We start from the raw sequence: 113,449 nt of genomic DNA on the forward strand, positions 1-113,449 counted from the left end.
CTGCGTGACCCCGACAAGGCACTCGCCTACCTGCGGCAGTCTGTCGTCAACCGGTCCCGTTCCGTTCTGCGTCACCGAGCCGTCGTGGAGAAGTACGCGCCCAAGGGCCTGCCAGACGCCCCGAGCGCCGAGAACGGCGCCATCGGCGAGCTGGAGCGCTCCGCAGTCATCGAGGCATTACGCGCGCTGCCGACCCGGCAGAGAGAGGCCCTTGTCCTTCGTTACTACGGGGATCTGTCCGAGGCTGAGATCGCCCATGCCATGGGCATCAGCAAGGGCGCGGTCAAGAGCCACACCGCCCGTGGCATGGCCGCCTTGCGATCCGTCCTGGAGAAGATGTCATGACCCAGCCGCCCGACGAGTACGGCGACATTCTGCGCCGCGTGCTCCGCGCGGAGGCGGACGCGGTCGTGCCGTCTCCGGAAGGTCTGGAGATCATCCGCGGCCGCATCGAGCGGCGGGGCGTGCGCAGCGTGTTGTGGTGGCGCATCGGCGCCGCCACGGTCAGTGCCGTACTGGTCGCGGGCACCGTCGTCATGGTGGTCCCCTCACTCAGGGAACGGGTCATCACGCCCACCCAGATCCAGCCGGTGGAGGACTCGACCGTCCCGCCGGACAACTCCTCCACCAACCGCCCTCAGGACAAGCCCAGCCCGAGCAGGTCGGAGCCGGCGATCCTGCCCGCCGACCCGACGCCCACGCCGACGTCGCCCGGACAGGCCACCGAGTCGGCCAAGTCGACGGCGAAGCCGTCCCCGAGCGGCAGCGTCACCCCGACGCCGACGCCCTGCCCGACCACTCCGGAAGAGGAGGCCGCGCCGCGCGAGGACTGCCCCACGGCGTCGGCCAGTCCCACGCCCTCCGGCCCCACTGACACGCCCATCCCGTCCGGCAGCTGCCCGCCGGAGGAGTGCCCGCCGGACGACCAGCCGCCCGCGCCACCCACCGACCTGACGACGCCGCTGACCTCCAACCAGGTGAGCTGAGGTCTCACCAGCGCCCCGTGCGCGCCATCAGCACCGCCGCCGCGGCCACTCCCGCGGTCGAGGTCCGCAGCACCGTGGACCCCATCAGCGCCGGTACGGCTCCCGCCGCGACGAACCCGGCCAGCTCGCCTTCCGAGATCCCGCCCTCGGGCCCGACCACGAGCACGATCTCCCCGCCGGCGGGCAGGCTCACCCGCGACAGCGGCTCCGCCGCCTCCTCGTGCAGCACGAGAGCCAGCGCCGCCCGTCCGAGCAACGCCTCCACCTCAGCGGTGGAGGCCAGATCGGCCACCTCGGCTCCGTGGAAGCGCCGTGCCTGCTTGCCCGCCTCCCGCGCGGTGGCGCGCCACTTGCCGAGCGCCTTGGCGACCTTGTCGCCCTTCCACTGGGTGATGCTGCGCGCGGCCGCCCAGGGCACGATGCGGTCGACACCGGCCTCGGTCATCATCTCGACGGCCAGCTCGCCCCTGTCGCCCTTGGGCAGTCCCTGGACGACGACCACGCGTGGCGCGGGAGCCGGGACCTCGTAACGCTTGAGCACGTCGAGCAGCAGCCGGTCCTTGAGCGCCTCGCGCACGACGCACTCGGCCACCGCTCCGTCGCCGTCGGTGAGGTCGACCCGCTCACCCGCCCGCAGCCGCCTGACGGCCGCCGCGTGGCGGCCCTCCGGGCCGTCGAGCACCGTCTCATCGCCGCCGAACGTCTCGCGCCCGGCCAGGAACACCGGAACGCTCATGGCCGCATCCGCTCGCCGTACAAGGAGGTCAGCGGCCGTTGAACGCGTCTCGCAGGCGGGAGAAGAAGCCCTGCTGGCCCGGCGCGAACTTGCCGGGCGGGCGCTCCTCCCCGCGCAGCTTCGACAGCTCGCGCAGCAGCTCCTCCTGGGCCGGGTCGAGGCGGCCCGGCGTCTCCACGTTGACGTGGATGAGCAGGTCGCCGCGGCCGGAGTCGTTGAGGCGCTGCACGCCGCGGCCGTACATGGAGATCACCTGGCCGGACTGCGTGCCGGGGCGGACGTCGACCTCCTCCGCGCCGTCGAGCGTCTCCACCGTCAGCACGGTGCCGAGGGCGGCGGCGGTCATCGGAATCTGGACGGTGCAGTGGAGGTCGTCACCGCGCCGCTCGAAGATCTCGTGCGGCCGCTCGACGATCTCCAGGAAGAGGTCTCCGGGCGGGCCGCCGCCGGGGCCGACCTCGCCCTCTCCGGCCAGCTGGATGTGGGTGCCGTCCTCGACGCCCGCGGGAATGCGGACCTTGATCGTACGGCGGGTGCGCACCCGGCCGTCGCCCGCGCACTCCTGGCAGGGGTTGCGGATGATGGAGCCGAAGCCCTGGCACTGGGGGCACGGCCGCGAGGTCATGACCTGGCCCAGGAAGGACCGGGTGACCTGGGAGACCTCACCCCTGCCGCCGCACATGTCACAGGTGTCGGGGTGGGTGCCCGGCGCCGCGCCGGCGCCCTGGCAGACCTCGCAGACCACGGCCGTGTCGACGACCAGTTCGCGCGTGGTGCCGAACGCCGTCTCGCGCAGGTCCAGCTCGACGCGGATGGTGGCGTTGCGCCCCCTCCTGGCACGCGAGCGGGGGCCGCGCCCGCCGCCCGCCGTACCGAAGAAGGCGTCCATGATGTCGCTGAAGGGGAAGCCCGCACCGAAACCGGCCGCTCCCGCGCCCGCGCCGGCGGCGGCGAAGGGGTCGGCGCCAAGGTCGTACATCTGGCGCTTCTGCGGGTCCGACAGCACCTCGTACGCCTGCGTGATCTCCTTGAAACGCTCCTGCGTCGCGGGATCGGGGTTCACGTCCGGGTGCAGCTCACGGGCCAGCCGGCGATAGGCCTTCTTGACCTCGTCCTGACTGGCGTCACGGCGCACCCCGAGGGTGCTGTAGTAGTCGCTGTTTGCCACTTATCGACCTCTTAAGAAGCAGCCAGGATCTGGCTGACGTAGCGTGCCACTGCGCGCACGGCGCCCATGGTCACCGGGTAGTCCATCCTCGTGGGGCCGAGGACGCCCAGCCGGGCCAGTTGGTTGTCGCCAGAACCGTATCCGGTGGCGACGATGGACGTACCGTGGAGATAGGGGTTTTCCGCTCCGATGCGCACGGTGAGCGCGGTCGGGGTGTCCGTTGTCGTCTCGCCGAGCAGGCGCATGAGGACGACCTGCTCTTCCAGCGCTTCGAGGACGTCGCGCAGGCCGATGGTGAAGTCGGCGCCGGCCAGGTTGGCCGCACCGGCGAAAACGATCTTCTCGTCGTGCCGTTCGACGAGCGTCTCCAGCAGGACCGACAGAATCGTCGCGACGACCGGCCGGTCCTCCACCGGAAGCCGTTCCGGCAGATCGGCCACCAGGTCGGGCACCTCGGCCAGCCCGCACCCGTCGAGACAGGCGTTGAGCACGGCGCGCAGGTGCGCGATCCGGGGATCCTCGATGACCTCGGGCAGTTCGACGACGCGCTGCTCGACCCGGCCCGTGTTGGTGATCAGCACGAGCATGATCCGCCGCTCGCTCAGCGGCACGAGCTCGACGTGACGCACGCTGGAGCGCGTCAGCGTCGGATACTGCACCACCGCGACCTGCCTGGTCAGCTGCGCCAGCAGCCGCACCGTGCGGGTCACCACGTCGTCGAGGTCGACCGCGCCGGCCAGGAACGTCTCGATGGCCCTGCGCTCGGCCGTGGACAGCGGCTTGATCTGCGAGAGGCGGTCGACGAAGAGCCGGTAGCCCTTGTCCGTCGGCACCCGGCCCGCGCTGGTGTGCGGCTGGGTGATGTACCCCTCCTCCTCCAGCGCGGCCATGTCGTTGCGCACCGTGGCCGGGGAGACCTTGAGGTTGTGGCGCTCGGCCAGCGCCTTGGAGCCCACCGGTTCGTTGGTGGACACGTAGTCCTCGACAATCGCGCGGAGGACCGCGAGTTTCCTGTCGTCGAGCACGTGTGCACCTCCTACCTCTTCCCTTGGGAAACGCCAGGTCTGGCACTCGGTGTTCCCGAGTGCCAAGTGTACGGCTCTCACCCACAAGGTGCGATAACCCTCGTGCTAGCGGACGGCAAGCCGGTACGGCCACACTTGCCGGTATGAGTGATGATTTCCGGCAGGGTGGAGGATGGCAGCCTCCTCAGCAGCCTCCGTACGAGCCTCCGCCGCAGGGTGGACCCCCGTACGGCCCCCCGCCGCAGAGCGGTCCCCAGTACGGGCCTCCGGGCGGCCCGCCGTACGGCCAGCCGCCGTCGGGCCCCCAGCAGGGCCAGCAGCCCTCAGGTCCCCAGTACGGCCAGCCGCCGTCGGGCCCGCAGTACGGACAGCAACCCCAGTACGGACAGCAGCCCCAGTACGGCCAGCCCCCCTTCGGCCAGCAGCCCCAGTTCGGGCAGCAGCAGTTCGGCCAGCCCCCCTACGGCGGCGCGCCCCCGTTCCCCCCGCCGGTGGACGGCAAGCGGCTGCGCCCGCCCCTGTGGCAGATCGCCGCGGCCTGGGGCGTGGCCGTCGTGTTCGTGATCGCCGGCATCGCGCTGTTCGCGGGCGGCGTGACCAGCGGCGTGAGCGGCGCCGCCCCGAGCAAGACGTTCCAGCCCGGCCAGCCCGCCACGGTCACCATCGACCCGGCCGACCGGCCCGCGCTCTACCTGTCGCGCGGCACCCAGGTCAGCTGGGAGTGCCAGATCAACGGCAACGCCAAGCTCGTCACCACTCCCGTGAACCAGACCGTCGAGCTCAACGGCACGAGCTGGGAGCTGATCGCGCTGGTCAACGCCCCGGCCGCGGGTGACTACCAGATCAGCTGCACGATCGAGCCCGACGCGCAGACCCGCTTCGGCGTCGGCAAGGACCTGGCCTCCGCGGCCGGCGGCATCATGGGCGGCGTGGCCGCGCTGTTCATCCTGCCCGCGGTCGGCGTGCTCATCGCGGTGGTGTGGACGGTCATCGTGCTGGTGCGCCGCAGCGGCCACCGCAAGCGCCTCGCGATGGGCGGGTGATTTGCTACGGTCCCCGTGTGTACGACGGTGATGTGCTCGCGGGGAACTGGCGGCGTCCGGGCAAGGGCAAGATCCCTCAGGTCCCGGCGGATCCCGACCTGGTCGTGGAGGACGCCGACAGCGGATTCTGCGGCGCCGTGGTGGCCTGCGACAAGGAGGCCGTCACGCTGGAGGACCGCTTCGGCAAGCGCCGCCTGTTCCCGCTCGCGCCCGCGGCGTTCCTGCTGGAGGGCAGGCCGGTGACGCTGGTGCGGCCGGTCGCCCCGGCGGCGGGCGGGACGAGGCGCAGCGCGTCGGGCTCGATCGCCGTCGAGGGCCTGCGCGCCCGCGTGGCCCGCGAGAGCCGCATCTACGTCGAGGGCGTGCACGACGCCGCCCTCGTGGAGAAGATCTGGGGCCACGACCTGCGGGTCGAGGGCGTGGTCGTGGAGTACCTGGAGGGCGTGGACGACCTGCCCGCCATCGTCGCGGAGTTCGGCCCGTCCACCGGCAGGCGGCTCGGGGTCCTGGTGGACCACCTGGTGCCCGGTTCCAAGGAGAGCCGGATCGCCGCCCAGGTCAGCTCGCCCGACGTGCTGATCGTCGGGCACCCGTACATCGACATCTGGCAGGCGGTGAAGCCGTCCGTCCTGCGGATCCCCGGCTGGCCGGACGTGCCGCGCGGGGTGCCGTGGAAGGAGGGCGTGATCGCCGCTCTGGGTTGGCGCGTGGAGCCCGCCGCGGCGTGGCGGCGCATCCTGGGCGCCGTCTCGACCTTTTCCGACCTCGAGCCCGAGCTTCTCGGCCGGGTCGAGGAGCTGATCGACTTTGTCACGGAGGCATCATGAGCCAGGACCATCCCCAGCCTGACGACGACTCCACCCGCCGGGTGGAGCGCTCCGACATCCCCGACCACGGCCAGCCGCCCTCGGGAGGCTACGGTCAGCAACCTCCGGGTGGCTACGGTCAACAGCCCCCGAGCGGATACGGCCAGCAGCCTTCGGGAGGCTACGCTCAGCAGCCCCCCAGCGGGTACGGCCAGCAGCCGCCGGGCGGATACGCCCAGCCTCCCTCGGGAGGCTACGGCCAGCAGCCCTCAGGCGGGTACACCCAGCAGCCGCCCTCCGCCGACTACCCCTACGGGCAGCAGCCGTCGGGCCCCCAGGGCTACGGCTACCCCCAGCAGCCCCCGCCCGGCTACGGCTACCCGGCGGCCCCCCAGCCCCACACCCCCGGCATGTACGGCCCGCGCCCCGGCACCGACGACACCACGATGGCCATGCTGTCCCACCTGCTGGGCCTGCTGGTCTCCTGGATCGGCCCGCTCGTCATCTACCTGATGAAGAAGGACGAGTCGCCCTACGTCCGCGACCAGTCGGCCGAGGCGCTGAACTTCCAGATCACGATGTTCATCGGCTACATCGTCTCCTTCGTCCTGACGATCGTCATCATCGGCTTCCTGCTGCTGCCGGTGGTCTGGGTCGTCTCGCTGATCTTCCACATCCAGGCGGCCATCGCCACCAACAAGGGCGAGAACTACCGCTACCCGATCAGCATCCGCATGATCAAGTAATACGGAGAATCACGGTTCGATCACTCTCCGGAATGATCCCAGCTCCCCGGGTGACGATGGACGGGTCACTCACGGGGAGGTCATGGTGCACGAGCGCCTGCGCAACACCACCAGATACCTGGCAGCCGCCGCCTACCTGGATCCCGGCTTCCGCGACCGGGCGCTGTACGCGCTGATCGAGCGCCGCCACCACGCGGTGGCGCCGTCGGTCGGCGGCTTCGACCTGGGCCCCGTGCTGCGGCACTGCCTCTACTCGCGGTCGCTGCTGACCGTCAGGGAGGCCGCGGTCACGGTGATGCTGCTGCTCGCCCTGCTGTTCGACTTCCAGGCCACGACGCCGTGGCTCACGGTCCTGGGCGCGCTGGCGGCCTTCGCCTCCGGCGGGTTCGGCGGTCTGGGGCGGCGCAGGCGGCTGAGTCCCGTCCTCGTGGCCGGTCTGGTGGTCGGCTTCTTCGCCCTGGTGGTCGTGCCCGCGCTGCTGCTGACCAGATATCTCGGCGCGAGCGGCTCGGGGATCGAGGAGGACAGCGGCTCCGGCTGGATGGCGCCCCTGATGCTCCTGGCCGCCATCGCCACCGTGCTGGCCTACCGGGTGCGCGTCTACCGGATCCTGTCGGAGCGGCTGCGGCCGGGCGCGGGCCGTACCGGAGCCGAGGCGGGCCCGCGGATGACGGAGGTCAAGCTCGCGCAGCACGGCAACCTGACGCTCTACTCCGGCGAGAACCCGTTCGTCGGCGCGGGCGAGCTCATGCGGGCCTGGACGATCGCGGCCGAGCTCGACCGGCGCACCGGCGACGCGGGCCGGGCGCCGGCCATGGTGGACGCGGTGGACCTGCACGAGTTCGTGGGCGAGCGGCTCAGCCAGATGCGCACGGCCGCCGAGCCCGCCATGCCCGTCCACCTGGACATCCTCGACCACGTGATCGCGCAGGGCCGCCTCAACCAGCTCCACGGCGAGCACCCGCTCCTGCACGGCACCCGGCCCCGCTACCAGCTCGGCGACCGGGAGCTCCAGGCGGTGATCCGCAACCCGCAGTCGGGCGCCCGCCACTACCGCTGGATCGTGGTCGGCACCAGCGGCGCGGCCGTCACCGACGTCGAGGGCGAGGAGGTGCTGCCCGCCGAGGACCGCGACACCACCGTGTCGATCTTCATCCATCTGGCCGTCGAGGGCCGGATGCTCTACACCGAGTTCATCGTGACGGCGCTGCCGCCCGTGCGCGGCGCCTACCGGGTGGTGGACGAGCTGCCCAGGGAGGCCGGCGCGGCGCTCGTGCTGGCCGCGCTCAGCCGCGCCCCGCTCGCGCTGGCCCGCGACGTCGTCGGCGCGCCCGCCCGGCTGCTGCGGCGGATCTTCATGGCGATGCGGCTGCCCGAGGACCCGGACAAGTACGTGGTCTACGACTACGGAGCCAGGGTCAGCCTGCGCGAGGCGGGGGCCGAGCCGCGCATCAACACCTTCCTCGAAGGGCTGGACGCGTTCAAGTACGCCAAGCTCGTGGAGGAGCGGCTGAACAACGCGGTGCTGGACTTCCTGGAGCAGCGCGGCGTGGACACCGCCGCGTACCGGCAGCAGATCGCCGCCGTCATCAACAACGGCACGGTGGTCAACGGCGGCACGTTCAACGGATCCAACATCGGCGGCCAGGGCGCGCAGTTCGCCGCGCCCGCCGGCAAGGGGGCCGCGTGAGCACGCCCGACCCGCGGGCGCCCAACTACGGGACGGTCGTCAGCGGCGGCACGTTCACCGGCAGCAACATCGGCGGCCAGGGCTCGGTCTTCCAGTCCGGCCAGGCGCGCTCCGTCCCGCGGGAGGAACTGGAGCGGCTGCGGAGTCAGGTGGAGGCGCTCCTGGCCCTCGTGCGGGCGCACGAGGCCGAGCTGCCACAGGCCCGGCAGGCCCGCCGCGACCTGGAGGAGGTGCTGGCCGAGGCCGAGGCCGAACCCGGGGAGCGCGACCCGGCCCGGGTCACGGCCGCCCTCGACCGGCTCGGCACCCGCCTGGCGCCCGTCACCGCCCTCGCCGCCGCGCTGGGCCCGATCGCCGACCTGGTCGCCGCACTCCTGTGACGCTTCCTCCCTGGGGCGGTGGTCAGAGCGTGAGGTCGCGGATCAGGGCGTCGGCGAGCAGGCGTCCGCGCAGGGTCAGCACCATGCGGCCCGCCTTGAACGTCTCCTGCTCCAGCAGCCCGTCCCCCACGGCCCTGGCCACGGCGAGCTTCGCGCCGGGCGCCACGTCGGCCAGCGGGTATCCGGTGATCAGCCGCAGCTCCAGCATCAGCCGCTCCACCTCGCGGTCGGCGTCCTCCAGCACCTCCCTGGCGTGCGCCGGGGAGACGCCCTGGGCCAGCCGCTGCGCGTAGGCGGCGGGGTGCTTGACGTTCCACCAGCGGGTGCCGCCCACGTGGCTGTGCGCCCCCGGCCCGACGGCCCACCAGTCGCCGCCGGTCCAGTAGAGCAGGTTGTGCCGGCACCGGCCGGCCTCGGAATCGGCCCAGTTCGACACCTCGTACCAGGAGTATCCGGCCTTCGCCAGCAGTTCGTCGGCGATCAGGTAGCGGTCGGCGGCCACGTCGTCGTCGGGCATCGGCAGCTCGCCGCGCCTGATGCGGGCCGCCAGCCGGGTGCCCTCCTCGACGATGAGCGAGTACGCGGAGACGTGGTCGGGCCCGGCGGCGATCGCCGCCTCCAGCGAGGCCCGCCAGTCGTCGTCGCTCTCTCCCGGGGTGCTGTAGATGAGGTCGAGGTTGACGTGCGCGAACCCGGCTTGCCGAGCTTCCCGTACGGCTTGCGCCGCCCGCCCCGGTGTGTGGTGCCGGTCGAGCACCTTCAGCACGTGCTCCCTGGCCGACTGCATGCCGAAGCTGATCCGGTTGAAGCCGCCCGCGCGCAGCTCGGCCAGATATTCGGGGTCGACGGACTCGGGGTTGGCCTCGGTGGTGACCTCCGCGCCGGGGCGCAGGCCGAACTCCTCGTCGATCGCGGCCAGGATGCGGGCCAGGTCGCCGGCGGGCAGCAGGGTGGGGGTGCCGCCGCCGAGGAACACCGTCTCGACGGGCAGGTCGGCCGTGCCGAGCACGCGGCGCGCGAGCCGTACCTCGTCGATGGCGGTGTCGGCGTAGTCCCGGTGCGAAGCGCCGGGGCCCAGCTCGGCGGCGGTGTAGGTGTTGAAGTCGCAGTAGCCGCAGCGCGTCACGCAGAACGGGACGTGCACGTAGAAGCCGAACGGGCGCTCGCCGAGGCCGCGCAGGGCGCTCTCGGGCAGCTCTCCGGACGGGGGCGCGGGATCGCCGTCGGGCAGGGTGGATGGCACCCCTCCAGTCTGCCTTCTGCCATTGACTGCCCGATCACACCGTCCTACTGTCAGGGCATCTTAAAGGAAAGTTTCCTATCAGTTCAGGAGACGCCGCGTGAAGAAAGTCCTGCTCGCTCTCACCCTCTTACTCGGTATGACGGTGGTGTCAGCCCCGGCAGAGGCCACCCACGGCTCCGACTACAAGAGAGTCGCCTACTTCGTCCAGTGGGGCGTCTACGGCCGCAACTACCACGTCAAGGACATGGAGACCAGCGGGGCGGCCCGCAAGCTCACTCACATCAACTACGCCTTCGGGTTCGTGAACCAGCAGGCCGAGTGCTACTCGGCCGACGCCTGGGCCGACTGGCAGCGTCCCGTGCCCGCCGAGCAGAGCGTGGACGGCGTGGCCGACGCGCCCGGCCAGGCGCTCAACGGCAACCTCAACCAGCTCAAGAAGCTCAAGGCCAAGCACCCCAAGCTCAAGGTCCTGATCTCACTGGGCGGCTGGACCGGCTCCAAGTACTTCTCCGACGCGGTCCTCACCGCGGAATCGCGGAGCAAGCTCGCCAAGTCCTGTATCGACCTGTGGCTGCGCGGCAACCTGCCCGGCCTGGCCGACGGCACGGGCGCCGGCGTCTTCGACGGCATCGACCTCGACTGGGAGTGGCCCGGCTACCCCGGAGCCCCCGGCAACGTCGTACGTCCCGAGGACAAGCAGAACTTCACCGCCTTCGTCGCCGAGCTCAGGTCGCAGATGAACGCTTACAAGCGTTCCGCCCTGATCACGGCGTTCCTGCCCGCGGCGACCCGCGTCATCGACGCCGGCCTCGAGGTGCGCAAGGTCTTCCGCAACCTGGACTACGCCACCATCCAGGGCTATGACCTGCACGGCCCGTGGGACAAGATCACCGGCCACCACTCCAACCTCTACAACGACCGCCGCGACCCCAACGAGATCCGCGAGAGCCTCGACCAGACGGTCAACTACTACCTGGAGCGCGGCGCACCGATACGCAAGCTCGTCGCCGGCGTGCCCGCCTACGGCAAGGGCTGGACCGGCGTGCCCGCGGGCCCGGCCAAGGACGGCGTCTACCAGCCCGCCACCGGCGCGGCGCCCGGCAAGTGGGAGGCGGGCTCCGAGGACTACAAGGACATCCTCGCCAAGCCCGGCAAGCGCTACCGCGACGTCAGGACCGGCGCCGTGTGGCTGTACGACGGCAACGAGTTCTGGACCTACGACGACCCGATCGTGATGCTGCAGAAGGCCGCCTACATCCGGCACAAGGGCCTGGGCGGCTACATGATGTGGTCCATCGACGGTGACGACGCCAAGGCCTCGCTCACCTCCGCCCTGTACAGGGTCCTGCGCTAGAGGCGGGACGGCGCACGGGCCGCACCAGCGGGGGGCTGCCCGTGCGCCGCTCCCCGCCGGTCGGCGTCTCAGCGCATGAGGCGTTCGGCGCGGCGGTCCCAGTAGGAGCCGTGGCCGGGAAAGGCCAGGATGCGCGCCAGGACGTCCTTGTCGCCGTGGTAGGCCAGCACGGACTCGGCGACCGTGACGCTCCCCTCCGGGCGGGCCACGATCTCGACCCGGTCGCCCACGCCCAGCTCGCCCGTCTCCACCACGCTCAGGTACGCGCCCACCCGGCCGGCGTCGGTGAAGCGCTTGAGCCAGCCCGGTTCGTCCATCCAGTTGCGGAACACCACGCACGGAATGCGCGGCCCGCTCACCTCCAGCAACGCCGTGCCGACCCGCCAGCGCTCGCCCAGCATCGCCCCCGACACGTCCACCCCGGACGTGGTGAGATTCTCGCCGAACTGGCCGTCGCGCAGCTCCCGCCCCAGCTCCCCTTCCCACCAGTCATAGTCTTCGCGGGCATAGGAGTAGACGGCCTGCGTGGGCGCGCCGTGGTTGGGCTGGTCGGCCCGCTCGTCGCCCTCCAGCCCGTTCCGCCGCACGCCGACCCGGCGCGTGACCGCCTTCTTGTCGATGGCGGTGCGCCCCAGCTTGCCCGCCCACTCCGCGTCGACCGCCCGCCCCACGTTCACTGAGATCAGCCGCATGGCTCCGACGGTAACCGACCCCGTGAGGCGGGGGCGCACGCGGTCACCGGCTCAGCCTCAGGTCGGCCAGCTGTAACAACGTCGACAGCGCCGCCTCCCGCGCCTCCTCCCCGTCGCCCTCCTCACCGAAGCACTCGGCGGCCACGTCGAGCACCGCCCGGACCACCGCCGCGTCCGGATAGGGCACCTCCACCCCCACCGTGCCGTCGGCGGCCACCTCGGCCGGGCGCAGATGCAGGCGGAGCAGCCGCCGCGTCTCCTCCGCGATCGCGACACCCAGCAGGGCCGCCCTCTCATACCGCTCAGCAGCGATCACAACACTCCTCCTGTCGCACTCATGTTCGAGATTCGAAAGGCTAGAGTGCGGCACCGACAAAAATCCCGCGCCGGGTAGGGTCGAACGGTGTGCGATCCCCTCGTGACCACTGTCCGCCTGACCGTCGAACTCGGCGGCAATCCCGTCCTCACCGGCCACGACCTGGTCGTACGACCAGGTGAGCTGGTCGCGATCGTGGGCGAGAACGGGTCCGGCAAGTCCACGCTGCTGCGCTGCCTGGCCGGTCTCCAGCCACCGACGAGCGGGGAGGTCACGGTCTTCGGTGCGCCTCCGGCCGACGTGGCGGCGTTCTGGCAGCGGGTGGCGGTGACGGGGGACGAACCGGCCTGGTATCCGGGTCTCACCGCCCGGGAGCACCTTGAGCTGGTGCTGGCCGTACACGATGGGCCGCGCATGAGCGTGGAGCGGGCGCTGGAGCTGTTCGACCTCGGTCCGCGCGCGGACGCCGTCCCGCTCAACCTCTCCACGGGCCAGCGCCAGCGTCTCGCGCTGGCCGCCGCCCTGGTACGGCCCAGCCGCCTCCTGCTGCTCGACGAGCCGGAACGCGGCCTGGACACCGCCTTCCGCGAGCGCCTGGGCGCCCTGCTGCTGGAGTACACGGCCGGCGGCGGCACCGTCATCATGGCCACCCACGACCCCGACCTCGCCGCCCGCGCCCGCCACGTCTCCCTCGCGACCCGGGTGGGCGGACGATGACCGGGGTGCGCGAGATCAGGGAGCTCGTCCGGGCCAGGTCCGGGCGGCGGCGGAGCCTGAGCGACCGCTACGCGGCGCTGTTCGGGCTGGCGATGGGCTGCGCGATGCTGGCCCAGCCCGTCTCCGCCGCGTTCGAGGCCATGGCCGCGCCGCCACCGCCGGAGCAGGTGGGTGCCGGGCTGGCGCTGGTGACGCTCGTGTTCGCGGGCTTCCTGTGGGCGGCGCGCACGATCGGTCCCGTCGTGGTGTCGGCGGCGGACGCGGCCTGGCTGCTGCTGTCCCCTCTTGACCGGCGCGGCGTGCTGGGGCGTTCCGCGCGGACGCTGCTGCTGGTCAGCCTCGTGGTCGGCGCCGGTCTCGGACTGGCGGCCCTGGCGGTGACCGGCGCGCCCGACTTCCTCGTCTGGCGGCTGGCCGGCGCGCTCGTGGCGGGCGTCTCGGTGAGCGCGGGCGGGATGGCGCTGGCCGTGCTGGCCCAGACCTCCGACCCGTGGGACCTCGCGCTGCGGGCGGTGATCGCCGCGCTGGTGCTGGCCGCGGTCGTCCTGATGCTGGTCGCGGGCCACCACGTGCCGGCGGCCGCCTGGTCGGCCGTTCCGGTCCTCGTCTCCGCCTTCCTGGTACGGCAGGCCCGCTCGGCCCTCGTGCGCATCCCCGCCCGCCGCCTGCTGTCGTCATCGGCCAGGGCCGGGCATCTGGCCAACGCCACCGTGAGCCTGGATCCGAGCCTGCTGAGCCGGCTCGCCGAGGACAACCACTGGCGTGGCGCCCGCCTGCGCAGCAGGCCGTGGCCCGGCCTGCCCGCGGTGTTCGCGCCCGCGTGGCAGGAGGTGCTGCGGCTGGCGCGGCGGCCGGCGCGGCTGGCCGTCCTGGCGGGCTCGACGGCGGCGCCCGCGCTGATGGCCCGGGCGACCGGAGGTGACGCGGTGGCGCTGGTGGCGGTGCTCGTCCTGGTCGGTGGGCTGGCCGCTGCGGCCTCCGCGGTGTCGGGGGCGCGCTGGGACGCCGACAATCCGGCGCTGGCCCGCCTGCTGGCGCTGCCGGGGCGCGGGCTGCTCGCGGCGCGGGCGGTGCTCCCGGCGGTGCTGGCGGCCGTGTGGATGGGGGCGGCACTGGTGTGGTTGCCCGGGTCCGCGGGGGCGCTGGTGTGGTTCGCGCCGCTGGCGGCGCCCGCGCTGGCCGCCGCGGCGTTGCGGATGGCCAGGCGGGCTCCGGTGAACCATGCGATGCCGATCCTCGACACGGGGGCGGGCGCGATTCCGACCGGGCCGCTGTTCTGGGGTCTTACCGGGCTCGATCTGGCGGTCATCGGCTGCTTTCCGATGGCGATCGCGCTGGTGGCGGGGTTTTCCGGCGTGCTGCTCGCCGTACAGGCCGTGGTGGGCGCGGCGGTGCTCGCGGGCTATCTGAGCCGCCAACATCGCTAGGCAATCGCTAGCGATCGCAGTACGATTGTGGGCATGGACGTCCCACGGGCGCAGGCCGCGCTCCGGCAGATCGCCAAAGGATTCGAGGAGCTCGCCACCGCCCTGGGCGGCCCCGAGGAGCCCGACGAGCCGGAGCGCACCGCCCGCGTCATCGCCGAATGGGGGCGCAGGGGGCTGACGAAGCAGGAGGCGTCGGCGCTGTTCAGGAAGCACGGCTTCGCCCCGCAGACCACCGGCGGCTGGGCCCGCGGCGACTGGATCGCGATCGGCGAGGACGGCCTGCGCTACCTCACCGGGCGATCGCACGACTGGCTGGAGGAACGGTCATGAGCTTCGCGGTACGCATCGCCGTACGCGGATATGAACTCGACACGCAGGGCCACGTGAACGGCGCGGTCTACCACCAGTACGGCGACCACGCGCGATGGGAGTGCCTGCGCGCGGCCGGGATCACCGTCGAGGATCTGCTCGCGTCGGGCGTGGGCCCGATCACGCTCGAGAACACCATTCGATACCACCGCGAACTGCGCGGCGGCGACGAGGTCGAGGTGAGCTGCGGGTTCGAGTGGGGTGCGGGCAAGACGTTCAGGATCGTGCAGGAGTACCGGCACGAGGACGGCGGCCTGGCGGCCGAGCTGACCAGCGTCGGCGGGCTCCTCGACCTGCGGGAGCGCCGCCTCGTGCCGGACCCGGCCGCGCGCTGGCGGGCGCTGGCCTCGGAGCCCGCGCTGCTCGGGCTCTGATCTCGGGCTTGCCCGCTACTTCTTGGGCTTGTCCGCGGCGCTGGAGTCGGTCGACAGGGCGGCCACGAACGCCTCCTGCGGCACCTCGACCCGGCCGACCATCTTCATCCGCTTCTTGCCCTCCTTCTGCTTCTCCAGCAGCTTGCGCTTACGGCTGATGTCACCGCCGTAGCACTTGGCGAGGACGTCCTTGCGGATCGCGCGGATGTTCTCGCGGGCGATCACCCGGGCGCCGATGGCCGCCTGGATCGGCACCTCGAACTGCTGCCTCGGGATGAGCTCGCGCAGTTTCTTGGCCATGTCGACGCCGTAGGTGTAGGCCTTGTCCTTGTGCACGATCGCGCTGAAGGCGTCGACCGGCTCGCCCTGCAGCAGGATGTCGACCTTGACCAGCTCAGCCTCCTGCTCGCCCGCGGGCTCGTAGTCGAGCGAGGCGTAGCCGCGGGTACGGGACTTCAGCTGGTCGAAGAAGTCGAAGATGATCTCGCCCAGCGGCAGCGTGTAGCGGATCTCGACACGGTCCTCCGACAGGTAGTCCATGCCCAGCAGGTTGCCGCGCCGCCCCTGGCAGATCTCCATGATCGCGCCGATGAACTCGGCCGGAGCCAGGATCGTCGACTTCGTCACCGGCTCGAAGACCTTGTCGATCTTGCCGCCGGTCGGGAACTCCGACGGGTTGGTGACGGTCAGCTCCTTGCCGTCCTCCATCTCCACGCGGTAGACGACGTTGGGCGCCGTGGAGATCAGCGACAGGCCGAACTCGCGCTCCAGCCGCTCGCGGATGATCTCCATGTGGAGCAGGCCGAGGAAGCCGACGCGGAAGCCGAAGCCCAGCGCGGCCGACGTCTCCGGCTCGTAGATCAGCGAGGCGTCGTTGAGCTGCAGCTTGTCGAGCGCCTCGCGCAGCTCCGGATACTCGTCGCCGTCGATCGGGTAGAGGCCCGAGAACACCATCGGCCGCGGGTGGTCGTAGCCGGCCAGCATCTCCTTCGCGCCGTGCACGGCCGAGGTGACGGTGTCGCCGACCCGCGACTGGCGCACATCCTTCACGCCGGTGATCAGGTAGCCGACCTCGCCGACGCCGAGGCCCTTGTCGGCGACCTTCGGCTCCGGGGAGATGACACCGATCTCCAGCGTCTCGTGGGTGGCCTGCGTGGACATCATGGTGATGCGCTCGCGCTTGCCGAGGTGGCCGTCGAAGACGCGTACATAGGTGACGACGCCCCGGTAGGTGTCGTACACCGAGTCGAAGATCAGCGCGCGGGCGGGCGCGTCGGCGTCGCCCACGGGCGGCGGGACCGTCGCGACGACGTGGTCGAGCAGTTCGCGCACGCCCTCGCCGGTCTTGCCGGAGACCCGCAGCACGTCCGACGGGTCGCAGCCGATCAGGCCCGCGATCTCCTCGGCGAACTTCTCCGGCTGGGCGGCCGGAAGGTCGATCTTGTTGAGGACCGGGATGATGTCCAGGTCGTTGTTCATCGCGAGGTAGAGGTTCGCGAGCGTCTGCGCCTCGATGCCCTGGGCGGCGTCGACCAGCAGGATCGCGCCCTCGCACGCCTGCAGCGAGCGGGACACCTCATAGGTGAAGTCGACGTGGCCGGGCGTGTCGATCATGTTGAGCACGTGCCCGTCCCACGGCAGCCGCACCGCCTGGGACTTGATCGTGATGCCGCGCTCGCGCTCGATGTCCATTCTGTCGAGGTACTGAGCACGCATCGAACGGTCGTCGACCACACCGGTGATCTGCAGCATGCGATCGGCAAGCGTGGACTTGCCGTGGTCGATATGCGCGATGATGCAGAAGTTGCGGATCAACGCGGGGTCGGTCTGGCCAGGCTGATTGCGCACCGAAGTCCGTTTCGACAGGGTTGAGGTCAAGCGTCTTTCATGGTGACATGCCCGGGTGATTGCCCGAACCGTCATCCGCCGCGGCCTGCGCGTGCTCGCGCTTGCCTTGGCCATCGTGGTCGTGCTGGTCGGCGTGGTCGCCGCAGCGTTCCGAGTCCAGTTTACCGGCGAGCCCGCGGACTGGGCCAAGAGCACCGGTAACGACGCTCTGTGGATGGGCCACATGTGGGTGGACGGCCGCCGCACGGAGCAAGACGTCAAGAATCTGGCGGTACGGCTGCGCAGTACCGGCATCAAGGACCTGTACGTCCACAGCGGCCCCTTCAAACGCGACGGAACCCTCGACATGGGCGCCATCTCCACCGCCAAGAGCTTCGTGGCCTGGGCGCACAAGCATCTGCCCGACGTCCGTGTCTCGGCCTGGCTCGGCCAGAAGGTGGACGGCTTCCTCGACCTCGGCTCCCCCGCCACCAGGCAGAACATCCTCACCAGCGTCACCGCCATCATCGCCCTCGGCTACGACGGCATCCACTACAACTTCGAGCCCATCGGCTCCGACGACGCCGGCTTCCTCGACCTGCTCGACCGGACCCGGCCGCTGACCGACCTTCTTTCGACGTCGACGCCGCAGATCGAGCCCTACCCCCTCATGCGACCCGTGACCAGGGTCTTCCTGGACCACGACAAGTATTGGTCGCAGGGATACTTCGGCGAGGTGGCCCGGCGCGTCGACCAGGTGGCCGTCATGGCCTACGACTCGGGCATGCCCCTCACCTCCCTGTACGGCGGGCATGCCGTACGGCAGGCCAAGCTCGCGCTCGACCTCGTGCCCGACACCAAGACCGTGCTGCTCGGCGCGCCCGCCTACCACGACCACGGCATCCCCTGGGGCGACTCCGCCGAGAGCGTGGCCGACGCGGCGCTGGCCGCCCGCCTGGCCATCACCAGCAAGGGACCGCGCGAGCGATACGGGCTGGCCATGTATGTAGACTTCGCGGCGACGGAGGAGGACTGGCGCGAGTACACCACGGAGTGGCTACGCTCGGAGTCGTTGATTTGAGCGGCGACCTGAGTTATTGGTAGCCTGTTCAACTGCGTGTGGCGCGCCCTCTCTCGAGCCCGCGCGCCCCATCCATCACCAGATTCTCACCGAGGCTTCTTCGTGGCGAACATCAAGTCCCAGATCAAGCGCAACAAGCAGAACGAGAAGGCTCGTCTGCGCAACAAGGCCGTCAAGTCGTCCCTGAAGACCGCGGTCCGCAAGTTCCGCGAGGCCGCCGAGCAGGGCAACGTCGAGGAGGCCGCGGCAGCTCAGCGTGTGGCTTCCCGTCAGCTCGACAAGGCAGTGAGCAAGGGCGTCATCCACAAGAACCAGGCCGCGAACCGCAAGTCGGCGATCGCCAAGCAGGCCGCCGCGCTGGCTGCCAAGTAGCCTGACGCCTTCCTGGACGCCGTGCCCCCGGGTAGGGGTGCGGCGTTTCCGCGTACCCGAAGGGCAAAGTGTTTCGCGCGTCCTTCCCGTCGAGCCGCGGGCTCGACCCTGGTCGGCCTCGCTCCGCTCGGGCTGCCTATCTGCGGCCCCACCCGTTGCCCGGCCAGTTGGATCCCACCCTCGCTTCGCCCCCGGAAAGCGACTGGGCCGTCGAGCCGCCTTGACCCCGCGCCCGTCGTCGATGCTCTGTCCAGAGGGTTCCAGATCTACCTTGCCGGCACGGCACCTGAGCTGGACGCCCGGCGCCGAGCAGGTTCGGCATCACCGTGACCCCGGCTGGTCAGCACATGTGGATCGACGTCCCATGGCGGATCGTCGAACCAGGTAGTGGTCACTTCGGCGGAACCTCTCCGTCTCTGCGGGCCGGGGGGTTCTAGGCAGCCCGTCCCCCGCCGGTTCGCGGGGACGGGTGCGGGGCACTCAGTGTGGACCGGACCCCATCAGATTGTGGAGGTGACGGGCCACTGGATCGTGGGGGTGGGCGGCGAAGGATATGCGTAGCCAGCCGTCGGCGTCGATCTGGAGGAGGTCGTCGCGGATGGATGGGTCGGCGCCGCGTTCCAGGAGCAGGCGGATCACGGGGAGACGGCCGCCGGTGATGGCCCAGTGCAGGCCGGTTCGTCCGAGGTAGGGCGCCACGTCTGGATGGACTCCCCGGTCGAGGAGCCAGCGCACGACCTCGATCCGGCCGTGCTGGCAGGCATGGACGAACGCCTCTCCCACGATCTCCTCCGGATCGTCGGCCGGCGGCAGCCGGGAGGGGAAGCCCGCGCCGGTGTCGGCGAGGTCGGGGCGCGCCGATGCGGCGTCCGGCCGGAGCAGGCCGTCCGCGTCGAAGCAGGCCCGCACCAGATCCAGGCGGCCGCAGGCTGCGTATGTCCAGAGTGCCTGCGGCACGATCGCGTGTACGGCGAGCAGGTCGACGACCTCCGTATGGCCGTGATAGACGGCGTTCTCCAGCGGGGTGACGCCCAGCACCCGGGTGCCGGGGTCGGCGCCGGCGTCGAGCAGGAGGCGCGCGTATCCGACCCGGTTGTGGCGGGCGGCCCAGGTGAGCGGGACGTTCAGGTCGGTGGCTTTGCGGAGCAGGACGGCGACCGCGGCGCGGGGCACGCCGAGTTCCCTGCCGAGCCGGGCACCGGGGATCATCTCGGAGCCGGCGAGCATGTGCAGCAGGGTGTCGGCGTGCTCGGCGGTCAGGTGGGCCAAGCCGTCGGTGTCGCCGGCGAGCAGGGCTTCGGCCTCGCGGTGCAGCCGCCGCCGTCTGCCGCGCCGTTCGCCGAGATCGCGGCGGGACTTCTCGGTGAACGTCAGGAGCTCCTGCCAGGTCGGGAGGCCGAGCTCGCGCGCGATGATCAGCCGCGCGTCGCGGAGCGCGGCGGTCGCGGCGGAGGTCGCGGTCGCGTGCCGGGGCACGTGGGCCCGCAGCCGCCGCAGCGCGCCTGGGTCGCCGCGGCGCAGCTCGGCGAGGAGGGTGCCGGCCATCGAGGCGTAGATCCCCGGCCTGACCCCCATGAGGCGGGAGACCGGCCGTTCTTCTGTGGTGCCGCGGCTTTCGAGGTGGGCGCGGAACTCGGCCCAGGTCCGGAACCCATGTTCCTGAGCGAGCACGTGCTGGGCGTCGCTGAGCAAGAACCGTTCGCCGGCTCGTTCGCCCAGCATGTCGGCGACCCGGGTTCCGGCCGCCGCATCGCCCGCCGCGTACGCGTGACGCAGGTGTTTGGCCTGCTTGCGGTAGTACTCGACGTTCGGATGAGCCGACAGCTCGAAATGACGATCGGACATCGCAACCTCCATCGTCGCCGAGGTCCGCTGGCCCGGCCGGAAGAGGTTGATCTCGCTTGGTGCGTTGAGGTGGGAAAATCCCTGCCCGCGGACTGGCAGCGCCCTCGCACGCTCGTTTCAGAGTAGTCCAAAAACCGGTTGTTCTCGCCTGCGGAGCCCAGCACAATCATGGTCGTGATCTTTCGGGGCCGCCTGTCGTGAACCGCACTCTCCGTGACTACGCCCGCGCCGACGAACCCTCCTGGCTGCGCTGCCGGGTCCTGGCCTTCCTGCGCACCGCCTACTTCGACGACGTCGCCCCGGCGAAGCCCGCCATCGCGGCCCCCGGCTCGAACAGGCCCTGACGCGCGTCCGCGCCCTGTCCACGGTGACCATGATCGACGCCTGGACGCGGGACGACCCGGACGCCCTGTGCTGGTATCGGGCGATGGGTTTCCGCGAGAGCGACCAGTACCTGCACGTCTACGCGACGGCCGGCGAGCCGGAACGCGCGCTCACCGGCGCGCGGCCGGGCCTGCACCCGGTGTCGGTGTTCCTCCACGCAGGCCTGGCCGAAGAGGAGCGGCTACGTCGCGAGTTCGCCCGGGTTCATGTCTGCCGTCGCTTTTCCGTCGCGCTCTGACCCGCTTCCAGTTCCGCCGCCCGGCGGAGGTCCTTGGGGCGGCCGATGGCGCGGCGCATCAGGATCAGGTCCTCCCGGCAGGCGTAGTGAACCTCCAGTCCGCCCGGTCCGGCCGCGGTGATCGCGCGGTCGAGGAACGCTCCGACCTGAAGGCCGCCCCAGGGGAGCGCCGGGGTGCAGCAGTCGCCACCGGCTCCTGGCGAGGTGAACTGAACCTTGGGGCGGAGAAACGACTCCGGGTGAAGGGGTACGGCGTCGCCCGCTTCGTCCATCAGCCGGGCGTGGACGGCGGTGAAGGCGGCCGCCAAGGCCGGGGCGTGCGCCGGCAGGCCGTCCCAGAGCAGGTCCAGGTCGCCGGTCAGTTCGGCGGATCCGTGCATGATGCCGGCGACCTGCCCGATCACCACGGCCCGGACGCCGTGGTGGTGAAGGGCTTCGAGCAGCGGGAAGGGGTCGAAGCCGAGGGCGCCGTCCGTGCCGATCGTGCCGATGTCGTCGTCGGCGTCCTGGTGACCCAGGCCGGTGCCCGCCCGGTTCAGGGCCAGTTCACGGGTGCGCCGGGCGGCGGCGCGGAGACGCGCCAAGGGCTCGTTGATCATTCGGGCATCCAACACCTGGCCCTGCTCATGACGCACCCGCATTTCAGGGAATGTCACGATTTCCGCATCACATGGGAATCTCGGCTGGATCACCATTAAGTCCGCCGCCATTGCCCGCCCCCGATGCTCCCCTGATGGTGGACCCATGCGGGGGCTGTTTGTCATCAGACGGGCGTTGAGCGAGCCCCTGCTCCTGCTGGCCGCCTTCTTCTCCATCCTCCTGGCCACCGCGACCCTGGTCGCCCTGACGATGTACGCCTCCACGACCACCGAGGCGGGCGTGCGCCGTACCATGGCCACCGCCGCGATCCCGGACAAGGCGGCGGTCCTGTCCGCCCCGGTGACGAAGGAGAACTTCCGCCAGATCGACGCCATGGTGCGCGGGCAGGTCGAGCGCGCGTACCAGGGCCTGCCCGCGGCGGTCACGGCCACGGCCAGGTCGGCCACGTACGTGGCGCCGGGGCAGCTCGGCCGCAAGACGCCGGAGCTGTTCACCTTCGGCCTGTACGAGGATCTGGGCGAACACGCCAAGCTGGTCGCGGGGTCGTGGCCCCGGCAGGGGAGCGTGGTGGAGGCGGCGGTCTCGCAGCCGGTCGCCACCGCGCTCGGGCTGGCACCCGGCCGGACGTTCACCACCCGGGGACGGGTGGACAAGGCGCCGGCCACCGTCCGCGTCTCGGGGATCTTCCAGCTCGACGACCCGTTCGGGGAGCGGTGGTTCGCCGAGCCGCTGCTGGTGCGCGGGGCGGAGGTGGGCAACTACACCACGTACGGCCCGCTGGTGGTCGCGCCCGAGACGTTCCTGGAGCGGTTCGCCGACCATGTCACTGTCACCTGGCTGGCGGTGCCGGACCTGCGGGGGCTCCAGCCGGACCGGCTCGCGGCGTTCGCGGCCGACGTCGCCGGGACGAAGGAACGCCTGGCCCAGGCGGGCTGCGTCAACTGCGGCGCCACCTCCCGCCTGCCCGAGGTCATCGCCCAGCTCGACACCGCGGCGCTGGTGGCCCGTTCGACCATGCTCATCCCGGTGCTCCAGCTCGTCCTGCTGGCGGGCTACGCGCTGATGCTGACCGCCCGCCTGCTGGCCGACCACCGGCGCATGGAGGCGGCGCTGCTCCGGGCCCGGGGTGCGGGCAGCGTGCGGCTGGCGGTGCTCACGGGCGCGGAGGCCTTACTGGTGGCGGTCCCGTGCGCGGTGGCGGCGCCGTTCCTCGCGCCGCTCCTGCTCGAAGCGGCGAGCGCGGGAGCGGCAGGCGCGGAGGTGGCAGGCGCGGGAGAGGCGGGGGTTCGGGCCGGGCTGGGGGCGTTCGTGGTGGCGGCGCTCGTCGCGGGCGCCTGTGCGGTACTGCTGGCGCTGCCCGCCCTGGCCGGGGCCCGCTGTACCTACGTCGAGACGCAGACCGCGCGCGCCCGCAGAGGGCTGGTGCAGCGGGCCGGGGCCGACCTGGTGCTGGTGGGGGTGGCGGCGCTGGCGATCTGGCAGCTCCGGCACTACGGGGCTCCGGTGACGGCTACCGCGGCGGGCGGGCTGGGGGTCGATCCGCTGATCGTCTCCGGCCCGGCGCTGGCGTTGCTGACCGGAGGGCTGGTGAGCCTGCGGCTGGTGCCGCTGGTCTCCGGGGCCGCCGAACGGCTCGCCGCCCGGCGGACGGGTCTGGCCCCCGCCCTGGGGGCGATGCAGGTGAGCAGGCGGCCGCTGCGGTACGCGGGCCCGGCCCTGCTGCTGACCATGGCCGTGGCGATCGGCGGCCTGTCGCTGGCCACCGCGGCCACCTGGCGAGCCTCCCAGAACGACCAGGCCGCCCACCAAACCGGCGCGGACCTGCGCATCTCCGACCCGCCCGAGAACCACGAGCTCGGCGTCCTCGGCCGCGGCGGCGCGTTCGCCGCGCTGCCGGGCGTGAGCGCGATCAGCCCGGTCTACCGGGGCAGCGCCGACGTCGGCGGCACGGACGTGACGATGCTCGGCGTGGACGCGGCCACGATCGGCGGCATCCTGCGCCTGCGCGCCGATCTGTCCGCCGACCGGGTGCCGGACATGGCGAAACGGCTGCTCGCCGGACGTCCCGACCTGCCGGTGATCCCGTTGACGGGTGACCATCTCCGGCTCGGCGTCCGGCTGGAGGCGGAGGAGCCGGTACCGGCCAAGGTCAGCGTCGTGGACGGGCTCGGCGTCTGGCGGGAGCTCGCCCTCGGACCCCTGGAGCCCGGCGCGCGTACGCTGGAGATCGACCTGCGCCCGCTCTACGGCCGCACGGGCATGGCAGGCCCCCTGTCCCTGCGCGGACTGACGTTCGACCTGCCGGTCCCGGCCAGAGGCACGGCGACCGGGATCACCGTGACCGGCCTGAACGCCCCAAAAGGCGCCCCATGGACCCACGCCGTCCAGCGCCCCGGCCGCCTGCATGGCGGCAAGCTCACGCCAACCCCCGGCGGCTTCACCATCGAGGTACCGGCCCCCAAACCCGCAGAAGCTCCCGCGGACCCACAGCCACTGGTCGTCACCCTGGGCAAGGGCCATCTGATGGCCCCGCCGAGCGATCGGCGCCACCCGCTGCCCGTGGTCGTGTCACGGGACCTGGCCACCATCATGAAGGCGCGCGTCGGCCAGGTCACCGCGGTGGCGATCGAGGGCCGCAACACCGCGGTGCGCGTCGCGGGCATCGTGGACGCGCTGCCTTCGACGGCCGCCGGACGGCCCGCCGTACTCCTGGATCTGCCCACGGCGCAGGCCCGTGACCAGGCGTGGGCGCTGCCGCCGAAGCCCGTGACCGAGTGGTGGGCCGCGGCGCGCGGCGGCGACACCGCGCCCGCGGTGGAGCGGTTGCGGCGCACGCCCGCGTGGGGCGCGAGCGTGGTGGATCTGCCGTCGCAGGCGGCGAAGCTGCGTGACGACCCGCTGGCGGCGGGGCTGGAGGGGGCGCTGACGCTCGGGTTCGCGGCGGCGCTGGCGTTCGCGGTGCTCGGGTTCCTGGTGAGCGCGGCGGTGGCGGCGCGCGAGCGGGCCGGTGAGCTGGCGATCCTGCGGGCGCTGGGGATGAGCGGGCGGCAGATGTTCTGGTTGCTGGCGGTGGAACAGGCGTTCGTGATCGGGCTGGCCATGGGGGCGGGGATCGGGCTGGCGGTCGTGGTGGGGTACCTGGTGGTGCCGCACATCGTGCTGACCGGGCAGGCGGCGGCCGTGGTGCCCGCCGTGACGCCGGTCTTCCCATGGGCAGCCACGCTGGCGATGGCGTTGGCGGTCTGTGTGGTGTTGTTCGGCGTGGTCGCGGGGCTGGCGGGCAGCCTGCGCCGCCGGGCGCCGCTGGTCAGGGAGGACCTGTGAACCCGCTGCGCCTGGCCAGGACGCACGCCGGGGCGCTGGCCGTGCTCGCCGCCCTGGTGGCCGCGGCGGCGCTGCTGGTGGCGGCGCTGCCGAAGATGATGGAGGCGGCCTACGACCGGGCGTTCGCGCACTCGGTGGGCTCCGCGTCCGCCGACTGGACCGACCTGACGGTCGAGTACTCCACCCAGGACGACCCGCCCGAGCACCGCACCGCCGCGGACTTCGCGCGGCGCGACGAGCGGCTGCGCGAGATCCTGCCGCCGGTCCTGCGCCGGATGGTGGGCCCAGGCCATCAGCGGGCCTCCACGTTCAACCTGCCCGTGATGAAGGGGCCGGCGGCGGACGGCCCGCTGTTCGTGGACCCGACCTGGGTCTCCGGCGTCGAGCAGCGCATCCGCTACGTGGCCGGCCGGCCCCCGGGCGCGTCGGACGGCAGGCGCTTCGAGCTCGCGATCGTCAGGTCGGCGGCCGAGGCGATGAACATCCGGGTCGGCACCCGGCTCCAGCTCGGCACCGTCGGCGTCATCGACGCCACCGTCACCGGCCTGTTCGACGTCACGGACCCCGGCGACCGCTTCTGGGACCACAACCGGGCCGTACGCGCGGTCAACCGCGTGCCGATCCCCGGCAGCGACATCTACGAACTGCACGTCGACGCGCTCATCTCACCGGAGAGCCTGCCGGTGCTCGGCGGTGGGGAGCGGCAGATCCACTACGCCTGGGTGATCCCCGTCGACACCGCCAAGGCCACCGCGCGGGACGCGCCCGCGCTGCCCGCGGCGATCGCCGAGTACGACCGGCTGGCCGGCGTCGAGGCCGCCGACCCGTGGAACCGCTTCGTCCTCATCACCCGGCTGCCGGAACTGCTGGGCAGGTTCCTGGGCGAGCTGGCCACCGCGCAGACCGTGATGACCGTGGTGCTTGGCGGGCTGCTGGCGGTCTCGCTGTGCGTGGTGCTGCTGGCCGTACAGCTGATGGTGGAGCGGACGGACCGGGCGCTGGCGCTCGCGCGGGCGCGCGGTGGATCGCTGCGGCAGGTCGCGGGCGCGGGGACGGGCCTGGTGGCGCTGGCCGCGCTGCCCGCCGCGCCGGCCGGATACGGGCTGTCCTACGCCGTGCCGGGCCCGCTCACCCCGATCGTGCACGCCGGTCCCGCGCTGATCGCCGCCGCCGTGGTGGCGGGCGCCGCGGCGCTGCTCGCGGCCCGGCACCGGGCGCCGCTGCACGAGCGGCGCGCCGACGTCGTGGCGGCCCGGCTCTCACCGGCGCGGATCACCGCGGAGGCCGCGGTGGTGGCGCTGGCGCTCGGCGGCGCGTTCCTGCTGCGCCTGCGCGGGCTGGCGGTCGGGGACCCGTTCCTGGTGCTGGTGCCGTTCGGGCTGACGGTGGCGGTCGCGGTGATCACCGTGCGCTGCTACCCCTTCCCCCTCCGCCTCCTGGTACGGCTGGCCGCGCGCCGTCGCCGGGCGGTGCCGTTCCTGGGTCTGACGCTGGCGGCCAGGGCGCGCTCGTTCTCGGTGCTGCCGGTGCTGGTGCTGCTGCCCGCGCTGGCCGTGTCGGTCTTCTCCGCGGTGGTCGCCTCGGGCATCACGACCGCCCAGGAGCACGTGGCCTGGAACGAGGTCGGCGCCCACGCCCGCCTGCAGGCCTCCGGCGTGTTCTCCCCGGAGGCGGTCGAGCGGGTGCGCCGGGTCCCGGGAGTAAAGCGGGTGGTGCCGGCGCAGATCGCCACCGTGCGGATCGCCGAACGCCATCCCACGCTGGTGGCCATCGACCTGGAGGCCTACCGCGCGATCGTGGCCGGCACGCCGCTCAGGCCGCCGGGCCCGCTGCGCGACGGTCCGGGGATCCCCGCCCTGGTGCCGCCCGACCAGGTGGGCGCCGAGCTCACGATGACGTGGAACCAGCAGGTCAAGCTGCGGCCCCAGGGCTCGGTGACCTCGTTCCCCGGGCTGGGCGACCTGCGGGAGTTCGTGGTGACGCCGCTGGACGTGCGAGCGCGGATGGGCCGCGAGGTGGAGATCACCACGTTGTTCGTCGAGGGCGACGGCGTGGCGGCGGCGGACCTGGCGCGGGCGGCGGGCGCGGGCGTGCGGGTGCGCACGTTCGGCGACGCGCTGCGGGCGATCGAGGACGAGCCGCTGACGGCGACGGTCCAGGTGGTCTTCCGCGTGGTGACGCTGGCGCTGGGCGGCTACGCGCTGGCGGCGGTGGTGCTGGCGCTGGTGGTGGGCGCGCGGGAGCGGGCGCGGGCGCTGTCGTTCCTGCGTACGCTCGGGCTGTCGGCGGGGCAGGCGCGGCGGCTGACGGTGCTGGAGGTCACGCCGATGATCCTGCTGACGGCGCTGGCCGGTCTGGGGCTGGGTCTCGGGCTGGAGCCGGCGCTGGGCCCGGCGATCGACCTGTCGGCGTACGCGGGCGGGGCCGCGGTGGCGGGGACCGAGGTGTGGTGGCCGCTGCTGCTGGCGGCGACGCTGGCCCTGGTGTCGGTTCTGGGGGTATACGTCCACATTTGGCTGGGCCGCCGGGCGGCCGTGGGCGCGATACTTCGCGTGAATGAGTAACAGCGTCCAGGTCCTGTGCGATTTGTGTCACAGTTTCGATATCACATGCGCATCGCCGCAGCGTATCGGGTGCGCATCCCTTATGAAGATCACCTTGCCCTCGACTCCGCCGATCCTCAAAAGTTCACTAAACGGGTGAAGGGGGTCATATGCGGGGGCCGTTGATCGTCAAGCGGGCGTTCAGTGAACCGCTCCTTCTCCTCGCCGCCCTCGGCTCCATCCTGCTGGCCACCACCACGCTCGTGGCGCTGACCATGTACGCCTCGTCCATCGCCGATGTCGGCGTCCGGCGCACCATGGAGACGGCCTCCTTCGGCAACACCGCCGTCACGGTGACCGCGCCGGTCAAGGGCGAGACCTTCCCGAAGCTGGACCAGGTCATCCGCGAGCAGGTGGGCCAGCTCTTCACCGGAGTGCCGACGGCGATCGGCGCCAGCTTCCACTCCGACTCCTACGCCATGCCCGGCCAGGAGCGCAAGGAGCGCCCGGAACTGCTCAGGTTCGGCAGCTACGACGGCCTCGACCGGCAGGCCAAACTCGTCTCCGGCGCCTGGCCGCGCGACGGCGCTCAGCCGCTGGAGGCCGTCGTCTCGCTGCCCGCCGCCTCGGCCACCTCGTTCAAGGTCGGCCAGGTCATCACCACCCAGGGCCGCGTGGACAAGAAGACCCGCCAAGTGAAGATCGTCGGCATCTTCCAGCTCGACGACCCCTTCGGCGACCGCTGGAGCGGCGAAGCCCTGCTCAGCCGTGGCGTCGAGACCGGCTCCTACACCACCTACGGCCCGCTCATGGTGGGCCGGGACACCTTCCTCACCCACTTCGCCACCACCGTCAGCACCACCTGGACCGCGCTGCCCGACCTGCGCCAGGTCTCCCCCGAGCAACTGCGCCCGCTGGCCGACGGCGTCAGCGGCCTGCGCGAACGGCTCCGCTCGAACGGCTGCTCCGAGTGCACCGCCATCAGCCGGCTCAACGGCGTGCTCACCCAGCTCGACACCGCCGCCCTGGTCTCGCGCTCGACCATGCTCATCCCGGTGCTGCAACTGCTGCTCCTGGCCGCGTACGCGCTCATGCTCACCGCCCGCCTGCTGGCCGACCACCGGCGCATGGAGGTCGCGCTCCTGCGCTCGCGCGGCGCCGGCACCTGGCGGCTGGCCTCCCTGGCCGGCGGCGAGGCGCTGCTGGTGGCCGTCCCGTGCGCGGTCATCGCGCCGTTCCTCGGCCCGCCGCTGCTGGCCGCGGTCAACACGCTGCCGTGGATCCAGGCCTCGGGTGTACGGCTGGCGCCCGTCGCCGACCTCGGCACCTTCCTGGTCTCCACCTCGGTGGCGCTCGTGTCGGCGGTGCTCCTGGCGCTGCCCGCCCTCGCCGGCGCCCGCCGTACCTATGTGGAGGAACAGTCGGCACGCGGCCGCAGCGGCGCGCGCGGCCTGATCGAGCGCGCGGGCGCGGACCTGGCGCTGCTGGTCGTGGCCGGGCTGGCGATCTGGCAGCTGCAGCACTACGGCGCGCCGGTGACCTCGACCACCAGCGGCGAGCTGGGCATCGACCCGCTGATCATCTCCGGCCCCGCGCTGGCGCTGCTCACCGGCGGCATGCTCGGCCTGCGCCTGGTCCCCCGCATCTCCAAGGTCGCCGAACGGTTCACCACCAAGCGCGCCAGTCTCGCGCCCGCGCTGGGCGCCTGGCAAGTGGCCAGGCGGCCGCTGCGCTACTCGGGACCGGCGCTGCTGCTGACCATGGCGATCGCCATCGGCATCGTCTCGATGGCCACCGCCTCCACCTGGCGCGCCTCGCAGAGCGACCAGGCCCGCCACCAGGCCGGCGCGGACCTGCGGCTGACCGGACCCCCGGACGGCGGCGAACTCGGCACCCTCGGCAGGGGCACCGCCTTCAGCGCGCTGCCCGGCGTACGGGCCGCCGCCCCCGCCTACCGGGGCCGCGCCGACGTCGACAACGCGTTCGTCAGCCTGATCGCCATCGACGCCGCCAAGCTCGGCCAGGTCTTCCAGATGCGCTCCGACCTGTCCGCCCAGACGGTGACCGAGCTCGGCGCCGGGCTCACCGCCGGCCGGCCCAAGACCGCGCCGGTGAAGCTGGCCGGCACCCCGCGCACGCTCACCGTGGACGTGCGGGCGCCCTTCGGAGCCGTCCCCCTGCAGCTCGTGCTCTCCGACGCGCTCGGCGTACGCCACGCGCTGCCGGTCGAGGCGACCGCCAAGACCGTACGGCAGGCCACCCTCGACCTCACCGCCTTGACCGGACGCGGCGGGAAGGTCAGCTACCCGCTGGCCGTCGAGGGCTTCATCTCCGGAGTCAGCGAGACCGACCGCGAGGCCCGCGTGCTCGCCCTGCGCGCCGACGGCCAGGAGGTGAGCGTCCCCGGCGGCCTGCGCTGGGCGGGCGCGGACCCGGCCGGCCGGGAAGGGCTGTTCACCATCGAGTCCGGCCGCGAGGGCGCGGTCGTGATGCCGGCGCCCCCGGGCATCGACCCGGACAAGATGCTGCTGCCTCCGCGCGCGGCCGGCGCCACGGTCAACGCGCCGCTGCCCGTCGTGCTCACCGCGGACCTGGCCGCCGCGCTCAAGCTGACCGTGGGCCAGGTCGCGCCGATCACGTTCGAGCGGAAGGTCATCGAGGTCAAGCTGACCGGCGTGGTGGAGCGCATGCCCACGACCACGCCGGAGCAGCCTGCCGTGCTCGTGGATCTGAGGACACTGCAGGACCGCACGCTCAGCGCGGGCGAGCTCCCGCTGCCGGCGACCGAATGGTGGCTGAACACCGGTGGCTCGTCCACCGCCGCGTACGAGAAGATCAGGACCAACCCCGTCTGGAACGTCACCGCGCTCGACCAGCGGCGCCTGGCGACGGAGCTGCGCGACGACCCGCTGGGCAGCGGCCTGCAGGGGGCGCTGATCCTCGGCTTCCTGGCGGCGCTGGTCTTCGCGGCGCTCGGCTTCCTGGTCAACGCGGCGGTGGCGGCGCGCGAGCGGATGTCGGAGTTCACCATCCTGCGGGCGCTCGGCGTGAGCTTCCGTCAGGTGTTCGGGCTGCTGGCCATCGAGCAGACGTTCGTCATCGGGCTGTCGCTGGCGGCCGGGACCGGGCTCGCGGTCGCCGTCGGATACCTGGTCGTCCCGCACATCGTGCTCACCGGCCAGGCCGCGGCGGTCACGCCGGACGTGCGGCTCGACATCCCGTGGCCGGCCACGGCGGCCATGCTCGTGGTGGTGGCCGTGGTGTTGTTCGCCATCGTCGCCGGGCTGGCCCGCAGCATGCGGCGGCAGGGTCTCGGTCAAGTGCTGCGCATCGGGGAGGACCAATGAAGACCCTGCGGCTGGCTCGGGTGCATCCCGGCGCCCTCGCCATGCTCGCCGTCCTCACCCTGAGCGCCTGCCTGCTCATCGCGGGCATGCCGCGGATGATGCAGGGGGCCTTCAACCGGGCGATGGCGCAGGATCTCGACGCCGCCCCCGCGCAGCAGGCCGACCTGACCGCGCGCGCCGCCTCCCATGGGATCCGGCAGGACATCGGCTCCGCCGAGCAGTTCGAGCGCTGGGACGTGGAGCTGCGCGAGCTGGTCCCGGCCGGGCTGCGGACCGTCGTGCGCCCTCCCGGCGCCGGCACCTCGCACATGAGCGCCAAGACCTCGCGCACCCCGGTGCACAACACCGGCGGCATGAGGTACATCAACCTGGCCTGGCTGTCCAACGCCGACCGGCGCGTGCAGTGGACCGAGGGACGGGCGCCCGGCAAGCCCTCGACCACGCGCTTCGAGAACACCGACATCCCCCTGTTCGAGGTCGGCGTCGTCGCCGACGCGGCCAAGAAGATGGGGCTCACGATCGGCGCCCGGCAGATCATCGGCGAGAGCGACTACGCCGCGATCAAGGTCGTCGGCATCTTCAAGGCGGTCGACCCCGGCGACCGCTGGTGGAGCCACAACGGCGACGCGCTCAACGTCAACGAGGTGCAGCCGCCGGGCAAGCTGGACCTCGAGAAGTCCGTCACCGTGCTCATCCCCCCCGCCGCGCTGTCCGTGCTGAGCGGCCAGGCCCGTCAGCTCGACTACCGCTGGGTCCTGTCCGTCGACACCGCCGCCCTCGCCAAGCTCGACCCCGTCGCGGTGCAGACCGCCATCAAGGAGTACGACAAGGCGCTCGCGCTCAACGCCAAGGGCGACTTCGCCCACCGCCTCGACACCCAGCTGGCCAACCTCATCGCCGCCTTCCTCACCAAGCTGGCCACCGCGCAGACGATCATGTACCTGGCACTGGGCGGGCTGCTCATGGTCGCGCTCGGCGTCATCGTGCTCGGCGTGCAGCTCGTGCTCGACCGCATCGACCAGGCGCTCGGCCTGATGCGGGCGCGCGGCGGCGCGCTGCGCCAGATCATCGCGACCGCGGGCGGGCTCACCGCCGCCGCCCTGCTGCCCGCCGTCCTCGCCGGGTACGGCCTGGCCTACCTCGTACCGGGACCAGCCGTCGCGCTCGTGCACGCCGGCCCCGCGCTGCTGCTGCTCACCGGCATCGGCTACGCCTGCGCCCGAGCCGCCATCGAGCACCGCGCGCCCCTGAACGAGCGCCGCGGCGACGTGGCCACCGCCAAGCCGTCGGCCAAGCGGATCACGCTGGAAGTCCTGGTCATCGGGCTCGCCCTGGTCGGCGCGTACCTGATCCGCACCCGCGGGCTCACCACCGACGTGGCCACGCAGGGGCAGGACCCGTTCCTGCTGTTCGTCCCGATCGCGCTCACGCTGGCCGCCGCGCTGATCACCCTGCGCTGCTATCCCTACCCCCTGCGCCTCATCGTACGGCTGGCGGCACGGGCCCGGCCCGCCGTACCCTTCCTGGGCCTGACCAGGGCGGCCCGCGCCCGCTCCTTCAGCGTCCTGCCGGTCCTGATCCTGCTGCCCGCCCTGGCCGTGTCGGTGTTCGCCTCGCTGATCTCCAGCGGCATCGTCCGCACCCAGGAGGTCGCCGTGTGGCAGAAGGCCGGCGCGCCGATCCGCGTCGAGTACTCCGGCATCTTCACCGACGAGGCCATCACCCAGATCGGCAGGACACCCGGCGTCGACCAGGTCGTCCCCGCGCAGCTGGGGAAGGTGCAGATCGGGTTCACCGCCGAGCGGGCCGACATCCTCGCCGTCGACCTGGCCGCGTGGAGCGAACTCATCGCCGGCACCCCGGTCACCCTGCCCGCCCAGCCCGGCGGAGCCGGCATCCCCGCGCTCGTCTCGCCCGGCATGAAGGGCCGCGGCACCATCGACATCGGCTGGCAGAACCGGATGAAGGTCCGCGAGGCCGGCGTCATCGAGAAGGTGCCCGGGTTCTTCAGCCAGGGCCGCTTCCTCGTCGTCCCACTGGACACCAACCAGCGGGCCGGCACCCGCGTCAACGTCAACACCCTGCTCATCAGCGGCAACGCCGACCCGGCCCAGGTGCGGGCGGAGGCCGTCAAGGCGGTCTCGGCCGCGATCAAGGGCGGCGACGGCGCCAAGCTGATCACCGTAGCCGGGGCCGCCGAGGCCCGCGCGGCCATCACCGGTGACGCGCTGACCGGCACCGTTCTGGCCATCTTGCGGATCGTGACCGTGGCGCTCGCGGCGTACGCGCTGGTCGCGGTCGTGGTGACCCTCGTGATCAGCGCGGCGGAGCGGGCCGCGGCCCTGTCGTTCCTGCGTACGCTGGGGCTGTCGGCACGTCAGGCACAGGGGCTGACCGTCCTGGAGATCTCCCCGATGATCGTGCTGACCTCGCTGGCCGGGCTCGCGCTCGGCCTCGTCCTGCCCGCCGCGCTCGGCCCCGGCGTCGACCTGTCGGCCTACACCGGCGACCTCGACGTCCAGAGCTACGACCTCGACCTGCTGACTCCTACGCTCCTGGCCGCCGGGCTGACCGGCGTCGCCGTACTGGGCGCCTACGCGCACACCGCCATCAGCCGTCGCCGCAGCCTCGGCTCCGTACTCCGAGTGGGTGAGTGAACGTGAACCCGACCCTGTCCGAGCTGGAAGCGCAGGCGAGCCAGGAGAAGGCCGCCTTCGGCGGTGACGCGCACATCGTCTGTGACAACCTCGTCCGCATCTACAAGACCGAAGGTGTCGAGGTCGTCGCCCTGCAGGGCCTTGACCTGCTGGTGCAGAAGGGCGAACTGGTCGCCATCGTCGGCGCCTCCGGCTCCGGCAAGTCGACGCTGCTGAACGTGCTGTCCGGCCTCGACGTCCCCACGGCGGGCCTGGCCAAGGTGGCCGGCACCGACCTGCTGTCCATGGCCGCCAAGGACCGGCTGCGCTACCGGCGCGAGGTCGTCGGTTTCATCTGGCAGCAGACGGCGCGCAACCTGCTGCCGTACCTGACCGCACAGGAGAACGTCGAGCTGCCCATGAAGCTGGCCGGCAAGGCGCGCAGGGGCCGGGCCGTGGAGCTGCTGACGCTGCTCGGGGTCGACTACTGCGCCGACCGCCGGCCGTCCGAGATGTCCGGCGGCGAGCAGCAGCGCGTCGCCATCGCCGTGGCGCTGGCCAACTCCCCGCAGCTCATCCTCGCCGACGAGCCCACCGGCGAGCTCGACAGCGACACCTCGGAGGAGGTCTTCCACGCGCTGCGCAAGGCCAACCGCGAACTCGGCGTCACCGTCGTCATCGTCACCCACGACCCGCTCGTGTCCGAGCAGGTGGACCGCACGATCGGCATCCGCGACGGCCGCACCTCCAGCGAGACGCTGCGCCGCGAGGGCGCCGAGGGTCAGATCGTCGCCGAGGAGTACGCCGTCCTCGACCGCGTCGGCCGCCTCCAGCTGCCCCGCGACTTCATGAACGCCCTGGAGCTGGAGCGGCGCGTACGGCTCGAACTCGAGTCCGACCACATCGGCGTATGGCCCGCGCGAGAGGAGAGCAACGGTGAGTGAGCCCCTGGTCGTCGTCGACGGGCTGCGCAAGGTCTACCGGACGGGCCCCAAGGAGGTCGTGGCCCTGCGCGAGGTGTCCTTCCAGGCCTTTCCCGGCGAGCTGATCGCCATCCGCGGCCGGTCGGGCTCCGGCAAGACCACGCTCCTGAACCAGATCGGCGGCCTGGACCGTCCCGACGCCGGCCGGGTCGTCGTGGCAGGCGAGGAGGTCACGGCCATGAGCGAGGACGCCCTGCTGGCGTTGCGCCGCGACACCGTCGGCTTCGTCTTCCAGTCCTTCGGCCTCATCCCGGTGCTCTCGGCCGCCGAGAACGTCGGCGTGCCCATGCGCCTCGCGCGCACGCCCGTCGAAGAGCGCGAGCGGCGGGTACGCATGCTGCTGGCCCTCGTCGGCCTCGAACAACACGTCAACCAGCGCCCCTACGAACTGTCCGGCGGCCAGCGCCAGCGCGTCGCGATCGCGCGCTCCCTGGCCAACCGGCCGAGACTGCTCATCGCCGACGAGCCGACCGGCCAGCTCGACTCCCAGACCGGCCGCCAGATCATGCAGCTCATCCGGGCGCTGGTGCGCAGCGAGGGCGTGACGGCGCTGGTCGCCACCCACGACCCGAGCCTGATCACGCTGGCCGACCGGGTGCTGGAGATCAGCGACGGCGTGGTTCGGGAAGCGGCGCTGCTGCAGGAGTCCTGACCACGGCGGCGAGGTTGGCCGCCGTCACCAGCACCCCCGCCACCAGCAGCAGCCCCGTGCCGCCGGTCACCCCGGCCAGCGGCACCGCCACGGCCAGCCCGAACGGCCGCGAGGCGAACGAGATCAGCTGGTCGAACGAGCGCACCCGCCCCAGCGCCGCCTGCGGAATCTCCCCGGCCACGACCGTCTCCCACAACGGGCTCAGCAGGCCCAGCCCGAACATCGCCACCAGATAGGCCCCCGCCAGCACCCACACCGGGGCGGCGAACGCCAGTGCGGCCATCGGCAGCACGTACAGGGCCGCGCTCACCTGGACCACCACCAGCGGGCGGCGGATGGGCAGCCTGGGGGCGGCGAACACGCCCGCGACCAGGCCGGCGGTGCCGCACTGCACGATCAGCACCCATCCGGCCTCACCGGCCGCGCCCGTGACGGCCAGCGGGCCCAGGGTCAGGAAGAGGCCCGCGGCGAAGTGCCAGACGCCGTGGCCGAGCACGCTGGTCAGAAACCAGGGGCGCCGCCTGACCTCCTGCCAGCCCTCGCGCAGGTCGGCGCCGAAGGTCCGGCGGTGGGCGGGGTGGGGCAGGCCTGCCGTACGGACTGAGCCGAGGGTGAGTGCCGAGCACGCGAACAGCAGCCCGGTCAGCAGCGCCGCCCAGCCGGGACCCGCCACGAGCACCACCCCGCCCGCGAGCGCGGGCGCCGCCACCGCCGACAGGCTCGTCGCCACTCCGATGCGCGCGTTGACCCGCAACCGGTCCCGCTCGGGCACGACCGCGGCCACCAGCCGGGGTACGGCCGGCATCCCGAACGCGATCGCCACCCCCGCCGCGGCCGAGAGAACGGCCAGATCGAGGATCCGGTTCACGCCGAGCAGCAGCTCGGCGCCGATGCCGACCTGAGTGAGACAGCGGGCCAGATCCGCGCCCAGCGCCACCCGTTCCGGCCTCATGCGGTCGGCGAGCACTCCGCCGATGGGCAGGAACAGCAGCAGCGGGACGAGTTCGGCGGCCAGCACCAGTCCGAGGTCGGCGCCGGAGCCGGTGGTGCGCAGGACGGCGAGGGTGAGGGTGGTGGGGATCAGGGCGGTGGCGAGGGCGGACAGGGCGCGCCCGGCCAGCAGGCGGTTCGTCATGGCTTGGGATGGTATTTCGCTGGCGAATGTTTCGTCAACAAAATACTTAGTGGCGTATGATCCAATCGTGGAAGACTCCGTCGACCGTCACCTGGCCCGCTGGCGCGGCAAGGCCCCCTACGACGAACTCGTCGAGGGGGTGGTGACCCGGATGCAGATGCTGGTCAAGCACCTCCACCAGACGAAGGCGGCGGCGCTGGCCGAGGTGGGGATGCAGGACTTCGAGTTCGAGACGCTGCACCGGCTGGCGGCGCACGCGGGGAGCGCCACGCCATCTGCGCTGGCGGCGGAGCTGCTGCTTTCACCGGCGGGGATGACCGGACGGCTCGACACGCTCGAACGGTCGGGACTGATCCGCAGAGTGCGGAGCAGTGATGACCGGCGGCGGGTGGATGTGGAGCTGACCGAGCGGGGACGTGAGTTGTGGACCGAGGCGATGGAGATTCGGGCGGTGGTGGAGTCGGGGATGATCTCGGCGCTTTCGCTTGAGGATCGGGTGACGTTGGACGCCCTGCTGAAGCAACTCCTCCACAACGTCGAATCCCCCCACTAACCTCCACCCCCCACCAGCGCTCACCCCCACCGACGTCCGCCCCCACCAGCGTTCGCCTCCACCCGCGTTCGGCCCCTGTGATCGCCCCCACCGGCCTTCACCTCCACCCGCGTTCAGCCTCCACCGGGGTTCACCTCCACCCGCGTTCAGCCTCCACCGGGGTTCGCCCCCCACCAGCCCTTCACCGCCTCGGCCCGCGCTCGTCCGCCGTGCCACGCCGACGACCCTCCACCCCCGGCCCGCGCTTGCCCACCCGACCACAACCCGCTGTCCACCCGCCCGCACTTGCCCGCACTTGCCCGCCCTGCCACGCCGGCCCCATCGGCCCGGCTCGCGAGTCTCACGACCACCTTGGCCCCCTCCTGGCCCGTGAGCCCTCGTGGCCCGCGTGTGACCCGTTGGCCGGATGGCCGGTTGGGTCGCGTTGTCCACAGCCCCCGCCCTATCCCCAGAACCCCGTTCGCCCGATCCCCCTCACCCCGCCCCGCCGTACCGTCGCTGCCGTGCGCTCCCCCGATCCCACCAGCGAGCAGGCCATAGCCGAGGCGAGGCTGCGATCGATCACCCATCCAGGGACGGGCGAGCGCAACCTCCCACCCACCTTCCAGGCATTCCGCGCGGCAGTGGCCGCCCAAGCCCCCACCCGCACAGGCGCACGCGTCCTCATAGCCATAGGCGTCCTGGCAGCAGCGATAGCCGCGTTCACCTTCTGGCGTTCAGCCCCCACCCCCGCCCCACTCCCACCACCCCCAGCGGCGACCACCCCACGCCCGACCGCCTCGGTAACCATCCACGTCACCGGCAAAGTACGCACCCCAGGCGTCTACCGCCTCCCCACCGGCTCCCGCGTGACGGACGCCCTGACCGCCGCCGGAGGCCTGCGAAGGGGCACCGACCCAAGCCCCCTCAATCTGGCCCGCCGCCTGATAGACGGAGAGCAAATAGCCGTAGGCACTCCCGAGGCGGCAGCGGCGGCCCTGGCCTCAGACCCCACAACGTCGATCGTCGACCTCAACACCGCCACCCCCGTCCAACTGGAGCAGTTACCAGGCGTGGGCGAGGTCCTGGCCACCCGCATAGCCGAGTTCCGCGACACACACGGCGGCTTCACCAGCATCGACCAGCTCAAGGAGGTGACAGGCATAGGCCCGCGCAAGTATGAAGAGCTCAAAGACCGAGTCCGCGTATAGCCCCACCGTCTTCCCCGCCCTCGCCACCTGGGCCACCGCCCTGATCCTCCTGGGCGCTCCGCCACAGGTCGGCTTCATCTGCGCGGCAGTCGCCACACTGGCCACCGCAATGCTCTACGCCACACCCCCCTGGCGAGGCACCGCAGTGGCCATAGCCGCCTGCACCGCGGCGACAGCCGCCACAGTGGCCTTCCACACCCACGCGGTTTCCACGGGCCCCATCCCCGACCTAGCCAGAAAAGGCCTAACCGCAACAGCCGAGGTAGTCCTCACCAACGACCCCCGAACCCGAAAGAACCCCCGCTTTCCCGGCGAAAGCGTCGTAGCAGAAGCCCGCCTAGAACTCCTACAAACCCCCACAACCCGCCTAACCCTGAGCACCCCGGTAACCCTCTTCGCCACAGGCCCACACTGGCGAACCCTCCTCCCCAGCCAACGCCTGAAGATCACCGCCAAACTGGCCCCCGCCGATCCGGCCGACCTAACAGCCGCCCTCCTCCTGGTACAAGGCGCCCCTCAGCAACTGGGCGCCCCCTCAACAATCCAAACCGCCGCCGGAACCATGCGCTCCGCCCTGAGAGCAGCCGCCGACCCCTTCCCCGAAGACCAACGCGGCCTACTCCCCGCCCTGGTAGTAGGCGACACCTCCCGCATGGACCCCCAGGTATCCACCGACTTCAAAGAAGCCGGCCTCACCCACCTGACCGCCGTATCCGGCGCCAACCTCGCCATCATCGCCGGCGCGGCCCTGGCCCTGTCCCGCCTGACAGGCCTCCCCCTACCCGTAAGAGCACTCCTGGCCGCAACCGCCATGATCGCCTTCGCAGTGGTGGCCCGCCCCTCCCCCAGCGTCCTGAGAGCCCTGGCGATGGGCCTGGCAGCCGCACTGGCCCTGGCCACCGGCCGCCCCCGCCACGGCATGGCCGCCCTGTCGATCTCCGTCCTCTTCCTGATCCTCTTCTCCCCCGGCCTGGCCCGCTCCTACGGCTTCGCCCTCTCCGTAACCGCCACCGCCGGCATCCTCCTCCTGGCCCCCAAATGGCGCGACCACCTGACCCAACCCCCACCCGCTCACCCATCCACCCCACCAACCCCCCACACCCAGACCCGCCCCACCCCCACCAAACTCCGCCCCACACCCACACCCACACCCACCAACCCTCGCCCCACACCCACCCCCGCCAGGCTCCGGCCCACCCGCACCCCCGCCGAACCCCACACCCCGCCTCCACCAACCCCCGCCTCGCCTGCCCTCCCCCAACACGCCACCCGAGGAAGCACGCCCACAGATCCCGGCGTTCAAAATCACGTACCAGCAGGCGACGCGACGCACCAAGCACGCGTGCACCCGATCACCGCAGGGCCCGGCGCCGCGCACCCCACCACCGCAGAGCCCATCACCCCACGCCCCACCACCACAGGACCCGGCGCCGCGCGCCTCATCACCACGGAGCCGAGCACCACCGCACAACCCCTCACCGTGCGTCCGGCCGCGTCCCTCGCCCTCACCACGGAAGCCCCTCGAACCCGAAGCACACGCAGGCGACACCACCCACGCCCAAGGTCTTCCGTTGCCCAGGCGGCGGCAAGCCTTCTCAGGCCGCGGCGGGGCCTGCCCCGGTGGCTGGCGGAGGCGATCGCGGTGCCGGCCGCCGCCCAGTTCGCCGTGACGCCGGTGCTGGTCCTGATGTCCGGCCAGGTCACCCCGGTCGCGGTGATCGCCAATCTCCTGGCCGGCCCCGCGGTGGCCCCGGCGACGCTCCTGGGATTCGCCGCATCCGTCGTGGCCCCGATCAGCGTCGAGGCGGCACGGATCCTGCTGATCCCGGCCGGGTACGCCGTGGGCTGGATCATCACCGTCGCACAGTGGGCGGCGGGCCTGCCGTTCGCCACCATCCCGTGGCCCGGCGGCCTGCTCGGCTTGGCCCTCCTGGCGATGGCGGTGGCCGTCGCCGTACCCCTGCTCCGCCACCCTCGATGCCGAGCCGTCACCCTGGCTGTGCTGGCGGGCATCTTGATCGCCGCCCTGGTCCTTCCACCCGCCCTGTCCCCGTGGCCGCCACGCAGGTGGCTCATGGTGATGTGCGACGTAGGTCAGGGCGACGGCATGGTCATCGCCGCAGGCCCAGGCAGGGCAGTGGTCGTGGACACCGGCCCCGACCCAACTCCCATGGACCGCTGCCTACGCGACCTGGGCATCCGCGAGATCCCATTGATCATCCTGACCCATCCCCACGCCGACCACACCGGCGGCCTGACCGGAGCCCTGAAGAACCGCCGCATAGGCGCCGCCCTGCTGACCAACCACTCCGCCACCCCACCCCCCATCACCCGAACCCTCTCAACCCACCACATCCCCCAATGGACAGCCATCCCAGGCACCCAATGGACCTTCGGCCCCTCCGAGCTCACCGTCCTGGCCCCACCCGCGACACCCCCAACCGCAAACGCCGCAACCGAGGGCAGCGAGATCAACAACACCAGCGTCGTCCTCCGCGTCCGCTGGCACGCGGGCTCCATCCTCCTGAGCGGCGACATAGAAACCGAAGCCCAATCCGACCTCCTGCGAACGGCCTCCCCAGCCGCCGACATCCTGAAGGTCCCCCACCACGGCTCCGCCCGCCAGGACCCCGCCTTCATCTCCGCCGTCGGTGCCCGAGCGGCCCTGATCAGCGTCGGCTCCGACAACACCTACGGCCATCCCGCACCGGCCACGCTGGCCCTCCTCCACCGCTCCGGCACCCGCATCTACCGCACCGACCAGTCCGGCGACCTAGCCGTAACCGACCACAACGCCACCCTGGCCATCACCCCCCGCAACTAGCCCCCACGGGGCCATCACCCCCGCAACCAGCTCTCACGGGCCATCACTCTCCGCAACTAGCCCTCACGGGCCATCACCCCTCGCACCTAGCCCCACCGCCCAACCCACCCCACCCCCTCGCGCTCGCCTCCCCCTCACGCCCCTCTCGTCACCAACCCGCCGACCGCTACGACGACGTCGCCCTCCAGCATCCGCCAACCGCGGCGCTCGCCGTCTTGTCCCGAGCACCCGCTCCCTTCCGGCCCGCATCTCGTGCAGGTGTGGTCCGGGTGGCGCACAACGCAGCGACGCTCCGCCCTTCCCCTGTCCACCGAGCACGAGGTCTCGCTTGGTCATGTGGCCCACCCATGCTCTTCCCCGATCTGCAACCGCACCCGTGCGCCCATGCGGGCCTTCACCGCTCCCCCGAGCGCGTGCGAGTCGAAACCCCGCTTCGCGCAGAAAGACAGCCCTAGCCTCGGCCGAAGCAGCACTCGCCGCAGCCGAGACATCGCTCGCCTCGGCCGAGACACCTCTCGCCGACCTAGGCGGTTCGGGTGCCGGAGCGGCGTCCTCGGGCTTCCCCGTGGCAGGGGTGGCGGTCGCTCTGGTGGGTGGTGGATTGAGTTCCGGGTTGTCGTTGGGACATGGCATGCTGCTCGACATGGCCGCAACCGATCCACCACTCGTGACCCTGGTCGTAGGCGACGAGGAGCTGCTGGCTGAGCGGGCCGTTGGCGAGGTTGTCGCCATCGCGCGTGCTGCCGACGCCGGGGCGGAGGTGCACGATCTGGTCGGGTCCAAGGTGACCCAGGGGGAGCTGACGCAGTTGGCCTCACCGTCCTTGTTCGGGGATCGGTCGGTGGTGGTGATCCGGTCGGCGCAGGATCTGGGCAAGGATGTGATCGCCGAGGTACTGGCCTATGCGGGGCAGCCTTCCGACGACACGGTGCTGGTGCTGATGCATCCGGGCGGGGTCAAGGGGAAAGCGTTGGTCGACGGGCTGAAGAAGGCTCGGGTGAACGTTGTCACCGTCAGCAAGCTCACCAAGCCCGCCGAGCGGCTCGACTTCATCAAGACCGAGGTGAAACGGGCCAAGCGCGCCATCGCCGGCGACGCGGCGCAGGCGCTCCTTGAGGCCGTAGGTAATGATCTTCGTGAACTGGCTGCCGCGTGTAGTCAGCTGGCGTTCGACACGCAGGAGAAGACCATCACCCTGGCGGCGGTCGCGCGGTATCACAAGGGGCGCGCCGAGGTCACCGGGTTCAATGTGGCGGACTCGGCTGTCGAGGGGCGGCTGGGGGACGCGCTCGAACAACTGCGCTGGGCGCTGGGCACGGGTGTGGCGCCGGTGCTGCTGGTCAGCGCGATGGCGGGCGGCCTGCGGTCGCTGGCCAAGGTGGGCGGGGCGCCCCGCAACCTTCGCGGCGGTCAGCTGGCCGGCCACCTGGGGATGCCGCCGTGGAAGGTCGATCGGGTACGCCGCCAGCTCAACGGCTGGGGGCCGGAGGGGTTGTCACGGGCACTCCAGGCGGTGGCGGTGGCCGACGAGCAGGTCAAGGGCGGCGGTGCCGACCCGGGCTACGCGCTCGAACGCGTCGTCCAGACCATCGTGGCCAACCGCACGGGGCGCTGACACCCCAGGCCGCCTGTCGGGCAGGATTGTGGACTCCCCCAGAACCCCGCCGCCTGACCAGCAGGGTGTCGATGCCACAGGGGCAGACGGGTCGCGGGCCAAGGCTGCCGGAAACATGCGAGCCTGGGCCAAGACGCAGGAACAGGCGGGCCGTGAGCCAAGACGCAGCGACAGGCGGGCCGTGGGCCAAAGCGTGGGGACAGGCGGGTCGCGGGCCAAGGCGCCGGAGCAGGCAGGCCCTGGGCCAAGGTTCGGGGACAAACGGGTCGCGGGGCGAGGCGTAGGGACAGGCGGGTTGTGGGGCAGGGCAGTGGGACGGCTGATGGGTGGTGGGGTCTGGGGGTGGTTAGGCGGGGGTTAGGGTGATGCCGAGCATGCCGGGCCCTACGTGGGCCCCCACTACGGCGCCTACCTCTACCAAGGTGAGTTCGCGCAGTCCCGGCAGGCGTTTGCGGAGGCGCTCGGCCAGCGCGTGGGCTCGGTCCGGGGCGGACAGGTGTTGGACTGCCAGGTCTACCGGTGACGAGGACGCGGCCTCCACCGCCAGATCTTCCATGCGGGCCACCGCCCGGGTAGCCGTGCGGACCTTCTCCAGGGGCTGGATGGTGCCGTCCTCGATGTGGAGCAGGGGTTTGATCATGAGGGCGGAGCCGAACAGGGTGGCGGCCGCGCTGACCCGGCCGCTGCGGTGGAGTTGGTCGAGGGTGTCGACGTAGAAGAACGTGCGGGTGGCGGCGGCGCTGGTGCGGGCCGCTTCGGCCACCGTGGCCAGCGGGGCGCCCTGGGCGGCGGCGCGGGCGGCGGCCAGGACCGGGTATCCGAGGCCCATGGCGAGCGACCGGCTGTCCACGACCTCGACCGGTAACCCGGCGGTCGAGGCGGCCAGTTCGGCGGCGCCCACGGTTCCGGACAGTTCGGCGGACAGGTGGATGGAGACGATCGCGGTATGGCCGGCCGCCGCGAGCGCGCGGTAGCAGGTGGCGAAACGTGAAGGTGACGGCTGCGACGTCGTGACCGTGGCGAGGTCGCCGGTGAAGTCGGGTTCGTCGTGGGCCGTTCCGCCGACGAGGACCGAAAGGGGGACGACCGTGACGCCTTCGACGGCGGGCAGGTAGGCGGTGGAGTCCGTGACGACGGCGACCGAAGGCGGCATACCCCGAGATTAACTACTGAACGGGGGTGCCACCCCGCCAGACGCGGCGCGGCTTGAGACCGAAGGACCAGGCGAAGGCGCCCTCGTGGTCGGCGTCCCACTGGACGATGTCGGCCAGGCGGCCGGGAGCGAGGACGCCGCGGTCGGGCGCGCCCAGGACGGTGGCGCCACCGAGCGTCGCCGCGCGAAGGGCGTCGTTGACGCTCATGCCGAAGGCGGCGACGGCCATCGCGATGACTTGGGACATCGAGGTGATGCCGCAGTAGCCGGGGTTGTGGTCGCTGCCGAGGGCGACGATCACGCCGTGCTTGATCATCTTGCGGACCGGCGGGAGGTTGCCCCGCTGGAGCGCGGTGGCCGGGCAGACGACGGCGGGCACGCCGTACCGGGAGAGGATGGCGAGGTCCTCGTCGGAGGTGTGGTGGAGTCCGTCGGCGGAGGCGCAGCCGAGTTCGGCGGCCAGCTGGACGGCGCCGCGGCGGCTGAACAGGCCGGCGTGGATGCGCGGCAGCAGGCCGACGTTGCGGCCGGAGGCGAGGACCCAGCGGGATTCCTCGGTGGTGAAGTGGCCTTCGTCGCAGTAGACGTCGACGCTGTCGGCTCCGGCGGCGGCCGCGTCGGCGCACCAGGCGCCCACGGCTTCGACGTACTCGCGCTGGCGGCCGAAGTACTCGGGCGGAACCACGTGGGCCGCGAGGAAGGTGACGTGCACCCGCGGCATCATCGGCTCCTTCTCCAGCTCGCGCAGGAGCCGCACGTCGGCGAGTTCGCCGTCGCGCGTGAGGTGGTAGCCGGTCTTGGCCTCGACGGTGGTCGTGCCGCTGAGCAGCCAGGCGCGAAGACGCTCGCGCACGCCGTTGCAGAGGGTCCACGGGTCGGTGCCGCGCGTCACGGTGACGGTGGAGCCGACGCCGCCGCCCGCGGCGGTGATCGCCGAGGAGGTGGAGCCGCCGGTGCGGATGGCCAGTTCGGCGTAGCGGTTGCCGGCGTAGACGGGGTGGGTGTGCGCGTCGATGAGGCCGGGAGTGACGAGGGCGCCGCCGAGGTTCTCCACATGGTCGACGTCGACGATGTCGTCGACGACGCCGGGCACGCTCTGCGGCAGGTCCGGCGCGCGGCCGACCCAGGCGATGCGGTCGTTGTGCACGAGGATGGCCGCGTTGCTCAGGACCTCGTTGCCGGTCCAGAGGCGGCCGATGTTGGTCAGCAGGCGAACGGTCACCGCATCACCGCCACGCACGGACGCGAAACAGAGCGCACGGCTCCCGCCGCGCCCACTGAGTCCAGTCCGGGTCCGGACGACATGGGGTCTCCTGCTCTCATCCGCCAATGATGTGCGGTGACCGTATCGCCGGACGCATGATCCGGCGATTTCAGTTCAGTTACGTTATTTCACAGGTCGGCCGACTGTACAGGGTTATTCGGAAGAAATCACAATCGTCACAGCGCCCCCTGCATGCGTCTCGTCCCGCAGCAGCCATCATCCGCAACCCGTGCCCTTTGCTCTCCTGAGGCTTGGCCAATGGTAGCAATCTCAGGCACATCAAGGCCACTGTCGCATTTGTCAGGATTTAAGATGTACGGCTACCGCCATACGCTGGGCATTCACCCAATCGAGATAGCGATAGCCGTACAGGTGAAAATGGAGATCAGACCCGTTCGACCGGCTTGGCGACCTTCTCCAGCTCGTGGAACAGGCTCGACAGCACCCAGGCGTGCAGGATCGTGCCGTCCTCGACGTGCTCGACGGAGACGACCTCGCCCTCCTCGTGGGCCCGCGAGACCAGGTCACCCCTGTCGTAGGGGACCAGCAGGCGCACCTCGTGGTCCAGGCGGGGCAGCTGCTGTTCGATGAGCTCCATGAGCTCGGGCAGGCCGGCGCCGGTCCGCGCGGAGACGACGATGCTGTTGCGCTCGCGCCGCATGATGCGGTCGATCACTTCCTGGTCGGCGGCGTCGGCCTTGTTGATCACCACGACCTCGGCCACGTCGAGCGCGCCCTCGATGGTGGAGAAGACCTCGCGCACCGCCGCGATCTGCCCTTCGGGGTCGGGATGCGAGCCGTCCACCACATGGAGGATCAGGTCCGCGTCGGCGACCTCCTCCAGCGTGGACCGGAACGCCTCCACCAGCTGGTGCGGCAGGTGGCGCACGAACCCGACGGTGTCGGCGATCGTGAACAGCCGCCCGTCCGGCGTGCGCGACTTGCGCACGGTCGGGTCCAGGGTGGCGAACAGCGCGTCCTCGACCAGCACGCCCGCACCGGTGATGCGGTTGAGCAGCGAGGACTTGCCCGCGTTGGTGTAGCCGGCGATGGCCACGGCCGGCACCTCGCGGCGCTGGCGCTGGTGGCGCATGACCTCGCGCGAGGTGGACATGCCGGCGATCTGCTTGCGCAGCTTCGACATCCGCTCGCGGATGCGCCGACGGTCGAGCTCGATCTTCGTCTCACCGGGTCCGCGACCGCCGACGCCGACGCCGTTGGAGGAACGGCCGCCGACCTGACGGGACAGGCTGCCACCCCAGCCACGCAGGCGCGGCATGAGGTACTGCAGCTGGGCGAGCTCGACCTGGGCCTTGCCCTCCCGGCTCTGCGCGTGCTGGGCGAAGATGTCCAGGATCAGCATCGTCCGGTCGACGACCTTCACCTTGACGACCTCTTCGAGCTCGCGCAGCTGGGCCGGGGTCAGCTCGCCGTCGCAGATCACCGTGTCCGCGCCGGTGGCGTCGACGATGTCGCGCAGCTCCAGCGCCTTGCCGGAGCCGATGTAGGTTGCCGAGTCCGGCTTCTGCCGCCGCTGGATGAGGCCCTCGAGCACCTCGGATCCCGCGGTTTCGGCCAGAAGCTTGAGCTCCAGCAGGGAGTTTTCGGCATCGCTCGATGTACCAGAGGTCCAGACGCCCACGAGGACCACCCGCTCGAGACGGAGCTGGCGGTATTCGACCTCGGTGACGTCCTGGAGTTCGGTGGAAAGGCCCGCTACGCGGCGGAGCGCGTGGCGCTCTTCGAGGTCCATCTCGCCGGTCTCGATCTGGTCGAGCGTGGAGTATTTCTGCATTCGTGTCATCTCTAATAGGGAACGTCCGGACACCGTGGTGTCTTCCCCAGATGGTGGCACGACATCCCCACGGCCATCACCTGGTTATCCGGGTACGACGTTGATGTTCCCCGATCCGGCCTCGATGGTCACGCGGTTGGCGGCGTTCGGGTCGTTGGTGACCTCGACCTTGGAGTTTCCGGAGTCGGCGTTGGCTTTGACGTTGTAGGAGCCGCCGGGCAGGGTGAGCGTGACGTCGCCGGAACCGGCTTCGAGGCTGACGTCGGCGGGCGCGCTGGCGTACTTGAGGTCGATGCTGCCGGAACCCGCGTCGGCGAGGACCTTCTTGCCGCCGAGGGAGGAGGCTTCGATGTCGCCGGAACCGGCGGAGGCTTCGAGTTCTCCGGTGAGGTTGCGCAGCGTGATGGTGCCGGACCCGGCGTCGGCCTTGACCTTCAGGCCCTTGGGCACCTCGATCTTGTAGCTGACGCTGCAGGAGCCGAAGCCGCCCTTGCAGTCGTACGTGACGCGCAGCGTGTCGCCCTCGACCTTGTGCTCGGCCTGCGGCTTGTTGTTGCGCCACTGGAGGGTCTCCGTGACGCGGATGCCCGATCGCTCACTCTCGGTGATGACGATGTCACCAGATCCCGAGTTGACATCCAGGAGCGCGACCTTGTCGTTGACGTCGTAGTTGACGACGCTCTCCTCGGTGGGCCCCCCGATGCTCGCCAGCCCGCAGCCGGTGAGGACGGCCGTGGAGGCCAGCAGGGCCCCCGCGAACACGATTGTTTTCATAGCTCAAATCTTCCCGGCCCGTGCCCGGACCCGCATCCGGGATGCCCCCTAGCCGACCCCCGTCTTTGACCCTTGACCCCTCATGAAGTAGCTTCACTTCCATAATCCAGAACACGTTTTCCACAGCATGGAAAGGGGTTTCGGCCCATGGAGATCACCGGCCCGATGCTCGACCGGTTCGACGAGGTTCTTACCCCGGAGGCGCTCGACTTCGTGGCAGCGCTCCATCGGCGTTTCGACGCCCGCCGCCTGGAACTCCTGGAGGCCAGGCAGACGCGGCAGGCCGAGCTGTCGGCCGGCGGCACGCTCGACTTCCTGCCCGAGACGAAGGCGGTCAGGGAGGGCGAGTGGCAGGTCTCCGCACCGGCCCCCGGCCTTGAGGACCGCCGCGTCGAGATCACCGGCCCGGTCGACCAGAAGATGACCATCAACGCGCTCAACTCCGGCGCCAAGGTCTGGCTGGCCGACTTCGAGGACGCCAACGCGCCGCTGTGGGACAACTGCGTGGCCGGCCAGCTCAACCTGCGCAACGCCCTCGACCGCGCCATCGACTTCGAGACCGGCGGCAAGAGCTACTCGCTCAAGCCCGACGGCGAGCTCGCCACGATCGTGGTCCGCCCGCGCGGCTGGCACCTCAACGAGAAGCACGCCCTGGTCGACGGCCAGGAGGTCGCCGCCTCGCTCTTCGACTTCGGCCTCTACTTCTTCCACTGCGCGCGGCGCCAGCTCGCCAAGGGCAAGGGCCCGTACTTCTACCTGCCGAAGATGGAGTCCCACCTTGAGGCGCGCCTGTGGAACGACGTCTTCGTCCTCGCCCAGGACACGCTCGGCATCCCCCAGGGCACGATCCGGGCGACCGTTCTGATCGAGACGTACCCGGCCGCGTTCGAGATGGAGGAGATCCTGTACGAGCTGCGCGAGCACTCGGCCGGTCTCAACGCGGGCCGCTGGGACTACCTCTTCAGCGTGATCAAGAAGTTCCGCACGCGCGGCCGCGAGTTCCTGCTGCCCGAGCGCAACGCGGTGACGATGACCGCCCCGTTCATGCGCGCTTACACCGAACTGCTGGTGCGCACCTGCCACAAGCGCGGCGCGCACGCGATCGGCGGCATGGCCGCGTTCATCCCGAGCCGCCGCGACCCCGAGGTCAACGCGGTCGCGCTGGAGAAGGTGCGCGCGGACAAGACCCGCGAGTCCGGCGACGGCTTCGACGGGTCGTGGGTGGCTCACCCCGACCTGGTGCCGATCTGCCGTGAGGTCTTCGACGGCGTGCTCGGCGAGCGTCCCAACCAGCTCGACCGCACCCGCGAGGACGTGCGGGTCAGCGCCGAGGACCTGCTCAGCGTCTCGGCCACCCCCGGCGCTATCACCGAGACCGGGCTGCGCAACAACGTGGACGTCGCCCTGCGCTACCTGGCCGCCTGGATGGGCGGGCTCGGCGCGGTCGCGATCCACAACCTCATGGAGGACGCCGCCACCGCCGAGATCTCCCGTTCGCAGATCTGGCAGTGGATCCACAACGGCATCGCGCTGGCCGACACCGGCGAGACGGTCACGAAGGAGCTGGTCGAGCGGATCATCGCCGACGAGCTCGCCAAGATCGCGAAGGAGCCCGGCTACGACGCCGAGCGCTACGCGCAGGCCGAGGCGCTCTTCAAGGAGGTCGCGCTCGACGATGATTTCGCGGAGTTCCTCACACTTCCGGCTTATGCTCGCATGCCATGACCCCTTTGGCGGAGTTCATCACGGCGCTGCACGGGGTGGCCTCGGGTGAGGGCGAGGTCATCACCGACCCGGTACGCCTGCGCACCTACGAGTGCGACGGCCTGACCTACCACCGGGCCACCCCCGGCGTCGTGGTGCTCGCCGAGTCCGCGGCGCAGATCGCCGCGATCGTCAAACTCTGCAACAGGTACGGCGTGCCGTTCGTCGCCCGGGGATCGGGCACGGGCCTGTCCGGCGGCGCGCTGCCCAGGACCGACGGCGTGCTCATCGTCACCTCGAAGATGCGGCGCGTCCTGGAGATCGACCTGCCCAACCGGCGCGCGGTCGTCGAGCCGGGCGTCACCAACCTGGCGATCACCGAGGCGGTCCGCGAGCAGGGCTACTACTACGCCCCCGACCCCTCCAGCCAGCAGATCTGCTCCATCGGCGGCAACGTGGCCGAGAACTCCGGCGGCGCCCACTGCCTGAAGTACGGCTTCACCGTCAACCACGTCGAGGCCTGCGAGATCGTCACCCCCGACGGGGACATCGTGATCCTCGACCGGATGGATCCGGGTTACGACCTGCTCGGGGCGTTCGTGGGCTCGGAGGGCACGCTGGGCATCGCCACCAAGGTCACGGTGCGGCTCAGCCGTACCCCTGAGGCGGTGACGACGGTGCTGGCCGCCTTCGAGAGCATCGAGCAGGGCGGCCGGGCCGTTTCGGCGATCATCGGGGCGGGCATCGTTCCCGCGGCCATCGAGATGATGGACGCGCTGTCGATCGAGGCGGCCGAGGCGGCGGTGGCCTGCGCCTATCCCGAGGGGGCAGGCGCGGTGCTGATCGTGGAGCTTGACGGTCCCGCCGAGGCGGTCGAGCGGCAGTTCGCTCAGCTCACGGAGATCTGCGCGCAGGCGTTCGAGCTGCGGGTGGCGGCCGATCCGGCCGAACGGGCGGCGATCTGGAAGGGGCGCAAGTCGGCATTCGCGGCGGTGGGGCGGATCAGCCCGGCCTACATCGTGCAGGACGGCGTGGTGCCGCGTACGAGCCTGCCCGCGGTGCTGGCGAGCATCGACCGGCTCTCCGCCGAGTACGGGATCAAGGTGGCGAACGTCTTCCACGCCGGGGACGGGAACCTGCATCCGCTGGTGCTGTTCGATGACGCGGAGCCGGGAGCGGGCGAGCGCGCGGAGACGGTGTCGGGCAAGATCCTCGATCTGTGCGTCGAGAACGGCGGATCGATCACGGGTGAGCACGGGGTCGGGGTGGACAAGTCCCGATATATGCCGAGGATGTTCTCCGACGACGATCTCGACACCATGCAACTCGTCCGCTGCGCCTTCGACCCGGGAAACCTGTCGAACCCCGGCAAGGTCTTTCCCACGCCGCGGCTCTGCGGCGAGGTGCCAGGCGTGCGGAAGGGCGTGCATCCCCTGGTCGAGTCGGGGAAGGCGGAGCAGTTCTGATGCTGGAAGAGGCACTCGAGAAGAGCGGCGTCACCGTGCGCGAGGCCGGTCCGCTCGACGCCGTCGGCGGCGTGCGGCCCGCCTTCGTCGCGCTGCCGGAGTCCGTGGAGGAGATCTCCGCGCTGCTGCGCGCCTGCGCCGAGGCCGACCTCGCCGCCGTGCCCGTCGGCGGCGGCACCAAGCTCGACTGGGGCGCGCCGCCCGAGCGCTGCGACGTGCTGATCGACACCTGCTGCATGAACCAGGTCATCGAACACGCCGCCGGCGACCTCGTCGTCCGCGCGCAGGCCGGGGTGACGCTGGAGGCGCTCGCCGACCGGCTCGCGACGCGGGGCCAGGAGCTCGTCTACGACGGCCCCTTCCGCGACGAGGCCACCGTCGGCGGACTGCTCGCCGCCGGGACCGCCGGCCCCCGCTCCTTCCGGTACGGCACGCCGCGCGACCTCCTCATCGGCATCACCGTCGTCCTGGCCGACGGCACGATCGCCAAGTCCGGCGGCAAGGTCGTCAAGAACGTCGCCGGCTACGACCTCGGCAAGCTCTTCACCGGCTCGTACGGGACACTCGGCGTGATCGCCGAGGCCACGTTCCGCCTGCACCCGCTGCCCACCGAGCGGGCGTGGGTCCACACGCGCCTGGCGCCTCCGCGGGTCCAGGAGGCCGCGGTACGGCTGGCGGCCTCGCAGGCCGAGCCCGCGGCGGTCGAACTCGACTGGCCGGACCCCTCCGGACCGGTCACGCTGGCCGCCCTCGTGGAAGGCGCCTGCGCCGCCGGGCGCGCACGGACGCTCCTGGAGGAGGCCACCTCCGCGATGCCCGGCTGGTGGGGTGAGGCCGGCGAGGGTGAGTCGCTGGCCGAGGTGCGCTGCCTGCCCGATCGGGTCGGCGGCGTTCTGGCCGCTTTGGCGGGAACGGGGCTGGCTCTGCGCGGATCGCCCGTCTCCGGCCGGTTCTTCCTGTGGGGGGACGGGGCCGGGTTCGGGCCCGTGGTCGCCGGGCTGCGGGAGGCGGGGGCGCGGGTCGGCGTGCTGGCTTCGCCGTACCGGATGGACAGGTGGGGTGAGGTGTCCGCGCTGCCGCTGATGCGGCGGGTGAAGGAGCGGTTCGATCCCGGGCGCAGGATGTCCCCCGGCCGGTTCGTGGGAGGGATCTGACATGGACCCGAAGCTGATCAAGGACTGCGTGCACTGCGGGTTCTGCCTGCCGACCTGCCCGACCTACGTGTTGTGGGGCGAGGAGATGGATTCCCCGCGCGGGCGGATCCACCTCATGAAGCAGCACACCGACGGCACACCGGTCACCCCCGAGATGGCCGGGCATTTCGACGCGTGCCTCGGGTGCATGGCGTGCGTGACCGCGTGCCCGTCCGGGGTGAAGTACGACCGGCTGATCGAGCAGACGCGCGCCGAGGTCGAACGCGTGCACGTGCGCGACCCGCGCGAGCGTGCGGTGCGGGGGATCGTGTTCAGCCTGTTCCCCTATCCGCGGCGGCTGCGGCTGTTGCGTCCTGGTATCGGGCTGGCCGAGCGGATGGCGCCCTTCCTGGAGCGCGTGCACCCGAGCCTCGGCGCCATGGCCGCCCTCGCGCCCCGGGTCACCCGCCGGCAGCGCCTGCCGCGCCGCGTCCGTGCCCGCGGGCCGCGCCGGGCCGTCGTCGGCATGCTCACCGGGTGCGTACAGGGCGAGTTCTTCCCCCAGGTGAACGCGGCGACCGCGCGCGTGCTCGCGCTGGAGGGCTGCGAAGTCGTGATCCCGCCCGGCCAGGGCTGCTGCGGGGCGCTCAGCGTGCACTCCGGCCGCGAAGACCAGGCCCGCCGCTTCGCCAGACGCACCATCCGCACCTTTGAACGCGCCGGCGTCACCACCGTCGTCGTCAACGCCGCCGGCTGCGGCTCCTCCATGAAGGAGTACGGCGAGCTGCTCGCCAGCCGGCCGGACTGGGCGGCCAGGGCCCGCGCCATCAGGACCGTCGACCTGGCCGAATGGCTCGCCGAACTGGGCCCCGCCGCCACGCGCCACCCCCTCCCCCTGACCATCGCCTACCACGACGCCTGCCACCTCGCCCACGCCCAGGGCATCCGGGCCGAGCCGCGCGCGCTCCTGTCGGCCATCCCCGGCCTGTCGGTGCGCGAGGTGCCGGACGCGGCGATCTGCTGCGGCTCGGCGGGCACGTACAACATCTTCCAGCCCGAGGCCGCCCGCGACCTGGGCGACCGCAAGGCCAAGTCGGTGGCGTCGACCGGGGCCGAGGTGCTGGTGTCGGCCAACCCGGGGTGCACGATGCAGATCGCGTCGGCCATGGCGCGGGCGGGCGGCTCGATCCGCGTCGCCCACACGGCCGAGGTCCTCGACGCGTCCCTGCGCGGCGTCTGCCTGTGAGCCCGCCGTGGCCGGCCACCCACTGTCTGCTCTCCGCACCTTTCCTCGTCGGCGGCCGGGGGCGGGCTGGTCTGGAGGCGGGTGGAACGGGAGTAAGTTGCCCGGGGAGCCGGGTGGGGAGCGAGCGGGGGTGAGCGGGTGAGCGTGCAGTCGGTCGATCGGGCGCTCGACGTGCTGGAGGCGCTGGCCGAGCACGGCGGCGAAGCCGGTCTGTCGGAGATCGCGGCCAGGACGGGCCTGCCGTACGGGACGATCCACCGCCTGTTGCAGACCCTGTTGTCCCGCGGCTACGTGCGGCAGGAGTCCGACCGGCGTTACGCCCTCGGTGGCGGGCTGGTACGGCTGGGCGGCGTCGCCGAGCGGATGGTCGGGGTGTGGGCGCAGCCGTACCTGACGAGGATGGTCGAGTTGTCCGGGGAGACGGCGAACCTGGCCGTGCTGGAGGGCGACTTCATCGTCTACGTGGCGCAGGTGCCGTCGCCGCGCAGGCTGCGGATGTTCGCCGAGGTCGGGCGGCGGGTGCTGCCGCACAGCACGGCCGTCGGCAAGGTACTGCTCGCCGACCGGGCCACCGACGAGGCCCTCAGCCTGTTCGAACGCACCGGCATGCCCCGCAAGACCGCCAACACCATCACCGACCCGCAGGCGATGCTCGCCGAACTGGACCGGGTCCGCGTCCGCGGCTACGCGATGGACCTGGGCGAGGAGGAGCTGGGCGTGCACTGCCTGGCGGTACCGGTGCAGGACGGCAACCGCGTGGTGGCCGCCATGTCGGTATCCGGCCCGGCCGAACGCATCGACGCCCTGGACCGGGACGAACTCGCCACCGGCATGCGCAAGATCGCCGCCGCCTTCGGCTCAGAACTCAGCCCCACCCCCTGACCTCCCTGATCTCTCCACACACGCGCTCCGGCAGGCGCGGGGCGACCGCACGGGGCAAGGCGGCACCCTGTGCGCGACCGCGCGGAAGCAAGCGGGCGTCCTCCGGGCGACCAAGGGCGCCACGTGCGAAACCGCGCGGGCATCGAAGCGGCGGGTCAGGTGGGGGTGATGGCGGTGAAGGGGATGCCGGCGGGGTCGCCGATGATGGCCAGGCGGCCGCGGGGGGAGGCCACGGGGCCATGGCCCACGGTGCCGCCCAGGTCTTCGGCCAAGGCCGCCACGGAGTCCACGTCCGCCACCGCGAAGTACGTCATCCAGTGCTCGGGGACGCCGACCCACTCGGAGTCGTTCATCTCCAGGCGGCCCGCCACCGGCCGCCCGCCGGAGTGCCACGACGTGTAGTCGCCGGCCGCCGGCTGAAGGTCGTAGGACAGGACGGCGGCGTAGAAGGCGTCGATCCGCTCGCCGTCTCGCGTGTTGAGGTCGAGCCAGTGCACGCCGCCGCCCGTGAACTCCCCCGGCTGCCACAGCGCGAACGGGGTCCCGGCCGGGTCGGCGGCGCGGGCGTAGCGGCCGTGGCCGGGGACGTCGAAGGGTTCTTCCAGGAGGGTGCCGCCAGAGGCCGGAACCCTGGCCGCGGCCGCGGCGACGTCGGAGGTGGTCAGGTAGACCTCCCACGCCTCGCCCGGGGCCTGCGTGATCTGGGCGACGGGACGGGTGCCGTCGAGGCACATGGTCCATGCGCCGCGCTCGTCGAAGGTCCAGCCGAACAGGCCGCCGTAGAAGCGCTTGGCCGCGGCGGCGTCGGGCGTCAGCAACTGCACCCAGCAGGGTGTGCCTTCCGAGAATTCCATGAGCGAGAGCTTCCCACCCGCCACCGACAGAACCCAGTAGTGTTGCGTCATGAGCAACAGCTCGGTGCAGTCGGTGGATCGGGCGATCGCGATCCTGGAGATCCTCGCCAGCAAGGGCGCCACCCGGGTGACGGACCTGGCCGTGGAGCTGGACGTGCACAAGTCCACCGCCTTCCGCCTGCTCAACGCCCTCGAACAGGGCGGCCTGGTCGAGCAGAGCGGCGATCGCGGCCGCTACCGGCTCGGGTTCGGGGTGGTCAGGCTGGCCGGGGCGGCCACCGCGCAGCTCGACCTGTCCAAGGAGAGCCGGGAGGTCTGCCGCCGCCTGGCCGAGGACGTCGGCGAGACGGTCAACCTCGCGGTCCCCCAGGACGGCCACGCCGTCAACATCAGCCAGGTACGCGGCCCGTCGGCCATCAGCGGACACAACTGGGTGGGCCAGCGCACCCCCTCCCACGCCACCTCCAGCGGCAAGGTCCTGCTGGCCTTCGGCGCGCTGCCGCTCCCCCGCGAGCTGGAGCGCTACACCCCTGCCACGATCGTCACCGTCGAGGGTCTCGCCCTGGCCGAGATCAGGGAGCGCGGCTGGGCGGGCACGGTCGAGGAGCTGGAGCTGGGCCTGAACGCGGTGGCGGCGCCGGTGCGCGGCTCGGACGGTTCGGTGGTGGCCGCGGTCAGCGCGTCGGGACCGTCGTACCGGCTGACGGCCGAGCGCCTGCCGGAGGTCGGCGCGATCCTGGCGGCCGGTGCCCGGGAGATCAGTCAGCGCATCGGCTATTACCGTTGAGGCATGTGTAGAAGCATCAAGACGCTGCGCCCGCCGTACACCGAAGACGTGACCGAGGAGGACGTGCGGGCCGCGGCGCTGCAGTTCGTGCGCAAGATCTCGGGATTTCGCGCGCCCGCCGCGCACAACGCGGAGGCCTTCGACCGCGCGGTGGAGTCGATCACCCAGGCCTCCGAGGAACTCCTCAGCTCCCTCCAGGTCCGCGGAGCTCGCTGAAGCGGCCTGTTGACAGGCTCCCTCAGCGAGGGGAACGTCCCCGGTGTAACCCCCATCGGGAGGGAGCCCCCCATGATCAGCGGGCTGTATCAGGGCCAGAACGGCGACTCGCGGCTGGAGCTGAGGGTCGACGTCGACGGAGCACGACCCACCGGACGGGTCAGCGGCGACCTGTTCTCGGTGGCCGGGGCGACCACCTCGTACGTGGGCTCCTTCCGCGTCGACCAGCCGAACACCCAGACCGAGGGCGACAAGACCCGCGTCTGGGGTTCTGGCCGGTTCACCTACAGCGTGCCGACCGGGAGCGTCAGCATCACGGTCACCGACGAGGGCGCGTCCGCGCACGTGGGCGGGGACGACTTCCAGCTCGCCTACGTCTCGCCGTACTTCCGCACCGTCCTTCTGGAGCAGGACTCGGTGGCCGGGACGGCGCCGTTCGTGTCGTACAACACGGGCGCGCTGCCGGGCCCGACCGGCTCGCCCGCGCGCGAGCTCAGTGTCCCCGCCGCCTACGCCGAGGCCGGGATCGAGCTCCGCGTCACCGAGCCGGGCATCGTGCCCACCGGCGGCGAGGGCGCCGACCTGGCCTGGGACGACGCCGAGCTGCATCATGCGATGACAACCCAGTTCAGCCGGTACGGCGACGCCGCCGCCTGGCGGGTCTGGCTGCTGGTGGCCAGCAAGCACGTGGGCGGCTACCGGGGCATCATGTTCGACTACAACGACGGCTTCCAGCGGCAGGGCGCGGCCGTCTTCTACGACGCCATCCAGGGCCAGAGCCCGCAGGCGCAGCGCGCCCAGCTCCGTACGTACGTCCACGAGCTGGGCCACGCCTTCAACCTGCTGCACTCCTGGCAGAAGAACCTGGCCACGCCGCCCCAGCCGCTGGGCCCGAACGGCGGCTTCGGCGACCTGTCGTGGATGAACTACGTGCAGAACTACCGCCCCGGCGGCGAACAGGGCTACTGGTCGGCCTTCCCGTTCCAGTTCACCGACGTGGAGCTGGTCCACCTGCGCCACGGCTTCTTCCGCGACGTCGCGATGGGCGCCAACGCGTTCGGCACCGGCGCGGCCGAGATCGACCCGTTCGAGCAGCCGGTCATGGACCAGTCGGGGCTGCGGCTGGAGCTGCGGGCCAAGGAGTCGTTCGGCTTCGGCGAGCCGGTCGTGGTGGAGCTGAAGCTCGGCGTCACGGGCGAGGCGCGGACCACGCACAGCCACCTGCACCCGGACACGGAGTTCACGCAGGTCTGCATCACGCAGCCCGGCGGCCGGACGGTCGTCTACCGCCCGATGATGCGCCATTGCGTGGACGCCTCGCCGGACGTCCGCCTCGACGAGAACAACCCGGCGGCCTACCGCAGCGCCTACATCGGCCACGGCCGCGACGGCCACTACTTCCAGCAGCCGGGCGAGTACCAGGTGCGCGCCCAGTACATCGCGGGCGACGGCTCGCGGATCGTCTCCAACGTCTGCCTGGTCAGGGTCGGCTATCCGGTCTCCGCCGACGACCACCGGGTGGCCGAGCTGATGCTGGGCGAGGAGCAGGGCAAGCTGTTCTCGCTGCTCGGCTCCGACTCTCCGGCGCTGCGCTCGGGCAACGACGCGCTGGACGAGGTGATCTCCCGGTACGGCTCGCACCCCTTGTCCGTCTACGCCCGGATGGTGAAGGGGCTCAACGCGGAGCGGGAGTTCAAGGACCTGACCCCGGCCAGGAACCTGCGCATCCGCCCGCCGGACACCAAGGAGAGCATCGAGCAGCTCGGCGTGGTCGTCAGGGACGCCTCGATCGACAACATCACGCTCAACATGGTCATGCGGCGCCTGGCCCGCGCCGAGGCCCGTCAGGGCGACCTGGCCCAGGCCCACGCGGTCATGGACACGATGATCGCGACCTTCGAGGCCAAGAACCTGAACCCGGTCGTGATGCGCCAGATCCGCCGCCAGGCCGAGCTGACCAAGGCGGCGCTGAGCGCGGAAGGCTAGATGACCGGCCGGCCGTTCTGGCAGCGGACCACGACCTCGACGTCCTCGCCTTCCTCCCGGTCGAACTCGACCTTCAGGGAGGGGGCGGGGCCGGGCTCGGGGTCGTCGACGGAGTAGCCCTGGAAGGGACTCCAGTTGCGGAGGCTGACCTGCCCGGCCGAGCAGGTGGCGATGACGGTGCCGCCGGCCGTCCTGATCACCTTGCCGCCGCCGGTCGGCGCGGGGGTGGCGGCTCCGGTGGAGGTTCCCGACGGCAGGGTGGCGAGCGCGGAGCGGGCTTCGGCCTGCGTCATGACATTTCCGGACTGGCCGGTGAGGACGCCACCCAGGAGCCCGAGCACCGCCACCGCCACCCCGGTAGCCGCCAGCGCGGTCACCGCCCATGCCAGCATCAGTCTCTTCACGGCCCCACACTCCCCCAACCAGGTCTAACGCCAGGTTAACGTGGAGTTATATGGCCTCCATCCTTCTCATCGAGGACGACGTGACCATCCGCACCGCCCTGACCAGGGGCCTGCGCGAGCTCGGTCACGCCGTCTCCTCCTCGTCCACCGCCCTCGACGGCCTGCGCCTGGCCGTGCAGGACCGTCCCGACCTGGTCGTGCTCGACCTCGGCCTGCCCGACCTGGACGGCCTGGAGCTGCTGCGCATGCTGCGCTCGGTCAGTCAGGTGCCGGTGATCGTGGCCACGGCGCGCGACGGCGACGCCGAGATGGTCCCGGTCCTCGACGCGGGCGCCGACGACTACGTGGTCAAGCCGTTCAGCGCCGCCCAGCTCAACGCCCGGGTCAAGGCGGTGCTGCGCCGTACCTCGGAAGACCGCCCTGACGCGTCGGTGAAGGTCGGCGGGCTGAGCGTCGATCCGCGCTCGCGGGTGGCCGCGCTCGACGGGACACCGCTGGACCTGACGCCGCGGGAGTTCGACGTGCTGCACTACCTGGCCGCCCGCGCGGGCGAGGTGGTCTCGAAACGCGAACTGCTCACGGAGGTCTGGCAGCTCCCGTACGGCGGCGCCGACAAGACCGTCGACGTCCACCTGTCCTGGCTGCGCAGGAAGCTCGGCGAGACCGCCTCGGAACCCCGCTACCTCCACACCGTCCGCGGCGTCGGCGTCAAGCTGGTCGGGCCCGCGTGAGGCGCTGGCTGGGGCTGCTGGTGGCGGCCACGACGTCGGTGGTGCTGATCGCGCTGCTGGTGCCGATGGCGCTGCTGATCCGCTCGGTGGCCGAGAACGGCGCCATGGCGCGGGCCACCAGCGCGGCCGAGTCGGTGGTCGTGGCGGTCGGCACGCCGGACCTGGAGCTGGCGGTCGAGCGGGTGTCCGCGCCCGTGTCGGTGTTCCTGCCGGACGGGCGGGTCGTCGGCGCGCGGGCGCGGGAGTCGGACGCGGTCCGGCTGGCGCGCGCGGGGCGCAGCGTGACCGCGGAGGCCGCGGGCGGCAGGGAGGTCCTGGTCTCGGTCAGGTCCGCGCAGGGCCCGGTGGTGATCCGGGTGTTCGTGAGCGACGCGGAGCTGTTCGCGGGCGTGCGGGAGGCGTGGCTCGCGTTGCTGCTGCTCGGGCTCGCGCTGGTGGTGCTGGGGATCGTGCTGGCCGACCGGCTGGCGGTGCGGGTGACGCGGCCGGTGGACGAGCTGGCGCGGGTCTCCCACCGGCTGGCCGGAGGCGACCTGGAGGCGCGGGCGGAGCCGGGCGGGCCGCCCGAGGTGGAGTCGGTGGGCCTGGCGCTCAACCACCTGGCCGGCCGGATCGGCGACCTGCTCGCCAGTGAGCGCGAGTCGGTGGCGGACCTGTCGCACCGCCTGCGCACGCCGCTGACCGGCCTGCGCCTGGACGCCGAGTCGCTGCGCGACCCGGAGGAGGCGGCCCGCATCGGCGAGCGCGCCGACGCCCTGGAACGCGCGGTGAACGCCGTCATCACCGAGGCCCGCGGCCGCACGGGCGTCCGGCCGCCGCGCGCCTCGTGCGACGCGACGGCGGTGGTGGGCGATCGGGTGCGGTTCTGGGCGGTGCTGGCCGAGGACCAGGAGCGCGCCCTCACGGTCGAACTGCCCGGCGAGCCGCTGGAGGTCGCGGTGGGCGCGGCCGAGCTGGCGGCGTGCGTGGACGCGCTGCTGGGCAACGTCTTCGCCCACACCCCCGAGGGAGTCGCCTTCTCCGTACGGCTGGCGCCGCACGAGAGGGGCGCCGCCCTGACCGTCGCCGACGAAGGCCCCGGCTTCCCGCCCGAACTGCAGGAACGCGGCTCCAGCGCGGGCGGCTCCACCGGGCTGGGCCTGGACATCGCCCGCCGTACGGCCGAGTCGTCGGGCGGCGCGATGACGGTGTCGAGGGCCGCGGTCGAGCTCGTACTCGGGTTAACCCAGCCTTAAGGTTGCCACAGCGCGGCTTTACCGTTGATCGCGCTTTTCTTGACCCATGAACATCACCAAGAAGATCGTCATCGCCGGCGCCGGCGCCGTGGTCCTGCTCGCGGGCGGCGGCGTCGCCTACGCCTCGGTCAACGCCCCCGTCGCCCCGAAGGTCGGCGTCGAGCAGGCCATCGACATCGCCAAGAAGCAGGTCCCCGGCGCCTGGGTGCGCTCGGTCGACCACGACGACGACGGCACCTGGGACGTCGAGCTCATCAAGGGTGGCACCGAGCACGAGCTGGAGCTGGACGCGGCCAGCGGCAAGGTGCTCAAGAACAGGACCGAGAAGGCCGACAACGACGACTGAGCCTCAGCACCCGTCGAGTACGCGCTCCATGGCCTCCTTCTCCGCGGCCGTCACCCAGAGCGCGTACTTGACCTTCACGTCGATCTGCCGCGCGATGTAGGCGCACCGGTAGCCCTTGCGCGGCGGCAGCCAGGTGGCCGCGTCGGAGTCGCTCTTCTGGTTGTTGAGCGGCCCGTCGACGGCCATGAGGTTGAGCGGGTCGTTGGCGAACTCCCTGCGCTTGCCGTCCGCCCACTGCTGGGCGCCCTTCTGCCAGGCGTCGGAGAGCGGGATCACGTGGTCGATCTGCACGGCCATGCTGGTGTCGTTGCCGCGCTTGAACTTGATCGTCTTTCCGCTGTAGGGGTCGTCGAGCACGCCCGTGAGCACGATGCAGTCGTGGGTGCCCGCCTTGAACTTCTCCTCGCGCATGTCGCGCTTGAGGATGTCGTTGCGCGTGTCGCAGCCGTTGCGGTCGACGTCGGCCCAGGCGGGCCCGAACTTCTCGCGCTCGAAGCCGGTGCGCGGCGCCCGCCCCTTGACCGGGAGCTTGTCCAGCTTCTTCCGCGCTTCGCCTGCCTTGACCGGAGTCGTGGACTTCTCGGTCCCCTGCTCCACGCCGGCCTGCAACCCTCCGCACCCGGCGGCCAGTGCCGCGACGACGGCCAGCCCGCCCGCGAGACGACGTACGCGCACCGCAACCTCCATGCCAAGAAATGGTCAAGCGACTCCCCCTAGAGTCTAAACAGGGCAAATTCCTTAATATCCTGATCTGGCCTTTCAAAAAGATCTTGGGAACCGAACGGCCGGTGCGGGTGAGAACGGGGTGAAGGGCGCGAACGCGCCCTACGGAAGGAAAGCCCCCATGGAAAGACTCACGCTGTGGTGAGCGCCGCGCTGTCCGGCCGTCCAACGGCCGACGCCGACGCCGCCGTCATCGCGGAGTCGCTGGCCGAGCCCGATCGTTTCGCCCGCATCTTCGACCTGCACGCGGACGAGATCCACCGCTACGCCGCCCGGCGGCTCGGCGCCGACCAGGTGAGCCTGGCCGACGACGTGACCGCCGAGACCTTCCTGGTCGCTTTCCGCAAGCGCCGGCGCTACGACCTCACGCGCCCCGACGCGCGCCCCTGGCTGTACGGCATCGCCGCCAACCTCATCTCCAAGCACCGCCGTACCGAGACCAGGAAGCTCAGGGCGCTCGCCCGCACGGCCGAGCCGGAGGGCGAGGCGTTCGAGCAGCGCAGCGTCGACCGGATGGACGCGGAACGGCTCGGCCCCAGCCTGGCCGCCGCCCTGGCCAGGCTCGGCGCGGCCGAGCGGGAACTGCTGTTCCTCGTCACCTGGGCCGAGCTGTCCTACGAGCAGGCGTCCGAGGCGCTGGGCATCCCGGTGGGCACCGTGCGCTCGCGCCTGTCACGCACCCGAGCCAAGATCCGCAGCGCCCTGGAAGGCACCCCATGAACGAGTTCGACCTGGTCGGCCAGGCACGTCCCGACGTCCCCCCCTACGATCCCGGCACCAAGGCCATGGCCAGGGATCAGCTGGTCGCGGCGGGCAGGAAGCGCCTCGCGTGGCGCAAGCCGTACACCTTCGCCGTGGCCGGAGCGCTCGCGCTCGCGGTCGGCGTGGGCGCGGCCGTGTTCCTGCCCGCCGAGACCCCTCGCGTGAGCCCGCGGCAGAGCGCGCCCGTCGCGCTGCCGAAGATCGCGCTCATGTCGGCGGAGCAGGTGTTCGACCGTGCGGCGGGGGCCGCTGTCGAGGAGCTGGAGCCACGCGACGACCAGTACGTGGTCACCGAGTCTCAGACCATGTACACCTCACAGTCGATCGGCGAGAACACGGAGGAGCGCTGGCTGTACCGGACGAAGCGGAAGATCTGGCTCAGGGCCGACGGGAAGCAGGACTCCCAGGGGCGTGACGGCGTGCTCCAGATCGAGACCATCGACCCGGTCGCCTATCCCGGCTGGGAGATCCCGAAGCAGGCCTACGAGGAGAAGGGCGTCTCGGTCATGCCGCTGACGTCCTGCGGCACGAAGGGGCCGTGGAGCAAGGACTACGCGACGCTCAAGCAGTTGCCCACCGACGCCGAGGCGATGAAGGCGTGGCTGTACAAGACCTTCCCCAGCAACGGCGACAAGCAGATCGCGCCCGAGTTCGCGGTCTGGGACGGCGCCAGCGAACTGCTGCGCGAGGCGTACATGCCGCCGGCGCAGCGGGCCGCGCTGTTCAAGGCGCTGGGCACGCTACCCGGCATCACCGTCACCGAGGACGCCGAGGACGCGGCGGGCCGTAAGGGGCTCGGGGTCGGCGGCGTCTGGGACGGCCGGCGCTCCGAGCTGATCATCGACGGGCAGAGCTACGCGCTGCTCGGCGAGCGCAGCGTGGTCGTCGACGAGAAGGCGGGCGGGGCGCCTGTCGGCAGCCTCCTGGCCTCCACCGCGCAGCTGAAGGTCTCGGTCTCCGACACCGCGCCCGACGCGCCGGTCACCTCGAAGGAGGACTGCTCCCAGAGCCAGGGTGGCTGAGCGCGTCCAGCAGCCACTCGGCCAGGTAGCCGGTGAACGACGAGCGCACATAGACGCGGAAGACGTCCGGGGCGGTCCGTTCCAGGATCACCCCGGCCTTTCCGAGCAACGTCTGCGCGTATCCGGGGAAGACCGCGGGGTGCAGGTCGATCGGGCAGCCGGTGACCAGCACCTCGACGGCGTCCGGGCCGGACAGCTCCAGCACGGTGCGCTGGCCGGAGACGTCCGTCCAGCCATCCCTGCCGCTCTCCCCGGTCACCAGCCACCAGGCGGGACCCAGGCGCAGTCCCTGACCCGGGTCCTGGCCGCGTACCTCCCACATGCGTGCGAACGGCAGCTCGCGCAGCCGTACCCGCTCAGAACTCGCGGCCAGGAAACGGTGGGCGAACCGACCGGCCGGGCTCTCCGGCCGCCACTCCCCCACCGTGCCGACGCGCTCGACCGGGTCGCCGTCGCGGCGGGCGTTGCCCGGGTCGTAGAAGACCGGCTCGACCACCGTGACCGGCACCGTACGCCCGCCCGAGACCGCCTCCAGCCGGTCGCCCGGCGCCACGTCACGCGCCATCGCCAGCACGGCGCCGGTGTAGCTGGAGGTCACGTGACCCAGCATCTCGCGACCGCCCGGCGCGACCAGTTGCGCCCCTTCCTCCACGAACGCCTCCGGCCGCAGCCCGACCAGGCGCTTACGGCCCTCGCGCGCGGTGTCGGGGCGGGCGTGCGAGCGCTTGCCGACGTAGTCCGGCTTGCGGCGCGAGACGATCCACTCCATGCCGAGGTCCTGCGGGGTGACGGTCCCGTCGGTCTCCTGCCCGACGATCGCGAAGCCCTTCTCCGCGCGCAGCACGTGCATGGCCTCCGTCCCGTACGGCACCGCCCCCAGGGCCAGCACGCTCTCCCACAACGCGGCGCCGTACCACCAGGGCACGTTGACCTCGTAGGCCAGCTCGCCCGAGAAGCTGATCCTGAACACGCGCCCGTCCACCCCGGCGACCGGCGTCTCCACGCACCGCATGAACGCCAGCTCCGCCGCCTCGGGCGAGAGCGCCGCCACGACCTCGCGCGCCTTCGGCCCCGCCACCGCCACGGTCGCCCAGTGGTCGGTCACCGAGGTGAACCGCACGTCCAGCTCGGGCCACTCGGTCTGATGCCACTCCTCCAGCCAGTCGAGCACGGCGGCGGCGTTGCCCGTCGTGGTCGTCATGAGGAAGTGGTCGGGCCCAATCCTGGCCGTGGTGCCGTCGTCGAAGACCATGCCGTCGGCCTTGCACATCAGCCCGTAGCGGCAGGCGCCCACGGCCAGCGTCGAGTACAGGTTGGTGTAGATCCGGTCCAGGAACTCACCGGCGCCGGCGCCCCTGATGTCGATCTTGCCGAGGGTGGAGGCGTCCATGGCGGCCACCGCCGTACGCGCCGCCCTGCACTCACGCCGCACCGCCTCGTCCATGTCCTCCACGCCGAGGGGGAAGTAACGCGGGCGCTTCCACTGGCCGACGTCCTCGAAGACCGCGCCCCTGGCGAGGTGCGACTCGTGCATGGCGGTGGTCCGCACGGGGTCCGACAGCGCGCCGCGGTCGCGCCCCGCCAGCGTCGCGAAGGACACCGGCGTGTACGGCGGGCGGAACGTCGCCGTCCCCATCTGGCCCGGCGCCGTCCCGAGCAGCGCGGACATGACGCCCACGACCACCGCGCCCGCCGTCTTGCCCTGGTCGGCCCCGGTGCCGGCGGTGGTGTAGCGCTTGACGTGCTCCACCGAGCGCATGCCGGTGCCGGAGGCGCGCCGCAGGTCGGCCACGGTGACGTCGCGGTGGAGGTCGGCGAAGGACACGGCGGGATCGTCGCCCATCACCCAGAGCGCGGCGGGCGGCCTACGCGGCGGCTCGTCGCTGCCGGGGACGTGGTGGCTCGCCCGCTCGGCGAACCCGGTCAGCCCCGCCGCCTGGGAGCCGGCGGCGAAGCCGTCCGCGATCGCCTCGGCGGTGCCGTACAGGCCTCTGCACGCCCCGGCCGAGCGCTCGGCCTGCGCCGACAGGTGCGGCACGAACGCCTGCAGCTCCTCGTCGAACCGCAACCTGCCCTGCGACTGGCTGAACAGGTGCACCACCGGGTTCCATCCGCCGGCCACGGCCAGCAGATCGGCCGCGAAAAGCCCGCCGCCGCGCGTACGGACGCCGGTGAGCACCCCTTCCGCGTCGGCGGTGGTGCCGGTGATCTCCGCGCCGTCGCGGGCGTCGAGGACGGCGAGCACCTCCACCCCCGCCGCCGCCAGGTCGCGGGCGGCCTCGTGTCCGGAGTCGGCGCAGGTGAAGACCACCGCTCTGGTGCCGGGCCGCACGCCGTACCTGTTGGCATAGGCACGCGCCGCGGAGGCGAGCATCACGCCGGGACGGTCGTTGTCAGGGAAGGCCAGGGAGCGCTCCTGCGCGCCCGTCGCCAGCACCACGCGGCGCGCACGCAGATGCCACAGGCGCTCGCCCGAGCCGCGCCTCTCGACCGCGGTCAGGTAGTTGTCGTCGTAGTAGCCGATCGCGGTGGTCCTGGTCAGCACCCGCACCTCGGGCAGCACCGCGAGCCGGTGCGCGACCTCGGCCACCCAGTCGAGGGCGGGCGCGCCGTCCAGCCTGGCCCGGCCGGCGAGCAGGTCGCCGCCCAGGAACGGCTGGTCATCCACCAGGATGACGCGCGCGCCCGACTCGCCGGCCGCCAGCGCCGCGGCCAGCCCCGCGGGGCCGCCGCCCACCACGAGCACGTCGCAGTGCAGGTAGCCCTTGTCGCAGCGGCGCCCGTCCGGTTCGGACAGGTCGACGCGGCCCTTGCCGCTCAGGCTCCACGCGGCCAGGCCCTCGTACAGCTCGACCGTCGTGGCCGCGAGCATGGGGTCGGCGCCCACGCGGACCAGCGCGTTCGGCTCCTCGGGGCCCGCGGAGAAGACGCCGCGCGGGCGGCCCAGGTCGACGCTGCGCCCGACCACGCGCACGCCGTTGCGCAGCAGCGCGGCCGCGAGCGTGTCGCCCGGCCGCCCCTCGTAGGGCCGCTCGTCGAAGGTGAACCTCACGGGTGCGGCCTCATCTCGTGAGTGACGGTGTGGCGGGTCACGGAGAACCAGGTCCGGCAGCCGTGCGCGTGGAACCAGCGCTCGTGGAACCAGCCCTTGGGGTTGTCGCGCATGAACAGGTATCCGGCCCACGCCTCGTCGCCGGCGTCCGGGGTGTAGGCGATCCCGGCCTGGCCGCCGTAGGCGAACTCGTTCTCGTCGCGTGGCCCGCAGTGCGGGCAGTCGATCAGCATCATCAGTGCGCCACCGCCGCGGCTCCGTGCTCGTCGATGAGGGCGCCGGTGGTGAACCGCTCCAGCGCGAAGGGTACGGCCAGCGGGTGCGGCTCGTCATGGGCGATCGTGTGGGCGTAGACCCAGCCGGAGCCGGGGGTGGCCTTGAAGCCGCCGGTGCCCCAGCCCGCGTTGATGAACAGGCCCTCGACCGGCGTCCTGCCGATGATCGGGGAGGCGTCGGGCGAGACGTCCACGACGCCGCCCCAGGTGCGCAGCACCCGGACCCGGCTGAAGATCGGGAACAGCTCCAGGGCCGCGGCCATCTGGGCTTCGATGACGTGGAAGGCGCCGCGCTGGCCGTAGGAGTTGTACGAGTCGATTCCGGCGCCCATGACCAGTTCGCCCTTGTGGGCCTGGCTGACATAGACGTGGACGGCGTTGGACATCACGACGCAGTCGAGGACCGGTTCCAGCAGTTCGGAGACGAGGGCCTGGAGGGGGTGGGACTGCAGCGGCAGCGGGATCCCCGCTTGGGCGGCGAGCACGGAGGTGTGCCCGGCGGCCGCGAGCGCGACCTTCCCGGCCGCGATCCGCCCCCTGGTCGTTTGAACGGCCGAGACCCTGTTTTCCACCATTTCGAAGCCGGTGACTTCGATGTTCTGGATGAGGTCGATGCCGTAGGCGTCCGCTTTGCGGGCCAGGGCCCAGGCGACGTGATCGTGCTTGGCGATCCCGCCGCGCCGCTGCAGCGTGGCGCCGAGGACCGGGTAGCGGGCGGAGTCCGAGACGTTGACGACCGGGCAGAACTTCTTGACCTCGTCCGCCTCCAGCCACTCGGCGTCGACGCCGTTGAGGCGGTTGGCGTTGACCCTGCGTCTGCCCTCGCGGACGTCCGCCAGGTTGTGGGCGAGGTTGAGCACACCCCGCTGGCTGAACTGCAGGTCGTAGTCGAGGTCGTCGCTGAGCCCCTCCCAGAGCTTGAGTGAGTGCTCGTAGATGGCGGCGCTCTCGTCCCACAGGTAGTTGGAACGGATGATCGTGGTGTTCCTGGCCATGTTGCCACCGGCCAGCCAGCCCTTCTCCAGGACGGCGACGTTGGTGATCCCATGGTTCTTGGCCAGGTAATAGGCGGTGGCCAGCCCATGCCCACCGGCGCCGACGATGACCACGTCGTAGGCGGGCTTCGGCTCGGGATTCCGCCACAGAAACTCAGGATGGCTCACGCCGCCCACCTCCACCCTTCCCCAGCCCCGCACCAGCCGGGGCCCGCCCGCCTCCGGCCCAACCCACCCGAGCCCGTCCACCCGAACCCGTCCACCCCGAGTCCGACCGATCGGGGTCTGACCGATCGGGGTCTGACCGATCGAGGTCTCGGGGGTTCTGATCGGGTGTCGTCGGGTGGGGTGGGGGTTCCGTCGATCGGGTCATCGTCGGATCTTCTCCATCTTGGCGTCGAACAGGGGCTCGGCCCCGACCTCGGCCGGGACGGGGCGGCCGAAGTAGGCGACCTCCACCTCCGTGCCAGGAGCGGTGAGGTCGATCGGCAGCCAGGCGTAGGCGATCGGGCGGCCGATGGTGTGGCCGTAGGCGGCGCTGGTGGTGTAGCCGACCGTGGCGCCGCCGTGCCGTACCGGCTCCTTGCCCATCACGACCTCCGCCGTCAGCAGCGGCACGAGCTTGCGCGTGATCTCCTTGGACAGCGCGTCCCGGCCGAGGAAGTCCTTGTCCTCCCGGACGGCGAAGGCCAGCCCCGCCTCGTACGGGTTGTGCTCAGGCGTCATGTCCACGCCCCACAACCGGTACCCCTTCTCCAGCCGCAGGCTGTTGAACGCCGCCCGCCCGCCCGCGATCGGCAGCCCCGTCGCCCAGAGCGTGTCCCAGAGTTTGAGGCCCAGATCGGAGGTGGTGTAGAGCTCCCAGCCCAGTTCCCCCACATACGACACCCGCATGGCGGTGACCGGCACATGCCCGATATAGCCCTGCTTACAGGTGAAATACCGGAACCCCTCATGAGACATGTCCAGGTCCGTGAGCGGCTGCACCAGTTCGCGGGCCCGCGGCCCCCAAACGCCCACACAGCATGTCCCGGGCGTGATGTCCCGGACCTGCGCATCGCCCGGCGCGTGCCGCCGCAGCCAGTCGAGGTCGAGGTTCCCGTTGGCGCCGACCTGGAACCGCTCCTCGCTCAGCCGCGCGACCGTGAGATCGGACCGCACCCCGCCGCCGGCATCGAGCAGCAGCGTGTACGTCACGGAACCGGGCTTCTTGTCGACGTTGTTCGTCGTCATCCGCTGCAGAAACGCCGCCGCCCCGGCCCCCGCCACCTCGATCCGCTTGAGGGGCGTCATGTCGTAGAGGGCGACCCGCTCACGGGTGTGGCGGGACTCGGCGGCGGCGATCGGCGACCAGTACCGCGCCGCCCAGTCGTCCCGCTGCCCGGGATCGCCATCGGAAAGCGGGGTGTTGGACGTGAACCACTGCGGGCGTTCCCACCCCGCCCCCTCCAGGAAGAACGCCCCGAGCTCCCGCTGACGCGGATGGAACGGGCTGGTCCGCAGAGGACGGGGCGATTCCATCGGCTGGAGCGGATGGATGATGTCGTAGACCTCGACGAAGTTCCGCTTGCCGCGTTCCTCGACGAAGGCGGGCGCGAGGTGCACGGGCTCGAAGCGGTTCAGCTCGCACTCGTGCAGGTCGAAGCTCGAACGCCCGTCGACCAGCACCTCCGCCAGCGCCTTGGCCACTCCCGCGGAATGCGTCACCCACACCGCCTCGGCCAGCCAGAACCCGTCGAGCTGCGGCGCCTCCCCGATCAGCGGGAACCCGTCCGGCGTGAAGGAGAAGATCCCGTTGATCCCGTCGGTGCAGGCCGACTCCTTGAGCGCGGGCAGCAGGTCGACGGCGTCCCGCCAGGCAGGTTCGAAGTCCTCTTCGGTGAACGCCTGCACCGACGGCATCGTGGTGCCGTTGGGCCCGATCTCCTCCTGCCGGACCGGCATCGGCCGGTGCGCATAGGACCCGACGCCGATCTGATCCCCGTGTTCCCGGAAATACAGGTCTCTGTCCTGGTGCCGCAGGATGGGCCGCACCGCTTCAGGATTTCCTTCCAGTACGGCCAGCGGCTCCGACCGCGCGTACTGGTGGGCCAGCGGCAGCAACGGCACGCTCACGCCCGCCATCGCCCCGATGCCCGGCCCCCAGAACCCGGCCGCGCTGACCACGACATCAGCGGGTATGACCCGGTACTCGAGCCCCTCCGCACCGACCTCGACCGCCACTCCGGTGACGCGCCCGCCCTGCTGTTCGATCCCGACCACGGTGTGGTGCGGCAGGAACCGCGCCCCCCGCTCGATCGCCCGCCGCGCCTGCGCCTCGCCGCACCGCAACGCGCTGGCCAGCCCGTCCGTGGGCACGAAGTAGCCGCCCAGCACCCGAGCGGGATCGAGCAGAGACCACAGTTCGAGGCACCGCTCGGGGCTGATCACCTCACCGTGCACACCCCACGCCTCGGCCCATCCCTGGCGTCGCCGCAGGTCCGCGAGCCGTTCGGGCGTCGTGGCCACTTCCAGCCCGCCGACCTGCTTGAAGCACCACTGCCCATCGAGCGAGAGCCCGCTGTACTTGTTGACCGTGTAGGTGGCGAACTCCGTCATCGTCTTGGACGGATTGGTCTGGAACACCAGCCCAGGCGCATGAGAACTCGACCCGCCCGCCGCGAACAGAGGCCCCTGCTCGACCACGGTGACGTCGGTCCACCCCCGCCCGGTGAGCTCATCGGCCAGGGCGCAGCCCACAATGCCGGCTCCAATGATCACTAACCGCGGCCGGGACACCATGCGCCCTCCGGTTGTTCCCTAATACGCAACACGTACCGGACTACGCAACGAACATAGAGCCCACCCGACCCCCAAACAAGAGCCCCACAGCCACCAACATCAAGCCGAACGGCACGAAAGACCAGGACCCCCACAGCCCAGCGACCAACAGGCCCACCGCAGGGCACGAGCGAGGTGGAAGACACTCAGCTCGAAGAACGAGGTTGACGAGGGCCGTTGCGGTGGGGACCACGTCCGACGTGAGAAGCGATCCCCCCGATCGGCGTCAACCGGCGACGGCGGGTGGCGGCAGCCTGGCTTGCCGTAACAGAAGGAAGCCCCTAGCAGAAAGAACGTAAAGACTAGGAGCGCCCGTAGGCGTCCTCCAGGCGCTCGATGTCGTCCTCGTCGAAGTGGCCGAAGGCGATCTCGAGGATGCGGGTGGCGGGGCCGGAGCTGCTGAGGCGGTGGGTCTGGCCGGCGCGGATCAGGACCCGGTCGCCGACCGAGGGCTCCGTGCGCTCGCCGTCGATCTCGAACACGCAGCCCGGGTCCAGCGCCACCCACAGCTCGTCCCGCGACGTGTGCCGCTGAAGGCTGAGCCGCTGACCGGGCGCCACATCGATGATCTTCACGGTCGACATCTCATTCAGGGTGAAGCGCTCAAACCCACCCCAAGGCCGGTCGTCCCTGATAACTGCCGCAAGACGGTCGATGTCGCCCATAAATCCCTCCGAAACGTGAAGATCAGAGAGCAAACTATCAGGTCAGCAGAATCCCACCGTCAACCGGCAGCGTCACGCCCGTGATGTACGACGAGGCGTCGCTCGCCAGAAACACCGCCGCCGCCACGAGTTCATCGGCCTCGCCCACCCGGCCCATCACCACCCGCTGCTCCAGCATGCGCTCCAGGTACCCGGCGCTGTACTCCTCCGTCATCTCCGAGGCGAAGAATCCGGGCTCCAAGCAGTTGACCCGGATCCCGCGCCGCCCCGTCCACTGCTGCGCCAGATCACGGGTGAGCCCGATGACCCCGGCCTTCGACGCGCTGTAGGCCGCCTGCGGTAGTCCCGCCGTGGTCTCACCGAGGATGCTGCCGATGTTGACGATGGACGACCCGGGCCGCATGACGCGCGCGCACGCCTGCGCCATCCAGTAGCTCCCGTGCAGGTTGATGTCGATCACCCGCCGGAACTCCTCGGGACTCTCCCGCAACGCCGGTACGGCAGTGCCCACCCCAGCATTGTTGATCAGGACGTCGACCTGCCCGAACTCCGCCACAGCGGCCTCGACCAGGGCCTGGCACTGCTCGACCACGGTCACGTCGGTGGCGACGGCCAGGCAACGCCGCCCGGCTTCCTCGACCAGCTTCCGGGTCCCGTCGAGCCGATCGGCCCGCCGGGCGCCGATCACGATGTCGGCCCCCGCCTGCGCCAGCCCGCGGGCGAAGGCCACGCCCAGGCCCGACGAGGCCCCGGTGACGATGGCCACCTTCCCGTCGAGCCTGAACTTGTCGATCATCAGAGACCGTACTCCTTGACGATGCGCTCGTGCCGCTCGACCTCGACGTCGATCTCGCGGGCCAGGTCGAGCCAGGCCAGCGGGTGCGACCAGCGCTCGGTGGCGTCGTCGAGCAGGGCGTCGACATCGGTGGCGGCGACGTCCGGCGGGACGGCGACCCAGCCGTAGACGCCGGGCAGCGTCTCGCCGGAGGTCGGGTGGGTGACGGTGTAGTTTTCCTCCGAGTAGACCCACATCGGCCAGCCGCGTTCGGCCATGACCTCGGTGAACTCGGCCCAGTCGCTCTCGGACGGCGCGGCGCCGTCGAAGAAGTAGCTGACGTAGCCGCCGGGGCGCAGGATGCTCACGGCCGCGAACGGCGGCACGAAGTTCTCCTGCTCCTTCGGGTCGTCGGGGATGGGCTCCAGCAACTGCGGGTCGAAGACGACCAGGTCGCCGGCGTTGTACTCCATGCCACGCGGCTGCGGCAGCGCCAGGCGCGCCGTGGCCGGGCCGGTGCGGATGGACAGCACCTGCCGCTGACCGCCGTCGGGCGCCGGGAGGATGACCCGGATCAGGCCCATCTCCTCCTCGATCGGGCCCTCGGTGGACTGGATCGGCATCCCGATCTTGGCCGCGCCCTTGCGGACGGTGTCCCAGTCCTCGGCGGCGGTGGCCATCACGACCATGCGCCAGACGTCCTCGTCGTTGAGCTCGTCGAGGACCTCCAGCAGCACCTGGGCGCCGCGGGCGTTGTCGTCGAGCTGCTGCGCCGCGCCCGAGACCAGGCGGCGCGCCTCCGTGCCGGCGCCGGCGGCGATGGCGTGCTCGCCCTCGGCGACGGTCTCGGCCCAGCGCTCGCGAGCGCTGTGCAGGCGGGCGAGGGTGAGGTGCTGGGCGGCGTGCGGCAACATCGCGGCCATCTGCTCGAGCCGCTCGTCCTGGCGGGCCTCGATGAGCAGCGTGGTCAGGTACGCGACGTCGTCGGGGTCGGCTGTGGCGATGTCGCCGGAGTCGACGAACATCTTCCAGTAGATGTCGGCGCCGGTGGCCGGGTAGCCGAGGAAGCCGAGCGTGGTGGTGTGGCGGCGGGTGGCCTCCAGGTCGGAGCCGGAGATCGGGGCCAGCCAGCCGACCCACTTCTCGGGGTCGGCGTTGAAGCCGTCGGCGGCGTCGAAGTAGGCGACCCGCTCCTCCTCGGAGCCGGGGGCGTCCGGCTCGGAGGTGGCGTCGGCGGCGGCGCGCAGGCCGGCGATGCGCCCGGCGACGCTCTCCGCGTCGCGCAGTTCACCCGAGAACTGCTCGGCGAGGTCGGCCAGCAGCCGCGCCTGCCACACGCCCTGGCGCGCGATGGCCAGGTCGCCGGCGACCAGGGCCAGCTCCACGCGGGCCTGGTAGCCGCCCATCATGCTGAAGTAGTCGATCCACTGGCGCAGGACGCGGCCGAGCTGCCAGGTGTTGGTGATCTGCGAGGAACCGGCCAGCTTGAGCACGACCTGCGCCCACTCGACGAAGTCGCGCGGGTGGTTGCCCACGACGTCGAGGTCGGGCAGCGCGTCCACGGCCTCGGCGGTACGGCCGAGCTCGGCCAGGATGCGCGCGCGGCGTACACCGTCGCGGTGGGGCTTGGCGGGCGGGTCGTCGGCCGGGAAGTCGGCGGCGGCCTGCAGCGCGGTCAGCGCGGCTTCGGCGCGGCCCGCGGCCAGCAGCGCGTGGGCGCTCGCGGCGCCGAGCTCCCAGCTGGCCGGCTTGTCGACGGCGCGCAGCTGCTCGACGGCGGACTCGGCGTAGGTGACGGCCTCCTCGGCGCGCCCGGCGTCGACCAGGGCCGCGACGTACTGCGTCACCAGGCCGGTGAAGGCGGGCTGGTCGGCGGGCAGGCCCTCGATGACCGCGCCCAGCTTCTCCAGGCGCTGCTCGGCGTAGCCGGGGCCGTCGGCGTTGGCCCAGGCCAGGGCGAGCGCCTCGACGGCGGCCGGGGCAGCGGGGCAGTCACGCACCTCTTCGCGCTGGGCGAACGCGAGCAGTTCCTCCGCGTCGCCGATCGCCACCGCGCCCTGGGCCCGGTCGCCCACCCGGCCCACGAGATGCCAATAGCGGGCGTAGAACTCGAGCCAGGGCAGCCCGAGCGCCTCCGCCTGCTGCGCGATGGCCGGAGCCATCACGTCGAGCTGGGGATAGCGGCCCTCATAGGCCTGTGCGGGGAGGTCTCCCAGCGCCATGGCGAGGCCCACGTTGCCCGCCTCGGAAAGCTGCTGCTGGGTGTCGCCGACCCAGGCCCAGATGTCCACGTCCATGGGCAGTCAGTCTGCCAGGTCAATGGGCGTGCCCCAAACGGAGAAGCCCTATCAGCTCATCCGATTCAGCCGCGTTCAGGACAGAAAATACCGGAGCCATGAGCCGATCCGTCGTCTCCTCGATCTTAGCCCTGCGCTCGATCACCTCGGCGGGGAGCTGCGGATAAGGCTCCGGCCAGGTGAAGAACCGCGCGATCGACTCGCCGGTCGCACGTCCGAACGGGGTGCCCTCGTGCGAGGCGGCGAGGACGGCGTCCAGCGGATGCATCCCTTCCGCGATCACCGCATTGGCATGCAGACCGCCCCGTAGCTCGCGCACGACGTGCATGAGCTGCGTCGCCCGCGCGGGCGCGTCATCGGGCAGGGGTACGGCCCGCCACCCGGCGAACAGCGGAGCCCCGACCGGCGAGGCCTTCTCGACGACCGGTTCGAGCAACTCGGCGATCCTGGCGCAGCCGTCGAAGCCGCCGAGCTTGCGGCGCCCCCACGCGTGGCAGGCGCCGGTGTAGAGCTCGACCGCCTGCTCGACGGGCATCTTGCGGCCGCCGTCCCAGCTCTGGGAGACGTGCTCCGGCGGGAAGAAGACGGCCACGGAGGTGACCACGTCGGCCTCGCACTCGCCGAGCACGCCGCAGCGCCCGCGGAAGTAGAGCTCGCGTGGGCCGAGGCCGTGCTCCTCACAGAGCGCCTTGGCCTCCCTCGACAGCATGAAGTTGCCGCCCAGGACGCCGATGGGCGCTTTGACCTCGATCGCGGTGGTCAGTGGATCAGCCATGCGCCCAGCATCGCTCAGGAGAACATTATTCTGCAAGGGTCAGGTCGCCGGAGGCGATGATCACCGCCGGTCCGCTGAGGTAGCTGGTCTCCTCGTCGAGGGTGACCGTGAGCCGGCCGCCGGCGACCTCCACGATCCACTCGCCGGTGACCTCGCCGCTCAGGTGGGCGGCGGCGACGGCGGTGGCCACCGCCCCGGTGCCGCACGAGCGGGTCTCGCCGGAGCCGCGCTCGAAGACGCGCATGACCGCGCGGCGCGGGCCCACGGCGTTGAACAGCTCGATGTTGACGCCGCTGGGGAAGACGCCCGGGTCGAAGGCCGGCTGGTGGGTCAGGTCGAGCTGGACGACGGGGTCGCCGATGGCGCAGGCCAGGTGGGGGTTGCCCATGTCGACGTGCAGGCCGGTGTACTCCTGGCCGGAGACGGAGGTGACGCTCTCGCCGTACACCGTGGGCTTGCCCATGTCTATCGTCACGTCCCCCTCGGCCTGGAGGCGGACCTTGCGGACGCCGCCGCGGGTGGCGATGCCGAACTCTCCCGGCTCGGCGAGACCGGCGTCGACGAGGTAGCGGGCGAAGACGCGTACGCCGTTGCCGCACATCTCGGCCATGCTGCCGTCGGCGTTGCGGTAGTCCATGAACCACTCGGTCTGCCCGGCCTGCTCGGAGACCTCGGGGCTGATCTTGCTGCGGACCACGCGGAGCACGCCGTCGGCGCCGAGGCCGGTGCGGCGGTCGCAGATCTCGGCCACGAGCGCGGCCGACAGGTCGATCTCGCCATCCGGGTCGGGGATGATGACGAAGTCGTTCTCAGTACCGTGGCCCTTCAGAAACTTCATGACACAAGCCTATCGACCGCAAGACCCAGCAGATCGGGCGCGTTGTAGGGTAGCCAGACCACGCGGGGGTCGCGGCGGAACCACGACTCCTGGCGGCGGGCGAAGCGCCGGGTGGCCCGGACGGTCTCGGCGAACGCCTCCTCCTCGGTCCACTCCCCCGCCAGATATTTCATGACCTGGGCGTAGCCGAGCGCGCGGCCTGCCGTACGGCCGTCCGCCAGGCCCTGATCGAGCAGGACCCGCACCTCGTCGACCAGGCCCGCCTCCCACATCCGCCCGACCCGCAGCTCGATGCGGGCGTCCAGTTCGGGGCGCGGCACGTCGAGGCCGATCTGGACACTCGGGTACAGCGCCTCGTAGGAGGGCATCGTCGCCGAGAAGGGGCGCCCGGAGAACTCGATGACCTCCAGCGCGCGCACGATCCGCCGGCCGTTGCTGGGCAGGATCGCCTCGGCGGCCTTGGGGTCGCCGGCCCGGAGCCGCTCGTACAGGACGGCGGGCCCCACCTGGGCCAGCTCCGCCTCCAGGCGGGCGCGGACCGCCGGGTCGGTTCCGGGGAAGTCGAGGTCGTCGAGGGCGGCGCGTACGTACAGGCCGCTCCCGCCGACGAGGATCGGCACCTCCAGCTTGTCCAGCAGCGGCCGGACCAGCCTCTGGTACTCGGCCACGCTGGCGGTGACGGTCACATCCCAGACGTCCAGTAGATGGTGAGGAACACCTCTTTGCTCGGTTTGGGAGAGTTTCGCCGTTCCAATGTTCATTCCTCGGTAAAGCTGCATGGAGTCGGCATTGATGCATTCGCCCCCCAGCCGGAGGGCCAGATCCACGGCGAGATCGGACTTTCCGGCCGCGGTGGGCCCCACGACGGCGATGACAGGCTGCGTACGCACACCGATAAGTGTGTCAACACAAGGGGTATGAAGGAGACGACGGCTCGGGGGGGCCGTCAATGAGACATCGGGGGAAGACATGTCGATTTTCGACAAGGTCAAGGAGATGTTCGGCGGGCACGACGAGAAGCTGAAGAACATCCCCGAACAGGCCAAGGACACCGCCGGTCAGACTCAGGACTCGGCGGGCGGCATGATGGACGGCCTGCGCGAGAAGGCCGAGGACGCCGCCAACCAGGGCATCGACAAGGCCTCCACGGCCGCGAGCGAGGCCACCGGCGGCAAGTACGACGAGCACATCGCCAGGGGCACCGACATGGCCAAGGACGCCGCCGACAAGATCGACGGCAAGGAGGGCTAGAGATCCAGCAGCGTGGGCTGTAGATAGCCCTCGTGGGTGAGCAGCCAGCGTTTGGTCTCCACGCCGACACCGCCGCTGAAGCCGCCCAGGCCCGCCGCCGCGAGCACGCGATGGCAGGGCACCACGATCGGGATCGGGTTCGAGCCCATGATCGACCCGATCCCGCGTGCGGGCACGCTCGTGCCGCTCAGCCGGGCGAGCTCGCCGTAGGTGACGACCTTCCCGTACGGCACGCCGTGCAGCGCCCGCAGCACCGCCCGCCGCGAGCCCGCCATGAGACTCCAGTCGATGGGCGTCTCGAACGCCTTGAGCTCACCGGCGAAATAAAGCTTCAGCTCATCGAGCACGAAAGCCGTACGATCCGGGTCATGAACCTCGTCGAGGCCGACCTGGAGCGGACGCCAGCCCGTCGCGACCAGCCCGTCCTCGCTGACGGCCACATGGAAGGCGCCGACGGGCGTCGGCAGCTGAGCGTAGGCGACGGTGAGCATCGTGTCCTCTCGTGAACTGGTCGTGCTGGGCACCTCAAGCGCGGTCCCTACCCGACACCGTAATCACAATGGCTATGTTTTGCGGTGGGATGGCCAGGGCTACCTGTTCGATCCCGGCGAGGGCAGCCAGCGCCAGCTCCTGCACGCCGGGCTCAGCTCCAGCCAGCTGCACTGGATCTGCGTCACGCACTTCCACGGCGACCACTGCCTCGGCGTGCCCGGCATCGTCCAGCGCATCGCACGCGACCGCGTGAAACACGAGGTCAAAGCGGTCTACCCGGCCAGCGGCGAGCAGTACTGGAACCGCCTGCGCCACGCCGCGGTCTTCACCGACACCGAAGCCATCACCGAACACCCCGTCTCCGGCGACACCGCCACCCTGCCGCCACTGACCGCGCGCCGCCTGTCCCACCCCGTCGAGTCGTACGGCTACCGCCTCCAGGAACCCGACGGCCGCCGCATGCTCCCCGACCGCCTCAGAAGGCACGGCGTCACCGGCCCCGACGTGCGCGTCCTGCAGGAGGAAGGCGTGCTCGGCGGTGTCACGCTGGAGATGTGCAGCGCGCCGCGCCCCGGCCAGTCGGCCGCGTTCATCATGGACACCCGCCTGTGCGAGAACGTCTTCGCCCTGGCCGACGGCGTGGACCTGCTGGTCATCGAGTCGACGTTCCTGTCGGCGGAGGCCGCCCTGGCCAAGGAGTACGGCCATCTGACCGCGCAGGAGGCCGCGCTCGTGGCCAAGGAGTCGGGCGCGCGCCGCCTGGTTCTGACCCACTTCTCCGAGCGCTACGGCCTCGACGCCGAGCCCGTCTTCCTGGAGGAGGCGCGAGCGGTCTTCGACGGCGACGTGATCGTGGCCCGCGACCTCATGACCGTCCAGGTCCCGAAGCGCCCCTAGCTCCAGACCGCCACGGCGTAGCCCACCCCGTAAGGCGCGCACTCCAGAACCAGCTCCGGCCGCAACTCCACCCCCGCCGCCGCTCCGGCCAGCACCTGCAGGGGCGCCCGCCCGCCGGCCCACAGCTCCGCCGCCTCGCCGGGGTCGAGCTCCGCGATCGCCGCGAGGTCCGCCTCGGCGAGCGCCTTGACCAGCCTTCTCTGGTACGGCTCCGCCGCGGGGTCCAGGTAGCCGGGGGACTTGCCGGTCAGCTTGGCCGACCCGTCGGCCATGACCAGCAGGGCGACACGCGACCCGGAGGCGAGGCGCTCCCCCAGCTCCAGGCAGCGGGCGGGACTCGCGTCCGCTGCCACCGCCAGGAACCCGTCCGGGTCGCCGCCCAGCAGCCATCGGCCGATCGTCAGCGACAACGGCAGCACCGGATCGCCCTCGCCGGTCCTGACATCCACGCCCCAGGGGGCCAGCGAACCCGCCGAGCGCGGGCCGTACTCGCGTGTGGTGTCGTCACCGCCGACGACGAACAGCAGGTCGGGCGCGGCGGCACGCAGGGCGGCCACGGCCTCCGCGCAGGCGGCGCGCAGACCGTCGAGCTCGGGGGCGGCGGCACCGGCGAGCTCGGGCACGATCAGCGGAGGATGCGGGCAGACTGCCGCGGCGACAAGCACGCCGCCAGGTTATGCGAACGCGTGACGGCGGTTCACCTACAGATAGGGGTTGTGCCCTTCGCGGACGCGGCCGAACAGGTGAACGGCATGGGCATGCGCCGCGGCGTGCAACCCGTGCCCGAAGCTCACCCTGGCCACCCCCATCGCGGCCAGCTCGGCCAGGGACGGTGAGCCCTTGTGGTAGATCACGTTCACCGGACCGTCGATCGCCGCGGCCAGATCGGCGGGGTCCGGGGCGAGGATCGGGTAGACGCAGTCGGCGCCCGCCTCCAGGTACCGGCGGGCTCTGGCCGCCGCGTCCTCCCGCGTCCTGGCGCCGCCCAGGAAGGTGTCGACGCGAGCGTTGATCACCAGCTCTCCACCGGCGGCGGCCCGCACCTCGGCCAGGAAGTCCGCCTGCTCCCCCGGATCGACCATCTGGCCGGTGCCGGGGTCGGAATCCTCCAGGTTGCAGCCCACGGCGCCCGTCGCCAGCAGGCGCTCCACCAGCTCGGCCGGCTTGAGCCCGTAGCCGCGCTCGACGTCGGCGGTCACCGGCGCCTCCACGACCCGCGCGATCCGCCCCACGGCGGCCAGCATCTCGGCCACCGGCGTCGCCTCGCCGTCGTCGTAGCCGAGCACGCGCGCGATCGCCGCGCTCCCCGTCGCCACGACGGAGAACCCCGCCTCCTGAACGGCCCGCGCCGACGCGGCGTCCCAGACGTTCGGCAGGACCAGGGGATCACCGGGCACGTGCAGAGCTCGCAGGGCGGCGGCCTTCTGACTCGTCATACCCGGAACCTACGACCGCACCAGGTCACCCCAGAAGGTCCATTCACCCCCAGAACCGCCCGACCACTCCAGCGCACGGCACAGCGGGATGGTCAGGGGTCAGCAGCCGGATGCGGCGCATTGGCCGGTCAGTTCGCCGGCCGGGCCGTCCGCCGGGTTGTCCGGGGCGGTGGTGTTGTTGCCCGCCGACCCCGGCTTGTCCGTGCCGGGCTTGCCGGTTCCGGGCTTGGGCGTCGCGGGGTCCGCGGTGTTCGGCTTGGCCGGGACCTGCGGGTTGGGGTTCTGGGGGACGGCGTCCTGGGGAAGGTTCTCGTCGGCGGTGTCGCCTTCCTGCGGAGCGTCGGTGGTGACATCGCCCACCGAGGCGTCCTCGTCCTCCGCCAGTCGCGGATCCGGCTGCTGCCGCGTCTGCTGGACGGTCTGCGGCTGGGTGCCCCCGGCCGGGGATGGGTCGCCGTTGGCCAGGAAGAAACCGGCGCCACCCGCCGCGAGCGCGACCACCAGGGCCGACGCGACGATGATGACCGTCTTGTTCTTCTTGGAGGGGGTACGGCGTGCGCGCCGAGGCTCCTCGCCCGGTCCGTTGAGGATCTCAGGCTTGTCCGGCTCGGTCGGGTGATGCATGGGGGACAGCTCCCTGCGGTCGTATCGGGAAAGCTCGCCGGCTTCCGCGGGTGATGGACCACACTAGCCGCAGCAGTGGAATGCTCGCACAACAGTCGCCGCAACAATCACCGAGGAATCACGACTTGTCACGTTTTGGAGCCATTCGCCCAGGTGGGCGGGGCCGGCTGGCGTCCGCCACATCCGTGGTGATCGTCTTGGCCGTGGCCGGATTCGGCATTCTGCTGGCATTCGGGCCTTCCGAAAGATCACCCGAACTCCACTATCGGGTAACGCCTCTTTCCCCACCGCCCTCGACCCCCGCCCTCACCGGCGACGCCGCCTGGATCCAGCTGATCCCCGCCCCGGGCAGGACGGCCCCGCCTCCCCCTTCACCCAGCCTCGGCCCTGCTCCGGCGGACGGCTTCCCCCCGGCCCTGCCCAGCACTCCCCTGCACGACCACACCCCTCTGGCCACGGGCCCTCCCCCTCAGGACGACTCCCGCCAGGACGGCACCCGCCAAACCGGCCCTCCGGCGCGGAGCGGCGCCCCGGTGGTCGGCGACCCCCCAGCCCAGAGCACCGCACCGGCCGGCGGCGGCGCCCCCGCCCAACCGGCCCAGCAGGCCCCCGACCCGGCGCCGAACCCGGGCCACAACCCGTGCGCCACCTTCCAGGACATCCGCCGGGACTACTGCGACCGCCTCCTCGGCAACCCCGGCTGACCCGACGCCTACGGTCAGGGCACCGGGGCCGGAGCAGGGGGTCTGCGTGCGTTGTCGCGGTGGGGACCACGTCCGGCTGCCGGCCGCCGGACCGGGCCGCCCGCCAGGGTCGGCGGGCGGCGGGGGGCGGCGGCTTGCCGTAACGGCAAAGGGGCGGACGCACAGACCCCAGAACCGACCCACGGCGAAACAGACAGAGAAGAGGATCTAGAGGGCTGAGCAGGAGGACGCGGGAAGCGGCGCGGGGCGGCCGATGGTGGGCATGCCGAGGGAGACGCCCTTGGGCGCGGTGACGCCCTGGCGGGCCTGCCACGCGTCGCCCGCGCGGGTCCGGCGGAGCGACCGCACGGCGCCGTCGGCCACCAGGTGGTGCGGCGCCGCGTACGTGACCTCGACCGTCACCATGTCCCCGGGGCGCGGCGCCTCCCCGTCGCCCACCGCGAAGTGCACGAGCCGGTTGTCGCCCGCGCGTCCGCTCAGCCGCAGCGTGGCCGCGTCCTTGCGGCCCTCGCCCTCCGCGACCAGCACCTCCAGCGTCCGTCCGACCTGCTTCTTGTTCTCCGCCCAGGAGATCTCCTCCTGCAGGGCCACCAACCGCTCGTACCGCTCCTGCACCACTTCCTTGGGCAGTTGGCCGGGCATGGTGGCGGCGGGCGTGCCGGGCCGGATCGAGTACTGGAAGGTGAAGGCGTTGGCGAAGCGCGACTCGCGCACCACGTCGAGCGTGGCCTGGAAGTCCTCTTCGGTCTCGCCGGGGAAGCCGACGATGATGTCGGTGGAGATCGCGGCGTCGGGCATGGCGTCGCGGACCCGGGAGATGATGCCGAGGTAGCGCTCGGCCCGATAAGAACGGCGCATCGCCTTCAGCACCCGGTCGGAACCCGACTGCAACGGCATGTGCAGCTGGTGCATCACGTTGGGCGTCTCGGCCATGGCGGCGATCACGTCGTCGGTGAACGCGGCCGGGTGCGGCGAGGTGAAACGGACCCGCTCCAGCCCCTCGACGGAGCCGCAGGCGCGCAGCAGCTTGCCGAAGGCGAGCCGGTCGCCGAACTCCACGCCGTAGGTGTTGACGTTCTGGCCCAGCAGGGTGACCTCGAGGACGCCCTGGTCGACCAGGGTCTGGACCTCGGCCAGCACGTCGCCGGGCCGGCGGTCCTTCTCCTTGCCGCGCAGCGACGGCACGATGCAGAACGTGCAGGTGTTGTTGCAGCCGACCGAGACCGACACCCACGCCGCGTAGGCCGACTCGCGCTTGGTCGGCAGCGTCGACGGGAAGACCTCCAGCGACTCCTTGAGCTCGACCTGTGCCTCTCCGGCGATCCGCGCCCGCTCCAGCAGCACCGGCAGTGATCCGATGTTGTGGGTGCCGAACACGACGTCCACCCACGGCGCCTTGCGGACGATCTCGCCCTGGTCCTTCTGCGCCAGGCAGCCGCCGACGGCGATCTGCATGTCCGGGTTCTTGACCTTGGCAGGGCGCAGGTGGCCGAGGTTGCCGTAGAGGCGGTTGTCGGCATTCTCCCTGACGGCGCAGGTGTTGAAGACGACCACGTCGGCGGTCCGGCCGTCGGTCGCGGCCACGTAGCCCGCGTCTTCCAGCAGGCCCGACAGCCGCTCGGAGTCGTGCACGTTCATCTGGCACCCGTATGTGCGCACTTCGTAGGTGCGGGCGCTCTCCTGGGTAACAGTCATCGCACGTTCAAGGGTAGTCGTTGTACGGCTTGCGCCGTCCCCCTCACTGGCTAAAACTCCAGCTTGGTGGCGTGATGTGATCGGATCGGTACCGCCTGGTTAGTGACCAGCGTCCTTACGCCCTTTAGGTTGCATCCATGACGGAGAACGGGCACGCGTCTCCACTAGTACAAATGGAGAACGTCAACAAGCACTTCGGGGCGCTGCACGTCCTGAGGGACATCAACCTGACCGTCTCCCGTGGCGAGGTCCTGGTCGTGATCGGCCCTTCGGGCGGAGGGAAGTCGACGCTCTGCCGTACCATCAACCGGCTTGAGACCATCGACGCCGGGAAGATCGTCTTTGACGGGCAGGTGCTTCCGGACGAGGGCAAGGCGCTGGCCAAGCTCCGGTCCGAGGTCGGGATGGTGTTCCAGTCGTTCAACCTGTTCGCCCACAAGACGATCCGCGAGAACGTCACCCTGGGCCCCACCAAGGTGCGCGGCACGGCGAAGGATCAGGCCGACAAGCGGGCCATGGAGCTGTTGGAGCGGGTGGGCATCGCCACGCAGGCGGACAAGTACCCCGCGCAGCTCTCGGGTGGGCAGCAGCAGCGCGTCGCGATTGCCAGAGCGCTCGCGATGGATCCGAAGATGATCCTTTTCGACGAGCCCACCTCGGCCCTGGACCCGGAGATGGTCCAGGAGGTTCTCGACGTCATGATCGGGCTCGCGCGCGACGGGATGACCATGATGGTCGTCACGCACGAGATGGGGTTCGCACGCAGGGCGGCCAACCGGGTCGTGTTCATGGCCGACGGGCAGATCGTCGAAGAGAACACCCCTGACGAGTTCTTCACCAACGCCCAGACCGACCGGGCGCGGGACTTCCTGTCGAAGATCCTCACGCACTGAAGATTGAGGTAGAGACTCATGTACAAGCGTCGAATCGGCGCCGCGGGCGCCGTGGCCGCACTCGCGGTCGGACTGGCGGCCTGTGGCGGCGGCGGGGGCGGCAGCTACTCGACCGTGGTCGACAAGGTGACCGGTGCCGGCGAGATCATCGTGGGCACGAAGTGGGACCAGCCCAGCCTGGGCCTGAAGACCGGCAACGAGCCCGTCGGCTACGACGTCGACATGGCCAAGGCCGTCATCAAGGAACTGGCCGCCGGCAAGGATGTCAAGATCACCTGGAAGGAGGCGCCTTCCAAGAACCGCGAGGCGCTGCTCCAGAACGGCACCGTCGACATCATCTTCGCCACGTACTCCATCACCGAGGAGCGCAAGGGCAAGGTCTCCTTCGCCGGGCCGTACATCGTCGCCCACCAGGACACCATGGTCCGCGCGGACGACGCGGCCATCGCCAAGGCGATGGACCTCAAGGACAAGCGGATCTGCCAGGCCGCGGGCTCCAACTCCTACAAGCGCATCACCGACCCGCCGCCGGACGGCAAGCTGGGCCTTCCGGCCAAGCTGGTCGGCGCGAGCAACTACTCGGAGTGCGTGCAGAAGCTGAGCGGCTCGAACCTCGACGCGGTCACCACCGACGACCTGATCCTGGCGGGCTTCGCCAAGCAGGCCGGCGGCAACTTCAAGATCCTCGGTGACCCGTTCACCGACGAGAAGTACGGCATCGGCCTGAAGAAGGGCGACACCAAGACCTGCGAGGCGGTCAACAAGGCCGTCACCTCGCTGTACCAGAAGGGCGAGGCCCAGAAGATCTGGACCACGTGGTTCGGCGACGCCAAGGGCCTGACGGCGCCCACCGCCGCGCCGCCCGCCGAGGGTTGCGCGTAAGGACACGCCCATGTCGCGGCGGCCGGTGATCCGGCCGCCGCTGCTATATGCGGTGGAGCACAATGGACGAACTCATTGAATACGGGCCGGACCTTCTCAAGGGCTTCCTGGTCAACCTTCAACTGTCGGCGATCTGCACGGTCCTCGCGCTGGTCCTGGGCACGATCCTGGTGGCGATGCGGGTCTCCCCCATCCCGGTTCTCCGGGCCGCGGGCACGACCGTCGTCAACGTCGTCAGGAACACGCCGCTGACCCTGCTGCTGGCGTTCAGCGCACTGGGTCTCAGCGACACGCTCGGCCTCACGTTCTCGGACGAGCCGTACGACAACGCGTTCTGGCTGGTCGTGATGGCCATGTCCATCTACGCCTCGACGTTCGTCTGCGAGGCGCTGCGCTCGGGCATCAACACCGTGCCCATGGGCCAGGCGGAGGCGGCGCGGGCGGTCGGGCTGACCTTCATGCAGACGTTGCGGCTGATCATCCTCCCGCAGGCCTTCCGCGCGGTCATCGCGCCGCTGGGCAGCGTCGTCATCGCCCTGATCAAGAACACCACGGTGGCCCAGGCGGGCGGCCTGCTGGCGGACGCGGCCTTCGTGATGTACGACACCTTCGACACCACGGGCGTCTCCATCCCGATCTTCATCGGGCTCGTCATCGCCTTCATGGCGGTCACTCTCCCGATCGGCTGGTTCACCGGCTGGCTGGCCAAGCGACTGGCGGTGGCGCGATGACTAAGCAGGCAACCGTCCTCTACGACGCCCCCGGCCCCAAGGCGCGCCTGCGCAACAACATCTACACGATGATCACCGTGGTCGTCCTGCTCGGCATCGCCGCGTTCGTGGTGGTCAAGCTGAACGACAAGGGTCAGTTCGCCGGCAACATCTGGGCGCCCTTCTTCGAATGGGAGACCTGGAACCAGTACCTGATCCCCGGCGTGCAGGGCACGCTGACGGCGGCGGTGCTGGCCTCGATCTTCGCGCTGATCTTCGGTTCCGTCTTCGGCCTGGCCAGGCTCTCCGACCACAAGTGGATCAGGATCCCGGCGGGCTGGGTGGTGGAGGTCTTCCGCGCCATCCCGCTGCTGCTGCTGATCTTCTTCATCTGGTTCCTGGCGCCCGACCTCATGGGCGGCGGCGACTACGGCCTGCTGGCGCTGGTGATCGGCCTGACCCTGTACAACGGGTCGGTGCTGGCCGAAGTGGTGCGGGCCGGCGTGCTCGCCGTGCCGAAGGGCCAGTCGGAGGCCGCCTTCGCGATCGGGATGCGCAAAAGCGGCGTGATGCGGCTGATCCTGCTCCCGCAGGCGCTCACCGCGATGATGCCCGCGGTGGTGAGCCAGCTCGTGGTCCTGCTCAAGGACACCGCGCTCGGCTACATCATCACCTACATCGACCTGCTGAACATGGGCTTCAAGATCCTGCCTTCCGTGCATTTCGGCACGAAGCTGGTCGCTGCCATCTTCATCGGCGTCTTCTACATCGGGCTCAACATGCTGCTCAGCTGGTTCGCCAACTGGCTGGAGAAGCGCAGCCGCCGCAGCCGTAAGACCGCGGCCAAGCCGGTGGCCCTGACCAACGACATGGGCAACATCGGCTGAGTTCGTGAGGGGTGGTTCCACGCGACCACCCCTCACGAGCGGCCGTTTTCCGGCAGGATGCGGCTATGCCGTGGCCTTCCCCCATCTCCACCACCGACGTCGCGCGTGCGGCACTGCGGCTGGGCTGGCCCAGTGCCCAGTCCGGCCAGGTGTGGTGGACAGAGGACCGCCCCGACGAGGGCGGCCGTACGACGATCATGCACAGGGCCGCCGACGGCGCGCGGAGTGAGTTGCTGCCCGCCCCCTGGAACGCCCGCACCCGCGTCCACGAGTACGGCGGCCGCCCCTACGCCGTCACCGCCGACGACCGGATCGTCTTCACCCACCAGTCCGACCAGCGCCTCTACCTTCTCGACGGCGAGCCACGGCCGCTCACCCCCGACGACGGCGCCCGCTACGCCGACCTGCTCGTCCGCGACGACCAGGTCTGGTGCGTACGCGAGCGCCACACCGGCGACGGCAAGGTCGTGCGCGCCATCGTCTCGGTCCCCTTAGAGGGCGGCGAGCCGCGCGAATGGGTGACCGGCGCCGACTTCTACGCCGCCCCCGCCCTCTCCCCCGACGGCCGTCACCTGGCCTACATCTGCTGGAACCACCCGCGCATGCCCTGGAACGGCACCGAACTGCGCGTGCTCCGCCTGGAGGACGGCTCGTCCTGGACGGTCAAGGGCGGCTCGTCCGAGTCCGTCCTGTCCCCGCAGTGGAAGGACGACCAGACCCTCTACCTGATCTCCGACTGGTCAGGCTGGTGGAACCTCTACCAGATCACCATGTACGGCACCTCCTCACAGGCGCTCTTCCCCGCCGAGGAGGAGTTCGCGTGGCCGCTGTGGGTGCTGGGCGGCCGGCCGTACCTGCCGCTCGGCGACGGACGGCTCGCGGTCGTGCACGGCCGCGGGGACCTGCGCCTGGCGCTGCTCGACCCCGACTCGGGCGAGCTCACCGACCTCGACGTCCCCTACGACGGGTGGGAACCCAAGCTCGCCGCCGACGGCACCTCCGTCATCGGGCTCGGGTACGGCGGCGCCGTCCCCAGATCGGTGGTCAGGATCGACACGGTCACCGGCCGGGTGGAGGCGCTGCGGCGCGGCATCGACGAACTGCCCGACATCGCCTACCTGCCCAGGGCCCGCGCGGTCGAGTTCCAGGGCAGGTTCGGACGGCACGTGCACGGTTTCCTCTACCCGCCCGCCAACCCGGAGGTGCGGCAGGAGGGCCGCACGCCGTACGTCGTGTTCGTGCACGGCGGCCCCACCGGGCACGCGCAGTCGGAGCTCGACCTGGAGAAGGCGTTCTTCACCTCGCGCGGCATCGGGGTGCTCGACGTCAACTACGGCGGCTCCAGCGCGTACGGCAGGGCCTACCGCGACCGGCTCAAGGGCCAGTGGGGCGTCGTCGACGTCGAGGACACGATCGCCGCCGCCGAATGGCTGGCCGCCGAGGGCCTCGCCGACCCGGCCAAGATCGCGGTGCGCGGCGGCAGCGCCGGTGGCTGGACGGTCATGGCCGCCTGCTGCCGTTCCGACGTGTTCGCCGGCGGCGTCTCCTACTACGGCGTCAGCGCGCTGGCCCCGCTCATCGCGCACACCCACGACTTCGAGTCGCGCTACATGGAGTGGCTGGTCGGCGCCGACGAGTCCGTCTACGCCGAGCGCGAGCCGCTCGCCCTGGTGTCCGGGGTTTCCTGCCCGATGTTGCTGCTCCAGGGGCTGGAGGATCCGATCGTGCCCCCGGAGCAGTCGAGCGCGTTCGCCGACGCGCTGTTGGAGAGGGGGATCGCGTGCACGTACCTGGCGTTCGAGGGCGAATCCCACGGCTTCCGCCGCGCCGAGACCCGCACCACCGCCCTGGCCGCCGAACTGGCCTTCTACCAGCAGATCTTCAGCTAGCTCCGCCCGATCACCAGCGGCGCCCGCCCGCCCACCCGCTCGATCACGTCGGTGACGCGGTAGAGCGGATGGTCACCCGAACCGATGAACCGGAAGATCCCCCACAGATGGGTCAGATGATCCACCGTGTACGGGTCCCCGTACCGCTCCATCGCCCGCTCCTCCCAGACCTCCGGCGCGACGTCCACATACTCCAGCCCGAGCGCCGCCGCCGCCTCCCCGGCCGTCGCCATCTGCCCGGTCAGCGGTACGACCCGGTCGACCGGCCCCGCCTCCTCCAGGAACCCCGCCGCGACCCTGGCCACGTCCTCGGCGGCGATGAGCGGGATCTTCGTGTCCGGCGCGCCCAGCGGGAGGGCCAGCTCACGTTCGCCGGCCGCCACCCTGAGGTTTTCGAAGAAGACCGCGGCCCGCAGATGCACCGCACCGACGCCGGCCCAGTCGAAGACCTGCTCCGACAGCCAGTGGCGGCGCATGCGCGGGGTGAACGCCTCGGGTGAGGCGTCCAGCTGCGACACCTCCACCACCCGCTCCACCCCGGCCTGCTTGGCCGCGGCGGCGACCGAGGCGGTGGCGTCCATGAGGCCCGCGGTGACCGGGTAGGTGAAGTAGACCCGCGAGACCCCCTGGAACGCCTTGACCACCTGGGAGATCTCCCTGATGTCACCGACGGCCACCTCGGCGCCGAGCTTCCTCAGCTCTTCGGCTCGATGGTCGTCCTGGCGCACGAACGCCCTCACGTGGTGACCACGTTCGAGCAGCAGTTCGGCGACCAAGCGCCCGGTACCACCCTGGGAACCACCTGCGGCTCCGGTGACAAGAATCATCGTGACGCCCTTCTCTCAGTAACCCAGCTCATCCGATGCCCGCGCGGTGTCGTCCACGCGCTGCCTCCACCCGCTCGTCAGCCGTCGCGTCCGGCGTGGCACCGCTCCCCACACGGCGCCACCCCGTGCCGGGCACCCGCCCGCTCGACGGCCCCGCACAGCGTGCCCCACGCCATGTCTGCCTCGACCCTCCGTGACGCCGCGCCCTGCGGGTGCCGCCCCGTGCGGAGTTTCCCCGTTCAGCGCTCCCCCTCTGCCCGTGTCCGGGGGTGGTCAGGAAAGCGCCCACGCGGCCCTCTTCGTGCGGCGTTTCTCCCGCTCGGCGCTCCCCTCTGCCCGTGTCCCGAGGTGGTCAGGAGGGGGTGTGGGGTTCGGGCAGGGTCAGGGTGAAGAGGCCGAGCCGTTCCAGATCGCGCAAGAACGGCGTGGCGGCGAACGCCTGAGCGGGGCCGTAGACGCCCGGACGGTCGGGGCCGCGGCCGTCGGCCAGGCGGAGGGCGGCCTCCACCGAGGCCACCGCGCTCTCCTTCCACAGGTCACGCCCGCTTGCCTGACCGGCCCGGTTGCCGTCGGCCGTCACCACCTGGACGGCGACGGTGAAGCGGGATCCGGCGCGGGTGGCGGCGTCGACGTGTTCGTTGGTGAACGCGCGTTCGTCGCTGAACGTGTCGGCCGTCAGTTGCGCCTCCACCCGGCGGGCGGACACGTGGCGGGGGATGGTGACGACGTCCGACGACGGAAGGGGTGCGATCATGCTGCGCGGCCCCAGCGGCGGCGGGAAGGGGTAGACGGCGTTGCGCGGTTCGACGTCGCCGACGTGGAAGGCGCCGTCGGTGTAGGTGATGCGCCGCGTGTCGGCGAACAGCAGCTCGGCCGTCCCCTTCGCGCCGGTCGTCAGCATCCAGTCGCTCACCGCGTAGGCGACGGTGACCCGGTCGACCTCGCTCATCCCGGCCGCCACGGCGCCCGCGAGCAGGTCGCCCAGCCCGCCGTAGAAGCTCATCGCGGTGACCATGGTGATGCCCGAACTCTGGGCGCGGGCGTCCATCTCCGCGTACATCCAGGCCGTGTGGTGCTGCTCAAGCGCGTGGTCGACGTAGTGGCAGCCGCCGTCGGCGGCGGCCTGCGCGACCGGCCGTCCGGTGTGGGTGAACGGCCCCGCGCAATGGATCAGTACGTCGGCCTCGGCGGCCAGCTCCCGCAGGGCCGCCGGGTCGTCCAGCGCGGCCTGACGGACCCGGGCCCCGCCGAGTTCGTCGGCCATGGCTTTGAGCTTGCCCTCGTCGCGCCCGGCCAGGATGACCTCCGCGCCCCGGGCACGTAATTCGGCGGCGGCCAGGCGGCCGGTGTGGCCGGTGGCTCCGTAGACGGCGATGTTCACGACTCGCCTCCGTGTTTCATACTGACGGTAGGTAACTTGCCTTCGAAGTTACGTACCGCGAGTATGCAAGTCAATGGGGAGCACGAAGATGACGCGCCGCACGCAGGCGGAGCGCTCGGACACGACCACGTCGCAGCTGATCAGCGCGGCGCGAAAGCTGTTCGGCGAGTACGGCTACGCCGCCACCTCCATCGACGCCGTGGCCGCCACGGCCGGAGTCACCAAGGGCGCCGCCTACCACCACTTCAACGGAAAACTCGGCCTGTTCCGCGCCGCCTTCACCCGCGAACAGGAGGAGATCGCCACCCGCCTGGAAGAGGTGGGCGCCGCGTCCCCCGACCCGTGGACGGCCTTGCGGCAAGGCTGCCGCACCTTCCTGGAGCACTGCCTCGACCCGGGCTTCCGCCGCATCGTCCTGCTGGACGCGCCATCGGTGCTGGGCTGGGAAGAGGTACGCGAGATCCAGCACGCCCACACCCTGCGCGTCCTGCTGAACGCCATGCGGGCAACCGACGGCACGCTCCCCGCCGACGCGTTGGCGATCAGAGGCCAATTGATGTTCGGCGCTCTGTGCGAAGCCGGCATGCTCCTGGCCCGCTCCCCCAACCCCGCCGCCGCCCTACCCCCCATAACCACCCAAGCGAACCACCTCCTAACAGCCCTCCACGAGCCCTAACCCCAACCCCTGCTCCCCAAGGAACCCCGGCCCCCTCTCCACCCCGGCACGCCTCACTGCCCCCGCCAGCCCGAGCACGCCTCAAGACCCCGCCAGCTCGGCCATGCCGCACCGCCGCTCTCCACGGGCCCGCCGCCTGTGAGCCTCAGCCCCTGGACGCATCAGCCCTCGAACCCCCGCCCGGCCCCGCCTCAGTCCTGCGCCTCACGGCCCTCCGCGGGGCCACGCCTCTCCACCCCGTCTCATAGCCCCCTTGGACGCCCACCCTCTAGCTGTGTGGCATGCGGGATCCGGGTGATCGGGGCCGTGGGAAGGGGTTGACGAAGGGCCGTTGCGGCGGGTGCCACGTCCGACGTGAGAAGCGATCCCACCGACGTGCCCCGGCGCACGTCGGCGGGTGGGGGTGGCGGTGGCTTGCCGTAACAGACGAAAGGACTTGCCCTGCTTCTGAGGGGCGTGGAGGCTTCGCGGAGGGCGCCGTCAGCGAGCGAACTCGGTGGCGCGGGATTCGCGGACGACGGTGATGCGGATCTGGCCCGGGTAGGTGAGTTCTTCTTCGACCTGTTTGGCCACGTCGCGGGCGATCACCTGGGCCTGGATGTCGTCGATCGCGTCCGGCTTCACCATCACGCGGATCTCGCGCCCGGCCTGCATCGCGAACACCTTGTCCACGCCGTCGTACGACTGGGCGATCTCCTCCAGCCGCTCCAGCCGCTTGACGTAGGCCTCCAGCGACTCGCGGCGCGCGCCCGGGCGGCTGCCGGAGATGGCGTCGGCGGCCTGCGTCAGTACGGCCTCGACGGTCCGGACCTCGACCTCGTTGTGGTGGGCCTCGATGGCGTGCACCACGTCCTCGTCCTCGCCGTAGCGCCGGGCGATCTCCGCGCCGATCAGCGCGTGGGAGCCTTCCACCTCGTGTGTCAGGGCTTTGCCGATGTCGTGCAGCAGAGCGCAGCGCTTCATGAGCGCCTGGTCCATCTTGAGCTCGGCGGCCATGATGCCGGCGATGTGCGCGGACTCGATGAGGTGCTTCAGGACGTTCTGTCCGTAGGAGGTGCGGTAGCGGAGCTGGCCGAGCAGCAGGGTGAGTTCGGGGTGCATGTCCGTGATACCCAGCTCTACCAGGGCGTCTTCACCGGCCCGCGCGCACAGGTCGGCGACCTCCTGGCGGCTGCGGTCGTGCGCCTCTTCGATGCGTTGCGGGTGGATACGCCCGTCGAGCACGAGCTTTTCGAGGGTGAGCCTCGCCGTTTCCCGACGTACCGGGTCAAAACACGACAGCAGCACCGCTTCCGGGGTGTCGTCGATGATGAGGTTCACACCGGTCGTGGATTCGAACGCGCGGATGTTGCGCCCCTCGCGGCCGATGATGCGGCCCTTCATCTCATCGCCCGGCAGGTGCAGCACGCTGACGACCGACTCGGCCGTCTGCTCGGCTGCCACCCGCTGGACGGCCAGCGTCACGATCTTGGTAGCCCGCTTCTCGCCCTCCTTGCGGGCGGTGCCCTCGATGTCGCGGATGATCAGCGCCGCCTCGCGCTTGGCCTGGTTCTCGATCTCCTTGACCAGCTCGGACTTGGCCTGATCCGCGCTCAGCCCGGACACCCGCTCCAGAATGGCCCGGCGCTCGTCCTCGACCTGCAGCAGTTCCTCGCGCCGCCCGGCCAGCTCCGTCTCGGTTTCGGCCAGCTTGCGGTCGCGTTCGCTCTGGCGCCGCGCCTCCTCGTCGAGCCGCTGCTCGCGCTCGGCCAGCCGGCCTTCCCGGCGTTCGAGGTCGGTGCGCAGCTCTTTGAGCTCGGTCTTCAGGATCCGGCTCTCCTCTTCGACCTCTCGCCGCATCTGCGTCGCGCTCGCCGCCGCCTGCTCCGACCTGCGCAGAATGTCCTCGGCGTCGGTCTCCGCCTTCGCGCGGATCTCCCCGGCCTCCAGGTGTGCCCGCTCCAGTTCCTCGTGGACGGCGGCCTCCTGCTCGGGGGACGGCTTCGCCGTGCCTGGAACGTGCCCGGACGTGCGCCGCAGCACTATCACCAGTGTCGCCATCGTCACGAACACCAACAGGAGCACAGCCACCAGCAACACCACGACCAGCGGATCCATGCGCTCCCCGCCCTCCTCGCGTCACAAGACTTTCAAAACGCGGACTGAAAAACGGGAGGGGTCACGTGCGCGGCACGGACAGCCCGATCGGCGTATGGACCGATATCAAGCCAAGACCGACCGGGCGTCGGCCCATGCGGCCAACACCTCGCCTGTCTCGGTCAATCGAGCTCGCTCGTACGTCGTTCACCGGTATGGCAATCCGCGCTGCGCGGAGTAACTCCTCACTGCCGTCGAGGTTATGCGTCGAACAAGTCACGAGCAAGCAAACGCATCATCAAGCGTGTCTTACCGACCACTACATACCAATTCAGACAGTTATCCAGCCCAACACCCCAAAGACCCCCAATGTCCCAACCCGGCAGCCTTCGGGTGCCGGCAGCCGCTAGGAGAAGTCATCCTCGATCTCCACGCCCTCCTGCTCCAACGCCTCCCGGATCACCCGGAACGCCAGCCCGCCCGAGTACCCCTTGCGCGCCAGCATCCCCGCGAGCCGCCGCGTACGGACCTGAGGGTCGAGCCCCCGGGTGGAGGACAGCTTGCGATCCACCAGCCGGCGGGCGGTCTCCGCCTCCTGGTCGGAGTCAAGGCGTTCTACCGCGTCCTTGACCGTGTCGTTGTCGACGCCACGATGGCGAAGTTCCGCGGCCAGAGCACGCCGGGCCAAGCCGCGGCCATGGTGCCGGGAGTCGACCCAGGCCTCCGCGAACGCCTCGTCGTTGATCAGCCCGAGCTCGGTGAACCGGTCGAGCACGGCATCGGCCGCCTCCTTCGGTATCTCCCGCTTGCGCAACGCCTCGGCCAGCTGTGCCCTGGTCTTCGGCGCCAGCGTGAGCATCCGCAGGCAGACGGCCCGCGCCACCGCCTCGGGATTGGCCGGTGGCCCGGCGGCCGCTCCACTGCCCTCGTCCGGTCCGTCCGGCAGCCACCCGCCGCCCGAACCGTCCTCGGACCGTCGCCGGCCACCACGTCCGGAGCCTCTGGAGCCCTTGGCCCCCCGCCCCGTCCGGCCGCCACGCCGCGATCCCCGCTTCCCCCCTCGATCAGGCTCCCCCGCGGGCTCGGCGAAGAGCCCCCGGTCTTCCCCCGCCGTGCCCGCCTCGGGCCCGGCCGGTGCGTCGGCAGCTCCCCAGCTGGTCCAGGGAGCCGGACCACCGAGGGGTTCGTCGAAGGCCCCGGGCTCCGGCCCGGCGGGCGGGGCCGGAGGCTGCCGGGTGGCGCGTACCTCGTCCAGCGAGGCCGGCCAGCCGTCCGCGGGCTTGCCGCGACGGGCGGAGCCCTTGCCGCGGCCCCGTGCGGGACCGTCCGGCCAGGCGCCCCAGTCGTTGGGGTGAGGCGCCCGTGCCGGGTCGTCGTCGCTCACGTGCCGACCGATCAGACGTCACCGGGCTTCGGCGCGGCCGCGGCCTTGGCGCGGCCCGTGGGGGCGGCGGGCGCCGTGGCCGGCGCGGCGGCGGCCGGCGGAGCGGCGGCCTCGGCCGGGGCGTCCAGGCGCGGGCCGACACCCAGCTTGTCCTTGATCTTCTTCTCGAGCTCGTTGGCCATGTCGGGGTGGTTCTTCAGGAAGTTGCGCGCGTTTTCCTTGCCCTGGCCAAGCTGCTCGCCCTCGTAGGTGTACCAGGCGCCGGACTTGCGGACGAAGCCGTTCTCCACACCCATGTCGATCAGGCCGCCCTCGCGGGAGACGCCCACGCCGTACAGGATGTCGAAGTCGGCCACGCGGAACGGCGGGGCCATCTTGTTCTTCACGACCTTGACCCGGGTACGGTTGCCGACCGCCTCCGTGCCGTCCTTCAGGGTCTCGATGCGGCGGATGTCGAGGCGGACAGAGGCGTAGAACTTCAGCGCCTTGCCGCCGGTCGTGGTCTCGGGCGAGCCGAACATGACGCCGATCTTCTCGCGCAGCTGGTTGATGAAGATGGCGGTGGTGCCGGTGTTGCTGAGGGCGCCGGCGACCTTGCGCAGCGCCTGGGACATCAGGCGGGCCTGCAGGCCCACGTGGCTGTCGCCCATCTCGCCCTCGATCTCCGCCTTGGGCACCAGGGCGGCGACCGAGTCGATGACGATGATGTCGACGGCGCCCGACCTGATCAGCATGTCGGCGATCTCAAGCGCCTGCTCGCCGGTGTCGGGCTGGGAGACCAGGAGCGCGTCGGTGTCGACGCCGAGCTTCTTGGCGTACTCGGGGTCGAGGGCGTGCTCGGCGTCGATGAAGGCGGCGATGCCGCCCGCGCGCTGGGCGTTGGCCACGGCGTGCAGGGCGACCGTCGTCTTACCCGAGGACTCCGGCCCGTAGACCTCGACGATCCTGCCTCGGGGGAGCCCGCCGATGCCGAGGGCCACGTCGAGCGCGATCGACCCCGTCGGGATCACCTCGATCGGCGCGCGGGCGTCGTCACCGAGGCGCATGACGGAGCCCTTGCCGAACTGCCGCTCGATTTGCGCGAGGGCAGTCTCAAGGGCCTTCTCGCGGTCGTTGATAGCCATGGGAACTCCCCTGAAGGGTCGTGGTCGGTCGGTCGAGTGAAAGCTACGGGCTGCCACCGACAATTTCCCGCCGTCGCCACGAAGTCGCGGTCCGGCGTGTTTCATAGTAGCCGAACGACTGTTCGATCAACTCCGGAACACGCTACAACGAACCACGTCGCCAAGGACCGGTGATGGCGAAGGTGATCCCCGGCGTCTGGATGTTGGCGAAAAGCCACTTCCCGCTGGGGTCGAAGACCGATCCGCACCACTCGGAGCCCCGGTAGTCCCCGGCCGGGACGCTCTTGCCGGGCACGCCGCCCTCCGGGATCACCACCGCGTTCTCCGCGAACGGGAAGATCTCGCCGTCCGTGGTGAGCCCGTGCAGATACTCCGCGCCGCTCCCGTCCTCGCACAGCACGATCCCGCCGCGGGGGCTCACACAGATGTTGTCCGGGTTGTTCAGCACCGAGGCGTCCGGCGAGGCGAACAGCACGCGCATCTTGTCGCGCCGCAGGTCGTACTCGAACACCTGCCCCTGGCCCGCGGGCCCGCCGCTGGTGCTGACGATGTAGATCTTGCGATGGTGGTACCAGGCGCCTTCGAGCCTGCGGAAGGAGGCGCCGCCCTTGGCGATCCCCTGCTCCACCACGGAGGTCTCGCCGGGCCCCGGGTCAGGCTCGTCGATGCCGACCCACCCGATCTCCGGATAGACCGTCCCCGTCCCGTCGGCGTAGGTCGTGTAGGGGCCGTCGCCGATGGTCAGCATCTCCAGTTTGCCGCCCTTGCCCAGCTTGCCGCGTACGCGCGGGCGGAAGCGGTAGAGCCCGCTGGGAGTCGCGTCCTCCGTCTCGTACACGTACCCGGTCGCGGGGTCCACCGCGACGGCCTCGTGCGAGAAACGCCCCATCGCCTTGTACGGCACCGCGTCCGACACCCCGTCATGCGGCACCTCGAAGATGTACCCGTGCCGCACCTCCCCGTTGACCAGCGTGGTCTCCTCGCACGACAGCCAACTCCCCCACGGAGTGGGTCCGCCGGCGCAGTTGCGCACGGTTCCCGACAGCGAGGCCCACGACGCCAGGAAGGCGCCCCTGCGGGTGTCGAAGGCGAGGTTGGTGGTGCCGCCGCCGGCCTGGGGGTCGTAGTTGGGGGACAGATAGGCGCCGGTCAGGTCGCCGACCTCGTGGTTGCGGACCAGGACGGTGGCGTGCGCCCCGCCGTACCGGAAACCCCATCGCGGGCGGAAGGCGGCCATTCCGTCGTGCAGGGCGGGGGTGGGGCGGCCGTCGGTCATGCGGTCGCCGGTCCAGCCGTGGGAGACGTAGGAGAAGCCTTCCGGCAGTTTGAGCAGTTCGAGGCCGGTCGTGCGGTCGCGTACGGGACGGAGCGGGCCGTAGTCGACGCTGAACGGGTGTTTCACCATCGTCGTGGCGTCGGCCGTGCGCGCGGAGAGCGCGGCGAGCGGTCCGCCGGCGGCCGCGCCGATCGCCGCGGTGCGTAAGAAGCGGCGCCTGTCGATGCTTGTCATGGTTGCACCCTCCTCGCCGCCAGTGTCCGTCCGGCGACGCGTGGGTGTCACGTGCCTGAACCGATAGGACATTCCCGGGCATTGCGCCAGCCCTGTTGCCAGGCCCCGTGAGCTGGGGAGATCCTGAGGACAACGGTCGAAGGGCGGCGACGTGGCGAGCACGTACACCGGGGAACGGCGCACCCATCTGGAGGCTCTGGCCGAGCTGCTGCCCGCGCACGGGCTGGTGGGTCGCATGGTCGGCGGCGACGATCCGGTCCTGTGGGCCTGGCATCCGCGCAGCGGCAAGCAGACCATCATCTTCGCCACGCCCGCGCACCGGGGCTGGATGTTCCTGTGGTCGCCCGGCGGGCAGGGCAGCGCCGACGATCTGGATCAGACCGCCAGGTCGCTCAGGGACACGCTGTCAGTGGAGCTTGGGTGAGACGCTCTCGACCTGGCAGACCGCCCGCCAGACGGACTTGACGCTCTCGCCGTCGGCGAGCGCCTGCACGACCGTGCGGCCGCCGAGCGGGGCCAGCACGTAGTCGTGGGCCCATGAGTCGGCGTACACGTCACCGAAGTGCACGCGCATCCTTCTCCAGAATTCGGTCAGGCGCATGCACCAAGTATCGACGAGCTGAGGCATGGGTAGGACACCCGCATGCCAAAGGCCTCCAAGTCTTCATCCCCCAGACCCCCCACATCCCCCAGGAAGAGAGCCCTTCGCGCTAAGCGCCGCCATCTGCTCGTCTTACTTCGCTCCGCCGTACAGCAGGAGAAAGCGGATCGATCCGAGCGGCACGCGGGAATCCGGCGCGAACCCCGCACAGGCCGGCCGCGCACCCGGCGGGCGTCGCGGCGCTGACCGTCACATCACCCGAGAGCCGTACATCTCACCGAGATGGTCGGCGAGCAGCTCCAGTCTGGCGCCGTCGGGGTCCTTGAAGTAAATGGAGGCGCCGCTCTCGATCTGGTGCGGCACGCCGGCCATCTCCAGCTTCCCGCGCAGCCGGTCCCACGTCGCGGGGTCGACGGAGATCGCGATGTGGTGCAGACCGCCGAGCACTTCCTGGTACGGTCCGAGGTCGAGGCCGGGGAAGTCGAAGAAGGCCAGCAGGTTCCCGTTGCCGATGTCGAAGAAGAAGTGGTTCGAGCCGCGGTAGTCGCGGTTCTCGAAGATCTCCGTGAGCGGGAACTCCAGAAGCTCCTGGTAGAAGCGGATCGTTCGCTCCACGTCCGAGGAGATGAGCGCGAAGTGGTGCAGGCCGCGGGCGCTGCTGGACGGCCGGTGCGGTAAGAGGTACTTCTCCCTCAGCCGGTCCCGTTGCGCGTCGATGGCCGCGTGGTCGGTGGTCACAGTCGGTGTATGTCCGTTCGGACGTCACTCAACCACCCCGAGCGGCGGCAATGCGTTTTCTGTCGGTGCGGCGAGGCATCATGTGCACGTGAGCTCGCTTGCCCATTTCAGCCCGCTGACCAGCCAATGGTTCACCGGCGCCTTCGTCGCGCCCACCGCCGCCCAGGAGGGGGCGTGGGCGTCCATCGCCCGCGGCGACAACACGCTCGTCGTGGCGCCCACCGGGTCGGGCAAGACGCTCGCCGCCTTCCTGTGGTCGCTCGACCGCCTGGCCACGCGCGCGCAGGAGGCCAAGGGCACCAAGGTGCTCTACGTCTCGCCGCTCAAGGCGCTGGCCGTCGACGTCGAGCGCAACCTGCGCGCTCCGCTGGCGGGCATGAAGCAGACGGCGCGGCGGCTGGGCCTGCCGGTGCCGGAGATCTCCGTGTCGATCAGGTCGGGCGACACGCCCGCCGACGAACGGCGCAGGTTCGCCACCAAGCCCTCCGACATCCTCATCACCACGCCTGAGTCGCTGTTCCTGCTGCTGACCAGCCAGGCGCGCGAGGCGCTGCGCGGCGTCGAGACGGTGATCGTCGACGAGGTGCACGCGGTGGCGGCGACCAAGCGCGGCGCGCACCTGGCGCTCAGCCTCGAACGCCTCGACGCCCTGCTGGAGCGGCCCGCCCAGCGCATCGGGCTGTCGGCGACCGTGCGGCCGGTGAGCGAGGTGGCCGCGTTCCTGGGCGGCGCCCGCCCTGCCGCGGTGGTCCAGCCGCCGTCCGACAAGCGGATCGAGGTCGAGGTCGTCGTCCCCGTCGAGGACATGACGGAGATGGAGACACGCCCCGGCGAGCCGCAGGACGACTTCGCCGAGCCGGTCAACCGCTCGATCTGGCCGCATGTCGAGGACAAGCTGTTCGACCTGATCGAGGCCCACAGCTCCACGATCGTCTTCGCCAACTCGCGGCGGCTGGCCGAGCGCCTGTGCACCCGCCTCAACGAGCTGGCCTACGAGCGCGAGCAGGGCCCCGAGTCGCTGGACATGACCGGTTTCGACATGCCCGCGCAGATGATGGCGCAGGCAGGGGCCAGCAGGGGCGCGATACCCGAGATCGTCCGCGCCCACCACGGCTCGGTCTCCAAGGAGGAGCGCGCCCAGATCGAGGAGGCGCTCAAGTCCGGCCGGTTGCCCGCCGTGGTCGCCACTTCCAGCCTGGAGCTGGGCATCGACATGGGCGCCGTCGACCTGGTCGCCTGCGTGGAGGCGCCGCCGAGCGTGGCCAGCGGGCTGCAGCGCATCGGCCGCGCCGGGCACCAGGTGGGCGCGGTCTCCAGGGGCGTCATCTTCCCGAAGTACCGCGGCGATCTGGTGCAGACCGCCGTCGTGGCCGAGCGCATGAAGGCGGGCCAGATCGAGGAGCTGCGCTATCCGCGCAACCCGCTCGACGTGCTGGCCCAGCAGATCGTGGCGATGACCGCGCTCGACGAGTGGACGGTCGACGAGCTCGAAGCTCTGGTACGGCGGGCCGCGCCGTACTCCACCCTCCCCCGGACGGCACTGGAGGCGACGCTCGACATGCTCGCCGGCCGCTACCCGAGCGAGGAGTTCGCCGAGCTGCGTCCGCGCGTCGTGTGGGACCGCGTGACCGGCACCCTGCAGGGGCGGCCCGGCGCGCAGCGGCTGGCCGTCACCAACGGCGGCACGATCCCCGACCGCGGCCTGTTCGGCGTCTTCCTCGTCGGCGAGAAGGCCTCGCGGGTGGGCGAGTTGGACGAGGAGATGGTCTACGAGTCGCGCGTCGGCGACGTGTTCGTGCTGGGCGCGACCTCCTGGCGGATCGAGGACATCACCGCCGACCGCGTGCTGGTCTCGCCCGCGCCCGGCCAGCCCGGCAAGCTGCCGTTCTGGCACGGCGACACCGCCGGCCGTCCCGCCGAGCTGGGCAGGGCCATCGGCGAGTTCCTGCGCAAGCCGGAGGAGGAGCGGATGCGCGCGGCCGGGCTCGACGCGTTCGCCTCGGCGAATCTGCTGGCCTACCTGGCCGAGCAGCGCGAAGCCACCGGCTACGTCCCCGACGACCGCACGCTGCTGGTCGAGCGCTTCCACGACGAGCTGGGCGACTGGCGCGTGGTGATCCACTCCCCCTACGGCGCGCGTGTGCACGCCCCCTGGGCGCTGGCGATCAACCGGCGGCTGCGCGAGCGCTACGGCGTCGACGTGCAGGCGGTCCACTCCGACGACGGCATCGTGCTGCGCATCCCCGACACGCTGGCCGAACCGCCCACCGACGTGGCCGCCTTCGACGCCGAGGAGATCGAGCAGCTCGTCACCGAGGAGCTGGGCGGTTCCGCGCTGTTCGCCGCGCGTTTTCGCGAGTGCGCGGGCCGGGCGCTGCTGCTGCCCAGGCGGGTGCCCGGCCGGCGCAGCCCGTTGTGGCAGCAGCGCCAGCGCGCCGCCCATCTGCTCGGCGTGGCCAGCCAGTACGCCTCGTTCCCGATCGTGCTGGAGACCATGCGCGAGTGCCTGCAGGATGTCTTCGACGTGCCCGGCCTGGTGGCGCTCATGCGCGACATCGCCGCCAGAAAGGTGCGGGTGGTGGAGGTGGAGACCTCGCAGGCCTCGCCGTTCGCGGCCTCGCTGCTCTTTCACTACATCGGCGCCTTCATGTACGAAGGCGACGCCCCGCTGGCCGAGCGCCGCGCCCAGGCGCTGGCCCTCGACACCTCCCTGCTGGCCGAACTGCTCGGCCAGGCCGACCTGCGCGAACTGCTCGACCCCGACGTGATCGCCGACACCGAGCGGGAGCTGGCCCGGCTCGACCGGCCGCTGCGCGACCAGGAGGACCTCGCCGACCTGCTGCGTTCCCACGGTCCGCTGCTCGCGGCCGACGTCAGCGTGCGCGGCGGCGACCCCGCCTGGCTGGCCGGGCTCGAGAGCGCCCGCCGCGCCCTCTCGGTGCGGATCGCCGGCGAGGAGCAGTGGGTCGCGATCGAGGACGCCGCCCGCGTGCGCGACGCGCTCGGCGCGCCGCTGCCCGTCGGCGTCCCGCACGTCTTCCTCGAACCGGTCGCCGACCCCCTGGCCGACCTCGTGGCCAGACACGCCCGCACCCGCGGCCCCTTCCATTCCGGTACGGCTGCCGCCCGCTTCGGCCTCGGCGTCGCCGTGGTCACCGACGCGCTGCGGCGGCTGGCCACGACCGGGCGGGTGGTCAGCGGCGAGTTCCGTCCCGGCGGCCGGGGCGAGGAGTGGTGCGACTCCGGTGTGCTGCGGACGCTGCGCCGCAGGTCGCTGGCCCGGCTGCGCAAGGAGGTCGAACCGGTCTCCCCGGAGACGCTGGCCCGGTTCCTGCCCGCCTGGCACGGCATCACCTCCCCCGCCTCCGGCTCCGGGCCCGCCTCTGGGCCCGGCTCCGGCGCCGCGCGCGACGGTGGCGCGGCGCGGGCCATGGACGCCCTGGTCGGCGCGCTCGACCAGCTGCAGGGGGCGGCGGTCCCGGCCTCGGCCCTGGAGACGCTCGTGCTCCCCGCCCGCGTCCCCGGCTACTCGCCCGCGCTGCTCGACGAGCTGACGGCGGCCGGCGAGGTCATCTGGTCAGGCCAGGGTTCGCTGCCCGGCGGCGACGGCTGGATCTCCCTCTACTTCGCCGACACGGCTCCCCTGCTCATGCCGGAACCCACCGAGATCACCCTGACGCCGCTGCACGAGCAGATCCTCGGCGCGCTCGGCGGGGGTGGCGCGTTGTTCTTCCGCGGGTTGTCCGACCAGATGGGCTCGCTGGACGACGGGGCGCTGGCCGCTGCCCTGTGGGACCTGGTGTGGGCGGGGCGGGTGTCCGGCGACACACTGGCGCCGATGCGCGCCGCCCTGGGCACCGGCCGACCGGCGCACCGGCCGGCGACGAACCGGCGGCGGCGGGCCGTACTGCCCAGCCGTACCGGGCCGCCCACGGTCGCCGGCCGCTGGTGGCTGCTGCCCGCCCCCGCCGACCAGCCGGCCCAGCGCGCGCAGGCGCAGGCCGAGGTCATGCTCGAACGCCACGGCGTCGTCACCAGGGGCGCGGTCACCTCGGAGCGCCTGCCCGGTGGGTTCACGCCTGTCTACCAGGTACTGCGGGCGTACGAGGAGAGCGGGCGCTGTCGCCGCGGCTACTTCGTGGAGGGGCTGGGCGGCGCCCAGTTCGCCCTGCCCGGCGCGGTCGACCGCATGCGCGCGATGTCCGCGGAACCCGAGCCACGCCCGGACCCCCACCCCGGCCCGCACCCGGAGTCGCGCCGCGGTTCCGAAGCCGAGCGGGCCCGGCGAGCCGTGGTTCTGGCCGCCGCCGACCCCGCCAGCCCCTACGGCGCCGCCCTCCCCTGGCCCGCGCATCCCGGCAGCCACAAGCCAGGCCGGAAGGCGGGCGCCCTGGTGGTGCTGGTGGACGGGCACCTGGCGCTCTACGTGGAGAGGGGCGGCAAGACGCTGCTCTCCTTCGCCGACGACACGCGCCTGCAGCCCGCCGTGGACGCGCTGGCTCTGGCGGTGCGGGATGGGGCGCTGGGCAAGCTGACGGTGGAGCGGGCCGACGGCGGCCACATCAACGACTCGCCGCTGGCCGCGGCCTTGGAATCCGCCGGATTCCACCCGACTCCGCGAGGGTTGCGCCTGCGCGCCTGACCGGGGCGGCGGCTTCCACCTCCGGCAGAGGGCGGCTTCCATCCTCGGCACGGGGGCGGCAGGTCCTACCCCGGCACGGGGGCGGCGGTTTCCACCCCGGCGCGGGTGGCGGCGGTCGCCGTCGCCTTCGAGGTTGGGTTCGCGGGCGCTCTCGGCCTCACTGCGGTCCCCGGTAGTCGCTGCGTCTGTGTGCTGGGGCCGGGGCCCGGGAGGAACAGTTGCTGGTTTGGAGGCATGTGTCGTTGTGACCCGGAGGCGGTTCTTGGCCGGGTGCGCGCATAGCCCGTTCTTGGGACGCAGACACGGGACGCGGGGCTGCGAGCGTGGGGCTGCGGGCGCGGCGGGCGCAGGACTGCGGGCGCGGCGCGGCGGGCGCGGCGGGCGCGGGACTGCGGGCGCGGGACTGCGGGCGGGGGGAACGCGGGCGCGGCGGGGAGGGCGGGGGAGCCGCAGGGTTTGGATTGGGGTGGCGTTTGGCTCGGGGCTTGGGGTGCCTGGCGTGCGGTTGAGTGGGCAGGTTCGGTGCGGGGTTGGGGCTGGTCAGGGGGTGGTGGGGACGGGCTCACGATGGTGACGTTGCCGTAAGGGTTGAAATGGGTATAAACCACTCGTGACTCCCCTCATCGGGATCGAGGAGGAGTACCTAATCGTCGATCCCCACACACGACATGTGGCACCCCGGGCGGCGGATGTTCTGGCCGCAGCGACGAACGTGATGGGTGAGGACATCACCCAGGAGATCAGCCAGTTCCAGATCGAAGCCCGTACCGCGCCGTCGGGCGACCTCTCCGAGTTGGGGGCGAGACTGCGCGCCGCCCGCACGGAGGTGGCGAAGGCGGCGCAGGAATGCGGGCTGGCTCTGGTCGCCAGCGCGATGCCGGTCCTGGGCCGGCCGGGGCCGCTTCCGCTCTCCGACGATCCACGGTACGAGAACGGGCAGGTGCGCTACCGGGCTCTCCAGGACGAACTGTGCATCTGCGCCCTCCACGTGCATGTGGACGTGCCCGACGAGGAGCTTGCCGTTTACGTCGGCAACCACCTGCGGCCCTGGCTGCCCACGCTCATCGCGCTCGCGGCCAACTCCCCGTTCTTCGTCGGCCGGGACACCGGCTACGCCTCCTGGCGGGTGATCAGCTGGAGTCGGTGGCCGGTTTCGGGGGCTCCGCCGTACTTTGCGAGCTTTGCGGACTATGAGCGGGCGGTCGGCGCGCTGTCAGAGTCGGGCGCGCTCATGGACGCCAAGACCCTCTACTGGGACGCCCGCCCGTCCTCCACCCTGCCCACCATCGAGGTACGCGTCGCCGACGTGCCGCTCGACGCCAACGACAGCCTCACGATCATCGGACTGATCCGGGGGCTGGTGGTCACGGCGCTGGGCGATGTGGCGCGGGGCGATCGCGGGCTGCCGATCGGCGCGGAGGTGATGCGCGCCGCGTACTGGCGTGCGGCGCGCGACGGGCTTGAAGGCGCCTGTCTCGACCTGCGGGCGGGCGAACTGGTGCCGGCGCCGGAGATGGCGCGCCGTCTCCTCCGTCACGTACGGCGGGCGGTCGGCGATGCCGGCGACCTCCCGTTCATCGAGGAGGGCCTGGACCGGCTGATGCGCCGCGGCTCCGGCGCGGTACGCCAGCGAAGCGTCCACCGGCGCGACCACGACCTCGCGGACGTGGTCGACGACCTCATCGTCGCCACCGTCGCCTGACTCGCTCCCCATCCCACCGGCCCACCGTTGGGCCACCCACCCCGGTCCGACCTCCCATGGTCCGACCTACTCACGTTCGACAGACCGCGAGCTGACCAACCGCGGGCGGACGGACCGGGGCCCACGGACCGTGGGTTGAGGCGCGCGACCAGGTAACGCGGAGCCTGGGGTCCGTGAGCGCGAGCCAGGGAGCGGGATGGCGCGCTGGGGTTCGTGGACGGGGCGGGGGCGGTGGTGAAGGTCCGTGGGCTGGAGCGGCGCGCGGGAGTCCGCGGGGGTCCGTGGGCGGGGCGGGTGTGCGGTGGACGGGGTCCGTGGGCAGGAGCGGCGCGCGGGAGTCCGCGGGGGTCCGTGGGCGGTGTGGGGTTAGGGGTTTTTGGGGGCTTTTAGGATTCGGGCGCCCACGGTGTACATGGTGAGGCCCAGGGCGATCATGGCGGCGGCTACCGGGTAGCGGAGGCCTGGGGGCATGTAGGTGGCCAGGAACCAGGTGTGGCGGAGCATGTCGTTGGCGACGAAGACGGCGGCCACGATGCCCTGGGGGAACAGGGGGATGGCGCCGAAGCCGAGGCACCACCATGCGATGGTCTTCTGCTTCTTGGACAGGGAGTTGTAACGGGAGGTCACCGTGGTCTCGGCCTTGCGGCCGGTGCGCATGATGTTGAGGAGTTCGGGGCCATGGGTGCGCAGGCGGCGTTCCGCCAGCAGGCCGAACCCCCAGTAGTACAGGGCGCCGGTGAGGAGGCCGGCGGCCACGCCGATCCAGCCGTATCGGAGTGCTATCAGGGCCGCGGGCGCGCCGGTCAGCGCCACCAGGGCGAGCATGACGTACGCGAGGCCGGTCAGACCGCCGTCGTCCTCGGTGGTGCGGAGCGGGTTGCCGGCGCGGCGGTGGGGGTCGGTGCCGGGGACCAGGGCGTAGAGGGAGATCAGGGGGACCAGTCCGGCGGCGCCGCCCAGTAAGGCGGCGAGGAGGGCGAGGATCAGGGGCCAGGGGCCGCCGGTGATGCCGGTGAAGGCCACGGTCAGGACGATCGCGATGGGAGCCTGGGTGGAGAGCCAGGCGAGCTGGCGGCCGCGTACGTCGCCGGGGCCCGGGGTCATGAGGGTGAGCCAGAGGGCGGTGCCGTCGGTGCCGTAGAGGTTGGCTGCCATGGCGGCGGCCATGACGACGAAGATCGGGCCGGCGAAGGGGAGCATCCCGTTCCAGCCGAGGATCAGGGGGCTGGCGGCGAAGCAGATGCCGTAGGAGAGCGCGAAGGTCAGCTGGTGGTTGCGGGCCAGGTCCCGGGACCAGGTACGCAGTTCCTTGGCGACGATCGCGCCGCCGGGGGTGGCGGCGGTGATGGGGCGGCGGCCGCGGGTGGAGGGGCGTACGGCGCCGGCCCGGCGGCTGAGCAGCGCGGCCCATGCGCCCAGCAGCAGGAGGACGAGGACGGCCAGCGCGCCCAGCGCCCACCACTGGCCCTGGACGGCCAGGACGCCCCAGCCGGACGGCAGGTACCAGACCGCCGCGGGCACCCCGATCTGCCCGAAGGCCCAGAAGAACACCCAGATCTGGCCGAGCCCTGCCAGGATGGCGCCGTTGAGCAGACCGGAGCCGATGGCCCCGGCCCGCGAACGCAGGGCGAGGCCGACCAGGCCCACCGAGACCTTCGACAGCAGCACGAACACGGCCAGCTGCAGCACCGCCGCGGGCAGCGCGATCAGAGCGTTGGCCACGCCGAGCCGTACCCCTAAGATCACGAGACCGAGCAGCGCGACCAGGCTGACCAGCGGCGAGAGGCCGACGAAGGCGGCCACGAGCAGGCCCGTCGCCAGGCGGCGCGGGGGCAGGCCGAGCAGGGAGAAGTACTCGGGGCGGAGCGTCTCGTCGCCGCCGCCCATGAAGACGGGGCCGAGCATCCAGCCGAGCATCCACACGGCGTAGCCGGCGGCGAGCAGGTCGGCGCCCTGGAAGCCCAGGTAGACGGTGCCGGCGGCGAGGCACGCGCCGAGGGCGGCGCCGGTCCCGGCCATCTGGGCGCGCTCGCCGCGCATGGAGTGGCGCAGGACCGCGATCTTCATCTGGGCCATGGTCAGCGCGACAGCCACGACAGCTCCTTGATCCCGTTGCCCTGGTCGCCGACGAGCTCGACGAACGTGTCTTCGAGCGTCCGCGTGCCGCGGACCTCGTCGAGCGGGCCGGCGGCCGCCACGCGGCCCTTGTCGATCACCGCGACGTGGTCGCACAGCTGCTCGACCAGCGCCATCACGTGGCTGGACAGCACGATCGAACCGCCGCCCGCGACGAAGCCGCGCAGGATCGTCTTGATCGTCGCGGCGGAGACGGGGTCCACGGCCTCGAACGGCTCGTCCAGCACCAGCAGCCGCGGCGCGTGCAGCAGCGCGGTGGCGAGGCCGATCTTCTTGCGCATGCCGGTGGAGTACTCGATGACAAGCGTCTTCTCCGCCTGATCCAGTTCGAGTACGGCCAGCAGTTCCTCGGCCCGCGTGGCGACGACGTCCTTGGCGAGGCCGCGCAGCAGCCCGAGGTAGGTGAGCACCTCGCGCCCGGTGAGCCGTTCCGGCATGGCCAGGCCGTCGGGCAGCACGCCGACCAGCGCCTTGGCCTTCTCGGGGTCGGCCCAGACGTCCTGGCCGAAGATCCGTGCGCCGCCGCTGTCGGGTCGCAGCAGGCCGACTGCCATGGACAGGGCGGTGGTCTTACCTGCGCCGTTCTGGCCGACGAGGCCGTAGAACGAGCCTTGGGGCACGGCCAGCGCGATGTCGTCGACCGCGAGCTTGTCGCCGAAACGCTTGGTCAGACCGCTGATGTCCAGTGCGGGCGTCATGCCGGGCTCCTGGTGGCGAGGGAGAAGGTGGTGGTCAGCTCGGCGGTGAGCGTGCCGAGGTCGTAGTCCGGGTTGCTGATCAGGTAGGTGGGGACGGCGTCGATGGCGCCGCGGATGGCGATCGCCATGGAGCGCTGGTCGAAGTCGCGGAACTCGCCGGTCTGCTGGCCCCAGTCGAGGACCTTCTCCAGGTCGGTGAGGGCGATCTCCTGCTGGCCCGAGTAGGGGCCGTCGCGCTCGTGGAGGATGACCTCCACGAGGGCGATCAGCGGGTTGCGGTGCAGGCGCATGAACTCGAGGTTCGACTCGATGTAGGCGGTCAGCGCGGCGGCCGCGGTGGTCTGCGCCATGATGCGGGGGATCATCAGGCCGGTGGCGAGCTCGACCACGTGGGTGACGACGGCGTCGATCAGCTCGTCCTTGCCGCCGAAGTGGTAGGAGATGACACCCGGACTGATCTTGGCCAGCTTGGCGATCTTGGTCATGGACGCCTGCTGGTAGCCGAGCGTCGCCAAGGCGTCGATGGCGCAGTCGATGATCTGCGCGCGGCGGGCCTCTTCGATGAACGTCCGGCTTTCTGATGGCACGTTCAGAAGTTTAAACGGCCATTCAAAAATTACAAGCCTTGTTCAAGACCAGGTGACGGGGAGGCTGGCGGGGCCGTTGTCGAGGGGGTTGCCGGTCCACGGGACGTCTTCTGGCGCGCAGGCCGGCCGCAGGCCGGGCAGCTGCTCGGCCAGCGCGCCGACGACGGCGACCAGCTCCATGCGGCCCAGCGCGGCGCCGATGCAGTGGTGGGGTCCGTGGCCGAAGGCCAGGTGCGGGTTCGGCGTGCGGGCGGGATCGAAGCGGGCCGGGTCGGGGATGAGGTCGGGGTCCTGGTTGGCGGCCTCCAGGCGGACGAGGACCTGGTCGCCGGCTGCCAGCCGTACCCCGTCGAGGTCGATGTCCGTCTGCGCGTAGCGCGCGAAGGCCTCGCCGTGGAGGCCGGCGGAGTAGCGCAGCATCTCCTCGACGGCCGTGGGGACGTCTTCGATCCGGGTGAGCCCGCCGGCCTCGCCGAGGTGGACGACGCCGATCGACAGCGTGTTGGCCACGGTGAGGTAGCCGCCGAAGACCAGCGAGATGGCGGTCGTGAACAGCTCGTCGTCGCTCAGGCGGCCGTCGTCCGCGTCGCGGACCGCGATGACCTCGCTCAGCAGGTCGGGACCCGGGTCGGCGCGCTTGGCGGCGATCAGGCTCGGGAAGTAGGCGGTGAGCTCGCCCCACGCCTGCTCGAAGCCCTCGCCGCCGCCGGTGATGCCGGAGGCGGCGTCGGCCCAGGTGTAGAAGCGTTCGCGGTCGGTGACGCTGATGCCGAGCATGTGGCTGGTCACCCCGAGCGGCAGCGGGCGGCCCACGATGGAGACCAGGTCGGAGCCGGGTCCGCGCTCGCGCAGCTCGGCCACGAGCTCGCCGGCCAGCGTGGTGATGGCGGGGCGAAGCCGTTCCAGATTGCGGGGGGTGAAGGCGCGGGAGAGCAGGCGGCGCAGGCGCGCGTGCGGCGCGCCGTCGCTGAGCAGCGAGGCGGGCCCCTCGGGCGTGCCGGGCGGGGCCATCGTGAAGCGCGCGTCGGACAGCACCTGGCGGGCCAGCGCCGCCCCGACGACCACCCACGCGGGCTGACCGTCCGCGGTCACGACTCTCGCGATGGGTCCGGTACGGCGCAACTCGTCGTGGACCGGCGTCGGGCTGAACGGGGTAGGGCGCTCAAATGGTAGGTTCCGCATATCGTGAAGCTAGCATATAGTGAAGGTGCATCACTACATGACCATTGAGATATTCGAGCGGACGCTTGAGCTGGCCGAACTGCTCGGCGAGGAGATGGAGCGCAGGCTCGCGGCCGACGGCCTGACACCGTCCCGCGCGCAGTTGCTGCGCGAGCTCGGCCGACGCGGGCCGCAGCAACAGCGGGAACTGGCCGGCACCCTGGCGGTGAGCGCGCGCAACATCACCGGCCTGGTGGACGGCCTCGCGGCCACCGGGTTCGTGACCCGCGAGCCGCACCCCGACGACCGGCGGGCCACGCTCGTCACGCTGACCGGGCGGGGCACGGCGGCGGTGCGCGCCATGGAGGCAGGGCGCGCGGACGCGGCGGCCATGCTGTTCGCCGGGATGTCACCGGAGCGGCTGGCCGCCTACGCCGCCGGCCTCGACGTGCTGCTGGGGAACCTCAGAAGGGCGTAGGCCCGTAGAGGGCGAAGGAGGCGCCGGTGGTGAAGGCCCAGTAGCGGTCGCCGTAGGACCAGTGCCACCACTCGGTCGGGTAGTTGACGAGGCCCGCCTCGTCGAGCGCCTTGCCCAGGATGGCGCGGTGCTCGCGGGCCTCGGGACCGATGTTGGCGGCGCCGGTGTAGCAGGCGCCGTCGCTCTGCTCGGGGTTGTCGTTGACGGCGGTGCCCATGTCGTACTCGACGCCTTCCGGCGAGCACAGCGTCAGGTCGATGGCGGCGCCGGCGGTGTGCGGCGCGACCTCGACCGGCGAGACGTAGCGGCTGGCCGCGACGTGCGCCTCCGCGGGCGTCATCTCCGGGAAGGAGGCCTGGAGCTGGTCGCGGTACTCCTCGAAGTAGTGCCGCTGCGTGGGGATCGGGCGATAGCCCTCGACGATCAGCAGGTGGTAGCCGGACGGAAGGAGGTTCTCAGCCTTCTCCAGCCGGGCCAGCAGGCCGGAACGCAGGTGCGCGTAGGCGCCGATCGCGTCGGCCAGCCGGTCGTCCACGCGCAGCCGCCCGCGTACGTCGGTGAGTGGCTCCCCGCTCTCCCGAACCGGAATCGCCGCCACCCGAGGGTCCGAAATCAGCACGATGTCAGCCGCCATGGGCATAAATTCTCACACAGTGTCGGAGAAGACCTGTTCACGGGCCTGCTCCAGCGCGGCCACGAGCGCGCCGCGCAGCACCGGATTGCCGGCCACGCCGGTGGTCACGACGCGGGAGGGCGAGGGGCAGACGCGGGCCACGGCCCGTTCCACCTTGGCCGCCAGGCGGGCTCCGCCCGCGCGGCCGATGTCGCCGCTGAGCACGATCAGCCCCGGGTCGAGGACGACGGCGATGGCGGCGCAGCCGACGGCCAGCCGGGCGGCCACCTCGTCCAGGTAGCGGTCGCCGCCGTTGCGTACCTGGTCGGCGACGGACAGGCCGCTCACCTTGTGGTGCTTGGCCAGGCCCTCAAGCGCCTCGTGGCCGACGAGCCGCTGGAACGAGCCGGACTGCGGGTGGCGGACGTCGGTGGGCAGCGGTTCGCCGGGGACGGGCAGCCAGCCGATCTCGCCCGCGCCGCCGGTGAGGCCGCGGTGCAGCCGTCCCCCGAGCATGACGCCGAGGCCCTGGCCGATACCCGCCCAGATGACCGCGAAGTCTTCGTGCCCGGCGGCGGCGCCGTAGCGGTGCTCGGCCAGCGCGACGAGGTTGACGTCGTTCTCTATCGTCACCGAGGCGCCGAGGGTGTGGCGCAGGCTGGCCAGCACGCCGACGTGCCAGTCGGGCAGGTCGTGGGAGAAGCGCACGTCGCCGGAGCGGGGGTCGACGACGCCACGGGTGCCGATGACGAATGAGCGCAGCTGCGACTGGCTGATGTTGGCCGAAGCACACGCCCGTTGTACGGCAGAGTGCACCGCTTTGACCGGATCCTTGGCGCCCCGCGGATTGACCGTCACCTCGACCACGATTTTACCTGTGATGTCGGCCACACCGACGGTCAGGCTGTCGGGCAGGACTTCCAATCCGGCGACATAGGCGCTCGACGGAACCACGGCGTACAGGGCGGCGTGCGGCCCTCTGCCGCCGGCGCGCTCGCCGACCACCTCCACGAGCCCACGATCTTCCAGTCGGGCGAGGAGCTGGCCTGCGGTTACCTTGGAAAGTCCCGTCTGTTCCCCCAGCTCGGCGCGGGTCAACGGTCCTTGGTAAAGGAGCAGTTCGAGTGCCGATCTGTCGTTCAGCCGGCGCAGCAGCCGCGGGGTTCCCGGGCTTCGGCTCATGAATGCGCCTCCTCTCGTCACGATCGGCTAACGGTCTGTTTCTTTTAATAAAGTTTCTTGTTAGTTTAGCAGCAATCGTTCGGACTGACGATCAGCCAGCCTGGTGCCGACCGTAGGCCAGCACCATGGAAGGGAGAACCCTGTGAGGATCGCGAAGATCACAGCCACTACGGTCACCACAGCCGCTCTGGCTCTTGGCGTGGCCGCCTGTGGAGGCTCCGAGGCGCCGAAGACCTCCGCGGCACCGTCCGAAGGCGCGTCGAGCGCCGCACCGGGCCAGAAGTTCGCGGGTCAGACGCTCACGATGTGGCGTCTGGGCACGCCGAAGGACGTCTCGACCAAGCTCATGAACGACATCAACACCAAGTTCAAGGAGCTCACCGGCGCTGACGTCAAGGTCGAGTTCGTGCCGTGGCCCGACGCCCAGAAGAAGTGGACCACCGCCCTGGCCGCCGGTGAGGGCCCGGACGTGACCGAGTTCGGCAACGACCAGGTCGCCGCCTGGGTCAAGCAGGACGCGCTGCAGGACATCACCGACCTCGCCAAGTCGACCCCCGACTTCCAGTCGATCCCGCAGAACCTGTGGAGCTACGAGACGATCGACGGGAAGATCTACGGCGTTCCGTGGGGCGGCGGCACCCGCGCCGTGCTCTACCGCAAGGACTGGTTCGACGAGCTCAAGATCGAGACTCCGAAGTCCTGGGCCGACATCGTCGCGGCGGCCAAGAAGATCCAGGAGAAGAAGGGCAAGGACGTCGACGGCTTCGCCTTCAACGGCGGCTCCGACGCCAACATGTCCCTCTCCCCGTTCGTGTGGTCGGCAGGTGGCGACTTCGCCGCCTCCGAGGGCGGCAAGTGGGTCGGCAAGCTGACCGAGCCCGGCTTCAAGGAAGGCTTCCAGTTCTACACGGACCTGGTCGCCAAGGACGGCGTGTCCGGCAAGTCCAGGCTCAACCTGAACTCGATCGAGATCGGCCAGCGCTTCGCCGCCAACAAGGTCGGCATGTTCGTGACGGGCGGCTGGGACATCACGACCGTCAAGGAGCAGAGCAAGGGCAAGATCGACGAGTCGAAGATGGCCTTCTTCTCGCTCCCCAACAAGGACGGAAGCGGACCGGCCCCGGCCTTCCAGGGCGGCAACGACATCGCCATCTGGAAGGACACCAAGAACCCCGAGCTCGCGGCCGAGTACATCAAGCTCGCCGCCGGCAAGGAGTTCGGCACCACCTACGCCACCTCGGAGGGCCTGCTCCCGCTCTACCCCGAGGCCCTGGCCAAGCTCGGCGAGGACCCGATGCAGAAGGCGTTCACCGACACCTTCGCGGTCGCCAAGGGCTTCCCGGCCAGCCCCAACTGGGCTGAGGCCAACGACACCAAGGCCGTGCTGCAGAACGCGGCGCGCAAGGTGATCAAGGGCGAGGCGACCGTCGACGAGGCTCTGGCCGCCGCCAACACCGAGCTCGAGTCCATCCTCAACCAGCAGTAAACGATGAGTGATACGTCAACCATCGCCCGAGGCGGAGGTCACCGCGCCTCCGCCTCGGCGCGGCGGGCCAAGCCGCCGCGCCGGCCCAGCGGACTGCCTCCGCGGTTTGTCCCGTACGCCCTGCTCCTGCCCGGCCTATTGGTCATCGCGGTGCTGTTGCTCTATCCGCTGTACCAGATGGTCGACATGTCCTTCCACAAGGTCGGGCTGCGGCAGATCCGGCCGAGGAACCCGCTGCCCGCGGAGTTCGTCGGCGCCGACAACTACACCGCGGCGTTGCAGTCCGACCTTTTCGGCGTGTCCGTCCGCAACACAGTGATCTTCGCGGTCGTCACCGTGGCGCTGACGTTGGTCCTCGGCACCCTTGTCGGGCTGCTCCTGCACAAGCTCGGCCCGAAGATGTCCACCACGGTCATCGTCGGCACCATGGCCGCCTGGGCGGTTCCGCCGACCTCGGCCGCCGTGGTCTGGAAGTGGCTCTTCGACGCCGACGCGGGTGTGGTCAACTGGTTCCTCAACCTGCTGCCCGACTGGTTCTCGCAACTGCTGTTCGGACGCGCGGAGTGGGCGGGCGTGCCGTGGCTGAACGACCCGCTCGACATCTACTTCGTGCTGGTCGTCACCGTGGTGTGGGCGTCGTTCCCCTTCATCGGGGTCTCGATCCTGGCCGGTCTGAAGAGCATCCCGAGCGAGCTGTACGAGGCCGCCCGAGTGGACGGCTCCACCGCCTTCCAGACCTTCAGGAAGATCACCTTCCCGCTGCTGCGGCCGGTCTTCTCGGTCCTGGTCGTGCTCTCCATCATCTGGGACTTCAAGGTCTTCACCCAGTTGTTCATCCTGGCCGGCGGCACCAACATGCCCCGTGAGGCCTTCAACTTCTCGGTGTGGAGC

Annotated in this window: 100 protein-coding genes (2 of these 100 only partly in view); 54 read left to right on the plus strand and 46 right to left on the minus strand. The window is 71.2% G+C overall.

Features of this window, described 5'->3' with window-relative positions; all coding sequences use genetic code 11:
• Both ACIBHY_RS32275 and ACIBHY_RS32280 read left to right on the plus strand, forming a co-directional pair.
• Nucleotides 1-345 carry the 3' portion of a SigE family RNA polymerase sigma factor gene (locus ACIBHY_RS32275; RefSeq protein ID WP_184967323.1) on the plus strand. The gene continues 201 nt to the left of window position 1, outside the view, so 345 of the gene's 546 nt are visible here — the last part of the coding sequence; its start codon lies off the left edge, out of view; its stop codon occupies nt 343-345.
• Nucleotides 342-986 (plus strand): hypothetical protein, encoded by a 645-nt coding sequence (locus ACIBHY_RS32280; protein ID WP_397248624.1) that lies wholly within the window; start codon nt 342-344, stop codon nt 984-986. Before ACIBHY_RS32275 ends, ACIBHY_RS32280 begins: the two co-directional genes overlap by 4 nt.
• A 4-nt stretch (nt 987-990) precedes the next feature.
• Here ACIBHY_RS32280 and ACIBHY_RS32285 read toward each other — a convergent pair whose 3' ends face one another.
• Genes ACIBHY_RS32285 through hrcA form a run of 3 tightly spaced genes read right to left on the minus strand, consistent with a single transcriptional unit; the run spans nt 991 to nt 3,915 of the window.
• Nucleotides 991-1,722 (minus strand): 16S rRNA (uracil(1498)-N(3))-methyltransferase, encoded by a 732-nt coding sequence (locus tag ACIBHY_RS32285; protein WP_397248622.1) that lies wholly within the window; start codon nt 1,720-1,722, stop codon nt 991-993.
• Between the two features lie 28 nt (nt 1,723-1,750).
• The gene (gene dnaJ / locus ACIBHY_RS32290) at nt 1,751-2,890 is read right to left on the minus strand and encodes a molecular chaperone DnaJ (protein ID WP_379616629.1); all 1,140 of its coding nucleotides are present in this window, start codon (nt 2,888-2,890) and stop codon (nt 1,751-1,753) included.
• An 11-nt stretch (nt 2,891-2,901) separates the two neighbouring features.
• Nucleotides 2,902-3,915, minus strand: coding sequence for a heat-inducible transcriptional repressor HrcA (gene hrcA, locus ACIBHY_RS32295; protein WP_379616627.1), 1,014 nt, complete (start codon nt 3,913-3,915; stop codon nt 2,902-2,904).
• A gap of 143 nt (nt 3,916-4,058) precedes the next feature.
• Here hrcA and ACIBHY_RS32300 point away from each other — a divergent pair, with 143 nt between their 5' ends.
• The 5 genes from ACIBHY_RS32300 to ACIBHY_RS32320 all read left to right on the plus strand — a co-directional run bounded on the left by ACIBHY_RS32300 (nt 4,059) and on the right by ACIBHY_RS32320 (nt 8,580).
• The gene (locus tag ACIBHY_RS32300; RefSeq protein WP_397248620.1) at nt 4,059-4,958 is read left to right on the plus strand and encodes a hypothetical protein; all 900 of its coding nucleotides are present in this window, start codon (nt 4,059-4,061) and stop codon (nt 4,956-4,958) included.
• 17 nt (nt 4,959-4,975) lie between these two features.
• Nucleotides 4,976-5,785, plus strand: coding sequence for a DUF3097 domain-containing protein (locus tag ACIBHY_RS32305; protein WP_397248618.1), 810 nt, complete (start codon nt 4,976-4,978; stop codon nt 5,783-5,785).
• Nucleotides 5,782-6,510, plus strand: a complete 729-nt coding sequence (locus tag ACIBHY_RS32310; RefSeq protein ID WP_397308677.1) for a DUF4870 domain-containing protein — start codon at nt 5,782-5,784, stop codon at nt 6,508-6,510. Before ACIBHY_RS32305 ends, ACIBHY_RS32310 begins: the two co-directional genes overlap by 4 nt.
• 82 nt (nt 6,511-6,592) lie before the next feature.
• Entirely contained in the window at nt 6,593-8,200 is a 1,608-nt protein-coding gene (locus tag ACIBHY_RS32315; protein ID WP_397308678.1) for a hypothetical protein, read from the plus strand.
• The gene (locus ACIBHY_RS32320; RefSeq protein WP_397248612.1) at nt 8,197-8,580 is read left to right on the plus strand and encodes a hypothetical protein; all 384 of its coding nucleotides are present in this window, start codon (nt 8,197-8,199) and stop codon (nt 8,578-8,580) included. The genes ACIBHY_RS32315 and ACIBHY_RS32320 overlap by 4 nt, the downstream gene beginning before the upstream one ends.
• Nucleotides 8,581-8,602: 22 nt before the next feature.
• Here the strand turns inward: ACIBHY_RS32320 and hemW are convergent, their stop codons facing one another.
• Complete coding sequence (gene hemW, locus ACIBHY_RS32325; RefSeq protein WP_397308680.1) at nt 8,603-9,823, minus strand: radical SAM family heme chaperone HemW; 1,221 nt, start codon at nt 9,821-9,823, stop codon at nt 8,603-8,605.
• Nucleotides 9,824-9,920: 97 nt separating this feature from the next.
• Between hemW and ACIBHY_RS32330 the strand changes: the two genes are divergently transcribed.
• A complete protein-coding gene (locus tag ACIBHY_RS32330) occupies nt 9,921-11,177 on the plus strand; it encodes a glycoside hydrolase family 18 protein (protein ID WP_397308681.1) in 1,257 nt (418 codons plus the stop codon).
• Nucleotides 11,178-11,245: 68 nt separating this feature from the next.
• On the opposite strand, the gene ACIBHY_RS32335 is transcribed toward ACIBHY_RS32330, so the two are convergent.
• Complete coding sequence (locus tag ACIBHY_RS32335; protein ID WP_397248606.1) at nt 11,246-11,869, minus strand: MOSC domain-containing protein; 624 nt, start codon at nt 11,867-11,869, stop codon at nt 11,246-11,248.
• Between the two features lie 43 nt (nt 11,870-11,912).
• On the minus strand, nt 11,913-12,185 hold the full coding sequence (locus ACIBHY_RS32340) for a hypothetical protein (protein ID WP_379634186.1): 273 nt from the start codon (nt 12,183-12,185) through the stop codon (nt 11,913-11,915).
• Between the two features lie 102 nt (nt 12,186-12,287).
• Here ACIBHY_RS32340 and ACIBHY_RS32345 point away from each other — a divergent pair, with 102 nt between their 5' ends.
• From ACIBHY_RS32345 to ACIBHY_RS32360, 4 genes are read left to right on the plus strand one after another with little or no spacing between them, the layout of a single operon-like run.
• Nucleotides 12,288-12,902 carry an ATP-binding cassette domain-containing protein gene (locus ACIBHY_RS32345; RefSeq protein WP_397308682.1) on the plus strand — a complete coding sequence of 205 codons (615 nt, stop codon included), beginning with the start codon at nt 12,288-12,290 and terminating at the stop codon, nt 12,900-12,902.
• Complete coding sequence (locus tag ACIBHY_RS32350; protein ID WP_397308683.1) at nt 12,899-14,329, plus strand: DUF6297 family protein; 1,431 nt, start codon at nt 12,899-12,901, stop codon at nt 14,327-14,329. Before ACIBHY_RS32345 ends, ACIBHY_RS32350 begins: the two co-directional genes overlap by 4 nt.
• Nucleotides 14,330-14,362: 33 nt before the next feature.
• Entirely contained in the window at nt 14,363-14,659 is a 297-nt protein-coding gene (locus tag ACIBHY_RS32355) for a hypothetical protein (protein ID WP_379616603.1), read from the plus strand.
• Nucleotides 14,656-15,072: an acyl-CoA thioesterase gene (locus tag ACIBHY_RS32360; protein WP_397248599.1), complete on the plus strand. Its 417-nt coding sequence runs from the start codon at nt 14,656-14,658 to the stop codon at nt 15,070-15,072. Before ACIBHY_RS32355 ends, ACIBHY_RS32360 begins: the two co-directional genes overlap by 4 nt.
• Before the next feature lie 15 nt (nt 15,073-15,087).
• Here ACIBHY_RS32360 and lepA read toward each other — a convergent pair whose 3' ends face one another.
• Entirely contained in the window at nt 15,088-16,920 is a 1,833-nt protein-coding gene (gene lepA, locus ACIBHY_RS32365; RefSeq protein ID WP_397248597.1) for a translation elongation factor 4, read from the minus strand.
• A gap of 55 nt (nt 16,921-16,975) precedes the next feature.
• Between lepA and ACIBHY_RS32370 the strand changes: the two genes are divergently transcribed.
• Entirely contained in the window at nt 16,976-17,980 is a 1,005-nt protein-coding gene (locus tag ACIBHY_RS32370) for a hypothetical protein (RefSeq protein WP_397308684.1), read from the plus strand.
• 102 nt (nt 17,981-18,082) lie between these two features.
• Entirely contained in the window at nt 18,083-18,352 is a 270-nt protein-coding gene (rpsT, locus tag ACIBHY_RS32375) for a 30S ribosomal protein S20 (protein ID WP_184966628.1), read from the plus strand.
• Nucleotides 18,353-18,832: 480 nt separating this feature from the next.
• Here the strand turns inward: rpsT and ACIBHY_RS32380 are convergent, their stop codons facing one another.
• Entirely contained in the window at nt 18,833-20,197 is a 1,365-nt protein-coding gene (locus tag ACIBHY_RS32380) for an ankyrin repeat domain-containing protein (protein WP_397308685.1), read from the minus strand.
• 197 nt (nt 20,198-20,394) lie between these two features.
• On the opposite strand from ACIBHY_RS32380, the gene ACIBHY_RS32385 reads away from it, so the two are divergent.
• Nucleotides 20,395-20,541, plus strand: coding sequence for a hypothetical protein (locus ACIBHY_RS32385; RefSeq protein ID WP_397308686.1), 147 nt, complete (start codon nt 20,395-20,397; stop codon nt 20,539-20,541).
• A 23-nt stretch (nt 20,542-20,564) separates the two neighbouring features.
• Nucleotides 20,565-20,819, plus strand: coding sequence for a hypothetical protein (locus tag ACIBHY_RS32390; RefSeq protein WP_397308687.1), 255 nt, complete (start codon nt 20,565-20,567; stop codon nt 20,817-20,819).
• Here the strand turns inward: ACIBHY_RS32390 and ACIBHY_RS32395 are convergent.
• Nucleotides 20,786-21,418: a hypothetical protein gene (locus ACIBHY_RS32395; protein WP_397308688.1), complete on the minus strand. Its 633-nt coding sequence runs from the start codon at nt 21,416-21,418 to the stop codon at nt 20,786-20,788. The two genes, ACIBHY_RS32390 and ACIBHY_RS32395, sit on opposite strands and share 34 nt — an antisense overlap.
• A 145-nt stretch (nt 21,419-21,563) precedes the next feature.
• Here ACIBHY_RS32395 and ACIBHY_RS32400 point away from each other — a divergent pair, with 145 nt between their 5' ends.
• From ACIBHY_RS32400 to ACIBHY_RS32425, 6 genes are all read left to right on the plus strand, one after another.
• On the plus strand, nt 21,564-24,743 hold the full coding sequence (locus tag ACIBHY_RS32400; protein WP_397308689.1) for an FtsX-like permease family protein: 3,180 nt from the start codon (nt 21,564-21,566) through the stop codon (nt 24,741-24,743).
• Nucleotides 24,740-27,307, plus strand: coding sequence for an FtsX-like permease family protein (locus ACIBHY_RS32405; RefSeq protein ID WP_397308690.1), 2,568 nt, complete (start codon nt 24,740-24,742; stop codon nt 27,305-27,307). Before ACIBHY_RS32400 ends, ACIBHY_RS32405 begins: the two co-directional genes overlap by 4 nt.
• Nucleotides 27,308-27,456: 149 nt before the next feature.
• Nucleotides 27,457-30,633 carry an ABC transporter permease gene (locus ACIBHY_RS32410; protein WP_397308691.1) on the plus strand — a complete coding sequence of 1,059 codons (3,177 nt, stop codon included), beginning with the start codon at nt 27,457-27,459 and terminating at the stop codon, nt 30,631-30,633.
• Nucleotides 30,630-33,290 (plus strand): hypothetical protein, encoded by a 2,661-nt coding sequence (locus tag ACIBHY_RS32415; RefSeq protein ID WP_397308692.1) that lies wholly within the window; start codon nt 30,630-30,632, stop codon nt 33,288-33,290. The genes ACIBHY_RS32410 and ACIBHY_RS32415 overlap by 4 nt, the downstream gene beginning before the upstream one ends.
• A gap of 2 nt (nt 33,291-33,292) precedes the next feature.
• Nucleotides 33,293-34,213, plus strand: a complete 921-nt coding sequence (locus ACIBHY_RS32420) for an ABC transporter ATP-binding protein (protein ID WP_397248580.1) — start codon at nt 33,293-33,295, stop codon at nt 34,211-34,213.
• On the plus strand, nt 34,206-34,904 hold the full coding sequence (locus tag ACIBHY_RS32425; RefSeq protein ID WP_397248578.1) for an ABC transporter ATP-binding protein: 699 nt from the start codon (nt 34,206-34,208) through the stop codon (nt 34,902-34,904). The genes ACIBHY_RS32420 and ACIBHY_RS32425 overlap by 8 nt, the downstream gene beginning before the upstream one ends.
• On the opposite strand, the gene ACIBHY_RS32430 is transcribed toward ACIBHY_RS32425, so the two are convergent.
• Entirely contained in the window at nt 34,858-36,039 is a 1,182-nt protein-coding gene (locus ACIBHY_RS32430) for an MFS transporter (protein WP_397308693.1), read from the minus strand. The genes ACIBHY_RS32425 and ACIBHY_RS32430 overlap by 47 nt on opposite strands.
• A 67-nt stretch (nt 36,040-36,106) precedes the next feature.
• Here ACIBHY_RS32430 and ACIBHY_RS32435 point away from each other — a divergent pair, with 67 nt between their 5' ends.
• The 4 genes from ACIBHY_RS32435 (at nt 36,107) to holA (ending at nt 42,221) form a co-directional block, all read left to right on the plus strand.
• Nucleotides 36,107-36,592 carry a MarR family winged helix-turn-helix transcriptional regulator gene (locus tag ACIBHY_RS32435; protein WP_397248574.1) on the plus strand — a complete coding sequence of 162 codons (486 nt, stop codon included), beginning with the start codon at nt 36,107-36,109 and terminating at the stop codon, nt 36,590-36,592.
• 503 nt (nt 36,593-37,095) lie between these two features.
• The gene (locus tag ACIBHY_RS32440; RefSeq protein WP_397308694.1) at nt 37,096-37,782 is read left to right on the plus strand and encodes a helix-hairpin-helix domain-containing protein; all 687 of its coding nucleotides are present in this window, start codon (nt 37,096-37,098) and stop codon (nt 37,780-37,782) included.
• Between the two features lie 562 nt (nt 37,783-38,344).
• Nucleotides 38,345-40,606, plus strand: coding sequence for a ComEC/Rec2 family competence protein (locus ACIBHY_RS32445; RefSeq protein ID WP_397308695.1), 2,262 nt, complete (start codon nt 38,345-38,347; stop codon nt 40,604-40,606).
• A gap of 631 nt (nt 40,607-41,237) precedes the next feature.
• Entirely contained in the window at nt 41,238-42,221 is a 984-nt protein-coding gene (gene holA, locus ACIBHY_RS32450; RefSeq protein WP_397248568.1) for a DNA polymerase III subunit delta, read from the plus strand.
• A gap of 346 nt (nt 42,222-42,567) precedes the next feature.
• On the opposite strand, the gene ACIBHY_RS32455 is transcribed toward holA, so the two are convergent.
• The 4 genes from ACIBHY_RS32455 to ACIBHY_RS32470 all read right to left on the minus strand — a co-directional run bounded on the left by ACIBHY_RS32455 (nt 42,568) and on the right by ACIBHY_RS32470 (nt 47,207).
• A complete protein-coding gene (locus tag ACIBHY_RS32455; protein WP_397248566.1) occupies nt 42,568-43,374 on the minus strand; it encodes a DegV family protein in 807 nt (268 codons plus the stop codon).
• Between the two features lie 13 nt (nt 43,375-43,387).
• Entirely contained in the window at nt 43,388-44,596 is a 1,209-nt protein-coding gene (gene hutI / locus ACIBHY_RS32460) for an imidazolonepropionase (RefSeq protein ID WP_379616555.1), read from the minus strand.
• A 427-nt stretch (nt 44,597-45,023) separates the two neighbouring features.
• Nucleotides 45,024-46,442 (minus strand): GTPase HflX, encoded by a 1,419-nt coding sequence (gene hflX / locus ACIBHY_RS32465; RefSeq protein WP_397308696.1) that lies wholly within the window; start codon nt 46,440-46,442, stop codon nt 45,024-45,026.
• Between the two features lie 75 nt (nt 46,443-46,517).
• Nucleotides 46,518-47,207 carry a DUF4097 family beta strand repeat-containing protein gene (locus ACIBHY_RS32470; protein ID WP_397308697.1) on the minus strand — a complete coding sequence of 230 codons (690 nt, stop codon included), beginning with the start codon at nt 47,205-47,207 and terminating at the stop codon, nt 46,518-46,520.
• A 147-nt stretch (nt 47,208-47,354) separates the two neighbouring features.
• Between ACIBHY_RS32470 and aceB the strand changes: the two genes are divergently transcribed.
• The 5 genes from aceB (at nt 47,355) to ACIBHY_RS32495 (ending at nt 53,638) form a co-directional block, all read left to right on the plus strand.
• Nucleotides 47,355-48,932 (plus strand): malate synthase A, encoded by a 1,578-nt coding sequence (gene aceB / locus ACIBHY_RS32475; protein WP_397308698.1) that lies wholly within the window; start codon nt 47,355-47,357, stop codon nt 48,930-48,932.
• A complete protein-coding gene (locus ACIBHY_RS32480) occupies nt 48,929-50,377 on the plus strand; it encodes an FAD-linked oxidase C-terminal domain-containing protein (protein ID WP_397308699.1) in 1,449 nt (482 codons plus the stop codon). The genes aceB and ACIBHY_RS32480 overlap by 4 nt, the downstream gene beginning before the upstream one ends.
• Nucleotides 50,377-51,531 (plus strand): FAD-binding oxidoreductase, encoded by a 1,155-nt coding sequence (locus ACIBHY_RS32485; protein ID WP_397308700.1) that lies wholly within the window; start codon nt 50,377-50,379, stop codon nt 51,529-51,531. The genes ACIBHY_RS32480 and ACIBHY_RS32485 overlap by 1 nt, the downstream gene beginning before the upstream one ends.
• A 1-nt stretch (nt 51,532) precedes the next feature.
• Nucleotides 51,533-52,756: a (Fe-S)-binding protein gene (locus ACIBHY_RS32490; protein ID WP_397308701.1), complete on the plus strand. Its 1,224-nt coding sequence runs from the start codon at nt 51,533-51,535 to the stop codon at nt 52,754-52,756.
• 144 nt (nt 52,757-52,900) lie between these two features.
• Nucleotides 52,901-53,638, plus strand: coding sequence for an IclR family transcriptional regulator (locus ACIBHY_RS32495; RefSeq protein ID WP_397249139.1), 738 nt, complete (start codon nt 52,901-52,903; stop codon nt 53,636-53,638).
• 155 nt (nt 53,639-53,793) lie between these two features.
• Here the strand turns inward: ACIBHY_RS32495 and ACIBHY_RS32500 are convergent, their stop codons facing one another.
• Nucleotides 53,794-54,492 (minus strand): VOC family protein, encoded by a 699-nt coding sequence (locus tag ACIBHY_RS32500; RefSeq protein ID WP_397308703.1) that lies wholly within the window; start codon nt 54,490-54,492, stop codon nt 53,794-53,796.
• Between the two features lie 49 nt (nt 54,493-54,541).
• Between ACIBHY_RS32500 and ACIBHY_RS32505 the strand changes: the two genes are divergently transcribed.
• The 3 genes from ACIBHY_RS32505 to ACIBHY_RS32515 all read left to right on the plus strand — a co-directional run bounded on the left by ACIBHY_RS32505 (nt 54,542) and on the right by ACIBHY_RS32515 (nt 57,481).
• Nucleotides 54,542-55,279, plus strand: coding sequence for an IclR family transcriptional regulator (locus ACIBHY_RS32505; protein ID WP_397248550.1), 738 nt, complete (start codon nt 54,542-54,544; stop codon nt 55,277-55,279).
• 3 nt (nt 55,280-55,282) lie between these two features.
• Nucleotides 55,283-55,495: a DUF2277 domain-containing protein gene (locus tag ACIBHY_RS32510; RefSeq protein ID WP_184966672.1), complete on the plus strand. Its 213-nt coding sequence runs from the start codon at nt 55,283-55,285 to the stop codon at nt 55,493-55,495.
• A gap of 72 nt (nt 55,496-55,567) precedes the next feature.
• Nucleotides 55,568-57,481: a hypothetical protein gene (locus ACIBHY_RS32515; protein ID WP_397248548.1), complete on the plus strand. Its 1,914-nt coding sequence runs from the start codon at nt 55,568-55,570 to the stop codon at nt 57,479-57,481.
• On the opposite strand, the gene ACIBHY_RS32520 is transcribed toward ACIBHY_RS32515, so the two are convergent.
• Nucleotides 57,478-57,885, minus strand: a complete 408-nt coding sequence (locus ACIBHY_RS32520; RefSeq protein WP_397248546.1) for a hypothetical protein — start codon at nt 57,883-57,885, stop codon at nt 57,478-57,480. The genes ACIBHY_RS32515 and ACIBHY_RS32520 overlap by 4 nt on opposite strands.
• Nucleotides 57,886-57,935: 50 nt before the next feature.
• On the opposite strand from ACIBHY_RS32520, the gene ACIBHY_RS32525 reads away from it, so the two are divergent.
• Genes ACIBHY_RS32525 through ACIBHY_RS32535 form a run of 3 tightly spaced genes read left to right on the plus strand, consistent with a single transcriptional unit; the run spans nt 57,936 to nt 60,197 of the window.
• Nucleotides 57,936-58,616 carry a response regulator transcription factor gene (locus ACIBHY_RS32525; RefSeq protein ID WP_397248544.1) on the plus strand — a complete coding sequence of 227 codons (681 nt, stop codon included), beginning with the start codon at nt 57,936-57,938 and terminating at the stop codon, nt 58,614-58,616.
• Complete coding sequence (locus ACIBHY_RS32530; protein WP_397248542.1) at nt 58,613-59,851, plus strand: sensor histidine kinase; 1,239 nt, start codon at nt 58,613-58,615, stop codon at nt 59,849-59,851. Before ACIBHY_RS32525 ends, ACIBHY_RS32530 begins: the two co-directional genes overlap by 4 nt.
• A 46-nt stretch (nt 59,852-59,897) precedes the next feature.
• Nucleotides 59,898-60,197, plus strand: a complete 300-nt coding sequence (locus tag ACIBHY_RS32535; protein WP_397248540.1) for a PepSY domain-containing protein — start codon at nt 59,898-59,900, stop codon at nt 60,195-60,197.
• 3 nt (nt 60,198-60,200) lie between these two features.
• Here ACIBHY_RS32535 and ACIBHY_RS32540 read toward each other — a convergent pair whose 3' ends face one another.
• Nucleotides 60,201-60,872: an HNH endonuclease family protein gene (locus ACIBHY_RS32540; RefSeq protein ID WP_397308704.1), complete on the minus strand. Its 672-nt coding sequence runs from the start codon at nt 60,870-60,872 to the stop codon at nt 60,201-60,203.
• Nucleotides 60,873-61,058: 186 nt separating this feature from the next.
• Between ACIBHY_RS32540 and ACIBHY_RS32545 the strand changes: the two genes are divergently transcribed.
• Together ACIBHY_RS32545 and ACIBHY_RS32550 are read left to right on the plus strand one after the other, a co-directional pair.
• Nucleotides 61,059-61,640 (plus strand): RNA polymerase sigma factor, encoded by a 582-nt coding sequence (locus ACIBHY_RS32545; RefSeq protein ID WP_397248536.1) that lies wholly within the window; start codon nt 61,059-61,061, stop codon nt 61,638-61,640.
• Complete coding sequence (locus ACIBHY_RS32550; protein ID WP_397248534.1) at nt 61,637-62,704, plus strand: CU044_5270 family protein; 1,068 nt, start codon at nt 61,637-61,639, stop codon at nt 62,702-62,704. Before ACIBHY_RS32545 ends, ACIBHY_RS32550 begins: the two co-directional genes overlap by 4 nt.
• Here the strand turns inward: ACIBHY_RS32550 and ACIBHY_RS32555 are convergent.
• The 10 genes from ACIBHY_RS32555 to miaA form a co-directional block, all read right to left on the minus strand.
• Nucleotides 62,664-65,756, minus strand: coding sequence for a 2Fe-2S iron-sulfur cluster-binding protein (locus tag ACIBHY_RS32555; RefSeq protein ID WP_397308705.1), 3,093 nt, complete (start codon nt 65,754-65,756; stop codon nt 62,664-62,666). The two genes, ACIBHY_RS32550 and ACIBHY_RS32555, sit on opposite strands and share 41 nt — an antisense overlap.
• Nucleotides 65,753-65,992, minus strand: coding sequence for a sarcosine oxidase subunit delta (locus tag ACIBHY_RS32560; protein ID WP_397248530.1), 240 nt, complete (start codon nt 65,990-65,992; stop codon nt 65,753-65,755). Before ACIBHY_RS32560 ends, ACIBHY_RS32555 begins: the two co-directional genes overlap by 4 nt.
• Nucleotides 65,992-67,194 carry a sarcosine oxidase subunit beta family protein gene (locus ACIBHY_RS32565; protein WP_397308706.1) on the minus strand — a complete coding sequence of 401 codons (1,203 nt, stop codon included), beginning with the start codon at nt 67,192-67,194 and terminating at the stop codon, nt 65,992-65,994. Before ACIBHY_RS32565 ends, ACIBHY_RS32560 begins: the two co-directional genes overlap by 1 nt.
• A 201-nt stretch (nt 67,195-67,395) precedes the next feature.
• Nucleotides 67,396-69,807, minus strand: a complete 2,412-nt coding sequence (locus tag ACIBHY_RS32570; protein ID WP_397308707.1) for an FAD-dependent oxidoreductase — start codon at nt 69,805-69,807, stop codon at nt 67,396-67,398.
• Nucleotides 69,808-70,148: 341 nt separating this feature from the next.
• On the minus strand, nt 70,149-70,511 hold the full coding sequence (locus tag ACIBHY_RS32575) for a phosphomannose isomerase type II C-terminal cupin domain (RefSeq protein ID WP_397248525.1): 363 nt from the start codon (nt 70,509-70,511) through the stop codon (nt 70,149-70,151).
• Nucleotides 70,512-70,548: 37 nt separating this feature from the next.
• Nucleotides 70,549-71,307 (minus strand): SDR family NAD(P)-dependent oxidoreductase, encoded by a 759-nt coding sequence (locus tag ACIBHY_RS32580; RefSeq protein WP_397248523.1) that lies wholly within the window; start codon nt 71,305-71,307, stop codon nt 70,549-70,551.
• Nucleotides 71,307-73,583 (minus strand): tetratricopeptide repeat protein, encoded by a 2,277-nt coding sequence (locus ACIBHY_RS32585; RefSeq protein WP_397248521.1) that lies wholly within the window; start codon nt 73,581-73,583, stop codon nt 71,307-71,309. Before ACIBHY_RS32585 ends, ACIBHY_RS32580 begins: the two co-directional genes overlap by 1 nt.
• 19 nt (nt 73,584-73,602) lie before the next feature.
• Complete coding sequence (locus ACIBHY_RS32590; protein ID WP_397248519.1) at nt 73,603-74,358, minus strand: hypothetical protein; 756 nt, start codon at nt 74,356-74,358, stop codon at nt 73,603-73,605.
• 25 nt (nt 74,359-74,383) lie between these two features.
• Nucleotides 74,384-75,196: a diaminopimelate epimerase gene (dapF, locus tag ACIBHY_RS32595; RefSeq protein ID WP_397248517.1), complete on the minus strand. Its 813-nt coding sequence runs from the start codon at nt 75,194-75,196 to the stop codon at nt 74,384-74,386.
• Nucleotides 75,193-76,086 (minus strand): tRNA (adenosine(37)-N6)-dimethylallyltransferase MiaA, encoded by an 894-nt coding sequence (gene miaA, locus ACIBHY_RS32600; RefSeq protein WP_397308708.1) that lies wholly within the window; start codon nt 76,084-76,086, stop codon nt 75,193-75,195. The genes dapF and miaA overlap by 4 nt, the downstream gene beginning before the upstream one ends.
• Before the next feature lie 79 nt (nt 76,087-76,165).
• Between miaA and ACIBHY_RS32605 the strand changes: the two genes are divergently transcribed.
• The gene (locus ACIBHY_RS32605; RefSeq protein WP_397308709.1) at nt 76,166-76,447 is read left to right on the plus strand and encodes an antitoxin; all 282 of its coding nucleotides are present in this window, start codon (nt 76,166-76,168) and stop codon (nt 76,445-76,447) included.
• Here ACIBHY_RS32605 and ACIBHY_RS32610 read toward each other — a convergent pair.
• Nucleotides 76,444-76,938, minus strand: coding sequence for a methylated-DNA--[protein]-cysteine S-methyltransferase (locus ACIBHY_RS32610; protein WP_397308710.1), 495 nt, complete (start codon nt 76,936-76,938; stop codon nt 76,444-76,446). The genes ACIBHY_RS32605 and ACIBHY_RS32610 overlap by 4 nt on opposite strands.
• A 1-nt stretch (nt 76,939) precedes the next feature.
• Here ACIBHY_RS32610 and ACIBHY_RS32615 point away from each other — a divergent pair, with 1 nt between their 5' ends.
• Nucleotides 76,940-77,836, plus strand: coding sequence for a ribonuclease Z (locus ACIBHY_RS32615; RefSeq protein ID WP_397248509.1), 897 nt, complete (start codon nt 76,940-76,942; stop codon nt 77,834-77,836).
• Here the strand turns inward: ACIBHY_RS32615 and ACIBHY_RS32620 are convergent.
• From ACIBHY_RS32620 to ACIBHY_RS32630, 3 genes are all read right to left on the minus strand, one after another.
• Nucleotides 77,833-78,501 carry a hypothetical protein gene (locus ACIBHY_RS32620; protein ID WP_397308711.1) on the minus strand — a complete coding sequence of 223 codons (669 nt, stop codon included), beginning with the start codon at nt 78,499-78,501 and terminating at the stop codon, nt 77,833-77,835. The two genes, ACIBHY_RS32615 and ACIBHY_RS32620, sit on opposite strands and share 4 nt — an antisense overlap.
• Before the next feature lie 36 nt (nt 78,502-78,537).
• A complete protein-coding gene (locus tag ACIBHY_RS32625; RefSeq protein WP_397308712.1) occupies nt 78,538-79,272 on the minus strand; it encodes an isocitrate lyase/phosphoenolpyruvate mutase family protein in 735 nt (244 codons plus the stop codon).
• A gap of 99 nt (nt 79,273-79,371) precedes the next feature.
• Nucleotides 79,372-79,896, minus strand: coding sequence for a hypothetical protein (locus ACIBHY_RS32630; RefSeq protein ID WP_397308713.1), 525 nt, complete (start codon nt 79,894-79,896; stop codon nt 79,372-79,374).
• Nucleotides 79,897-80,081: 185 nt separating this feature from the next.
• Here ACIBHY_RS32630 and ACIBHY_RS32635 point away from each other — a divergent pair, with 185 nt between their 5' ends.
• Nucleotides 80,082-80,600, plus strand: a complete 519-nt coding sequence (locus ACIBHY_RS32635; protein WP_397308714.1) for a hypothetical protein — start codon at nt 80,082-80,084, stop codon at nt 80,598-80,600.
• Nucleotides 80,601-80,807: 207 nt separating this feature from the next.
• Here the strand turns inward: ACIBHY_RS32635 and miaB are convergent, their stop codons facing one another.
• Entirely contained in the window at nt 80,808-82,295 is a 1,488-nt protein-coding gene (gene miaB / locus ACIBHY_RS32640) for a tRNA (N6-isopentenyl adenosine(37)-C2)-methylthiotransferase MiaB (protein ID WP_397308715.1), read from the minus strand.
• 173 nt (nt 82,296-82,468) lie between these two features.
• Here miaB and ACIBHY_RS32645 point away from each other — a divergent pair, with 173 nt between their 5' ends.
• From ACIBHY_RS32645 to ACIBHY_RS32665, 5 genes are all read left to right on the plus strand, one after another.
• Nucleotides 82,469-83,188 (plus strand): amino acid ABC transporter ATP-binding protein, encoded by a 720-nt coding sequence (locus tag ACIBHY_RS32645; protein ID WP_376773517.1) that lies wholly within the window; start codon nt 82,469-82,471, stop codon nt 83,186-83,188.
• Between the two features lie 18 nt (nt 83,189-83,206).
• Entirely contained in the window at nt 83,207-84,070 is an 864-nt protein-coding gene (locus ACIBHY_RS32650; RefSeq protein ID WP_397248497.1) for a glutamate ABC transporter substrate-binding protein, read from the plus strand.
• Between the two features lie 62 nt (nt 84,071-84,132).
• Nucleotides 84,133-84,801: an amino acid ABC transporter permease gene (locus ACIBHY_RS32655; protein WP_397248495.1), complete on the plus strand. Its 669-nt coding sequence runs from the start codon at nt 84,133-84,135 to the stop codon at nt 84,799-84,801.
• The gene (locus ACIBHY_RS32660) at nt 84,798-85,667 is read left to right on the plus strand and encodes an amino acid ABC transporter permease (RefSeq protein ID WP_397248493.1); all 870 of its coding nucleotides are present in this window, start codon (nt 84,798-84,800) and stop codon (nt 85,665-85,667) included. The genes ACIBHY_RS32655 and ACIBHY_RS32660 overlap by 4 nt, the downstream gene beginning before the upstream one ends.
• 65 nt (nt 85,668-85,732) lie before the next feature.
• Nucleotides 85,733-87,556 (plus strand): prolyl oligopeptidase family serine peptidase, encoded by a 1,824-nt coding sequence (locus ACIBHY_RS32665; RefSeq protein ID WP_397248491.1) that lies wholly within the window; start codon nt 85,733-85,735, stop codon nt 87,554-87,556.
• On the opposite strand, the gene ACIBHY_RS32670 is transcribed toward ACIBHY_RS32665, so the two are convergent.
• Together ACIBHY_RS32670 and ACIBHY_RS32675 are read right to left on the minus strand one after the other, a co-directional pair.
• Nucleotides 87,553-88,383 carry an NAD(P)H-binding protein gene (locus tag ACIBHY_RS32670; protein WP_397308716.1) on the minus strand — a complete coding sequence of 277 codons (831 nt, stop codon included), beginning with the start codon at nt 88,381-88,383 and terminating at the stop codon, nt 87,553-87,555. The genes ACIBHY_RS32665 and ACIBHY_RS32670 overlap by 4 nt on opposite strands.
• Before the next feature lie 352 nt (nt 88,384-88,735).
• Nucleotides 88,736-89,764, minus strand: coding sequence for a saccharopine dehydrogenase NADP-binding domain-containing protein (locus ACIBHY_RS32675; protein WP_397248487.1), 1,029 nt, complete (start codon nt 89,762-89,764; stop codon nt 88,736-88,738).
• Nucleotides 89,765-89,852: 88 nt separating this feature from the next.
• Here ACIBHY_RS32675 and ACIBHY_RS32680 point away from each other — a divergent pair, with 88 nt between their 5' ends.
• Entirely contained in the window at nt 89,853-90,440 is a 588-nt protein-coding gene (locus tag ACIBHY_RS32680) for a TetR/AcrR family transcriptional regulator (RefSeq protein ID WP_397248485.1), read from the plus strand.
• 480 nt (nt 90,441-90,920) lie between these two features.
• Here ACIBHY_RS32680 and rny read toward each other — a convergent pair whose 3' ends face one another.
• The 4 genes from rny to ACIBHY_RS32700 form a co-directional block, all read right to left on the minus strand.
• Entirely contained in the window at nt 90,921-92,537 is a 1,617-nt protein-coding gene (gene rny / locus ACIBHY_RS32685) for a ribonuclease Y (protein ID WP_397248483.1), read from the minus strand.
• 385 nt (nt 92,538-92,922) lie between these two features.
• Entirely contained in the window at nt 92,923-93,900 is a 978-nt protein-coding gene (gene recX / locus ACIBHY_RS32690) for a recombination regulator RecX (protein ID WP_397308717.1), read from the minus strand.
• An 11-nt stretch (nt 93,901-93,911) separates the two neighbouring features.
• Nucleotides 93,912-95,024 carry a recombinase RecA gene (gene recA / locus ACIBHY_RS32695; RefSeq protein ID WP_379611420.1) on the minus strand — a complete coding sequence of 371 codons (1,113 nt, stop codon included), beginning with the start codon at nt 95,022-95,024 and terminating at the stop codon, nt 93,912-93,914.
• A 142-nt stretch (nt 95,025-95,166) separates the two neighbouring features.
• Nucleotides 95,167-96,534 carry a PhoX family protein gene (locus ACIBHY_RS32700; protein WP_397248477.1) on the minus strand — a complete coding sequence of 456 codons (1,368 nt, stop codon included), beginning with the start codon at nt 96,532-96,534 and terminating at the stop codon, nt 95,167-95,169.
• Nucleotides 96,535-96,685: 151 nt separating this feature from the next.
• Here ACIBHY_RS32700 and ACIBHY_RS32705 point away from each other — a divergent pair, with 151 nt between their 5' ends.
• Entirely contained in the window at nt 96,686-96,958 is a 273-nt protein-coding gene (locus ACIBHY_RS32705) for a hypothetical protein (protein ID WP_184966736.1), read from the plus strand.
• Here the strand turns inward: ACIBHY_RS32705 and ACIBHY_RS32710 are convergent.
• Both ACIBHY_RS32710 and ACIBHY_RS32715 read right to left on the minus strand, forming a co-directional pair.
• Nucleotides 96,941-97,135, minus strand: a complete 195-nt coding sequence (locus ACIBHY_RS32710; RefSeq protein ID WP_184966738.1) for a DUF3046 domain-containing protein — start codon at nt 97,133-97,135, stop codon at nt 96,941-96,943. The genes ACIBHY_RS32705 and ACIBHY_RS32710 overlap by 18 nt on opposite strands.
• Before the next feature lie 249 nt (nt 97,136-97,384).
• On the minus strand, nt 97,385-97,873 hold the full coding sequence (locus ACIBHY_RS32715; protein WP_379611423.1) for a VOC family protein: 489 nt from the start codon (nt 97,871-97,873) through the stop codon (nt 97,385-97,387).
• Between the two features lie 88 nt (nt 97,874-97,961).
• On the opposite strand from ACIBHY_RS32715, the gene ACIBHY_RS32720 reads away from it, so the two are divergent.
• Nucleotides 97,962-102,515, plus strand: a complete 4,554-nt coding sequence (locus tag ACIBHY_RS32720) for an ATP-dependent helicase (protein WP_397308718.1) — start codon at nt 97,962-97,964, stop codon at nt 102,513-102,515.
• A 610-nt stretch (nt 102,516-103,125) separates the two neighbouring features.
• The gene (locus ACIBHY_RS32725) at nt 103,126-104,217 is read left to right on the plus strand and encodes a glutamate--cysteine ligase (protein ID WP_397248473.1); all 1,092 of its coding nucleotides are present in this window, start codon (nt 103,126-103,128) and stop codon (nt 104,215-104,217) included.
• A gap of 366 nt (nt 104,218-104,583) precedes the next feature.
• Here the strand turns inward: ACIBHY_RS32725 and ACIBHY_RS32730 are convergent, their stop codons facing one another.
• From ACIBHY_RS32730 to ACIBHY_RS32745, 4 genes are read right to left on the minus strand one after another with little or no spacing between them, the layout of a single operon-like run.
• Nucleotides 104,584-106,311 carry a hypothetical protein gene (locus tag ACIBHY_RS32730; protein ID WP_397248471.1) on the minus strand — a complete coding sequence of 576 codons (1,728 nt, stop codon included), beginning with the start codon at nt 106,309-106,311 and terminating at the stop codon, nt 104,584-104,586.
• Nucleotides 106,296-107,051 (minus strand): ABC transporter ATP-binding protein, encoded by a 756-nt coding sequence (locus tag ACIBHY_RS32735; protein ID WP_397308719.1) that lies wholly within the window; start codon nt 107,049-107,051, stop codon nt 106,296-106,298. Before ACIBHY_RS32735 ends, ACIBHY_RS32730 begins: the two co-directional genes overlap by 16 nt.
• Nucleotides 107,048-107,638: a TetR/AcrR family transcriptional regulator gene (locus tag ACIBHY_RS32740; RefSeq protein ID WP_397248467.1), complete on the minus strand. Its 591-nt coding sequence runs from the start codon at nt 107,636-107,638 to the stop codon at nt 107,048-107,050. The genes ACIBHY_RS32735 and ACIBHY_RS32740 overlap by 4 nt, the downstream gene beginning before the upstream one ends.
• Nucleotides 107,639-107,680: 42 nt before the next feature.
• A complete protein-coding gene (locus ACIBHY_RS32745; protein WP_397308720.1) occupies nt 107,681-108,730 on the minus strand; it encodes a cytochrome P450 in 1,050 nt (349 codons plus the stop codon).
• 127 nt (nt 108,731-108,857) lie between these two features.
• Between ACIBHY_RS32745 and ACIBHY_RS32750 the strand changes: the two genes are divergently transcribed.
• The gene (locus tag ACIBHY_RS32750; protein ID WP_397308721.1) at nt 108,858-109,277 is read left to right on the plus strand and encodes a MarR family winged helix-turn-helix transcriptional regulator; all 420 of its coding nucleotides are present in this window, start codon (nt 108,858-108,860) and stop codon (nt 109,275-109,277) included.
• Here the strand turns inward: ACIBHY_RS32750 and ACIBHY_RS32755 are convergent.
• Nucleotides 109,264-109,911 (minus strand): M15 family metallopeptidase, encoded by a 648-nt coding sequence (locus tag ACIBHY_RS32755; RefSeq protein WP_397308722.1) that lies wholly within the window; start codon nt 109,909-109,911, stop codon nt 109,264-109,266. The genes ACIBHY_RS32750 and ACIBHY_RS32755 overlap by 14 nt on opposite strands.
• 12 nt (nt 109,912-109,923) lie before the next feature.
• Nucleotides 109,924-111,072 (minus strand): ROK family protein, encoded by a 1,149-nt coding sequence (locus ACIBHY_RS32760; RefSeq protein WP_397248459.1) that lies wholly within the window; start codon nt 111,070-111,072, stop codon nt 109,924-109,926.
• A gap of 142 nt (nt 111,073-111,214) precedes the next feature.
• Between ACIBHY_RS32760 and ACIBHY_RS32765 the strand changes: the two genes are divergently transcribed.
• Both ACIBHY_RS32765 and ACIBHY_RS32770 read left to right on the plus strand, forming a co-directional pair.
• Complete coding sequence (locus ACIBHY_RS32765; protein WP_397248457.1) at nt 111,215-112,558, plus strand: extracellular solute-binding protein; 1,344 nt, start codon at nt 111,215-111,217, stop codon at nt 112,556-112,558.
• Nucleotides 112,559-112,561: 3 nt separating this feature from the next.
• Nucleotides 112,562-113,449 carry the 5' portion of a carbohydrate ABC transporter permease gene (locus tag ACIBHY_RS32770; RefSeq protein ID WP_397248455.1) on the plus strand. It continues 132 nt past the right edge of the window, so the window shows 888 of its 1,020 coding nt (coding positions 1-888); the start codon lies at nt 112,562-112,564; the stop codon falls past the right edge of the window.

The sequence above is a fragment of the Nonomuraea sp. NPDC050547 genome, assembly GCF_044457345.1.
GTDB lineage: Bacteria > Actinomycetota > Actinomycetes > Streptosporangiales > Streptosporangiaceae > Nonomuraea.

Excerpts from the sequence above, each read along its gene's own strand:
- ACIBHY_RS32560 (WP_397248530.1), bottom strand. The coding sequence starts at position 65,992 with ATGATGCTGATCGACTGCCCGCACTGCGGGCCACGCGACGAGAACGAG.
- ACIBHY_RS32590 (WP_397248519.1), bottom strand. The coding sequence starts at position 74,358 with ATGGCTGATCCACTGACCACCGCGATCGAGGTCAAAGCGCCCATCGGC.
- ACIBHY_RS32760 (WP_397248459.1), bottom strand. The coding sequence starts at position 111,072 with ATGAGCCGAAGCCCGGGAACCCCGCGGCTGCTGCGCCGGCTGAACGAC.
- ACIBHY_RS32315 (WP_397308678.1), top strand. The coding sequence starts at position 6,593 with ATGGTGCACGAGCGCCTGCGCAACACCACCAGATACCTGGCAGCCGCC.
- ACIBHY_RS32395 (WP_397308688.1), bottom strand. The coding sequence starts at position 21,418 with ATGATCAACGAGCCCTTGGCGCGTCTCCGCGCCGCCGCCCGGCGCACC.
- ACIBHY_RS32400 (WP_397308689.1), top strand. The coding sequence starts at position 21,564 with ATGCGGGGGCTGTTTGTCATCAGACGGGCGTTGAGCGAGCCCCTGCTC.
- ACIBHY_RS32630 (WP_397308713.1), bottom strand. The coding sequence starts at position 79,896 with ATGCATCACCCGACCGAGCCGGACAAGCCTGAGATCCTCAACGGACCG.
- ACIBHY_RS32645 (WP_376773517.1), top strand. The coding sequence starts at position 82,469 with ATGGAGAACGTCAACAAGCACTTCGGGGCGCTGCACGTCCTGAGGGAC.
- ACIBHY_RS32445 (WP_397308695.1), top strand. The coding sequence starts at position 38,345 with ATGCGCTCCGCCCTGAGAGCAGCCGCCGACCCCTTCCCCGAAGACCAA.
- ACIBHY_RS32280 (WP_397248624.1), top strand. The coding sequence starts at position 342 with ATGACCCAGCCGCCCGACGAGTACGGCGACATTCTGCGCCGCGTGCTC.
- ACIBHY_RS32605 (WP_397308709.1), top strand. The coding sequence starts at position 76,166 with ATGTCGATTTTCGACAAGGTCAAGGAGATGTTCGGCGGGCACGACGAG.
- ACIBHY_RS32355 (WP_379616603.1), top strand. The coding sequence starts at position 14,363 with ATGGACGTCCCACGGGCGCAGGCCGCGCTCCGGCAGATCGCCAAAGGA.
- ACIBHY_RS32755 (WP_397308722.1), bottom strand. The coding sequence starts at position 109,911 with ATGGCGGCTGACATCGTGCTGATTTCGGACCCTCGGGTGGCGGCGATT.
- ACIBHY_RS32650 (WP_397248497.1), top strand. The coding sequence starts at position 83,207 with ATGTACAAGCGTCGAATCGGCGCCGCGGGCGCCGTGGCCGCACTCGCG.
- ACIBHY_RS32515 (WP_397248548.1), top strand. The coding sequence starts at position 55,568 with ATGATCAGCGGGCTGTATCAGGGCCAGAACGGCGACTCGCGGCTGGAG.
- recA (WP_379611420.1), bottom strand. The coding sequence starts at position 95,024 with ATGGCTATCAACGACCGCGAGAAGGCCCTTGAGACTGCCCTCGCGCAA.
- ACIBHY_RS32470 (WP_397308697.1), bottom strand. The coding sequence starts at position 47,207 with ATGAAAACAATCGTGTTCGCGGGGGCCCTGCTGGCCTCCACGGCCGTC.
- ACIBHY_RS32580 (WP_397248523.1), bottom strand. The coding sequence starts at position 71,307 with ATGATCGACAAGTTCAGGCTCGACGGGAAGGTGGCCATCGTCACCGGG.
- ACIBHY_RS32700 (WP_397248477.1), bottom strand. The coding sequence starts at position 96,534 with ATGACAAGCATCGACAGGCGCCGCTTCTTACGCACCGCGGCGATCGGC.
- ACIBHY_RS32625 (WP_397308712.1), bottom strand. The coding sequence starts at position 79,272 with ATGACGAGTCAGAAGGCCGCCGCCCTGCGAGCTCTGCACGTGCCCGGT.
- ACIBHY_RS32360 (WP_397248599.1), top strand. The coding sequence starts at position 14,656 with ATGAGCTTCGCGGTACGCATCGCCGTACGCGGATATGAACTCGACACG.
- dapF (WP_397248517.1), bottom strand. The coding sequence starts at position 75,196 with ATGAAGTTTCTGAAGGGCCACGGTACTGAGAACGACTTCGTCATCATC.
- ACIBHY_RS32585 (WP_397248521.1), bottom strand. The coding sequence starts at position 73,583 with ATGGACGTGGACATCTGGGCCTGGGTCGGCGACACCCAGCAGCAGCTT.
- miaB (WP_397308715.1), bottom strand. The coding sequence starts at position 82,295 with ATGACTGTTACCCAGGAGAGCGCCCGCACCTACGAAGTGCGCACATAC.
- ACIBHY_RS32610 (WP_397308710.1), bottom strand. The coding sequence starts at position 76,938 with ATGCTCACCGTCGCCTACGCTCAGCTGCCGACGCCCGTCGGCGCCTTC.
- ACIBHY_RS32380 (WP_397308685.1), bottom strand. The coding sequence starts at position 20,197 with ATGTCCGATCGTCATTTCGAGCTGTCGGCTCATCCGAACGTCGAGTAC.
- ACIBHY_RS32665 (WP_397248491.1), top strand. The coding sequence starts at position 85,733 with ATGCCGTGGCCTTCCCCCATCTCCACCACCGACGTCGCGCGTGCGGCA.
- ACIBHY_RS32510 (WP_184966672.1), top strand. The coding sequence starts at position 55,283 with ATGTGTAGAAGCATCAAGACGCTGCGCCCGCCGTACACCGAAGACGTG.
- ACIBHY_RS32670 (WP_397308716.1), bottom strand. The coding sequence starts at position 88,383 with ATGATTCTTGTCACCGGAGCCGCAGGTGGTTCCCAGGGTGGTACCGGG.
- ACIBHY_RS32550 (WP_397248534.1), top strand. The coding sequence starts at position 61,637 with ATGAACGAGTTCGACCTGGTCGGCCAGGCACGTCCCGACGTCCCCCCC.
- ACIBHY_RS32505 (WP_397248550.1), top strand. The coding sequence starts at position 54,542 with ATGAGCAACAGCTCGGTGCAGTCGGTGGATCGGGCGATCGCGATCCTG.
- ACIBHY_RS32655 (WP_397248495.1), top strand. The coding sequence starts at position 84,133 with ATGGACGAACTCATTGAATACGGGCCGGACCTTCTCAAGGGCTTCCTG.
- ACIBHY_RS32710 (WP_184966738.1), bottom strand. The coding sequence starts at position 97,135 with ATGCGCCTGACCGAATTCTGGAGAAGGATGCGCGTGCACTTCGGTGAC.
- ACIBHY_RS32285 (WP_397248622.1), bottom strand. The coding sequence starts at position 1,722 with ATGAGCGTTCCGGTGTTCCTGGCCGGGCGCGAGACGTTCGGCGGCGAT.
- ACIBHY_RS32575 (WP_397248525.1), bottom strand. The coding sequence starts at position 70,511 with ATGGGCGACATCGACCGTCTTGCGGCAGTTATCAGGGACGACCGGCCT.
- aceB (WP_397308698.1), top strand. The coding sequence starts at position 47,355 with ATGGAGATCACCGGCCCGATGCTCGACCGGTTCGACGAGGTTCTTACC.
- ACIBHY_RS32430 (WP_397308693.1), bottom strand. The coding sequence starts at position 36,039 with ATGACGAACCGCCTGCTGGCCGGGCGCGCCCTGTCCGCCCTCGCCACC.
- hflX (WP_397308696.1), bottom strand. The coding sequence starts at position 46,442 with ATGACACGAATGCAGAAATACTCCACGCTCGACCAGATCGAGACCGGC.
- ACIBHY_RS32750 (WP_397308721.1), top strand. The coding sequence starts at position 108,858 with ATGACCATTGAGATATTCGAGCGGACGCTTGAGCTGGCCGAACTGCTC.
- ACIBHY_RS32335 (WP_397248606.1), bottom strand. The coding sequence starts at position 11,869 with ATGCGGCTGATCTCAGTGAACGTGGGGCGGGCGGTCGACGCGGAGTGG.
- rny (WP_397248483.1), bottom strand. The coding sequence starts at position 92,537 with ATGGATCCGCTGGTCGTGGTGTTGCTGGTGGCTGTGCTCCTGTTGGTG.
- holA (WP_397248568.1), top strand. The coding sequence starts at position 41,238 with ATGCTGCTCGACATGGCCGCAACCGATCCACCACTCGTGACCCTGGTC.
- ACIBHY_RS32310 (WP_397308677.1), top strand. The coding sequence starts at position 5,782 with ATGAGCCAGGACCATCCCCAGCCTGACGACGACTCCACCCGCCGGGTG.
- ACIBHY_RS32410 (WP_397308691.1), top strand. The coding sequence starts at position 27,457 with ATGCGGGGGCCGTTGATCGTCAAGCGGGCGTTCAGTGAACCGCTCCTT.
- ACIBHY_RS32570 (WP_397308707.1), bottom strand. The coding sequence starts at position 69,807 with ATGGTGTCCCGGCCGCGGTTAGTGATCATTGGAGCCGGCATTGTGGGC.
- ACIBHY_RS32415 (WP_397308692.1), top strand. The coding sequence starts at position 30,630 with ATGAAGACCCTGCGGCTGGCTCGGGTGCATCCCGGCGCCCTCGCCATG.
- ACIBHY_RS32500 (WP_397308703.1), bottom strand. The coding sequence starts at position 54,492 with ATGGAATTCTCGGAAGGCACACCCTGCTGGGTGCAGTTGCTGACGCCC.
- ACIBHY_RS32660 (WP_397248493.1), top strand. The coding sequence starts at position 84,798 with ATGACTAAGCAGGCAACCGTCCTCTACGACGCCCCCGGCCCCAAGGCG.
- ACIBHY_RS32525 (WP_397248544.1), top strand. The coding sequence starts at position 57,936 with ATGGCCTCCATCCTTCTCATCGAGGACGACGTGACCATCCGCACCGCC.
- ACIBHY_RS32485 (WP_397308700.1), top strand. The coding sequence starts at position 50,377 with ATGCTGGAAGAGGCACTCGAGAAGAGCGGCGTCACCGTGCGCGAGGCC.
- ACIBHY_RS32350 (WP_397308683.1), top strand. The coding sequence starts at position 12,899 with ATGACCGGGGTGCGCGAGATCAGGGAGCTCGTCCGGGCCAGGTCCGGG.
- ACIBHY_RS32535 (WP_397248540.1), top strand. The coding sequence starts at position 59,898 with ATGAACATCACCAAGAAGATCGTCATCGCCGGCGCCGGCGCCGTGGTC.
- ACIBHY_RS32735 (WP_397308719.1), bottom strand. The coding sequence starts at position 107,051 with ATGACGCCCGCACTGGACATCAGCGGTCTGACCAAGCGTTTCGGCGAC.
- ACIBHY_RS32680 (WP_397248485.1), top strand. The coding sequence starts at position 89,853 with ATGACGCGCCGCACGCAGGCGGAGCGCTCGGACACGACCACGTCGCAG.
- ACIBHY_RS32480 (WP_397308699.1), top strand. The coding sequence starts at position 48,929 with ATGACCCCTTTGGCGGAGTTCATCACGGCGCTGCACGGGGTGGCCTCG.
- ACIBHY_RS32455 (WP_397248566.1), bottom strand. The coding sequence starts at position 43,374 with ATGCCGCCTTCGGTCGCCGTCGTCACGGACTCCACCGCCTACCTGCCC.
- ACIBHY_RS32300 (WP_397248620.1), top strand. The coding sequence starts at position 4,059 with ATGAGTGATGATTTCCGGCAGGGTGGAGGATGGCAGCCTCCTCAGCAG.
- ACIBHY_RS32490 (WP_397308701.1), top strand. The coding sequence starts at position 51,533 with ATGGACCCGAAGCTGATCAAGGACTGCGTGCACTGCGGGTTCTGCCTG.